The organism is Polaribacter sp. PL03 (assembly GCF_033875165.1).
GTDB lineage: Bacteria > Bacteroidota > Bacteroidia > Flavobacteriales > Flavobacteriaceae > Polaribacter.
This window is the reverse complement of sequence record NZ_JAWZSV010000001.1, coordinates 346,029-461,371: the sequence shown is the minus strand read 5'-3', so window position 1 is coordinate 461,371 and position 115,343 is coordinate 346,029. Positions and strand designations below refer to the sequence as shown.

Annotated in this window: 115 protein-coding genes and 1 pseudogene (2 of these 116 cut by a window edge); 62 read left to right on the top strand and 54 right to left on the bottom strand. The window is 29.3% G+C overall.

Translation table 11 applies throughout. The features are described from left to right. Both SHK09_RS02020 and SHK09_RS02015 read left to right on the top strand, forming a co-directional pair. On the top strand, window positions 1-356 hold the 3' portion of the coding sequence (locus tag SHK09_RS02020) for a TetR/AcrR family transcriptional regulator (RefSeq protein ID WP_319809100.1). The gene continues 241 nt to the left of window position 1, outside the view; only the last 356 of its 597 coding nucleotides appear in the window; its start codon lies beyond the left edge, outside the window; its stop codon occupies window positions 354-356. 9 nt (window positions 357-365) lie between these two features. Then, on the top strand, window positions 366-761 hold the full coding sequence (locus SHK09_RS02015; RefSeq protein ID WP_319809099.1) for a hypothetical protein: 396 nt from the start codon (window positions 366-368) through the stop codon (window positions 759-761). Window positions 762-1,048: 287 nt separating this feature from the next. Here the strand turns inward: SHK09_RS02015 and SHK09_RS02010 are convergent, their stop codons facing one another. After that, window positions 1,049-1,366 (bottom strand): GIY-YIG nuclease family protein, encoded by a 318-nt coding sequence (locus tag SHK09_RS02010; RefSeq protein ID WP_319809098.1) that lies wholly within the window; start codon window positions 1,364-1,366, stop codon window positions 1,049-1,051. Window positions 1,367-2,368: 1,002 nt separating this feature from the next. Further along, the gene (locus SHK09_RS02005) at window positions 2,369-3,844 is read right to left on the bottom strand and encodes a Na+/H+ antiporter NhaC family protein (RefSeq protein WP_319809097.1); all 1,476 of its coding nucleotides are present in this window, start codon (window positions 3,842-3,844) and stop codon (window positions 2,369-2,371) included. Window positions 3,845-3,993: 149 nt separating this feature from the next. Between SHK09_RS02005 and SHK09_RS02000 the strand changes: the two genes are divergently transcribed. The 4 genes from SHK09_RS02000 to SHK09_RS01985 all read left to right on the top strand — a co-directional run bounded on the left by SHK09_RS02000 (window position 3,994) and on the right by SHK09_RS01985 (window position 6,992). Then, window positions 3,994-4,707 carry a hypothetical protein gene (locus SHK09_RS02000; RefSeq protein ID WP_319809096.1) on the top strand — a complete coding sequence of 238 codons (714 nt, stop codon included), beginning with the start codon at window positions 3,994-3,996 and terminating at the stop codon, window positions 4,705-4,707. Between the two features lie 217 nt (window positions 4,708-4,924). Further along, complete coding sequence (locus tag SHK09_RS01995) at window positions 4,925-5,752, top strand: sensor histidine kinase (protein ID WP_319809095.1); 828 nt, start codon at window positions 4,925-4,927, stop codon at window positions 5,750-5,752. Continuing rightward, a complete protein-coding gene (locus SHK09_RS01990) occupies window positions 5,742-6,437 on the top strand; it encodes a LytTR family DNA-binding domain-containing protein (RefSeq protein WP_319809094.1) in 696 nt (231 codons plus the stop codon). Before SHK09_RS01995 ends, SHK09_RS01990 begins: the two co-directional genes overlap by 11 nt. 12 nt (window positions 6,438-6,449) lie before the next feature. Continuing rightward, window positions 6,450-6,992, top strand: a complete 543-nt coding sequence (locus SHK09_RS01985) for a pyridoxamine 5'-phosphate oxidase family protein (RefSeq protein WP_319809093.1) — start codon at window positions 6,450-6,452, stop codon at window positions 6,990-6,992. A gap of 6 nt (window positions 6,993-6,998) precedes the next feature. Here the strand turns inward: SHK09_RS01985 and SHK09_RS01980 are convergent, their stop codons facing one another. Then, on the bottom strand, window positions 6,999-7,433 hold the full coding sequence (locus SHK09_RS01980) for a TerB family tellurite resistance protein (RefSeq protein ID WP_319809092.1): 435 nt from the start codon (window positions 7,431-7,433) through the stop codon (window positions 6,999-7,001). A gap of 165 nt (window positions 7,434-7,598) precedes the next feature. Here SHK09_RS01980 and SHK09_RS01975 point away from each other — a divergent pair, with 165 nt between their 5' ends. Together SHK09_RS01975 and SHK09_RS01970 are read left to right on the top strand one after the other, a co-directional pair. Then, on the top strand, window positions 7,599-9,245 hold the full coding sequence (locus SHK09_RS01975; protein WP_319809091.1) for a glycerol-3-phosphate dehydrogenase/oxidase: 1,647 nt from the start codon (window positions 7,599-7,601) through the stop codon (window positions 9,243-9,245). 267 nt (window positions 9,246-9,512) lie between these two features. After that, entirely contained in the window at window positions 9,513-9,848 is a 336-nt protein-coding gene (locus SHK09_RS01970; RefSeq protein WP_319809090.1) for a hypothetical protein, read from the top strand. 56 nt (window positions 9,849-9,904) lie between these two features. Here SHK09_RS01970 and SHK09_RS01965 read toward each other — a convergent pair whose 3' ends face one another. Beyond that, window positions 9,905-10,609, bottom strand: coding sequence for a TIGR04283 family arsenosugar biosynthesis glycosyltransferase (locus SHK09_RS01965; RefSeq protein ID WP_319809089.1), 705 nt, complete (start codon window positions 10,607-10,609; stop codon window positions 9,905-9,907). Between the two features lie 22 nt (window positions 10,610-10,631). Here SHK09_RS01965 and SHK09_RS01960 point away from each other — a divergent pair, with 22 nt between their 5' ends. After that, entirely contained in the window at window positions 10,632-11,393 is a 762-nt protein-coding gene (locus tag SHK09_RS01960) for a DUF547 domain-containing protein (protein WP_319809088.1), read from the top strand. 64 nt (window positions 11,394-11,457) lie between these two features. Here the strand turns inward: SHK09_RS01960 and SHK09_RS01955 are convergent, their stop codons facing one another. After that, entirely contained in the window at window positions 11,458-12,726 is a 1,269-nt protein-coding gene (locus tag SHK09_RS01955) for an MFS transporter (RefSeq protein ID WP_319809087.1), read from the bottom strand. A gap of 173 nt (window positions 12,727-12,899) precedes the next feature. Between SHK09_RS01955 and SHK09_RS01950 the strand changes: the two genes are divergently transcribed. Next, the gene (locus SHK09_RS01950) at window positions 12,900-13,238 is read left to right on the top strand and encodes a hypothetical protein (RefSeq protein ID WP_319809086.1); all 339 of its coding nucleotides are present in this window, start codon (window positions 12,900-12,902) and stop codon (window positions 13,236-13,238) included. A 78-nt stretch (window positions 13,239-13,316) separates the two neighbouring features. Here SHK09_RS01950 and SHK09_RS01945 read toward each other — a convergent pair whose 3' ends face one another. Next, complete coding sequence (locus SHK09_RS01945) at window positions 13,317-13,976, bottom strand: hypothetical protein (RefSeq protein ID WP_319809085.1); 660 nt, start codon at window positions 13,974-13,976, stop codon at window positions 13,317-13,319. Window positions 13,977-14,019: 43 nt separating this feature from the next. Then, window positions 14,020-15,015, bottom strand: coding sequence for an NAD(P)H-dependent glycerol-3-phosphate dehydrogenase (locus SHK09_RS01940; protein WP_319809084.1), 996 nt, complete (start codon window positions 15,013-15,015; stop codon window positions 14,020-14,022). Window positions 15,016-15,111: 96 nt separating this feature from the next. On the opposite strand from SHK09_RS01940, the gene SHK09_RS01935 reads away from it, so the two are divergent. The 3 genes from SHK09_RS01935 to SHK09_RS01925 all read left to right on the top strand — a co-directional run bounded on the left by SHK09_RS01935 (window position 15,112) and on the right by SHK09_RS01925 (window position 16,653). Further along, window positions 15,112-15,978 carry an alpha/beta hydrolase gene (locus tag SHK09_RS01935; protein WP_319809083.1) on the top strand — a complete coding sequence of 289 codons (867 nt, stop codon included), beginning with the start codon at window positions 15,112-15,114 and terminating at the stop codon, window positions 15,976-15,978. A gap of 3 nt (window positions 15,979-15,981) precedes the next feature. After that, a complete protein-coding gene (gene dut / locus SHK09_RS01930) occupies window positions 15,982-16,413 on the top strand; it encodes a dUTP diphosphatase (RefSeq protein ID WP_319809082.1) in 432 nt (143 codons plus the stop codon). An 87-nt stretch (window positions 16,414-16,500) separates the two neighbouring features. Continuing rightward, window positions 16,501-16,653: a PspC domain-containing protein gene (locus SHK09_RS01925; RefSeq protein WP_319809081.1), complete on the top strand. Its 153-nt coding sequence runs from the start codon at window positions 16,501-16,503 to the stop codon at window positions 16,651-16,653. Window positions 16,654-16,660: 7 nt separating this feature from the next. On the opposite strand, the gene SHK09_RS01920 is transcribed toward SHK09_RS01925, so the two are convergent. Then, window positions 16,661-17,197, bottom strand: coding sequence for a GNAT family N-acetyltransferase (locus SHK09_RS01920; protein ID WP_319809080.1), 537 nt, complete (start codon window positions 17,195-17,197; stop codon window positions 16,661-16,663). 144 nt (window positions 17,198-17,341) lie between these two features. Then, entirely contained in the window at window positions 17,342-18,349 is a 1,008-nt protein-coding gene (gene recA, locus SHK09_RS01915; RefSeq protein WP_319809079.1) for a recombinase RecA, read from the bottom strand. Between the two features lie 113 nt (window positions 18,350-18,462). Here recA and SHK09_RS01910 point away from each other — a divergent pair, with 113 nt between their 5' ends. The 3 genes from SHK09_RS01910 to SHK09_RS01900 are packed head-to-tail and all read left to right on the top strand — an operon-like array spanning window position 18,463 to window position 20,644. Further along, window positions 18,463-19,254, top strand: coding sequence for an aldose 1-epimerase (locus SHK09_RS01910; protein WP_319809078.1), 792 nt, complete (start codon window positions 18,463-18,465; stop codon window positions 19,252-19,254). Window positions 19,255-19,281: 27 nt separating this feature from the next. Continuing rightward, entirely contained in the window at window positions 19,282-20,070 is a 789-nt protein-coding gene (locus SHK09_RS01905) for an alpha/beta hydrolase (RefSeq protein ID WP_319809077.1), read from the top strand. Between the two features lie 4 nt (window positions 20,071-20,074). Further along, window positions 20,075-20,644 carry a pseudouridine synthase gene (locus SHK09_RS01900; RefSeq protein WP_319809076.1) on the top strand — a complete coding sequence of 190 codons (570 nt, stop codon included), beginning with the start codon at window positions 20,075-20,077 and terminating at the stop codon, window positions 20,642-20,644. 153 nt (window positions 20,645-20,797) lie between these two features. Here the strand turns inward: SHK09_RS01900 and SHK09_RS01895 are convergent, their stop codons facing one another. The 3 genes from SHK09_RS01895 to SHK09_RS01885 all read right to left on the bottom strand — a co-directional run bounded on the left by SHK09_RS01895 (window position 20,798) and on the right by SHK09_RS01885 (window position 23,889). After that, window positions 20,798-21,238: a GNAT family N-acetyltransferase gene (locus SHK09_RS01895; protein WP_319809075.1), complete on the bottom strand. Its 441-nt coding sequence runs from the start codon at window positions 21,236-21,238 to the stop codon at window positions 20,798-20,800. A gap of 358 nt (window positions 21,239-21,596) precedes the next feature. Beyond that, complete coding sequence (gene rpiB / locus SHK09_RS01890) at window positions 21,597-22,031, bottom strand: ribose 5-phosphate isomerase B (protein WP_319809074.1); 435 nt, start codon at window positions 22,029-22,031, stop codon at window positions 21,597-21,599. 931 nt (window positions 22,032-22,962) lie between these two features. Beyond that, the gene (locus SHK09_RS01885; protein ID WP_319809073.1) at window positions 22,963-23,889 is read right to left on the bottom strand and encodes a diacylglycerol kinase family lipid kinase; all 927 of its coding nucleotides are present in this window, start codon (window positions 23,887-23,889) and stop codon (window positions 22,963-22,965) included. Between the two features lie 140 nt (window positions 23,890-24,029). Between SHK09_RS01885 and rnr the strand changes: the two genes are divergently transcribed. The 3 genes from rnr to SHK09_RS01870 all read left to right on the top strand — a co-directional run bounded on the left by rnr (window position 24,030) and on the right by SHK09_RS01870 (window position 27,404). Beyond that, window positions 24,030-26,261, top strand: a complete 2,232-nt coding sequence (gene rnr, locus SHK09_RS01880) for a ribonuclease R (RefSeq protein ID WP_319809072.1) — start codon at window positions 24,030-24,032, stop codon at window positions 26,259-26,261. A gap of 195 nt (window positions 26,262-26,456) precedes the next feature. Then, the gene (locus tag SHK09_RS01875) at window positions 26,457-27,146 is read left to right on the top strand and encodes a head GIN domain-containing protein (RefSeq protein WP_319809071.1); all 690 of its coding nucleotides are present in this window, start codon (window positions 26,457-26,459) and stop codon (window positions 27,144-27,146) included. Between the two features lie 69 nt (window positions 27,147-27,215). Beyond that, entirely contained in the window at window positions 27,216-27,404 is a 189-nt protein-coding gene (locus SHK09_RS01870) for a twin-arginine translocase TatA/TatE family subunit (RefSeq protein ID WP_319809070.1), read from the top strand. Between the two features lie 199 nt (window positions 27,405-27,603). Here the strand turns inward: SHK09_RS01870 and SHK09_RS01865 are convergent, their stop codons facing one another. From SHK09_RS01865 to SHK09_RS01850, 4 genes are all read right to left on the bottom strand, one after another. Beyond that, window positions 27,604-28,482: a LytTR family DNA-binding domain-containing protein gene (locus SHK09_RS01865; RefSeq protein WP_319809069.1), complete on the bottom strand. Its 879-nt coding sequence runs from the start codon at window positions 28,480-28,482 to the stop codon at window positions 27,604-27,606. 107 nt (window positions 28,483-28,589) lie between these two features. Beyond that, window positions 28,590-29,516: an SPFH domain-containing protein gene (locus SHK09_RS01860; protein ID WP_319809068.1), complete on the bottom strand. Its 927-nt coding sequence runs from the start codon at window positions 29,514-29,516 to the stop codon at window positions 28,590-28,592. 151 nt (window positions 29,517-29,667) lie between these two features. After that, window positions 29,668-31,188: a glutamate--tRNA ligase gene (gltX, locus tag SHK09_RS01855; RefSeq protein WP_319809067.1), complete on the bottom strand. Its 1,521-nt coding sequence runs from the start codon at window positions 31,186-31,188 to the stop codon at window positions 29,668-29,670. A 457-nt stretch (window positions 31,189-31,645) separates the two neighbouring features. Continuing rightward, entirely contained in the window at window positions 31,646-32,137 is a 492-nt protein-coding gene (locus SHK09_RS01850; protein WP_319809066.1) for a hypothetical protein, read from the bottom strand. Window positions 32,138-32,249: 112 nt separating this feature from the next. On the opposite strand from SHK09_RS01850, the gene SHK09_RS01845 reads away from it, so the two are divergent. The 4 genes from SHK09_RS01845 to SHK09_RS01830 are packed head-to-tail and all read left to right on the top strand — an operon-like array spanning window position 32,250 to window position 38,923. After that, window positions 32,250-35,675 (top strand): DUF4175 family protein, encoded by a 3,426-nt coding sequence (locus SHK09_RS01845; protein WP_319809065.1) that lies wholly within the window; start codon window positions 32,250-32,252, stop codon window positions 35,673-35,675. After that, window positions 35,675-36,091 (top strand): rRNA maturation RNase YbeY, encoded by a 417-nt coding sequence (gene ybeY / locus SHK09_RS01840; protein ID WP_319809064.1) that lies wholly within the window; start codon window positions 35,675-35,677, stop codon window positions 36,089-36,091. Before SHK09_RS01845 ends, ybeY begins: the two co-directional genes overlap by 1 nt. A 41-nt stretch (window positions 36,092-36,132) precedes the next feature. Beyond that, window positions 36,133-38,010, top strand: coding sequence for a tRNA uridine-5-carboxymethylaminomethyl(34) synthesis enzyme MnmG (gene mnmG, locus SHK09_RS01835; protein WP_319809063.1), 1,878 nt, complete (start codon window positions 36,133-36,135; stop codon window positions 38,008-38,010). 55 nt (window positions 38,011-38,065) lie between these two features. After that, on the top strand, window positions 38,066-38,923 hold the full coding sequence (locus tag SHK09_RS01830) for a class I SAM-dependent methyltransferase (RefSeq protein ID WP_319809062.1): 858 nt from the start codon (window positions 38,066-38,068) through the stop codon (window positions 38,921-38,923). A gap of 143 nt (window positions 38,924-39,066) precedes the next feature. On the opposite strand, the gene SHK09_RS01825 is transcribed toward SHK09_RS01830, so the two are convergent. The 5 genes from SHK09_RS01825 to panB all read right to left on the bottom strand — a co-directional run bounded on the left by SHK09_RS01825 (window position 39,067) and on the right by panB (window position 42,206). Beyond that, entirely contained in the window at window positions 39,067-39,465 is a 399-nt protein-coding gene (locus tag SHK09_RS01825; RefSeq protein WP_319809061.1) for a DoxX family membrane protein, read from the bottom strand. Window positions 39,466-39,473: 8 nt separating this feature from the next. Further along, window positions 39,474-39,869, bottom strand: coding sequence for a hypothetical protein (locus tag SHK09_RS01820; RefSeq protein WP_319809060.1), 396 nt, complete (start codon window positions 39,867-39,869; stop codon window positions 39,474-39,476). Between the two features lie 25 nt (window positions 39,870-39,894). After that, window positions 39,895-40,284: a VOC family protein gene (locus SHK09_RS01815; protein ID WP_319809059.1), complete on the bottom strand. Its 390-nt coding sequence runs from the start codon at window positions 40,282-40,284 to the stop codon at window positions 39,895-39,897. 53 nt (window positions 40,285-40,337) lie between these two features. Then, window positions 40,338-41,285 (bottom strand): 2-hydroxyacid dehydrogenase, encoded by a 948-nt coding sequence (locus SHK09_RS01810; protein ID WP_319809058.1) that lies wholly within the window; start codon window positions 41,283-41,285, stop codon window positions 40,338-40,340. Window positions 41,286-41,387: 102 nt separating this feature from the next. Continuing rightward, window positions 41,388-42,206, bottom strand: a complete 819-nt coding sequence (panB, locus tag SHK09_RS01805) for a 3-methyl-2-oxobutanoate hydroxymethyltransferase (RefSeq protein ID WP_319809057.1) — start codon at window positions 42,204-42,206, stop codon at window positions 41,388-41,390. A gap of 217 nt (window positions 42,207-42,423) precedes the next feature. On the opposite strand from panB, the gene SHK09_RS01800 reads away from it, so the two are divergent. From SHK09_RS01800 to SHK09_RS01790, 3 genes are all read left to right on the top strand, one after another. After that, the gene (locus tag SHK09_RS01800; RefSeq protein WP_319809056.1) at window positions 42,424-42,990 is read left to right on the top strand and encodes a sigma-70 family RNA polymerase sigma factor; all 567 of its coding nucleotides are present in this window, start codon (window positions 42,424-42,426) and stop codon (window positions 42,988-42,990) included. A gap of 3 nt (window positions 42,991-42,993) precedes the next feature. Beyond that, complete coding sequence (locus SHK09_RS01795; RefSeq protein WP_319809055.1) at window positions 42,994-43,254, top strand: hypothetical protein; 261 nt, start codon at window positions 42,994-42,996, stop codon at window positions 43,252-43,254. A gap of 156 nt (window positions 43,255-43,410) precedes the next feature. Next, window positions 43,411-44,052 carry an O-methyltransferase gene (locus tag SHK09_RS01790; RefSeq protein WP_319809054.1) on the top strand — a complete coding sequence of 214 codons (642 nt, stop codon included), beginning with the start codon at window positions 43,411-43,413 and terminating at the stop codon, window positions 44,050-44,052. Window positions 44,053-44,054: 2 nt separating this feature from the next. Here SHK09_RS01790 and SHK09_RS01785 read toward each other — a convergent pair whose 3' ends face one another. Then, window positions 44,055-44,336, bottom strand: coding sequence for a twin-arginine translocase TatA/TatE family subunit (locus SHK09_RS01785; RefSeq protein ID WP_319809053.1), 282 nt, complete (start codon window positions 44,334-44,336; stop codon window positions 44,055-44,057). A gap of 584 nt (window positions 44,337-44,920) precedes the next feature. Next, on the bottom strand, window positions 44,921-45,376 hold the full coding sequence (locus SHK09_RS01780; RefSeq protein WP_319809052.1) for an RNA methyltransferase: 456 nt from the start codon (window positions 45,374-45,376) through the stop codon (window positions 44,921-44,923). A gap of 541 nt (window positions 45,377-45,917) precedes the next feature. On the opposite strand from SHK09_RS01780, the gene SHK09_RS01775 reads away from it, so the two are divergent. Next, complete coding sequence (locus SHK09_RS01775) at window positions 45,918-46,430, top strand: hypothetical protein (RefSeq protein WP_319809051.1); 513 nt, start codon at window positions 45,918-45,920, stop codon at window positions 46,428-46,430. Between the two features lie 104 nt (window positions 46,431-46,534). Here SHK09_RS01775 and mutS read toward each other — a convergent pair whose 3' ends face one another. Next, window positions 46,535-49,144 carry a DNA mismatch repair protein MutS gene (mutS, locus tag SHK09_RS01770; RefSeq protein WP_319809050.1) on the bottom strand — a complete coding sequence of 870 codons (2,610 nt, stop codon included), beginning with the start codon at window positions 49,142-49,144 and terminating at the stop codon, window positions 46,535-46,537. Between the two features lie 88 nt (window positions 49,145-49,232). On the opposite strand from mutS, the gene SHK09_RS01765 reads away from it, so the two are divergent. The 3 genes from SHK09_RS01765 to SHK09_RS01755 all read left to right on the top strand — a co-directional run bounded on the left by SHK09_RS01765 (window position 49,233) and on the right by SHK09_RS01755 (window position 52,552). Further along, a complete protein-coding gene (locus SHK09_RS01765) occupies window positions 49,233-49,766 on the top strand; it encodes an RNA methyltransferase (protein ID WP_319809049.1) in 534 nt (177 codons plus the stop codon). A gap of 115 nt (window positions 49,767-49,881) precedes the next feature. Further along, entirely contained in the window at window positions 49,882-51,882 is a 2,001-nt protein-coding gene (locus SHK09_RS01760; protein ID WP_319809048.1) for an ATP-binding protein, read from the top strand. Then, on the top strand, window positions 51,875-52,552 hold the full coding sequence (locus SHK09_RS01755) for a response regulator (protein WP_319809047.1): 678 nt from the start codon (window positions 51,875-51,877) through the stop codon (window positions 52,550-52,552). Before SHK09_RS01760 ends, SHK09_RS01755 begins: the two co-directional genes overlap by 8 nt. Window positions 52,553-52,765: 213 nt before the next feature. Here the strand turns inward: SHK09_RS01755 and mgtE are convergent, their stop codons facing one another. Further along, window positions 52,766-54,115, bottom strand: a complete 1,350-nt coding sequence (mgtE, locus tag SHK09_RS01750) for a magnesium transporter (protein WP_319809046.1) — start codon at window positions 54,113-54,115, stop codon at window positions 52,766-52,768. Further along, a complete protein-coding gene (rsmA, locus tag SHK09_RS01745) occupies window positions 54,105-54,908 on the bottom strand; it encodes a 16S rRNA (adenine(1518)-N(6)/adenine(1519)-N(6))-dimethyltransferase RsmA (protein WP_319809045.1) in 804 nt (267 codons plus the stop codon). Before rsmA ends, mgtE begins: the two co-directional genes overlap by 11 nt. Before the next feature lie 87 nt (window positions 54,909-54,995). Here rsmA and SHK09_RS01740 point away from each other — a divergent pair, with 87 nt between their 5' ends. Continuing rightward, window positions 54,996-55,844, top strand: a complete 849-nt coding sequence (locus SHK09_RS01740) for a hypothetical protein (RefSeq protein WP_319809044.1) — start codon at window positions 54,996-54,998, stop codon at window positions 55,842-55,844. 34 nt (window positions 55,845-55,878) lie between these two features. Here SHK09_RS01740 and SHK09_RS01735 read toward each other — a convergent pair whose 3' ends face one another. Together SHK09_RS01735 and SHK09_RS01730 are read right to left on the bottom strand one after the other, a co-directional pair. Then, a complete protein-coding gene (locus tag SHK09_RS01735; protein ID WP_319809043.1) occupies window positions 55,879-56,208 on the bottom strand; it encodes a DUF4286 family protein in 330 nt (109 codons plus the stop codon). A 44-nt stretch (window positions 56,209-56,252) separates the two neighbouring features. Continuing rightward, window positions 56,253-58,070: a tetratricopeptide repeat protein gene (locus tag SHK09_RS01730; RefSeq protein WP_319809042.1), complete on the bottom strand. Its 1,818-nt coding sequence runs from the start codon at window positions 58,068-58,070 to the stop codon at window positions 56,253-56,255. Between the two features lie 126 nt (window positions 58,071-58,196). Between SHK09_RS01730 and SHK09_RS01725 the strand changes: the two genes are divergently transcribed. Further along, window positions 58,197-58,340, top strand: coding sequence for a hypothetical protein (locus SHK09_RS01725; RefSeq protein ID WP_319809041.1), 144 nt, complete (start codon window positions 58,197-58,199; stop codon window positions 58,338-58,340). A 103-nt stretch (window positions 58,341-58,443) separates the two neighbouring features. On the opposite strand, the gene serS is transcribed toward SHK09_RS01725, so the two are convergent. Together serS and SHK09_RS01715 are read right to left on the bottom strand one after the other, a co-directional pair. Continuing rightward, window positions 58,444-59,718, bottom strand: coding sequence for a serine--tRNA ligase (gene serS, locus SHK09_RS01720; protein WP_319809040.1), 1,275 nt, complete (start codon window positions 59,716-59,718; stop codon window positions 58,444-58,446). 446 nt (window positions 59,719-60,164) lie between these two features. Beyond that, window positions 60,165-61,100 carry a bifunctional riboflavin kinase/FAD synthetase gene (locus SHK09_RS01715; RefSeq protein WP_319809039.1) on the bottom strand — a complete coding sequence of 312 codons (936 nt, stop codon included), beginning with the start codon at window positions 61,098-61,100 and terminating at the stop codon, window positions 60,165-60,167. A gap of 196 nt (window positions 61,101-61,296) precedes the next feature. Here SHK09_RS01715 and SHK09_RS01710 point away from each other — a divergent pair, with 196 nt between their 5' ends. Beyond that, a complete protein-coding gene (locus SHK09_RS01710; protein ID WP_319809038.1) occupies window positions 61,297-64,014 on the top strand; it encodes a TonB-dependent receptor in 2,718 nt (905 codons plus the stop codon). Between the two features lie 18 nt (window positions 64,015-64,032). Next, on the top strand, window positions 64,033-65,559 hold the full coding sequence (locus SHK09_RS01705; protein WP_319809037.1) for a G-D-S-L family lipolytic protein: 1,527 nt from the start codon (window positions 64,033-64,035) through the stop codon (window positions 65,557-65,559). 76 nt (window positions 65,560-65,635) lie between these two features. Here the strand turns inward: SHK09_RS01705 and SHK09_RS01700 are convergent, their stop codons facing one another. Then, a complete protein-coding gene (locus SHK09_RS01700) occupies window positions 65,636-66,850 on the bottom strand; it encodes a cysteine desulfurase (RefSeq protein WP_319809036.1) in 1,215 nt (404 codons plus the stop codon). A 99-nt stretch (window positions 66,851-66,949) separates the two neighbouring features. On the opposite strand from SHK09_RS01700, the gene SHK09_RS01695 reads away from it, so the two are divergent. Next, the gene (locus SHK09_RS01695; RefSeq protein ID WP_319809035.1) at window positions 66,950-68,266 is read left to right on the top strand and encodes a serine hydrolase; all 1,317 of its coding nucleotides are present in this window, start codon (window positions 66,950-66,952) and stop codon (window positions 68,264-68,266) included. A gap of 51 nt (window positions 68,267-68,317) precedes the next feature. Here the strand turns inward: SHK09_RS01695 and SHK09_RS01690 are convergent, their stop codons facing one another. From SHK09_RS01690 to SHK09_RS01650, 9 genes are all read right to left on the bottom strand, one after another. Next, on the bottom strand, window positions 68,318-68,521 hold the full coding sequence (locus SHK09_RS01690; RefSeq protein WP_319809034.1) for a hypothetical protein: 204 nt from the start codon (window positions 68,519-68,521) through the stop codon (window positions 68,318-68,320). A 98-nt stretch (window positions 68,522-68,619) separates the two neighbouring features. Next, a complete protein-coding gene (gene sufD / locus SHK09_RS01685) occupies window positions 68,620-69,933 on the bottom strand; it encodes a Fe-S cluster assembly protein SufD (protein ID WP_319809033.1) in 1,314 nt (437 codons plus the stop codon). 140 nt (window positions 69,934-70,073) lie between these two features. Then, complete coding sequence (gene sufC, locus SHK09_RS01680) at window positions 70,074-70,820, bottom strand: Fe-S cluster assembly ATPase SufC (RefSeq protein ID WP_319809032.1); 747 nt, start codon at window positions 70,818-70,820, stop codon at window positions 70,074-70,076. Between the two features lie 12 nt (window positions 70,821-70,832). Next, a complete protein-coding gene (locus SHK09_RS01675) occupies window positions 70,833-71,666 on the bottom strand; it encodes an N-acyl homoserine lactonase family protein (RefSeq protein ID WP_319809031.1) in 834 nt (277 codons plus the stop codon). 11 nt (window positions 71,667-71,677) lie between these two features. Further along, the gene (sufB, locus tag SHK09_RS01670) at window positions 71,678-73,126 is read right to left on the bottom strand and encodes a Fe-S cluster assembly protein SufB (protein ID WP_319809030.1); all 1,449 of its coding nucleotides are present in this window, start codon (window positions 73,124-73,126) and stop codon (window positions 71,678-71,680) included. 30 nt (window positions 73,127-73,156) lie between these two features. Then, window positions 73,157-73,516, bottom strand: a complete 360-nt coding sequence (locus tag SHK09_RS01665) for a four helix bundle protein (protein WP_319809029.1) — start codon at window positions 73,514-73,516, stop codon at window positions 73,157-73,159. A 28-nt stretch (window positions 73,517-73,544) separates the two neighbouring features. Then, entirely contained in the window at window positions 73,545-73,874 is a 330-nt protein-coding gene (locus SHK09_RS01660; protein WP_319809028.1) for an iron-sulfur cluster assembly accessory protein, read from the bottom strand. Between the two features lie 133 nt (window positions 73,875-74,007). After that, the gene (locus tag SHK09_RS01655; protein WP_319809027.1) at window positions 74,008-75,921 is read right to left on the bottom strand and encodes a M1 family aminopeptidase; all 1,914 of its coding nucleotides are present in this window, start codon (window positions 75,919-75,921) and stop codon (window positions 74,008-74,010) included. Window positions 75,922-75,983: 62 nt separating this feature from the next. Beyond that, complete coding sequence (locus SHK09_RS01650; RefSeq protein ID WP_319809026.1) at window positions 75,984-77,177, bottom strand: choice-of-anchor B family protein; 1,194 nt, start codon at window positions 77,175-77,177, stop codon at window positions 75,984-75,986. A 155-nt stretch (window positions 77,178-77,332) separates the two neighbouring features. Here SHK09_RS01650 and thiL point away from each other — a divergent pair, with 155 nt between their 5' ends. Next, entirely contained in the window at window positions 77,333-78,382 is a 1,050-nt protein-coding gene (thiL, locus tag SHK09_RS01645; RefSeq protein WP_319809025.1) for a thiamine-phosphate kinase, read from the top strand. An 85-nt stretch (window positions 78,383-78,467) separates the two neighbouring features. Here the strand turns inward: thiL and SHK09_RS15420 are convergent, their stop codons facing one another. Together SHK09_RS15420 and SHK09_RS01640 are read right to left on the bottom strand one after the other, a co-directional pair. After that, entirely contained in the window at window positions 78,468-78,641 is a 174-nt protein-coding gene (locus SHK09_RS15420) for a DTW domain-containing protein (RefSeq protein WP_413774268.1), read from the bottom strand. An 88-nt stretch (window positions 78,642-78,729) separates the two neighbouring features. After that, entirely contained in the window at window positions 78,730-79,509 is a 780-nt protein-coding gene (locus SHK09_RS01640) for an alpha/beta hydrolase (RefSeq protein WP_319809024.1), read from the bottom strand. 93 nt (window positions 79,510-79,602) lie between these two features. On the opposite strand from SHK09_RS01640, the gene SHK09_RS01635 reads away from it, so the two are divergent. Both SHK09_RS01635 and brnQ read left to right on the top strand, forming a co-directional pair. Next, window positions 79,603-81,153 (top strand): serine hydrolase, encoded by a 1,551-nt coding sequence (locus SHK09_RS01635; RefSeq protein WP_319809023.1) that lies wholly within the window; start codon window positions 79,603-79,605, stop codon window positions 81,151-81,153. Between the two features lie 2 nt (window positions 81,154-81,155). Then, window positions 81,156-82,436, top strand: coding sequence for a branched-chain amino acid transport system II carrier protein (gene brnQ / locus SHK09_RS01630; RefSeq protein WP_319809022.1), 1,281 nt, complete (start codon window positions 81,156-81,158; stop codon window positions 82,434-82,436). A 128-nt stretch (window positions 82,437-82,564) separates the two neighbouring features. On the opposite strand, the gene SHK09_RS01625 is transcribed toward brnQ, so the two are convergent. From SHK09_RS01625 to ribB, 3 genes are read right to left on the bottom strand one after another with little or no spacing between them, the layout of a single operon-like run. Then, the gene (locus SHK09_RS01625; RefSeq protein WP_319809021.1) at window positions 82,565-82,969 is read right to left on the bottom strand and encodes a hypothetical protein; all 405 of its coding nucleotides are present in this window, start codon (window positions 82,967-82,969) and stop codon (window positions 82,565-82,567) included. A 31-nt stretch (window positions 82,970-83,000) separates the two neighbouring features. Continuing rightward, complete coding sequence (locus SHK09_RS01620; RefSeq protein ID WP_319809020.1) at window positions 83,001-83,576, bottom strand: Crp/Fnr family transcriptional regulator; 576 nt, start codon at window positions 83,574-83,576, stop codon at window positions 83,001-83,003. Further along, window positions 83,577-84,239 carry a 3,4-dihydroxy-2-butanone-4-phosphate synthase gene (ribB, locus tag SHK09_RS01615; RefSeq protein ID WP_319809019.1) on the bottom strand — a complete coding sequence of 221 codons (663 nt, stop codon included), beginning with the start codon at window positions 84,237-84,239 and terminating at the stop codon, window positions 83,577-83,579. Window positions 84,240-84,413: 174 nt separating this feature from the next. Here ribB and SHK09_RS01610 point away from each other — a divergent pair, with 174 nt between their 5' ends. The 4 genes from SHK09_RS01610 (at window position 84,414) to SHK09_RS01595 (ending at window position 87,477) form a co-directional block, all read left to right on the top strand. Continuing rightward, window positions 84,414-85,253 carry a helix-turn-helix domain-containing protein gene (locus SHK09_RS01610; RefSeq protein WP_319809018.1) on the top strand — a complete coding sequence of 280 codons (840 nt, stop codon included), beginning with the start codon at window positions 84,414-84,416 and terminating at the stop codon, window positions 85,251-85,253. Window positions 85,254-85,933: 680 nt separating this feature from the next. Beyond that, window positions 85,934-86,248, top strand: coding sequence for a thioredoxin (gene trxA, locus SHK09_RS01605; RefSeq protein ID WP_319809017.1), 315 nt, complete (start codon window positions 85,934-85,936; stop codon window positions 86,246-86,248). 273 nt (window positions 86,249-86,521) lie between these two features. Further along, window positions 86,522-87,055, top strand: a complete 534-nt coding sequence (locus tag SHK09_RS01600; protein WP_319809016.1) for a carboxymuconolactone decarboxylase family protein — start codon at window positions 86,522-86,524, stop codon at window positions 87,053-87,055. A 65-nt stretch (window positions 87,056-87,120) separates the two neighbouring features. Beyond that, window positions 87,121-87,477 (top strand): cupredoxin domain-containing protein, encoded by a 357-nt coding sequence (locus SHK09_RS01595; protein ID WP_319809015.1) that lies wholly within the window; start codon window positions 87,121-87,123, stop codon window positions 87,475-87,477. Between the two features lie 61 nt (window positions 87,478-87,538). On the opposite strand, the gene SHK09_RS01590 is transcribed toward SHK09_RS01595, so the two are convergent. From SHK09_RS01590 to SHK09_RS01580, 3 genes are all read right to left on the bottom strand, one after another. Next, window positions 87,539-89,758, bottom strand: a complete 2,220-nt coding sequence (locus SHK09_RS01590) for a nitric-oxide reductase large subunit (protein WP_319809014.1) — start codon at window positions 89,756-89,758, stop codon at window positions 87,539-87,541. 18 nt (window positions 89,759-89,776) lie between these two features. Further along, complete coding sequence (locus SHK09_RS01585) at window positions 89,777-90,115, bottom strand: cupin (protein WP_319809013.1); 339 nt, start codon at window positions 90,113-90,115, stop codon at window positions 89,777-89,779. 72 nt (window positions 90,116-90,187) lie between these two features. Further along, window positions 90,188-90,622 (bottom strand): Rrf2 family transcriptional regulator, encoded by a 435-nt coding sequence (locus tag SHK09_RS01580; protein WP_319809012.1) that lies wholly within the window; start codon window positions 90,620-90,622, stop codon window positions 90,188-90,190. Window positions 90,623-90,786: 164 nt separating this feature from the next. Between SHK09_RS01580 and SHK09_RS01575 the strand changes: the two genes are divergently transcribed. Together SHK09_RS01575 and SHK09_RS01570 are read left to right on the top strand one after the other, a co-directional pair. Then, window positions 90,787-91,566: an alpha/beta hydrolase gene (locus tag SHK09_RS01575; protein WP_319809336.1), complete on the top strand. Its 780-nt coding sequence runs from the start codon at window positions 90,787-90,789 to the stop codon at window positions 91,564-91,566. A gap of 79 nt (window positions 91,567-91,645) precedes the next feature. Continuing rightward, window positions 91,646-92,650, top strand: a complete 1,005-nt coding sequence (locus tag SHK09_RS01570; RefSeq protein ID WP_319809011.1) for a sugar kinase — start codon at window positions 91,646-91,648, stop codon at window positions 92,648-92,650. A 71-nt stretch (window positions 92,651-92,721) separates the two neighbouring features. Here the strand turns inward: SHK09_RS01570 and SHK09_RS01565 are convergent, their stop codons facing one another. Both SHK09_RS01565 and SHK09_RS01560 read right to left on the bottom strand, forming a co-directional pair. Further along, the gene (locus SHK09_RS01565; RefSeq protein WP_319809010.1) at window positions 92,722-94,014 is read right to left on the bottom strand and encodes an aminopeptidase P family protein; all 1,293 of its coding nucleotides are present in this window, start codon (window positions 94,012-94,014) and stop codon (window positions 92,722-92,724) included. Window positions 94,015-94,160: 146 nt separating this feature from the next. Further along, the gene (locus SHK09_RS01560; protein WP_319809009.1) at window positions 94,161-95,468 is read right to left on the bottom strand and encodes a DEAD/DEAH box helicase; all 1,308 of its coding nucleotides are present in this window, start codon (window positions 95,466-95,468) and stop codon (window positions 94,161-94,163) included. 164 nt (window positions 95,469-95,632) lie between these two features. Here SHK09_RS01560 and SHK09_RS01555 point away from each other — a divergent pair, with 164 nt between their 5' ends. The 5 genes from SHK09_RS01555 to SHK09_RS01535 all read left to right on the top strand — a co-directional run bounded on the left by SHK09_RS01555 (window position 95,633) and on the right by SHK09_RS01535 (window position 102,729). Beyond that, window positions 95,633-98,461: a glycosyl hydrolase gene (locus SHK09_RS01555; protein WP_319809008.1), complete on the top strand. Its 2,829-nt coding sequence runs from the start codon at window positions 95,633-95,635 to the stop codon at window positions 98,459-98,461. A gap of 57 nt (window positions 98,462-98,518) precedes the next feature. Further along, window positions 98,519-99,136, top strand: coding sequence for a DUF6973 domain-containing protein (locus SHK09_RS01550; RefSeq protein WP_319809007.1), 618 nt, complete (start codon window positions 98,519-98,521; stop codon window positions 99,134-99,136). Window positions 99,137-99,286: 150 nt separating this feature from the next. Beyond that, entirely contained in the window at window positions 99,287-99,970 is a 684-nt protein-coding gene (locus SHK09_RS01545) for a succinate dehydrogenase cytochrome b subunit (protein WP_319809006.1), read from the top strand. Between the two features lie 12 nt (window positions 99,971-99,982). Further along, a complete protein-coding gene (locus tag SHK09_RS01540; RefSeq protein WP_319809005.1) occupies window positions 99,983-101,980 on the top strand; it encodes a fumarate reductase/succinate dehydrogenase flavoprotein subunit in 1,998 nt (665 codons plus the stop codon). Between the two features lie 8 nt (window positions 101,981-101,988). Then, window positions 101,989-102,729: a succinate dehydrogenase/fumarate reductase iron-sulfur subunit gene (locus SHK09_RS01535; protein WP_319809004.1), complete on the top strand. Its 741-nt coding sequence runs from the start codon at window positions 101,989-101,991 to the stop codon at window positions 102,727-102,729. 163 nt (window positions 102,730-102,892) lie between these two features. Here the strand turns inward: SHK09_RS01535 and SHK09_RS01530 are convergent, their stop codons facing one another. Then, window positions 102,893-103,180: a helix-turn-helix transcriptional regulator gene (locus tag SHK09_RS01530; RefSeq protein WP_319809003.1), complete on the bottom strand. Its 288-nt coding sequence runs from the start codon at window positions 103,178-103,180 to the stop codon at window positions 102,893-102,895. Window positions 103,181-103,702: 522 nt separating this feature from the next. Between SHK09_RS01530 and SHK09_RS01525 the strand changes: the two genes are divergently transcribed. The 8 genes and pseudogenes from SHK09_RS01525 to SHK09_RS01490 all read left to right on the top strand — a co-directional run bounded on the left by SHK09_RS01525 (window position 103,703) and on the right by SHK09_RS01490 (window position 109,466). Beyond that, on the top strand, window positions 103,703-103,945 hold the full coding sequence (locus SHK09_RS01525; protein ID WP_319809002.1) for a hypothetical protein: 243 nt from the start codon (window positions 103,703-103,705) through the stop codon (window positions 103,943-103,945). Between the two features lie 57 nt (window positions 103,946-104,002). Further along, window positions 104,003-104,728, top strand: coding sequence for a GLPGLI family protein (locus SHK09_RS01520; protein WP_319809001.1), 726 nt, complete (start codon window positions 104,003-104,005; stop codon window positions 104,726-104,728). Window positions 104,729-104,821: 93 nt separating this feature from the next. Further along, window positions 104,822-105,088: a hypothetical protein gene (locus SHK09_RS01515; RefSeq protein WP_319809000.1), complete on the top strand. Its 267-nt coding sequence runs from the start codon at window positions 104,822-104,824 to the stop codon at window positions 105,086-105,088. A gap of 4 nt (window positions 105,089-105,092) precedes the next feature. Then, a complete protein-coding gene (locus SHK09_RS01510; RefSeq protein WP_319808999.1) occupies window positions 105,093-105,317 on the top strand; it encodes a hypothetical protein in 225 nt (74 codons plus the stop codon). After that, window positions 105,307-105,450: a hypothetical protein gene (locus tag SHK09_RS01505; RefSeq protein WP_319808998.1), complete on the top strand. Its 144-nt coding sequence runs from the start codon at window positions 105,307-105,309 to the stop codon at window positions 105,448-105,450. The genes SHK09_RS01510 and SHK09_RS01505 overlap by 11 nt, the downstream gene beginning before the upstream one ends. Window positions 105,451-105,482: 32 nt before the next feature. Further along, window positions 105,483-105,908, top strand: a pseudogene (locus SHK09_RS01500) (GLPGLI family protein); the annotation flags it as partial. Between the two features lie 38 nt (window positions 105,909-105,946). Continuing rightward, window positions 105,947-106,669, top strand: a complete 723-nt coding sequence (locus SHK09_RS01495) for a GLPGLI family protein (protein ID WP_319808997.1) — start codon at window positions 105,947-105,949, stop codon at window positions 106,667-106,669. A 124-nt stretch (window positions 106,670-106,793) separates the two neighbouring features. Further along, on the top strand, window positions 106,794-109,466 hold the full coding sequence (locus SHK09_RS01490; RefSeq protein ID WP_319808996.1) for a carboxypeptidase-like regulatory domain-containing protein: 2,673 nt from the start codon (window positions 106,794-106,796) through the stop codon (window positions 109,464-109,466). 121 nt (window positions 109,467-109,587) lie between these two features. Here the strand turns inward: SHK09_RS01490 and SHK09_RS01485 are convergent, their stop codons facing one another. The 3 genes from SHK09_RS01485 to SHK09_RS01475 form a co-directional block, all read right to left on the bottom strand. Then, window positions 109,588-109,821: a helix-turn-helix transcriptional regulator gene (locus SHK09_RS01485; protein WP_319808995.1), complete on the bottom strand. Its 234-nt coding sequence runs from the start codon at window positions 109,819-109,821 to the stop codon at window positions 109,588-109,590. A gap of 245 nt (window positions 109,822-110,066) precedes the next feature. Beyond that, a complete protein-coding gene (locus SHK09_RS01480) occupies window positions 110,067-110,702 on the bottom strand; it encodes a ribonuclease H family protein (RefSeq protein WP_319808994.1) in 636 nt (211 codons plus the stop codon). After that, on the bottom strand, window positions 110,695-111,267 hold the full coding sequence (locus SHK09_RS01475; protein ID WP_319808993.1) for a phosphoribosylglycinamide formyltransferase: 573 nt from the start codon (window positions 111,265-111,267) through the stop codon (window positions 110,695-110,697). The genes SHK09_RS01480 and SHK09_RS01475 overlap by 8 nt, the downstream gene beginning before the upstream one ends. Window positions 111,268-111,436: 169 nt before the next feature. Here SHK09_RS01475 and SHK09_RS01470 point away from each other — a divergent pair, with 169 nt between their 5' ends. The 5 genes from SHK09_RS01470 to pyk all read left to right on the top strand — a co-directional run. After that, window positions 111,437-111,673 (top strand): acyl carrier protein, encoded by a 237-nt coding sequence (locus SHK09_RS01470; protein ID WP_004569249.1) that lies wholly within the window; start codon window positions 111,437-111,439, stop codon window positions 111,671-111,673. Between the two features lie 12 nt (window positions 111,674-111,685). Then, window positions 111,686-112,939, top strand: coding sequence for a beta-ketoacyl-ACP synthase II (gene fabF / locus SHK09_RS01465; protein WP_319808992.1), 1,254 nt, complete (start codon window positions 111,686-111,688; stop codon window positions 112,937-112,939). A 3-nt stretch (window positions 112,940-112,942) separates the two neighbouring features. Then, window positions 112,943-113,680: a ribonuclease III gene (gene rnc, locus SHK09_RS01460; protein ID WP_319808991.1), complete on the top strand. Its 738-nt coding sequence runs from the start codon at window positions 112,943-112,945 to the stop codon at window positions 113,678-113,680. Window positions 113,681-113,770: 90 nt separating this feature from the next. Continuing rightward, the gene (locus SHK09_RS01455; protein WP_319808990.1) at window positions 113,771-114,241 is read left to right on the top strand and encodes an IPExxxVDY family protein; all 471 of its coding nucleotides are present in this window, start codon (window positions 113,771-113,773) and stop codon (window positions 114,239-114,241) included. Between the two features lies 1 nt (window position 114,242). Then, window positions 114,243-115,343, top strand: the 5' portion of a protein-coding gene (gene pyk / locus SHK09_RS01450) for a pyruvate kinase (RefSeq protein WP_319808989.1). Its footprint extends 327 nt past the window's final position; 1,101 of the gene's 1,428 nt are visible here — the first part of the coding sequence; the start codon lies at window positions 114,243-114,245; its stop codon lies off the right edge, out of view.

The window sequence follows — 115,343 nt, the reverse complement described above, 5'->3', positions numbered from 1 at the left end:
TAATTCAGAAAAATAGTTTTCTATATTTAAACTATTTTAAACCTTCGTTCTTATACGGAATTAAGAAATATTACCATAATGCAGATGTTATCTTCGATAATTTTAAAGTCGGTTTTGTAAAGAGTACTTTAAAACCTTTACTTGAAGAGGCTATAGAAAAAGAGTATCTTTGCAAAAAATTAAATTCAGATTTATTTTGTTATTTGTACTTTACAAATCTTAAGAATTTAGTTTTTGAACCAAAAAATCTTTTTGATATTTATAGTGTAGATCTTGTTTTCGAACATCTAATTGTAAACAATTTAAAAGGCTTTATCACTCAAAAATACAAAGACACCAGTAAATTATTTTCTTAATTATTTTTTATGAAAAAAGACATTCAAATACCAGAAGTTACAGACGTAGAAATGGCCGTTGTTTATGAATATAACGAGTTGTATAAAACAGATGATTGGAATGTTTATATTATTAATAATAAAAATGTAGATTTAGAAATGATGGTAATTGTTTCTCAGGGTTTTTCTGATACTAAAACAACTTCTTTGTTGCGTAAAAAATTAGACAAACTTCCCGCAAATTCTTTTGCTAAGATTGAATATATTCAACCAGAATTATTTAAATTAAGCAATCGTTTTCAGGTTTCTTTTTTTGAAGGAAACACATTACACGAAAAAACATTTTTCTTTAAAGAAAACACCGTTAAAGAAGGTGCTTTACGTGTGATTGATGAAATTAAGAAACGTGGTATTCTAGCTGAATAAAAAATATTTATTTTATACATTAAAAACCTCTTTAAGTTTTAAAACTTAAAGAGGTTTTTAATTTTAATACAGAATTAGAAAAGCTCCAAAATTGTCACTTCGACGTTAGGAGAAGTCACATAATAGTGATCCCGCAAAACCAAGCAGCAATATTTGTCATTTCGAAGTATTGAGAAATCTCATAACAATGATAAAACGACACCAACCAAACTTTATGTGATTTCTCCCAAAAAAAGGTCGAAATGACAAAACCGTGTGTACCAAAAACTGTGTGCAAAAAAAGATTTTCATTCAAATTCACTATTCAAAAAAGTAAAGGAAGGATTCATTTCCTTTATGAGTGCTAATTTTTTTTCACGCCTCCATTTTTTTAATTCTTTTTCTCTAGCAATAGCTAATTGAATCCAAGTATGTTTTTCATAATACACTAAAAACTCAATATTATATTTTGCAGCAAATGTTTTCTTCTTTTCTATAATGTTTGTTTTATGCTGTTGTAAACGTTCTTTTAAATTATTGGTTACTCCAATATAAAATGTGGAACGGTAGCTATTTGTAATTATGTAAACATAATAACTATGAAATCCTTTTTGTGGGTTGAGCATTTTGTTTTAAAGGTAAGAAAAAATATTTGTAGTAATTGTCATTTCGATGTTAGGAGAAGTAACATAACAGTGATAACACAAAACTGAACTACAATACTTGTCATTTCGAAGTATTGAGAAATCGCATAACAGTGATAACACAACTCCAACCAAGCCTTATGTAATTTCTCCCAAAAAAAAGTCGAAATGACAAAACTGTGTACCAAAAACTGGACGCAAAAGAAACCCTAACAATTGTCACTTCGACGTTAGGAGAAGTCGCATAACAGTGATAACGCAAAACTGAACCACAATACTTGTCATTTCGAAGTATTGAGAAATCACATAACAGTGATAACACAGCACCACCCAAAATTTATGTGATTTCTCAATCGCTAAAAAGCTCATTTCGAAATGACAAACTGTATGTGCCAAAAACTGAACACAAAAGAAACCCTAACAATTGTCACTTCGACGTTAGGAGAAGTCGCATAACAGTGATAACGCAAAACTGAACTACAATACTTGTCATTTCGAAGTATTGAGAAATCACATAACAGTGATAACACAACTCCAACCAAGCCTTATGTAATTTCTCCCAAAAAAAAAGTCGAAATGACAAAACTGTGTACCAAAAACTGGACGCAAAAGAAACCCTAACAATTGTCACTTCGACGTTAGGAGAAGTCGCATAACAGTGATAACGCAAAACTGAACCACAATACTTGTCACTTCGAAGTATTGAGAAATCGCATAACAGTGATAACACAGCACCACCCAAGCCTTATGTGATTTCTCCCAAAAAAAGGTCGAAATGACAAAACTGTGTGTAAAAATGCTTATTTATAAATGACAAGCTAAACTAAATAGCAATTTGTTTATAAATACGGCAGCGTTAGCGATTGAAACGGCATCCTTTTTGTTTTTCACAAAAAGATATAGTGGAAAGCGCGACCCTTGTGGTAACGCCCAAATTGTTATAACAAACAGATTGCTTCATTGGTTACTCATTCGTAAATAATATTATCCAAAAAAACCAATAACCAAATACATTATTACTGTAATTACACCACCAACTAAGGCGTAAGGTAATTGTGTTTTTACATGATCTATATGATCACTTGCGGATGCCATGGAAGAAATAATAGAAGTATCTGAAATTGGTGAACAATGGTCTCCAAAAATTCCGCCACCTAAAGTTGCTGCAACTATAATAGTTACATCAGAACCATGAATATTTGCCATTGGTATAGAAATTGCCAACATTATGGCAAAGGTTCCCCAAGAGGTTCCGGTAGAAAAAGCAATAAAAGAACTAATTATAAACACTACTGCAGGCAACAATTCTGGCGACAACCAATCTTTGGTAACATTGGCTACGTAAATTCCGGTTTCTAATTCTTTACAAGCGTCTCCAATAGCAAATGCTAACAACATTAATAAGGCTAATGGCATAAGTTCACTAATTCCTTTTAAAGTTAAGTTAACGGCTTCTTTAGGCTTCATAATTCCTTGTATAAAGTACATTGCCATGGCAACTAATAATGCCGTAATTACAGCATATAACACAGAGGAGGAACCAGAACCTTTACCAATTGCTTCTGAGGCATGATTAAAAAATGAGGTAGATTTTTCTACGGCACTCCAACCTGTATAAATTAAGTTTATGGGCATCATACAAACCATTACCAAAAGCGGTACAATCATATTATAGGCTTTTGCTTGAATGCCTTCTTTTGGGGGAAATGACGTAATTTCATCTGAAACCATTGGTTTAGAACCTTTGTTCATTAACTCGCCTGTTTCTTTGGTTCTCTTTTCGGCTTTTTTCATTGGTCCAAAATCTTTCTTTGTAAGGATAACAATAAACACAATTGCAATAGCTAATAAAGGGTAGAAATTATATTTTATAGATGCCATCATCATAGGAAAAGGTTTGTCTATTCCTTGTGTTAATAAAAGTCCCATTATAAAGGCTCCCCAAGCATTAAAGGGAATTAATATGGATGATGGCGCAGAACTAGAATCGGCTATATAGGCTAGTTTTTCTCTTGGAATGCCTAATTTATCGAAAATTGGTCTGTATAAAGTACCTACTGTTAGTGAGCTAATACTTGTTTCTACAAACAATAATAAACCGGTAAAGGTTGCCAAAACCTGAACCACTACTCTACTGTAACCCGATTTTTTATTTTCTGATTTTACTAATTTTCTGTTGATTATATTGATAAAACCTTCTACGCCTCTAGAGTATTGAATAAAAATTAACAACGCCCCCACCAACGCACTAAACATTATGGTTCTTGTATTTCCTTTCGATTGAAAAACGTTTACCATTCCTTCTATCATTGCTAAAGTTCCCGCAAGCGGATTAAAGCCTTCTATTATCAACCAAGAAAACCAAATACCGAATAACAAAGCAATGTATACTTGTTTGGTTTTTAAGGCTAAAATGATGGCAACAATTGGTGGTATTACTGAAAGAAATCCATATTCCATAGAAAAGTGTTTAGAATGTTAAAGGTAGCAATTTAGTTGGTTTTTAAAAATTTCTTTGTTTGACTGTAAAAAAACCATGTTTATCGAATATATTTATTTTTTCTTCGATTCATTCTTTGATTTGTAGAATAATCTATAAATTTAAAATTATGAAAACTAAAAATTTAATTTTTGCAATTTGTTTATTACTTTTCACATCTTGTGTCGTAAAATCTTTACATCCTTTTTATACAAAAGAAACAATATATTTTGATGAAAACTTTATTGGAAAATGGCAGGATAAGAAAGAAGGAAGTTGGAGAGTCATAAGATTTGGAAACATGTTATTTGCCGATAATGAAACAAATTTTGATTCACTTTTTACCAAAGGAAATTTAGATTTTAAAATAAAAATTAGAAGAAAAGAGTTAACAAAAGAAGACAAAAAACTATACTCAAAGTACAAAAATAGTTATTATATTCAAAGGGAATATAAAGACAAAAAAATTGTATTTGTAGCTACACCATTCAAAATTAACAACCAAACTTTTTTAGATTTTTTACCATTAGAACATCAAGATGATATTGATAATTTACTAGAGAGTCATTCTATTTATACACATAGTTTAGTTAAATATGATATTAAAAAAAATGGAGAGGTTGAAATAAAATGGTTAGATGAAGACAAAATTGAAGAACTTTTTAAGCAAAAGAATATTAAAATAAAGCATGAAATAGTTGGAGTGCTTGATAGTAAATATCTATTAACTGCAAGTTCATTGGAGCTACAGAAGTTTATAAAAAAATACATGGCTTCTAATGATGATGAAAAATGGAACACTTCAACAAAATTTACGTTAACGAAAACAAATGGCACAGATTAATATTTTTTTTAAAAGAACAAGTTTTCATAATATCTTTGTTTTTAACACTGTGTTATGGTTTTTTTCTTTTTTCATTTTGTTGTTTATTTTTTCGGACGATTTTTCTCCTTCTAAAATAGATTACTACTATACATTGTCTTTTCTTATTACCATAATAATTCCGGTAACAATAAATTTATATGTATTGATTCCTTACTTTCTTAAAAAGGAGAAGTACATGCAGTTTTGTCTTTTATTTATTCTAAATTTAGCTGTATTTACACAATTAAATAGTTTGTTTTTTAACTCTTTAATAGAAGGTGTTTTCTCTAATTATTACTTTATTTCTTATCATTCTAATATTAAAATAGGTTTTATTTTTGCTGCTTTTTTATCTGCTACGATGTTCATTAAACTTTCTGAAGATTGGTTATATTTAAATAAATTAGAAAACAACGCTTTAAAACTAGATAAACAAGAAGTAGAAAATCAATTATCTTCTTTAAAAGCACAAATAAATCCTCATTTTTTATTCAATTCTTTGAATGTTTTATATTCTTTATCTTTAGTTGATAAAGATAAAACTACAGATGCCATTTTACAACTTTCAGATATTTTAAGGTATGTTTTATATGATAATAACACTAAAAAAATTACTTTAAAAGAAGAAATTATTTTATTAAAAAAATACATCGATTTTCAAAAATCTAGACATAAAAAACCTAATATTAACTTTGATATACAAATTGATAATGAAGACTTCGAAATATACCCAATGTTACTACTTCCATTAATTGAGAATAGTTTTAAACATGGTATTAAAGGTGCAATTGAAAATACATTTATTAACATAAAAATGAAAAAAAATGAAAAAGAGTTTACCTTTTTTATTGAAAACAATCTTCCCGAAGTATCTTTAGTTCTTCTTAAAGAAGTTGGAGGATTAGGCTTAAAAAACATTCAACAAAACTTGGTGCTAATTTATCCAAATAAGCATTCTTTTTCTACAACTATCATTGATCAAAAATTTCAAGTTTCTCTAAAAATTAAAACAGATGAAAATTAATTGTTTAATTATTGATGATGAGCCTGCTGCACAATCAATTCTAAAAATATTTATAGAAAAAATTGATTTTTTATCTCTTGTAGCTATTTGTAATAATGCTGTAGAAGCTTTGTCTGAACTAAAATCGAATTCTGAAATAAATTTGCTTTTTTTAGATATTAATATGCCAAAAATATCTGGTTTATCATTTTATAAATCTTTACAAAACCCACCTTTTGTAATTTTTACAACAGCCTATCCAGAATACGCTGTAGATGGCTTTAATGTAAATGCCGCAGATTATTTATTAAAACCATTTTCTTTTGATCGTTTTTTTACTTCTATAAATAAAGTTGTAGATAAACTAAACGTAAAAACTACACTAACAACTTCAGAAGAATCTATTATAATTAAAGTAGATAAAAGGCTGCATAAAGTAACTATTTCGTCTATATTTTTCATAGAAGCTTTTGGCGATTATGTAAAAATTTATCTTGAGAATGAGTTTCTTTTAACCAATAATAGATTAAAAAACATCTTAACCCTTTTACCTAATAAAATGTTTGTACAAGTTCATAAAAGCTACGCTACAAACTTAAGAAAAGTAACTATTATTGAGGGAAATCAAATTCTAATAAATCAATATAAAATACCTATTGGTTTAAAATATAAATCAGAATTTTTAAATAAATTTAATAACGAATAGTATCTTTACAACATGTCTAAATTTTACACAAAACTTACCTCAAGACTTCAAAATTTTATTGAAGCACAAAAAATATTTTTTGTTGCAACTGCGCCAAATTCTGGTCGTATAAATTTATCTCCAAAAGGAATGGATTCTTTTAGAGTTGTTTCTGAAAACCGTGTTTTATGGTTAAACGTTACCGGAAGTGGAAACGAAACTGCAGCACATTTGTTAGAAAATGATAGAATTACCATTATGTTTTGTGCTTTTGAAGGCGCACCTAATATTCTACGTTTATACGGAAAAGGAAAAGAGATTAAAGAAGGAGATACTACTTGGAATGATTTAATTACACTGTTTCCAGAAACACCAGGAACGCGTCAGATATTTGATATTACTATAGAATCTGCACAAACTTCTTGCGGAATGTCAATTCCTTTTTTCGAGTTTAAAAGCGAGAGAAATCAATTAAATGATTGGGCCGCAGAACAAGGAAAAGAAGGAATTGAACAATACTGGGAAGACAAGAACCAAACAAGTATAGATGGCTTACCAACAAATATTTTAAAATAATAGTTTTTAAATACTATCTACTTTTTTAATAGCCGCAATAAAATCTGTTAAATCGTTTTTGTTAGTAACTAAATGAATTGCTTCATCACAAACTTTTTCTGCATTATCAACAGAAAAATGTAAACCAACAGCAATTTTTCTCATTAATTGAACCTCAACTAATTTTGCTTCTCCGTCTACCAAAATCATTTTAGCCAAACGATATAAACGTTCTATTCTATCTTCGTAACCTACTGGTGGGTTTGTTGGGTACTTTTCTGGATTTGTTAATATAAGAATAGATTCTTCTAATGTTATATTTAAGTTTTTCCCTGCCCTAATTAATAATTCTTTTTCACCTTCAGAAATTTCTCCGTCTGCTTTTGCAATTTTTACAATATTTGCAAAATGACCAATTTCTTGTTTGTGTTGTCCGCTAGTATATAAATCTGATATTGCCATTTTAGTTTTTTTTATAAATGTAAAGAAAATGAGGTAGAAACTGTATTAAAAAAAATACAATTTTACACAAAACTTTTCTAAAAATACAAATCGAATGTTTTGCTTTTTTGTACTTTGCTAAAAGATAGCATTTAAAACACGTATTTATAAATTCAACTTTTTAATATGAGCAACTTTTCTTACTTCAATAGAGAAAAAATTACCACAGAATTACAAACAACAACATTTGATTTGCTAATTATTGGTGGCGGAATTACAGGAGCAGGAATTGCTTTAGATGCAGCTTCTAGAGGAATGAAAGTAGCTTTAATAGAAAAAAATGACTTCGCTTCTGGTACTTCTAGTAAATCTACAAAACTAATTCATGGAGGTTTACGTTACTTAAAACAATTCGATTTTTGGTTGGTAAAAGAAGTAGGTACAGAACGTGCAATTGTGCATGATTTAGCGCCTCATTTAGTGGTACCAGAGAAAATGATTTTACCATTAATAGATGGTGGAACCTACGGTTCTTGGTTAACTTCTATCGGGCTAAAAGTATACGATATTTTAGCTTCTGTAGAAGGTGAAGATAAACGAAGGATGCTAGACAAAGAAGAAGCTTTGGCCAAAGAACCTTTGCTACCAGAAAGCATCTTAAATGGCGCTGGGTATTATGCAGAGTACAGAACAGACGATGCTCGTTTAACTTTAGAAGTTTTAAAAACAGCTTTAAACTATGATGCGAAAATTATAAATTACACAGAAGCATCAGAATTTATTTATGAAGAAAATAGAGTTGTTGGTGCAACTGTAAAAGACACTTTATCTAATGCATCTTTTAATATAAAAGCAAAATATGTTGTAAACGCAACAGGACCTTGGGTAGACAATTTGCGTCAGAAAAACCATTCTAAAACGGGTAAAAGATTACACTTAACAAAAGGAGTTCACTTAGTGGTACCATTTGAAAAATTACCTGTAAAACAATCTGTTTATTTTGATGTGCCAGATGGTAGAATGATGTTTGCTATTCCGCGTGGAAAAGTTACCTATTTTGGTACAACAGACACCAATTACCAACAAGATAAAGACAAAGTAGATACCAGTTTGGTAGATGCGATGTACTTAATTTCTGCTGTAAACAATATGTTTCCTAATATTTCTATTACCTTAGAAGATATACAGTCTTCTTGGGCTGGTTTGCGTCCATTAATTCATGAAGAAGGTAAATCTGCATCAGAATTATCTAGAAAAGATGAAATTTTTGTTTCTGATACAGAGTTAATTTCTATTGCTGGTGGAAAATTAACTGGTTACCGTAAAATGGCAGAACGAATTGTAGATTTAGTTGCTAAAAAATACGAAAGAAGATTCGATAAAGAATTTGAAGAAATTAAAACTAAAGAAATTGCACTTTCTGGTGGTACTTTTGATAATTACCAAGAAGTACAAAGTTATACAGATGCTATACAGAACAGAATTGCAGAAGTAGACTTCGATAGAAAAGATGCGGAATATTTGGTACATAATTATGGGAAACAGACAGATATTATATTGCAAAAATTTGATGATTTAATGCACGATAATATGCAAGAAAAAATGATTAAAGCTGAAGTTTGGTTTACTATAAATTATGAAATGACTTGTACACCAACAGACTTTTTTATGCGTAGAACAGGTCGTTTATTTTTCGATCCTAGCAGCGTACTCTTATTTAAAGAATATGTAATAAATGAATTTAAATCTTATTTTTCTTGGGATGAAAAAACTACAGAAAAACATGAAAAAGAGTTAGAAGAAAACCTAAAAACTGCAACAACTTTCGAATAATTAAAGCACTTAAAGTATTTTACAAAAAGACCTCATAGACAAGTATTTACAGAACTATGAGGTCTTTTAATTTTACAGCATTCTTCAATAAAAAAATATAAAATAATTTATACATTCAATTAAAAAATAATTTATATTTGATATATCTATTTTTAATATTAAGGCTTATGAGAATATAGTTCGTTTTACTTCAACAAAAAGCAGGTTCTTTTAGGAAAAAAGAACAGCTACTATATTAATTAAACATAAACTTTAAAATTAAAAACAATGAAAACATTATACAGCGTAGCATGCGTGCTATTTATTTCTGCATCTCTTTCTTTTACTACTAAAACAACACTTAAAGAAAATACTTTAACAGCAACTTTTATGGAAGTTACAGTAGATGATTTCTTTAAATTTATAGATGCAGATAAAAAAGAAATTTTATTCTATGATGTACACGAAGACATAGAGATTAGCTTATATGATGATGATAATCTTAATAAACAATTTTCTATTACTTGGGTAGAAAAAGAAATTGAATTATTGGATGATGAAGGTGATTTAACAGGAGAAAAAAAGAAGGTTAAATCTATAACAGTTCTTAAGTTAGTAAAATAATTTCTTTATAAATAAAATAAGTAGCCGTTTTTTGAAACTTTCAAAAAACGGTTTTTTTATACGTTTTCACGTAATAAGCTTTTATATGTTTTACGAAGTTTTTCTGGAGACACACCAAACTTATATTTTAAGAACACGTAACCGTTTATTAAGTTAACTTTTAACCAAGAGTTGTTTTCGTATTTCCTTGCGCTTACAGTTGCTTTAGATTGAATAATTTTAAACGGAATGTACTGTTTTCTTACTCTGTCTATCATTTCAAAATCTTCCATAATACAGAAGGCTTCATTAAAACCATTTAAATTAGTAAAAACTTCTTTGGCAAAAAATTGGCACTGGTCTCCTCCGCCAGAAAATAAACCGTCTTTGGTTGTAAATTTACTATTGAAATTTAAAAAAAAGGAATCTTTATCGAATTTATAAGCAAAAAAACCAGCTTTGTAACCTTCTTTAATTGCTTCTAAGATTTGTGTATAAAAATCTATTGGTAATAACACATCTGCATGTAAAAAAAGCAACACATCTCCTTTTGCTTTACTTGCGCCAAAATTCATTTGTGCAGCTCTTCCTTTTTTATCACTTTTAAAATATGTAACTTTATGAAAGCTTTTACAAATTTCTGGGCTTTCATCTGAAGTTTCAGGTGAATTAGATACTATAATTTCTAAAGGGAATCTGTTAGTTTGTTCGCATAAAAACGACAACCTTTCTAGAAGGTTTTCTTTCTCATTATATACAGGAATAATAATACTTAATAACATATTTAAACTTACGTAAATTTATATGAAACAGTTTTTTCTAGTACTCTTTTTAGTCTCAGATTTTAATGCTAATGCACAAGATAGTGTAAATTATAATAATGTTTCTCAAGATTTATTACAAAATATAATGAATGGAAAACCTTATGAAAAAGAAGTTAAAATACTAGAAGATAGCACTTTAAAAGCCTTAGTTAGTCAATTAAAAACGGACAAGCAAAAAATTGCTTTTTGGGTAAATATTTACAACTCATTTATACAAATTTCTTTAACAGAAGACCCTAAAGAATATGAAGATAGAGGTGCCTATTTTAAAAAAGAACGTGTAAAAATTGCAGGAGAATTATTGTCTTTTGATGATATAGAGCATGATATTTTAAGAAGATCTAGAATTAAATTAAGTTGGGGATATTTAAGAAAGTATTTTAGACCAAAATGGGAACGTAAATTGCGCGTAAAAAACATAGATTGGAGAATTCATTTTGCGTTAAATTGTGGTGCAAAAAGTTGTCCGCCAGTTGCAAAATTTACCCCAGAAAGTTTAGATACAGAATTCGATTTTATGGCTACAGAGTATTTAAAAGAGCAAACAACGTACAATAAAGAAACTAAAACAGCAACCTCTGTATCTCTATTTTCTTGGTTTAGAGCAGATTTTGGTGGTTTATGTGGCGCGAGAGAAATTTTAGAAACCTATAAAATTACACCAGAAAAACCTAAAAAATTAGATTTTAAAACTTATGATTGGACGTTAAGCTTGGGTAATTTTAGAAAAATTCCGAAGTAAGTTACTTCTAAAAATAATGGTTTATTAAAATCCTTCTTGTTTTAAAACAAGAAGGATTTTTATATTAATCTTCTTTCTCGTTTTCTTCAATTTCTTTTGTTAAGTCTAAATCTAACAAAACAGGATTTACAATTCCTGTAGTTACTACTGTAATTATTGTCATTGTTCCTCCAAAAACAACAGCTGCTACAGGGCCAATTAATTTGGCAGCTAAACCGCTTTCGAAAGCACCAAGTTCATTAGAAGAACCAACAAACATAGAGTTTACAGATGAAACTCTACCTCTCATATCATCTGGTGTTTTTAATTGTAAAATAGTTTGTCTAATTACCATAGAAATTCCGTCTGCTGCACCACTAACAAACAATGCCAAAATACTTACCCAGAAAATAGAAGAAAGACCAAAAGCAATAATACTTAACCCAAAGATAAAAACAGAAATTAGCATTTTCTTACCTGTATTTTTATTAATAGGAATGTAAGTTGTTAAAAACATAGTTATAATACTTCCCATAGAAATAGAAGCGTTTAAAATACCAAAACCTTCTGGTCCTACTTTTAAAACATCTTGTGCAAAGACTGATAAGATTGCCACAGTTCCGCCAAATAAAACAGCAATCATATCTAATGTTAAAACACCTAGTATTGCTTTGTTTTGAAAAACAAAACTAATTCCTGCTTTCAAACTTTCTTTCATTGGTTCTCCAATCTTCTTGTTTAAAATTGGCTTCTTTTTAATTAAAAAAGTGAATAGTAAAGATAGTATTACCAAAATAAAAACAAGACAAAGGGTTTTGTCTACACCAATCCAACTTATTAAAAAACCTGCTGTTAGTGCGCCAGAAACCGAAGCCGTTTTCCAGGTACTCGTGCTCCAAGTTGCTGCATTATGGTATATTTTTTTAGGAACTAATAAAGCCACTAAAGAAAAAATTGTTGGCCCAAAGAAAGATCTTAAAAAACCACCAAAAAAGACCAAACCGTAAATTGAATATAAAACAGTATTTGTAGACCAAGTTGCAATTACACTTTCTGTTGTTAATAAAAAGAGCCCTAAACTAATTAATGAAAAAGCTGCTGTACAAACTGCTAATAAATTTCTTTTTTCTTTTTGATCTACAATATGACCTGCAAATAATGCCATTGAAAATGCCGGAATAATTTCCATTAAACCAATAATACCTAAAGAAAGAGGATCTTTTGTAATTGAATATACTTGCCATTCGATAACAATAAATTGCATAGACCAACCAAAAACCAATAAAAATCTTACAAATAAAAAAATATTAAATTCTTTAATTCTTAATGCTGCATAAGGATCTAGCTTACTCATTTCTAGTACTAATTTTAATTTATAAAACCGAATCTTGTTTTCTAACGTATGTAAGTTGAATCTGTTTGTGTTTTAACATCATCAACATTAAAAAAATTAAAACAAAAGTAGGGTAATTTAAAATACAGTTGTCTTACAAGTGAACGAGATTCATAACCATTAAAACTAAAAACATGAAAAACATTACATTATTTGTAGCTTTAACATTATTCGCTTTTAATATTCAAACATTAAAGGCACAATCTTCTGCAGAAAAACAAATTAGCATCACCTATAAAGGAATGACTGCTTCAGATAATTTTAAGTTTGAAGATAGCAAAGGAAACCCAATTGTGTTTCATGATGAAGACCAATCTTTTACAAGCAAACTTACTCTTTGGGATGAAGGTTTAATTGGAAAGAAATTTATGGTTTCTTATAAATGGGTTACAGTTGTTCTTTTTAATGATGCAGGTTTGCCAACAGGCGAAACTATGAAAGTTAAAAGAATATTTAAGTACACTTTAAAGTAAAATACTTGTTTTACTTAATTGAAAAAATCCGGTTTTAAAACCGGATTTTTTTTATTTTCTATAATAAAAAGTTTATAATTAACTTAATTTCATATCCATTAAAATGGCAAAAGTCTGGTTAATATCTTGCTCTTTTACAACAATTGTCATTTCATTTGTAGTAGAAATAATTTCTTGTAAAGGAATATCTGCCCAAGCCAATTGCTTTAAAATAAAGTAATAAATACCAGATTGTTCTGTATTTTCTTTTGGAAGTTTTATAGTAATAGAAGCCAATTCTAACGCGTTAGAAATTAAGGTTTCTTTTTCGAAAATTTCGTTTACAAAAGGTTGTAAATTCTTACTAGTAACAATATTCGTTTCAAAGATACCTTGAGAAACAGTTAGAAAGTAATCAGAATCTTCAGACGATTTTGTTAAAATCTTAGCAATTTCCTTTAAAAGTGAAGGTGTGTTTCTAAAAGTAAAATCACATAAATCAGATCGTACAATTACATCACCTAAATCTAAAGCTAGCTTCTTAATGTTCTTTCTAATACGAAGTTCACTTGCAGGAGATAACCTATTTATTGCCATCATTACCGCACCAACCTTTACCTCTTTCTTTAAAGCTGTTGAAACTTCTGGCAAGATAATTCTTGCTAGAGAAGAAACATTTATTAATTTTTCATTTAAAGCTTCCTCAATAAAAGGTGTCTTTCTAATTGTACTTTCTACAACTTCTTGTATTGTTTTCATGTTGTTTGTTTAATAAAACATAATAATGTTCAAAATTAAACAATTAATCTAATTTATTGGTCAACTTTTTAAATTCTTTTTTAGCGTCTTTATTGTCATACAAAACATTAAAAACAGCATCTATAATTGGTGTTTTTGCGCCATTTTCTTCCTTCATTTTAAAAGCACTCTTTGTAGCATAATACCCTTCTGCAACCATACTCATTTCCATTTGAGCAGATTTAACGGTATACCCTTTACCAACCATGTTACCAAATTGTCTATTTCTACTAAAAACAGAATAACCAGTAACTAATAAATCTCCTAAGTAAGCAGAATCATTAATATTTCTTTTCATTTTATGAACCTTCTTAATAAAGCGTTTCATCTCTCTAATTGCATTACTCATTAAAACAGACTGAAAATTATCTCCGTAACCCAAACCATGCGCAATACCAGCTGCAACAGCATAAATATTTTTTAGCATTGCTGCATATTCTGTTCCAATAATATCATCAGAAATTTTAGTTTTTATATACCAGCTATTTAAAGATTTGCTCATAAATTTAGCATTCTTTTCATTCTGGCAAGCAATAGTTAAATAAGATAAACGCTCCATTGCAACTTCTTCTGCATGACAAGGCCCCGTTATTACACCTATATTTTCTAAAGGAATATTATATTTTTCATTAAAATGTTCACCAACAATTAAACCTGTTTCTGGCACAATACCTTTAATTGCAGAGAAAATTATTTTATTAGTTAATGGTTCTTTCAACTTTTCTAATTCTGCCATTAAAAAAGCAGAAGGAATTGCAAAGATTAAAACATCGTAATTTTTAACCATTTTATTAATATCGCTAGACAAATCTAATTGATTTGCATATACATCTGCAGACCTAAGATAGTTAGGATTATGGTTGTTTTTCTTTATATGCTCTATAGAAGATTTACTTCTCATATACCAACCAACAGTTTCTAAATTCTCTGAAAGCATTTTTACAATGGCAGTTGCCCAACTTCCACCACCTAAAACGGCTATTTTTTTATGATCATTCATCGTTCGTTCATTTTTATGGCTCAAAAGTAAGAAAATTACTATCTAATGATGAATACTAGTATGAATTATTATATTTGTAAGGCTTCAAACTTAATTATGAAAAAACAAATTTTACTTTTTTGCTGTCTTTTTTTACTGATTATGTCTTGTAAAGTACAACAACCTATAAGAGAAAATTCGATAAAAATTGAAAGGAAACTACCTCAACAAAAAGGAAGTGTTTCTGTTTTAAAAAGAGAATTTATTATTAAAGGTTTAAATGAAGTGTCTCATAAAATTTATATCTATTTACCACCAAATTACAGTACTACAAAAGAAAAATATTCTGTAATTTATATGCAAGATGCACAAAATTTGTTTGATGTTAAAACAGCATTTGCAGCAGAATGGGAAGTTGATGAAACCTTAGATAGTTTATACCATAAAACAGGAAAAGGCTTTATTATTGTTGGTGTAGAAAACGGAGGAGAAAAAAGAATTGAAGAATATACTCCTTGGAAAAATGAAAAATATGGTGGAGGAAAAGGAGAAATTTACATCGATTTTTTAGTAAATGAACTAAAACCTTATATCGATAGAAATTATAAAACTAAAAAATCTGCCAAAGACACTGCTATTATTGGTAGCTCTTTAGGTGGTTTAATTTCTTTTTATGGCGGATTAAAGTATCCTAATGTTTTTGGTAAAATTGGTGCACTTTCTACCTCTTTTTGGTTTTCTAATAAAGTAAACGAATTTGCAGAAAAAAATGGTAATCAGAAAAAAACAAAACTATATTTATTAATTGGAGATAAAGAAGGAGCTTCAATGGTTGCAGATACAGAAAACATGGCAGAACGCCTACTAGATATTGGTTTTCCAAAAAAGAATATTAAAACTAAAGTAGCTCCTAACGGAAAACATACAGAGTCTTTTTGGAAAAGGGAATTTTTAGAAGTAATTACATATTTATATAATTTATAAGAAATGAACGTACAAATAATAAACAAATCTAAACACGCAACACCAAATTATGAAACTGAAGGTGCTGCTGGTATGGATTTACGCGCAAATATTGAAGTGTCTATTACATTAAAACCTTTAGAAAGAGCTATTATTAAAACTGGTTTATTTATAGCTTTACCTGTTGGTTTTGAGGCACAAGTTAGACCAAGAAGTGGTCTTGCTGCTAAAAAAGGAATTACGGTCTTAAACTCTCCAGGAACTGTAGATGCAGATTATAGAGGTGAAATTGGTGTAATTTTAGTAAACTTATCTAATGATGATTTTGTAGTAAATGATGGCGAAAGAGTTGCACAACTAATTATTGCAAAGCACGAACGTGTAAACTGGCAAGAAGTAACCATTTTAAGCGAAACAGAACGTGGTTCTGGTGGTTTTGGAAGCACAGGTGTATAAATCTAAAAATATTTTCTAAAACACTTGTTTTAGAATCTTTAAATAAATTAATTTTCCGCAAAGACGGAAATCTTAAAAATAAAAATTATGATTTTAGGTGTATGTAAATGGTTAAGTACTAAAACAGAGTTTAGCACAAAAAAAATTAGAATAGTATTTGTATTATTAGTTTTATTTGGTGGTTTAGGTTTAGGAGCTTATTTAATTTTGTGGCTTGTAAAACTGTTTTCTAAACAATAATTTATTCTTATAATAATTTATAAACCTGACTCATTTTTCGAACCTCTTTATGTAACAAATCATAAGGTAAAAAAGTATGAGAATGATAAACAAACCCTAACTTTTTATAAAACTGAAAAGCTTGGGGTTGTTCATCCATTGCGTCTAACCAAATTGCTTTGTTCCCTTTTTTAATTGCTTGCTCTTCTAACCAAGAAATAAGTTTTTTTCCAATTCCGTTTCCTTGTGTTTTCTTATGAAGATAAATTCTGTGTAATTTTACTTGTTTTTCTTCGGATAAACCTTCTAATTTTTCATCCCAAATAATTCTAAAATTACCAATAATTTCATCATTAAAAAGAATAAAATAATACGCTGTATTTTCTTCAGATAATTCTTTTAAAATATGTTCTTTAGAATATTGTGAGTTTATATACCAATCTCCATTATCTGTCCAAAAATGACTGTAAGCAAGTGGATAAATTTCTGACATTAAATTAAAAAGAACTTCAGAGTCTGAACTCGAAATTTTTCTTAATTGTATATTTTCTGTTATTTTAATCATGCAGCAAACCTATAAAAGTATTTATTGCCTTGCAAAAGGAAGTGAATTCTACACGGAAAAAAATAATTTGTTAAATAAAAAAATCGCCGTAGATTGATTAATTCTAGGCGATTTTATAAAAATAATAGTTAGAACCTTTAAAACTTATTCTTGATTTTCAATAGCAATTTTGATTTTTCCTTCAAGTTCTTCAGCTAATTCTGGATTGTCTTTTATTAAACCTTTAACGGCATCTCTACCTTGGCCTAATTTTGTTTCTCCGTAGCTAAACCAAGATCCACTTTTCTTAACAATACCTAATTCTACACCAATATCTAAAATTTCACCAACTTTAGAGATTCCTTGTCCGTACATAATATCAAATTCTGCAATTTGAAACGGCGGTGCTACTTTATTCTTAACAACTTTAACTTTGGTACTGTTTCCAATAACTCTATCTCCGTCTTTAATTTGTGTTCTTCTTCTAATATCTAAACGAACAGAAGCATAGAATTTTAATGCATTACCACCCGTTGTAGTTTCTGGGTTACCAAACATTACACCAATTTTTTCACGTAATTGATTAATAAAAATAACAGTACACTTTGTCTTAGAAATTGTACCAGTTAATTTACGCAATGCTTGTGACATTAAACGTGCGTGAAGACCCATTTTAGAATCTCCCATTTCTCCTTCAATCTCAGATTTTGGAGTTAATGCTGCAACAGAATCAATAACCACAATATCAATTGCACCAGAACGAATTAAGTTTTCTGCAATTTCTAATGCTTGCTCACCATGATCTGGTTGAGAAATAATTAAATTATCGATGTCTACTCCTAAGTTTTCTGCGTAAAATTTATCGAATGCGTGTTCTGCATCAATAAAAGCAGCAATACCACCTGCTTTTTGAGCCTCTGCAATTGCGTGTAAAGTTAAAGTAGTCTTACCAGAAGATTCTGGTCCATAAATTTCAATAACTCTACCTCTTGGATAACCACCAACGCCTAAAGCCAAATCTAGCCCTAAAGAACCTGTTGAGATTGCATCTATATCTTCAGTAACTACGTCACCTAACTTCATTACAGCTCCTTTACCATAAGTCTTATCTAGCTTATCTAGAGTAAGTTGAAGTGCTTTTAGCTTTGCTGTTTTTTCTTTATCTGTAGCCATTAATCTTTCTTGTTTTATTTTTGTATAAGTGCCACAAGTTACGAAAATCTAAAATTAATTTCCTAAAAAATCACATTCAAATTTATACTATTTTTACAAAAAGTATAAGATTAATGAGTTCTACAGTATTTTTAATAAATAAAGTGTCTAAAGTTGCAATTGAAAAAGGAGAACTAATAAGTTTTCAGAAAAATAATAAAGAATATATTCATCAAAAAGGAAACAAAGGTTGGCGAAAATCTGATGATGAAATGTTTCCTGTTATTGGGCCAACTGCTAAAAATAATTTTAGATTGCATACCAAAAATGGTACTGCAATTTTAGATCAACATGGTTTGTTGCGTGAGTTAGAATATTCTTTAGTTTCTTCGGATGAAAGCAGCGCTAAATTCATCAAAAAATATAAAAAAAATACCGTTGTTAACAATAGTAAGTTTCCTGTAAAATCTACAGAAGAAAACCTTACTTGGCCTTTCGATTTTACGTTCGAAAAGAATTTTACCTTAAAAAATGATGTTTTAAACATAGAATTTATCATCAATTCTATTGAAGGAATGCCTTTTATGTTAGGGTATCATCCTGCATTTATGTTGTCTAACACTGGTAATGAAACTTTACTTGCAAATGGTAAAAAAATAACTTTAGAAGAAATTTATAAAGTAGGACATAATGCTTTTCCTGTTTTAAATACTGATAAAATCACCTTAAAAAATATTGATAGAAATGATTTAGAAATTACTACAAAAGGTTTTAACAATTTTATGTTGTGGACAGAGGTTGATAACATGCTTTGTATTGAGCCAATTACACAATATACTTCATACAGAGATCAAAAATTTTCTGAAGAAAACATGCGTTTATCAAAAGGAAAAAATAGTTTTTCTGTAACTATAAAAGTAATTTAACGACAACAGAATAATATATATAAAAACATGAAATATACCTTAATTCTTAGTGTATTAGTACTTTTTTCTTGTAAACAACCTACTAATAAAACCACCGTAGAAAAAGATAATAAAAGCATTGTAAAAGAAATAGAAAAAAGATTTATTAAGACAACAATTACTTTTCCTTCTAAAGATAGTTTACCAATTACTGCAGATATTTATAAAAATAAAGAAACACCAATTACTATTTTACTGTGTCATCAGGCAGGTTATAGTAGAGGAGAATACAAGGATTCTGCTGTAGAATTAACTAAATTGGGGTATACTGTAATGGCAATAGACCAACGTTCTGGTAAAACGGTTAACAATATAGATAACGAGACTGCAATTGCTGCTCGTGCAAAAGGTTTAGGAGATACTTATTTAGACGCAAAACAAGATATTGAAGCTGCTATAGATTATATATACAACCAAAATGGCGGACAAAAAATAATATTAGTTGGTAGTTCTTATTCTTCTTCTTTAGCACTTTTAATGGGCGTAAATAATGCTAAAATTAAAGCCGTTGCAGCATTTAGTCCTGGTGAATATTTTAAAGGAATAGACATTAATAAAAGTATTAGTTCTTATAAAAAACCTGTTTTTGTTACTTCTTCTTTAAGTGAAAGTGCGGGTGTTAAAATATTAGTAAATAAAGTAGATGCTAGTTATTTAACGCATTTTATACCAGAAGTAAAAGGAATTCATGGTTCTAGAGCTCTTTGGGAAACTACGGAAGGTAATGAAACCTATTGGGCTTCTTTTAAAGGGTTTTTATCTTCTTTAAAAAACTAATAAAATGATAGAAAAACATCGTCATTTTATAATTCACAAACCTTGGGGAATGATTTCTCAGTTTGTAAATCCCGCAAAGCGGAAGAAAAAACTATTAGGAGATTTACACGATTTTCCCTTAGGAACGATGGCAATTGGTCGTTTAGATGTTCCGTCTGAAGGATTACTTTTATTAACAACGGATGGTAAAGTATCTGCAGAAATTAGAAGTAATAAATACGAAAAAGAATATTACGTACAAGTTGATGGCGTTATTACCGAAAAAGAAATTGAGCTTTTAAAAACCGGTGTAGAAATTGGTTTTAATGGTAAAAAATACACTACAAAACCAGGTAAAGCTTTTATTATTGATGATCCTAAATTTCCGCTGAGAAGCATGAAAATTAGAGATGAAAGACACGGACCAACAAGTTGGGTTTCTATAATTATTAGAGAAGGAAAATTTAGACAAGTACGTAAAATGACGGCTGCTGTGGGTTTGCCAACATTACGATTAATTAGAGTTAGAATTGGTACAATAGAATTAGGTAATTTAGAAATTTCTGGCGTAAAAGAAGTAGATTCTTTTATGTGATAATTGTCATAAAAAAAGAATATTATTCTTTTTAAATTTAGGGTATGAATAACTCTAATACCACTTTATATATAGTAGCTGCGGTAATTATTTTACATTTTATTTTAGGATTTGGTTTCCTTATTTATAAAATGACAAAAAAGAAAAAATAAATTACTCTCTATCCATTCTAATATGCGGAATACCATCTTCTAAGTACTCCTCGCCTATTTGAATAAAATTGTGAGACTCGTAAAATTTCTTTAAATATTTTTGAGCAGAAATGGTAATTTTATCAACTTTAAAATAATTTTTAATTCCTTCTAAAGAAGCTTTTATTAAATCGTGGCCATAACCATATTTACGTTCTTTAGAAGCTACTACTACTCTACCAATACTAGCATTATCGAAATAATCGCCTGGTTTAAAAATACGTGTATATGCAACTATTTTATCATTTTTATATCCAAAAATATGTAAAGATTTTTGGTCTTTAAAATCTACATCTTGGTATACACAGTCTTGTTCTACCACAAAAACTTCCGATCTTAGTTGTAAGATTGCATACAATTCATCTGTAGATAATTCTTTAAAAGACTTTATTTTGAAATCCATTTTTATATTTTTTTTAAAAAATCGTATGTCATTTCAACCATAGGAGAAATCCCATAACAGTGAGCACACAAAACTAATCATCCTTATGTAATTTCTCACAAAAGTTTGAAATAACAAAACTGCACGTCATTATTTGTATTTGTAAAAAGGTCTCGATACAATTTTACTAAAAAAAAGCAAAATTACTAACGCGACAGTAGGTAAATATTACAATTAATAACTTTTACTAACATTATCAAAATCTATTTAACCAAAAATATTTAACGAGTAATAGATAATAAGGTACTGTTATTGCGAGTAATAAAATATCTCTTTATTAATTTATAAGATTGCTTCGTAAACTCGCAATGACGGTAATTTATCCGGCACAAGAAATTTTATTAACTCGTGTACCATGTCTTCCACCTTCAAATTCTGTAGCAAGAAAAATATCTACAAAACCTATAGCTTGCTGCAAAGACACAAAACGTGCAGGAATTGTAAGAATGTTTGCATTATTATGTTGTCTAGTTAAAGCAACCAATTCATTATTCCAACAAAGTGCTGCTCTAATACCTTGGTGTTTGTTTGCTGTCATTTGTGCACCATTACCAGAACCGCATAAAATAACACCTAAAGCTGCTTTACCACTTTCTACAGCATCTGCTGTTGGGTGAATAGCGTCTGGGTAATCCATAGAATCATTTGTATCCGTTCCAAAATTTAGAACTTTGTACCCTTTTTCTTCTAAATGTTTTATAATTTCGAATTTATATTCTGTTCCTGCGTGATCGTTACCAATGGCAATTGTCATAATAAGTTGATTTTAATTTAGTTGTCTGCAACAAAAGTACAGAAACTAACGGTTATCAACAGTTATAAACAATGATAATTTTAGCATTTTTAATAACTCTTTAAGTTTTAAGTTTTTAGCGTTTTAAGAGAATGTTAAGAAGTTGTAATGAGAAACTCGTAACTTTATTTGGTAAATCTAATTTTTATTACAATACAAGGGAGCTTACCACATACACAACTTTTTTTATGAGTTTTTGATAAAAGTTTATCAACATAAAATTTACGTTTTGTTTACATAGAATAAGAAGTTAGTTATTCAGAAAAATAGTTAATAGCTGTTTATAACTATTGTTAATAACTACATTTTTAAGTTGATTTTTAAGCTTTTATATAGCTCATAAAGTGTAGATGGTTTTTAATAACTCATATATTAAAATAAAAAAATAGAATTTTATAGTAGCTATTCACACACTATAATAACCACCATTGTTTTTTAAATTTTAATAAAAGAAAAAAGTATTATAATATAGAATGTTGATAACTGTGAAAAAAGAAAAAAAGACTTCTTTCTAAAAGTAAGAATTTAAGAAATTAAAAGGTTTTTAAAACTTGAAATAGATTGAAACTAGAAAATAAACAATAATAGAGAAGTAGATAAGTTTGTAATAATTTAAACTGTTTTCTTTTCAGCTTTTAAAAGATACAAAGTGTCTTTTTTCATTTCAACAGTTTTTTCTTGAGACTCAAATTTATTCAACGAAGAATTAACCGTTATTACAGTAACAAAAATGCCTGCAATAAAGATAATAGCGAATAAGGTTATAATTTTATATAGATTTTTCATCTTAAATTAAATAGTCTCTTTCTATAAAGACGTATTCATTTAAGAATCGTTACAATAATTTTAAGATTTCTTTAACTTTTATCAAAAAAAATAATTATTTAGCTATTTAGTTAACAACAAATTGAATGGCTTTTTCTATAATTTTTACTGTTACTTCTCCTGTAGCAATCAATTCGCCATCTGCCTGAATAAATGATTTTAAGTTTCTTGGTATTACAGTAATCTCTTTTGTCTTATAACTATAAACCTTTTTATGAGCTACTATTTTACCAGAATATAGTTTAGGCAGATTTACAATTAAATCTAAAAAAGTAAGGTTATTAACAATTGTAATATCTAATAAACCATCTGTAGAATCTACATTTTTGGTAAACTGCATTCCGCCTCCAGAAAATTTACAAATTCCAAAAACAGCCATTAAACATTTAGTTTCTATTACTTTATCATTAAAATTAATTTTAAAGATTGATTTTTTATAGAAAATTAAACCATAAATACCAGCTAAAATATAAGAGATTGCACCAAATTTTTTTAAAGAATTTAGCTTATTAACAATGTAACCATCATAACCTAACCCAGCTACATTATTAAAGTAAATAGTTTTATTTTTTGATTTTAAAACACCAATATCTTGTACAATCTTTTTCTTTTTAGAGATGATTTCAACTGCCTTTTTAAGATCATTTGGTATGTTATATGTTTTAATCCAATCGTTTCCAGTTCCTAAAGGAAGTACAGCAATAGTTATATCAGAAGTTTTTACATATCTTTGCAGCATTATTCCGTTAACTACATTATGTAGTGTGCCATCTCCACCAACAGAAATAATGTTTCTAAAACCTTTTTTAATTGCGTTTTCCACCAATTTAATCTCGTGTTTAGAAAACTGTGTAAAAGCAAAAGAATAGTCTAAATTCTTGTTTTTTAGTAATTGTTGAATTTCCCTCCATAGTTTAGAAAAATTCCGATTTCCTGAAGTAGGGTTTGCAATTATAAACCAAGAATTAGTATTGATTGTATCAATATTAGACATAAATTATAAATTAATAGTACGCCAAATTACAAAATAGATTCATAACATTTTTTTAATCTATAATCTATCTAATAATTGTAATTTGCAGAGTAGGCTAGTTTGTTAAAATATTAGAAACTAGCATAAATAATATAGTATAAATGACAAAAAAGAAAAAAAAAATATACAAAAAGAAAGGTAATGTTGTAAGAGACTTAACTAGAAATATATTTAAAGTTTTAAATGAAGACACAACAAAATCTTATAATTATAAGCAAGTTGCTGCCAAATTAAAAATTACTGATACTGATGGGAAAAATCAGATTATTCAGAAATTAGCAGAATTAACTGCTAACCAAAAAATTAAAGAAACAGACAGAGGTAAATTTCAAGTTAATATAGATAAGAAATATTCTGTTGGTACTTTAGATATTACATCTACAGGTAATGGATACTTTATTTCAGATGATTTCGAGGATGATATTTTTATTCCTAATAACAATCTAGGTAAAGGTTTACACCAAGATACCGTAAAAGCATATGTTTATAAAAAACGAAGTGGTAAAAAAATGGAAGCAGATGTTGTGGAAATTTTAAAACGTGCTAAAACAGATTTTGTAGGAGTTTTACAGAAAAATAAAGACAAAAATTTTGGCTTTGTAATTCCTGATAATAACAAAATGTATGCAGATATTTTTGTATCAGACAGTAAAATGAATGGGGCAGAAGATGGAGACAAAGTACAAGCTACAATTATAGATTGGCCAAAGAATTCTAAGAATCCGTTTGGTAAAATTACTACTGTTCTTGGTAAACCAGGAGATCATAATACAGAAATGCATTCTATCTTATTAGAATATAATTTGCCTTTCGAATTTGAACCAGAAGTAGAAAAAGAAGCAGAAAACTTATCTATAGAAATTACTAAAGAAGAAATTTCTAAACGTAGAGATATGCGTAAAGATTTAACTTTTACGATAGATCCTAAAGATGCAAAAGATTTTGATGATGCATTATCATTTACAAAATTAGAAAACGGTAATTTCGAAATAGGAATTCATATTGCAGATGTTTCGCATTATTTAGAACCAAAAACTATTTTAGATGATGAAGCTTATAAGAGAGCAACATCTGTTTATTTAGTAGATAGAGTAGTACCAATGTTACCAGAAATGCTGTCTAACGGTGTTTGTTCTTTAAGACCACATGAAGAAAAATTAACGTTTTCTGCAGTGTTTGAATTGAATAAAAAAGCAGAAATAGTAGGCGAGTGGTTTGGTAGAACAGTAACATATTCAGACCAACGTTTTGCATATGAAGAAGCACAATCTATTATAGAAAATGTAAAATTATCTGATAATATTTTGCCTTATACAATGCCCGAAGATATTTCTATCATTGATAAGGAATACACCGTAACTCCAGAAATTGTAGAAGCAACTTTAAAATTAGATGAATTGGCTAAAATTCTTCGTAAAAAAAGAATGAAAGCCGGTGCAATTTCTTTCGATAGAGTAGAAGTAAAATTCGATTTAGATGAAGAAGCAAACCCAGTTGGTGTTTTCTTTAAAGAATCTAAAGATGCTAATAAGTTAATTGAAGAATTTATGTTATTAGCAAATAGAAAAGTTGCTGAGTATATTGGTTTTTCTAAAGGAAAAGCAACCAATAAAACATTTATTTATAGAGTACATGACGAGCCAGATGTAGAAAAGTTAGCTTCTTTACAAAACATGGTTAGTAAATTTGGTTATAAGATAAATACAGATACTAAAGAATCTACTTCAGACTCTTTAAACAAGTTATTAAGTGATGTTCATGGTAAAGCAGAATCTAATATGATAGAGACGCTAACCATTAGAACAATGTCTAAAGCAGTCTATACAACTCAGAATATTGGGCATTATGGTTTAGCATTCGATTATTACAGTCATTTTACGTCACCAATAAGACGTTATCCAGATGTAATGACACATCGATTACTACAACACTATTTAGATGGCGGAGACACGCCTAAAGCAGATAAGTATGAAGAAAAGTGTAAACATTCATCAAATAGAGAAGAATTAGCTTCTAAAGCAGAAAGATCATCTATAAAGTACATGCAAATTAAATACATGCAAGATCATAAAGATGAAATTTTCGATGGTGTAATTACAGGAGTTACAGAATGGGGAATTTATGTAGAAATTTCTTCTAACAAATGTGAAGGTATGGTTAGAATTAGAGACATTAAAAGCGATTATTATGTTTTTGATGAAAAGCAATATGCTATTGTTGGTAAATCTTCTAAAAATATGTATCAATTAGGTGATGATGTAAAAGTTAAAGTTAAAAATACAGATTTAGAACGCAAACATTTAGATTTTAATTTAATTGAAAACATCTCTTAATCGTTTTCAATTTTAATATTATTTTAAACTATTATTCCCGTGAAAACGGGAATTTTTGTATTAAATAATTAATGTTTTATACTTTTTTTAATACCCAAAGAATAATAACTTTATTAAATTTGCAACAATAAATATTAATAAAAGTCTTTATAGTGGTATAATTATTGAACTACTTATTATATTAAATTTAAAAAAATGAAAAAAATAATTTTTATATGTGCAGTTTTTATGAGCGTAACAGCTTTTGCACAAACTACAATAAATCAAAATTTAGGTGATTTTACTACACTTAAGGTTTATAATGGTATAGAATTAGAATTAATTAAATCTACAGATCAAAAATTAGAAATAACAGGTGATAAATCTGAAAAGGTTAAAATTAAAAATGTAAACAATACATTAAAATTGTCTTTACCTTTTTCTTTAAAACCATCTAATAATTCTGCGGATGGTAAGATTTTAATTAAATTATACTATAATAAAAATATTAATATAATTGATGCTAATGAAGGTGCAACTATTACCAGTAAAGATTTTAACCAAGATAAAGTAGAGTTAAATGCACAAGAAAGAGCCTTTATTAACATAACTACAAAAACAAAGTACTTAACAATTATTGCTTCTTCTGGCGGAATTATAAAGGTTTCTGGTACAGCTAAGAACCAAGAAGTAGATGTAGATCTTTATGGTATTTACCATGGTTTTAATTTAAAATCTACTGGTAATTCTACTGTAAAATCAGGTACAGGTGCAAAGGCAGAAGTTACTGCAGGTGAAACTTTAAACGCTAAAGTTAGTTTTGGTGGTACTATTTTTTATAAAGGAAACCCAGAGGTTGTAAAAGATAAAAAAGTTATTGGTGGTATTATAGAAAAAAGAAATTAATAGAAGAAATACAATAGATTGGGTTTACAACCTTTTTTGTATCTTTGTAACTAATAAAATTTAAAAAAGATGAATAGTTTATCTATATTTTTTGGAATGATAGGTGGAATGCAAATAGCTATTATTGTAGTTGTAGTTTTACTTTTTTTTGGTGGTAAAAAGATACCAGAATTAATGAAAGGTCTAGGAAGCGGAATTAAGGAATTTAAAAATGCTGCTAAAGAAGAACCAGAAGAAAAATTAGAAGAAAAGAAGTAAATTTAACACTACTTTTAAAATATAAAAAAAGCTCAATTTGTATAAAACAAGTTGAGCTTTTTAGTTTCTTAAATTAAAAAAATCCCCCAACGTTTTTAATTTAATCTACTGTCATGCAAATATAGTTTTTAAAATGAATCTATTAAATTTATGTTATAAAAAGGAAGAAATATGGGGTATTTGGGATAAATGGGAACATTTAACGCAATAAACTCTGTAAAGACTGTTTAGAAAAACTTCTAGATACAGGTATGTCTATATGAATAATATCTGATTTTAATAAATATCCTCTTGCATTTCCAGAAATATCATTTATAAAATTAATATTTACAATATAACTTTTATGACATCTTATAATATTAGAATAATCTTTTAATTGACTTGCTATTTTAGTTAACGTAACTCTTAATATTTTCTCTTGTAAATCACCTTCATTATTTTTTAAAAAGAAACTTGCATAGTTACCTTGAGAAGTTAAGTAAACTAAATTATCTATGCAAAATGTAATATTTTCTTTTCCATTATCTGAATTAATAGTAACTTTTTTAGCTAATTTTTTAGAATTAATAAGCTCATTTTCTTTCTTAATTTCTTTAATTTCTACTACTTTTTTCTCTCTCTTTTCTCGAATACTTTTTTCGTTTATAAAAATAAATAAGGTTAAAGGAATTAAACTCACTAAAAATGTATAGAAAAGAAATTCTAAAAGGCTTAGTTTTTTAAGATTATATGGTTCTTTATACATTTCGCCAAAATACCATACAACAATACCTATAAAGGTAATACCAGTAGCCATCAAAAAGAGGTTTCTACCAATTGTCCACTTATCTTCATTAAAATAATCTTTAAAAATAAGTGCTGGAATATATAATACTATAAATGTTCCTATAAGAGCAATTATTCCTATACCTAAAGTATATTCTAAAATAATTACTTCAAATTGTGCGAGGTAAAAAGGTCTAAAAATATATAAAAATAAGAATACAAATAAGCCATGAAACAAGCTCATTTTAAGTTTAAATACAATTGAAGGATTAAAATAATATGGTTTTGATAACCAATTAATAAATGGTTTCATTATAATAAAAAGTTGTTTTATGTTAAAAAAAAATCAATTCTAAAACCTAAAGATAGTAAGTTTTAGAATTGATTTTAAAAAAAGTGAATAATACTTAAAAAAGTAGCTTAAGAATCTTTCTTTTTAGGCTTTTGATTTTTCATTGCTTCGCCAATTTGGTTACTTGCTGTAAAACTTGCAACCATGTCATTTAACATTTGACTACCTGCTTGTGGTGAGTTTGGTAACAATATTAAATTACTGTTAGTTTCACTACCAATAGATTGTAAAGTATCATAATGTTGTGTTACAACGATTAAAGCAGATGCTTCTTGAGAATTGATACCAACTCTATTTAAAACATCTACAGACTCTTCTAAACCACGTGCAATTTCACGTCTTTGGTCTGCAATACCTTGCCCTTGCAATCTTTTGCTTTCTGCTTCTGCTTTAGCTTTTTCAACAATTAAAATACGTTGTGCATCACCTTCGTATTGTGCAGCTGTTTTTTCTCTATCTGCAGCATTAATTCTGTTCATTGCAATTTTTACTTGCGCGTCTGGATCTATATCTGTTACCAAAGTTCTAATAATATCGAAACCATAATCTGACATAGCATCATTTAATTCTGTTTTTACAGCAATTGCAATATCATTTTTCTTCACAAAAACATCATCTAATTTCATTTTTGGTACTTCTGCTCTTACTACATCAAATACATAAGAAGTTATTTGATCATGTGGGTAATCTAATTTATAAAAAGCGTCGTACACTTTTTCTTTAATTACTTTGTATTGTACAGAAACTTTTAGTTTTACAAAAACATCATCCAACGTTTTTGTTTCAATAATTACATCTAATTGTTGAATTTTTAAACTCAATTTTCCAGAAATTCTATCTACAAAAGGAATTTTAAACTTAAGTCCAGATTGTCTAATGCTATGAAATTTCCCAAAACGTTCTATAATAGCAGCGGTTTGTTGCTTTACCATAAAAAAGGAAGCAAAAAGTACAAGTGCACAAAGCACAATAATAATTGGTAAAATAGTTGGCATAGTAAGTTTTTTAAAGTTAATAATTGATATATGTAAAGATACTAAATCTTAATATTTAATTATTTGACGCATATTTACAGAATTGTTACAGTTTTAAAACAAAAAAACCTCTCAGTATTATTGAGAGGTTTTTATTTATTTGCAAGAAAAACTATAATTTTTCAATTGCGTTTTCTAATCTTTTTATAGTTTCTTCTTTGCCTATCATTGCAATAATATCAAATAGGTGAGGACCTGCTAGTTTACCAACTAAAGATAAACGTAAAGGTTGCATTACTTTACCAAAACCAATTTCTTTAGCAGTAATCCATTCTTTAATTTCTTTCTCTGTATTTTCAGATGAGAAATCTTCGATAGTAGAAATAACAGTAATTAATTCTTGCATTAATTCTGATGTTCCTTCTTTCCAGTTTTTCTTACTAGCTTTTTCATCATATTCTGTTGGAGTTTCAAAAAAGAAATTTGATAATTGCCAGAAATCGTTTACAAAAACAGCTCTTTCTTTAATAGACGAAACAACTTTTAAAACATATTCTTTGTCTTTTGTAATTCCTTTTTCTGCAAGAATAGGAATGTATAAGTCTGTTAAAGCTGCATTATCTTTTGTTTGCATGTATTGTTGGTTAAACCAACTTGCTTTTTCTGGGCTAAATTTTGCACCAGATTTACTAACACGTTTTAAATCGAATGCTTCAATTAAAGCTTCTAAAGAGAATATTTCTTGTTCTGTTCCAGGATTCCATCCTAAGAAAGCTAACATATTAATAAAAGCATCAGAAAAATAACCATCTTCTTTATAACCACGAGAAACATCACCAGAAACTTCATTTGTGTATTCTAAAGGAAACACTGGGAAACCTAATTTATCACCATCGCGTTTACTTAATTTTCCTTTACCAACAGGTTTTAAAATTAATGGTAAGTGTGCAAATTTAGGCGCATTCCAACCAAAAGCTTTATATAATAAAACATGTAAAGGCATAGAAGGTAACCATTCTTCACCACGAATTACGTGGCTAATTTCCATTAAATGATCATCAACAATATTTGCTAGATGATATGTTGGCATACCGTCTCCCTTAAATAAAATTTTATCATCTAAAGTATTGGTATCAATTTTAATATTTCCACGAATTTCATCTTCCATCCTTAAAAGCTCATCTTGTGGCGTTTTAAAACGGATTACATAATTTTCACCAGAATTAATTCTGTTTTGTACTTCTTCATCAGTTAAAACTAAAGAATTTACTAGAGTTCCTTCTGCTCTGTTATGCCAATTATATATAAAGGTTTTTCCTTCTGCTTCATGGTTTTTTCTTTCTGCATCTAAAGCTTCAGAAGAATCAAAACAATAATAAGCCCAACCAGTTGCAATTAGTTTATCTGCATATTCTTTGTACAATGCTTTACGTTCTGATTGTCTGTAAGGACCAAATTTTTCGTTCTTTCCTGGGCCTTCATCAAAAGGAATATTACACCATTCTAAAGCGTCTATAATATATTGTTCTGCATTTGCAACATAACGCGTTTGGTCTGTGTCTTCTATACGTAAGACAAAAGTTCCGTTATATTTTTTAGCAAATAAATAATTGTATAAAGCTGTTCTTACACCACCAATATGTAAAGGTCCTGTAGGACTTGGTGCAAAACGAACACGTACATTAGATTCCATTTTTTTATCTTTTTGAGGTTGCAAAGATAGTTTTCTAAAGGCATAAAAAAAAGCCTTTAGAAAAGGCTTTTAGTTGTTATTCTTATTATAAAAAATTAGAATTTTTTATAAATTCCAATAGATAAAGCCAGTTGTTTTGCAACATTATTACCAAAAAAAGCAGCTGGTAAACTTGCTGTTATTCCAAAATTATCAGAAAATTCTCCAATTGCTTTAATACCTACAACACCGTATTCTTGTTTATCAACATATAAAGCAGTTACTAAATTTAAATCTGGTAATTCTATTTCTCCATTTTTAAAAGATTTTTCAATATCAAGAAAACCAATTAACCAAATATTTTTAGTTATTCTGCGACCATATTCTCCACCAACTTTAAAGTTAGAACTATAATTATTTGTTCTTATTCTAGAACCAATAAAAGTTTGTAAATAAGATGTATTAAAACTTTTTCCTGCTAAGAATAGAGGAGTAAAGGTAAAAGCATCATAACCTGTTCTAATTCCTGATTTTCATCAAAAGAACCCGTATTTCCTTCCACAGAGAATTGACCAGAAAGTAACCAGTCTTTTTTATAAAAATTATGTTTTACACCAATTTCTATATTTCCTAATGAATTTCTATTTTTATTAATTGTTTCACTACAATCTCCAACACAATCAATTGTAGGGTCTATGTATTTTAAATTGTCTATAGAAATTAACTTTAACGGAATATTTACTAGTAAAGTTGTTGTATTAGTAAGACCATATTCACCATAAATTTGCATTGTGTTGTCTGTAATATTTCCTTGAATTTCATAATCTGGATTCCCGAAAAATTCATTATAACTTGGTATTGTTGTAAATGATAATTGAGTATAAAATTTTCCTTTTTCTTTGGTCCATGGACCCTGAGAATACATAGAAATACTTAAGAATAAGAAGATAATTTGAATGCTATTTTTCATGTTTTTTATTTATAGAACTTTAGTAGGCTTGTTTTAAAAAAACTTACAAATTCCTTTTAACAATTTATTTCATTGTAAATCAGCTCAAAAATAGTATTTTTATTAGTTGATTATGAGCGGATTCAAAAACATAGAACAAAAACTACATCAGTTTACCAGAAAATATTACGTAAACGAATTAATTAAAGGAGTTATTTTATTCTTTTCTTTAGGCTTATTATACCTTATTTTTACGTTATTTTTAGAGTATTTTTTATGGTTAAAACCAACAGCTAGAACGCTATTATTTTGGTTATTTATTTTAGTTGAAGTTTTTCTATTAATCCGTTTTATAGCCATTCCTATTTTTAAGTTGATTGGTTTACGAACAGGAATTTCATTAGAAGAATCTTCAAAAATAATAGGAAATCATTTTCCGGAAGTAAAAGATAAATTATTAAATGTTTTACAACTAAAAGAGAATACAAATCAGTCAGATTTATTAGTAGCAAGTATCAATCAAAAAGCTGAAGAATTACAACCTATTCCATTTTTAAAAGCAGTAGATTTTACTAATAATACAAAGTACTTAAAATATGCAATTGTACCCATTTTAATTTTGTTAATTACTTTAATATCAGGCAATAAAGAGGTTTTTACAAAAAGTTTAGACAGAGTTGTAAACTACAGAACAGCATATACACCACCAGCACCTTTTTCATTTTTAATAAATAATAAAAGTTTACAGGTTATTCAAGGAAAAGCAATTACTATTTCTATTGATGCAGTAGGTGAAGTTGTGCCTTCTGAAGCAAAAATTATATTTAATAATGAACAATATTATTTAGAAAATAATGGTAATGGAACTTTTTCTTATACATTTTTGGATGTTAATAAGCCTATTAATTTTTTTATTGAAGCAAACGGAATACAATCTATAGATTATAAAATAAAGGTTATAAATACACCAACTATCAGTAATATTTCTTTGGTATTAAAATACCCTTATTATGTTGGTAAAAGAAATGAAACTATTAAAAATTCTGGTAATTTAATAGTACCAGAAGGAACCTCTATTACTTGGCAAGTTTCTACTTTACAAACTGCAGAAGTATTTTTTATTAATAATGAAAACCGAGTTGCATTTAAAAAACTTACTACTAATAATTTTGAGTTTTCTAAACGAATTTCTACTTCGTTAAATTATGAAATTTCATCTTCAAATAAAAATTTACAAGATTATGAGAATTTACAATTTTCTGTTAATGTTATAAAAGATGAAGTTCCAGAAATATCTGTTGAGACAAATATAGATTCTATCTCTAGAGGTTCTGCACAATTTGCTGGTCAAGTTTCAGATGATTATGGTTTAAAGAAATTACAATTGGTGTATTATGATGAAAATATTCCGCAGGATTTAAAAATGCATGTTTTGCCAATTTCTAAAGCAAATGTGCAAACATTTTTTTATCAATTTCCTGAAGGATTAAATTTACAAAAAGGAATAAACTATGAGTTGTTTTTTGAAGTTTATGATAACGATGCTGTAAATGGAAATAAGAAAGCCAAAACTAAAGTTTTTAATTACAGACAAAAAACAACTGATGAAGTAGAAGAGGAGTTGTTACAAGAACAAAAAAACACTATTAATAGTTTAGAAAATTCTGTTAAGAAACAAGATAAGCAGCAACAAGAGTTAGATAAAATTCAGCAAGAATTACAGAACAAGAAGAATGTAAGTTTTAACGATAAAAAGAAAGTAGAAAGTTTTATAAAAAGACAAGAACAATATAAAAAAATGATGCAACGTCAAACAGACAAGTTGCAAGAAAATTTAGAGGAGAAAAAGGAAGAAAACGAAAACCTTCAAGATAAAAAAGAACAGCTTAAAAAACGAATAGAAGAATTAAAGAAAACCGACAAGCAACAAAAGTTGTTAGATGAAATTGCAAAATTAGCAGAGAAATTAAATAAAGAAGATTTAGTTAAAAAAGCAAAAGAATTAGCGCAACAAAACAAACAACAACAACGTAGTTTAGAAAGAACTTTAGAATTAGTAAAACGTTTCTATGTTGAGCAGAAAACAACGCAAATTGCGAATAAATTAGATGAGTTAGCAAATAAACAAGCAGTATTAGAAAAGAAAGAAGATGCATCTTTAGATGAACAAAAGAAGATTAATGAAGAGTTTAAAGATTTAAAAAAGCAGCTAGATGAGTTGGCAAAAGATAATGAGAAGTTAAAAGAGCCAATGGAATTGCCAGATGTAGAAGATGAAAAAGATGTTATAGATGATGAGTTAAAAAAAGCTGAAGAAAGTTTAGAAAAACAAGACAAGCAATCTGCTAAAAAAAGTCAGAAAAAAAGTGCTGACAAGATGAAAGAAATGAGTGCGAAAATGCAGAAAGCCATGAAGGAATTGGAGGGTGATTCCATTGAAGAAAACATGGAAGATCTGCGTAAAATTTTAGAAAATCTTGTTACTTTTTCTTTTAAGCAAGAAGGCTTAATGAATAAGTTTAACGACATTTCTACTACACACCCAGATTTTGGGAAGGATTTAAAAGAACAGAACGACATTAGAACGTACTTTGAGCATATAGATGATAGTTTGTATGTTTTATCTATGAGATTGCCTAAAATATCTGCTAAAATACAAGATGATCTATCTACTGCACATTATAACTTAGATCAATCTTTAGAAAATTTCTCTGAGAATAGATTCGATAACGGTATTTCTAACCAACGTTATGTAATGACTGCTACAAACAATTTGGCAGATTATTTAAGTAGTATGTTAAACAGCATGAAGAATGCTTCTATGAAAATGGGTAAAGGAAAGGGAAAAGGCAAGGGATTTAGTTTACCAGATATTATAAAGAAACAAGAAGAGCTTTCAGAAAAAATGAAAGACGGAATGAAGAAAGGTAAAAAACCTGGAGATAAACCTGGCGATCAAAAAGGAAAAGGTAAAGATGGAAAGAAACCTGGCGATAAAGGAAAGTCTGGTAAAGAAGGTAAAAGTGGTGATACAGGAGAGAAAGGAAATTCTGGTAAAAATGGTAAAGAGGGCAAAGGCGGTAAGTCTGGAAAAGGTAATGGAGAAGGTGAAGGTGAAAATGATGATTTAGATGGAGAATTGTATGAAATTTATAAACAACAATCTCAGTTAAGGCAACAATTACAAGAAGCTATAAAAGAATCTGAAAATGGAAATACTAATGGTAACGTAGCTGCAAAACGTGCTTTAAAAACCATGGAGCAGTTAGAAAATGAAATTTTACAAAACGGATTTAATGCTGGTACTATTCAAAAAATGCAACGTTTAAATTACGAATTATTAAAGCTAGACAAAGCAGCTTTAGAACAAGGAGAAGATAAAAAACGCAAGTCGAGTGCAAATTTAAAAGAGAGTCAAAGAAATAAAATTAAAGCTTTAGAATTTAAAAAGCAGTTTTATAATCAAATAGAAATACTTAACAGACAATCATTACCTTTGCAACAAAATTATAAACTAAAGGTTCGAGAATATTTTTCTGAACCAAAGAAGCAAAAATAATGATTACGTTTAATTACGAAACTAACTTTACGTTAGAAAACGAAAGCTCTTTAGAAAACTGGATTCAACAAATCATATTAAAACATGGTTGTGAAGAAGGTGAAATTAATTACATTTTCTGTGATGATGAATATCTCCATAAATTAAATGTTGAATTTTTACAACATGATACGCTAACAGATATTATTAGTTTCGATAATTCTTTAGGAAAATTAATAAATGGCGACATTTTTATTTCTATAGAGAGAGTAGAAGATAACGCTAAAGATTTTAAGGTTACTATCCTAGAAGAGTTACAAAGAGTAATGATTCATGGGGTTTTACACTACATAGGTTTTACAGACAAGACCGAAGAAGATCAAATAGAGATGACTAAGCAAGAAAATTCTTCTTTATTGATGTTAAATAATTTATAATCAGAATATTAAATAACACGTTTCACGTGGAACTATAAAAAATGAGTTTATTTTCAACAACATTTGATGTTATAGTAGTTGGTGGTGGTCACGCAGGTAGTGAGGCAGCAGCAGCAAGTGCAAATTTAGGTGCGCATACTTTGTTAATTACAATGAATTTGCAAAATATTGCACAAATGAGTTGCAATCCTGCAATGGGAGGAATTGCAAAAGGACAAATTGTAAGAGAAATTGATGCCTTAGGTGGTTATAGTGGAGTTGTTACAGATAAAACAGCGATACAGTTTAAAATGCTTAATAAATCTAAAGGACCTGCAATGTGGAGTCCGAGAGCACAATCTGACAGAATGCAATTTGCAGAATGCTGGAGAACAATGTTAGAGCAAACAGATAATTTAGATTTTTATCAAGATTCTGTGAATGGTTTATTGTTTGATGGTAATAAAATAGTTGGTGTAAAAACCGCTTTAGGTTTAGAAATAAAAGCAAAAACAGTTGTTATAACTGCAGGTACTTTTCTAAATGGTTTAATTCATATTGGTGATAAAAGTTTTGGTGGTGGTAGAGCAGGAGAAGGAGCTTCTACAGGAATTACAGAAGATTTAGTTGCCAAAGGTTTTGAGTCTGGTAGAATGAAAACAGGAACGCCACCAAGAGTAGACGGTAGGTCTTTAGATTATTCTAAAATGTTAGAACAACCTGGTGATGAAATTACAGAAAAATTTTCTTATTTACCAACTACAAGTGCGTTAACTAAACAACGTTCTTGTTGGCTTACCTATACTAATTTAGATGTTCATGATTTACTTCGTGAAGGGTTTGATCGTTCACCAATGTTTAACGGTAGAATTAAATCTACAGGACCAAGATATTGCCCCTCGATAGAAGATAAGATAGATCGTTTTGCAACTAAAGATAGGCATCAGATTTTTGTAGAACCAGAAGGTTGGACAACTTGTGAAATGTATGTAAATGGTTTTTCTACATCTTTACCAGAAGATATTCAAGACAAAGCAATTCGTTCTATAGAAGGTTTCGAAAATGTAAAGTTTTTAAGATATGGTTATGCAATCGAATATGATTTCTTTCAACCAACCCAATTAAAACATTCTTTAGAAACGAAACTAATAGATGGTTTGTTTTTTGCTGGTCAAATAAACGGAACAACAGGTTATGAAGAAGCTGCTGCACAAGGTTTAATGGCTGGTGTAAATGCTGCCTTAAAAACGCAAGATAAAGAGCCTTTTATTCTTAAAAGAAACGAAGCTTATATTGGTGTTTTAATTGATGATTTAATTACTAAAGGAACAGAAGAGCCTTATAGAATGTTTACTTCTAGAGCAGAATATAGAACACTCTTAAGACAAGATAATGCAGATTTAAGATTAACTCCAAGAGGTTTTGCATTAGGTTTAGCTTCTAAAGAAAGAATGGATCGTGTAATAGAAAAGCAAGAAAAAACAGAATTACTAATTAAGTTTTTACACAACACAAGTGTGAAGCAAGAGGAAGTAAATCCTATTTTAGAAGCTAAAAATTTAGCACTTGTTAATCAATCTATGAAGCTTTTTAAAATTGCTGCTAGACCACAATTATCCTTTTCGGATTTTAAAGACTTAGTTAAATTAAAAACTTTTTTAGAAGATAATGCTATTGCAAAAGATGTAATAGAACAAGCAGAAATTCATCTAAAATATTCTGGTTATATAGATAAAGAAAAAAGTAATGCAGATAAATTAAATAGGTTAGAGAACGTTGTTATTCCTTCTACTTTTAAATATGAAAAAGTAAAATCTCTTTCTTTTGAAGCTACAGAAAAACTAAATAAAATTAAGCCTACTTCTATCTCACAAGCTAGTAGAATTAGTGGTGTATCACCAAGTGATATTTCTGTGTTGTTAGTTTATATGGGAAGATAAAAAATAATAAAAATTGCTAATGTTCCTCGTGGAACAATATTAAAATTAAAATAATATGGAGAATGAAAAAGAACTCTATACAAATTTAATTCCCCTCTTAAATTGTAAAGATTACACTGTTTCTGAAGAGAGTTTCGAAGTAATGACAAACAAAGAGTACAAGATGTTGGTAACATCTCCTGTGCCCGCAGATTTAGAAAATTACTATAAAAGCGAAGATTATATTTCGCATACAGATAGTAAAAAAACACTTTATGATAAACTGTATCATACTGTAAAAAACCATACTTTAAAACAAAAACTTGTTTTACTAAATTCATTTAAAACCGAAACAAAAACAGTTTTAGATGTTGGTGCTGGAACGGGAGATTTTTTAAAAGTTTGTAAAAGTAATAATTGGAAAGTTCTAGGAATTGAACCTAGTTTAGATGCAAGAACAATTGCAGATAAAAAAGGAATTGTTTTAAAAGAAAAACTGTTAGATGTTACTAATAAGAAATTTGATGTAATTACTCTTTGGCATGTTTTAGAGCATGTAGAAAACCTAAAGGAAACAATTAAAGTTTTAAAAAGTTTATTAAAACCAAAAGGAAGAATTATTGTAGCAGTACCAAATTTTAATAGCTGCGATGCAAAGTTTTATAAAGAACATTGGGCGGCTTATGACGTACCTAGACATCTTTGGCATTTTAGCCAATGTTCTATTCATAAATTATTTTCTGAAGTAGAAATGATTGTTGATGAAACTTTACCAATGAAGTTTGATAGTTATTATGTTTCTCTTTTAAGTGAAAAATATAAATTTGGTAAATCTAGGCCTATAAGAGCTTTTTATAGAGGTTTTATATCAAACTTTAATGCAAGAAGAACTTCTGAGTATTCTTCTCTAATTTATGTGATTAAAAACTACTAAAATCAACTTTTAATAGGTTTCTATTAAATATAATTACTTGTTTCATAGAAACACCTTGCAGAAATTTAAAAAGGGCTTAAAACGCATGTTTTAAGCCCTTTTTAAATAGAAATACCTTATAGTAATTTAATTTAAAATAGTTTTTAGTTATTTAATAGAAAGACACCGAATACTGTTATTATAAAATAGACACCTAACGACATCGCTCCTGCATAATCTTTTGCTAGACGTTGTCCAATCAATAAGAAAATTAAAGTAATCGCAGAAAGCTCAATTCCTAATAAAGCAATTTCTTTTACTTCAGATGTGTATAATTGATAAATACCTATAATCATTAAAATTCCGGCAATTACTTCAATTATTAAAATAATAGCTAATAATAAAGGAACACTGTTTTTTAGAGGTGAATTTTTAAAATGTTCTTTAATAAAAGAAACATTGCCATTCCAGTCTAAAAGTTTGTCTATTCCAGATTGAATAAAAGTAACGATTAGAAAAATTAGTATTAATATTTCTGCAGGATAGTTTGATAGGAATTTCATATTTGTTTTTATTTACCGAATAATTTTTGAAAGAAGCTCTTCGTTTTTTTTGTTGCTTCTTGTAATTCTTCTTTTGCATCTTCTGCTAAATCTGTTAATTGTTCTGATGCTTCACTTGCAAATTCAGAAGCCTTTTCAGAAACGTCTTCAAATATTTCTTTAGCATCACCTTTATATTCATCAAGTTTAACTTTTACTTTATCCATGTTTTCATCTGAAAAAGTTTCATTAATTTTTTCTTTAGCATTTTCAAAAGCTTCTTCTGCCTCTTCTTTTAATGCTATAGATTTTTGTTTTGTAGCATTTTTAATTTCATTTGCTTGCTCTTTTAAACTCTCTAAAGTTTCTCTAGGATTTTCTATATTGGTTTTATCAACCTTTTTCGATTCTAAATTTTCTTTCATAATTAACAAATTAATGTTTTTAATTTTATTTAAACGCTTCGTCTTTTGGTTCCCAAAGTTCTATTTTATTATTATCATTATCTAAAATCCAACCGAATTTACCATATTCAAATTCTTCTATTTCACCAATAATTGTAACTCCGTCTTCTTTTAATTCCTGGAGTAATTCAACTAAATTTTCAACTCTATAATTAAACATAAAGTCTTTTTTAGAAGGCTCAAAATGTTTTGTGTCATTTGAAAACGGACTCCATTGTGTTGATGCATCATTACCGTTCTTATCTTTCCACCAAAAAGTTGCTCCCCATTCATCGGTATTAAAGCCTAAATGTTTCTGATACCAATCTTTAGAATTTTGCGGGTCTTTAGATTTAAAGAAAACACCACCAATACCTATTACTTTACCTTTTTTCATTCTTTTAAAATTAATATTCAAGATATCTTAAAAATACATTAATTTACTGATATTCAATTATTTGAATTAAATTTTGCTCTAATTTTGTTTACAATTGTTTGTGCTAATCTTGCTTTGCTTTCGATTGTCCAACCAGCAACATGTGGCGATAAAATTACGTTTTCTGACTTTATTAAATATTGAAAAGCTTCTGGCATTTTATCATCAGAAAAAAGATTTTCAAAAGAAGCTTTTTCATATTCTAAAACATCTAATCCTGCACCTAAAATTTTACCGTTTTTTAATCCAACAACTAAATCTTTGGTAACAACAGAAGTTCCACGTGCGGTATTTATTAACCAAAAACTCTTCTTAAAACTATTGATAAAATTTGCATTTACCATGTTTTTTGTAGTTTCTGTTTGTGGTGTGTGTAAACTTAAAACGTCTGCTTTTTCTTGCAATTCTTTTAATGAAACTTGTTTGCAATTTTCATCACCAATATTTTCTTTTAAGTCATAACAAAGTACTTCTACATCAAAACCTCTAAGTTTTTTAGCGAAAGATTTTCCCATATTTCCATAACCAATTAAACCTACAGTTCTTCCATCTAGTTCAATTCCTCTGTTTTCTTCACGCAACCATTTTCCGTTTCTAACTTCTTTATCTGCTTTGTTTAGCTTGTTAAATAAAGATAATAACATTCCTAAACTATGCTCTCCTACAGCATTTCTATTTCCTTCTGGTGCTGCTATTAAGCTAATTCCTTTACTTTCTGCGTATTCACAATCTATGTTTTCTAATCCGGCGCCAACTCTACCAATAAATTTAAGGTTTGTGGCCTTGTCTAAGAAATTTCTATCAATAGAAAAACGACTTCTAATTATAAAACCATCGTATAAATGAATTTTAGCTTCAATTTCTGCTTTAGAAGATGTGTAATCTTCATCATTAGTAAAACCTAAATTGTTTAGTTGATTTATTAATAAAGAATGATTTGAGTCTAAATGTAGAATTTTCATAGGTAATATTAGATTTTGTTATTCATAAAAAAAGCAGAAATCGAGAAAAGTAATTCTAGATTCCTGCTTTCGCATTTATAATAATTTTTACTTTAATTGTATTTAATATTGCTCTTTGTCACTAGGAAAATCTCCTGTTTTTACATCTGAAATATAGTTTTCGAAAGCACCCGTCATGTCTTTATACAAATCTAAATAGCGTCTTAAAAAACGTGGATTAAATTCATGTGTCATTCCAATCATATCATGTGTAACCAGAACTTGCCCATCAACACCATTACCAGCACCAATACCAATTACAGGAATTGTTAAAGCATCTGCAACTTTCTTAGCTAATTTTGCAGGTACTTTTTCTAAAACCAATGCAAAACAACCTAATCTTTCTAAAAGTAATGCGTCTTCCATTAATTTTTCTGCTTCTTCTTCTTCTTTAGCTCTAACGGTATATGTACCAAACTTATAAATAGATTGTGGTGTTAAACCTAAATGTCCCATTACAGGAATTCCGGCATTTAATATTCTTTTTATAGATTCTTTAATTTCTTTACCACCTTCTAGTTTTATTGAATGTCCACCAGATTCTTTCATAATTCTAATAGCAGAACGTAAAGCTTCTTTTGGGTCTGATTGATAACTACCAAAAGGTAAATCTACCACAACCAAACAACGCTCTATTGCTCTTACCACAGAACTAGCATGATAAATCATTTGATCTAATGTTATTGGCAATGTAGTTTCATGACCTGCCATTACGTTAGAAGCAGAATCACCTACAAGTAAAACATCAATTCCAGATCCATCTAAAATCTTTGCCATTGTAAAATCGTAAGCTGTTAACATGGATATTTTTTCTCCATTAGCTTTCATTTCTACTAAAGATTTTACGGTAACACGTTTATATTGCTTCTTAGCTACAGACATATTTTTATCATTTTAATTGGCGGTAAAAGTAAGGAATATCAATAGATATTTAGCAACTTATAATTTTAACGCTTTGTTTTAAAGTTAAAAATTATATAAATTATTTCAATTTTAAGAAAATATGGAACTTATTTTTAATAAGAATTTTTAAATAAGACAAAAGGGTTAAATAACAGATGAAAAAAATTAACGTTATATTTGGCACTTTAATGAATCAATGGCAGAACAAAAACATACTTTAAACTCTAATAAATGGATAGACAATTATGCAGATTATTTGTATAATTATTCCATTTCTCGTGTAAATAATAGCGACTTAGCTAAAGATCTTGTGCAAGAAACTTTTTTTGCAGGATTAAAATCTGCTAAAAATTTTCAAGGAAAAGCTTCTGAAAGAACTTGGTTAGTATCTATTCTTAAAAGAAAAATTATAGATCATTATAGAAAAATTAATTCTAAAAAAGGGCAAGCAGAAGTTAGAATGAATTTTTATGATGACGGTGAAAATGAAGGAAGTTGGATAGAAGAACGTGTGCCACAAAGTTGGGATAATTCATCTGAAAAGAAAATAGAAAACGAAGAATTAAAAACTCAATTAGAAGCTTGTATAGATAATTTACCTGAAAAATATGCAATGGTTTTTAGAATGAAAACTGTACAAGAATTTGAAACAGAAGAAATTTGTAAGGAGTTAGATATTACTTCGTCAAATTTATGGGTTATCATACATAGAGCTCGAACTCAGTTAAGAAAGTGTATGGAAGATAATTGGTTTAATAATTAAGAAATGTTTAAAAGTTTAAAAATTACGTGTGACGAGGCTACAGCCATTTGTGATAAAAATCAATACGGAGAAGCTTCTTTAAAAGAATTAGTAAAGTTAAATATTCACTTCATTAGATGTAGAATATGTGCTGTTTACACAAAACAAAATATGAAGTTGAGCAAACTTTATAAAGGGTATTCTAAAGGATGTAAAAGTATTAACCATTGCATGTCCTTAGAAGATAAAGATGCTTTAAGAAAGGCATTAGAAGAAAGTAAATAATATAAATATTTAGATACATACATAACGGAACTTATTAATTTAAGTTCCGTTTTTTGTATTTCGAAGCGCTCTTCTTATACAGCGTTTATAAGTTACTTTTCTAATAGTTTAATTAGGTCTCTTTCTAAATTGTTATTGTAATAAAAAGATAATAAAATGCATTTTTTACCAGAAAAAATAGATAATTACGTTGTAGCACATTCTCAAATAGAACCTAAAATTCTACAAGAACTAACAAAAGAAACTTGGCAAAAAGTATTAAACCCTAGAATGTTAAGTGGTGCTTTTCAAGGAAGAATTTTGTCTATGATAACAAAATTAATACAGCCTAAAAATATTTTAGAAATTGGAACTTATACAGGCTATTCTGCATTGTGTTTAGCAGAAGGATTGTCTTCTGATGGAGAAATAATTACCATAGATAAAAATGAAGAACTAGAAACACTTCAAAATAAATACTTCGAAAAATCTGGATTTAGAAATAAGATTACACAGTTTGTAGGAAATGCCATTGAAATTATACCAACAATAGATAAAAAGTTTGACTTGGTTTTTATAGATGCAGATAAATCTAATTATATAAACTACTTTCATTTAATTATAGATAAAATGAATTCTGGAGGAATTATTTTATCGGATAATGTTTTATGGAGTGGTAAAGTTGTAGAAGAATTAGACCCAAAAGATAAAGATACAAAAGTACTTTTAGCCTATAATAAATTAATGAATGAAGATGCTAGAATAGAAACTGTTTTGTTACCAATTAGAGATGGTTTAACAATTAGCAGAGTAAAATAAATTTAAAACTGTCTTTTTATTGGACCTGTAAAATCGTCTATATTATCTTTAACAGCATTAATTTCTTTATTAATGTCTTTTGTAATATCTGTTTCTATATTTATTTTTTCTGAACTATCTGTTATTTCTCTTTTAATATCATTAGTTGCGTCTTTAACTTGCCTAATTCCTTTACCTAAACCTCTAGCAATTTCAGGAATTTTATCTGCACCAAAAACCATTACCACGATTAACATGATAACCATAATTTCTGGGCCGCTAATAAATAAGAATGCTGTATTCATACTACAAAGATAATCAGTTATTTTTATAAAAAGAATAAACTATTATTGTTTAACGTAAATTTCTGTTTTTTTCTGATATTATTCATCATAAGAACACATTTTCTACTTTAAAAACAAATTGTACCTTTAACAAAAAAACTGTTTTTATGTTAATGATCAATCCTACTCAAATTATAATTTTTCTTGTTATACTACTTTTTTTAGTTGTATTTTCTTTGTTTTTAGCTTCTAAAAGCCAAAGCAATACTCGTTTTTTACTTTGGGGAGCACTCATTTTATTTGTGCCTTTTATTGGAGCATTGGTTTGTATAATATCTTATTATTCAAATAGAGAAACTAATAAGGAAGTTAAACTCAACTAATACTATGCTGTATTTATTTTTAATACCACTAATTTTAGTTGTTTTTAATTTTAGATTTAAAGCTCTTAAAAAGGCTTTGAATAATTCTAAAAATCTTAAAAGTGAAGTATTATTCTCTCTAATATCTGTGATATTATGTCTAACATTAATATTTTTTATTCAATATTAAATGAACATACTTCTACACAAAATTTAAGGAAAAATTTAGTAATTATTTGTTTCTTAAAAAAATAGCTTCGCCTGTCTATCATACATAATAATACTTCCGGCAACGGATACGTTTAAACTTAATTCCGATTTAAACTTTACTAGATGATGCGATTTTTCAATAGCTGCATTAGACAATCCATGATCTTCTGCACCTAATAAATACACACAACGTCTTGGGTGAATAAACGTTTCTAATTGTACTGCTTTTTCATTTAATTCAACGCCAACTAACATAGCTCCTTTTGGTAAATTGTTAAAGAAATCATTAAAAGTTTCATAATGAAAATAAGGCATTGCACCTGTAGCTTTATGTGTATCGCAAGCTTGTTTGGCATATCTATTACCAATGGTAAAAATAAAACTAGCACCCATATTTTGTGCAGAACGCCATAATACACCTAAGTTTTCAGGTGTTTTTCCATTCTGAATTCCGATACCAAAAAAACCTTGCTCTAAATTGTCTACCATTATTATTAAAGAGGATTAGTTTTAATTATTGGGCATAAAAGTAAATTAAATTATTCAAAATTGATTTTTTAAATCTTTTATAAATTTAAAAGTAAAAACACTATTATTAACTTTTTTTGATTAAAAATAGTGTTTTTATCTCTGAATTCAGGGATTGATAGGTACTTTATTATTTTTTAGTTTTACGAAAAAATATTGCAAAAGATTAAATATGTAAATGCTATGAAAAAGAAAATTACATAAACGTTTAAACTTTTAAAAACTGGAATTTTATGTTTTGGAATTTCATTATTATTACTAAATTGTGAAAAATAGGAAGAACACTAAAAGAAAAATAAAACAGGAAACTTGGCCCAACATCAATTTATGAATCAATATGTTGCAGCATTAGCTTATTCAATATCAGCCTATGATAGTTATCTACAAGATATTTCTTATTATACAAAACTTTCTTAGGGTGGTTTAGAACAATCTGATGCTTATGTAGCATTTAGTGATGATAAGAAAAAAGAAATTCAAACTATAATTAAAAACGAAAGAGATGCAAAAAGTACTAAATGCTAATAAATTGGTTTTCATTTGGATTTGTTTTGTGATTTTATCTTGTTCTTCGGCAAAAGAAATAACTGATGAAAATCAAATTAATGTTCTAAATACGATTATTCAATCTTCAAAATCTAGTATTTATTATAAAACAATTAATAATAATGGTACAAGTTTTAAAAAACCAATTGAGGAATATATCACTGATAATTTGGAATTTCAATTTTGTGAAACTTATATCATAAAGGAGAATGATATTGTTTTTTTAAGAAAAGAGTTTAAAAAACTAAAAGTAAAAAACTTATATAAATTACCATCAATTTATAAAAAGAACATAACAAAAGAAAAAAAAAGTTTTGAAACATCATTTATTTCCATACCCATTTTGTTTAGAAATAATACAATGGCAATATATTACAGCACTGAAACTTATGGTGGTAGTTTAACATTACTTCAAAAAAGAAACTCTAAATGGGAAACAATTTGTTCTAGTTCAGTTTGGATTGAATGATTTAAACATAAACTACTACAACATATATAAAAAAATAGCAGAAAAGTTAAAACCAAAGGTTTCGTTCTTTTTTGCTATTTTAATTTAAAAAAAGTACCAAAAACCTATTTCTTCATTAACATTCGCTTTATTTCATTTAGTTTCATCAAAGCTTCAATAGGCGTTAAAGTATCTATATTAGTAGCTAAAATTTCTTCTTTAATGTTTTCTAGTAAAGGATCATCTAACTGAAAGAAACTCAACTGCATTTCCTCTTCTTGAGTTTGCTTTAAAACATCTTTAACTTCAGAATTTTTATTGTTTTTCTCTAGTTTTTCTAAAATTTTATTAGCTCTATGAATCACCATATTTGGCATTCCAGCTAATTTTGCTACATGAATACCAAAACTATGATTAGAACCACCAGAAACTAATTTACGTAAGAAAATAATATTGTCTTTTAACTCTTTCACAGACACATTAAAGTTTTTAATGCGCTCGAAAGTTGTTGTCATTTCATTTAACTCATGATAATGCGTTGCAAACAATGTTTTTGCTTTGGTTGGATGTTCGTGTAGAAACTCTGAAATAGCCCAAGCAATCGAAATTCCGTCATAAGTAGAAGTTCCACGACCAATTTCATCTAACAAAATTAAACTACGCTCAGAAACGTTATTTAATATCGATGCCGTTTCGTTCATTTCTACCATAAAAGTAGATTCGCCCATAGAAATATTATCACTTGCACCAACACGTGTAAAAATCTTATCTACAATACCAATTTTCGCATTTTGAGCCGGCACATAACTTCCCATTTGAGCCAATAAAACAATTAATGCTGTTTGTCTTAAAATAGCCGATTTACCAGACATGTTTGGCCCAGTAATCATAATAATTTGTTGCTGATTTCTGTTTAAAACAACATCGTTTGCAATATAGGTTTGGTCTATTGGTAATTGCTTTTCAATAACTGGATGACGCCCATTTTTAATCTCTAAATCTGTGCTTTCATCCATAATTGGGCGCACATAATTATTATCAATCGCTAAAACAGAAAAAGCAAGTAAACAATCTATTTTTGCAATAATTTGTGCATTTTCTTGCACAATTTGTACATATTGAATGATATATTGTAATAATTTAGTAAATATTTCTTGTTCTAATTTGGCTATTTTTTCTTCGGCACCTAAAATTTTTGTTTCGTATTCTTTTAGTTCTTCCGTAATATATCGTTCTGCATTTACCAACGTTTGTTTACGAATCCATTCTTCTGGTACTTTGTCTTTATGAGAATTTCTAACTTCAATATAATACCCAAAAACATTGTTGAACGAAATTTTTAAACTTGTAATTCCTGTTCGTTCAATTTCGCGCTTTAGCATATTGTCTAAATAGGTTTTTCCCGAATTAGAAATGGCGCGTAAATCGTCTAATTCTTTATGAACACCTGTTGCAATTGCGTTTCCTTTATTAATGTTTACCGGAGCATCATCAAATAAAGTTTCAGAAATTTTACTTATCAAATCATCACATGAATGAAGCTGATTGCCAAGTTCTTTTACTGTCTTATTTTTACTTTTTTCGGAGGTACTTTTTATTGGTAAAATAGCCTTTAAAGAATCTTTTAAAAGTACAATTTCTCTTGGTGAAGCTTTACTAGTAGCTACTTTAGAAATTAACCTTTCTAAATCTGATATTTGTTTTAGTTGATAAGTTACCGTCTGAGAAAAAGCATCTGAGTCTATAAAAAACTTTACCAATTCATGACGATTTTTAATTTCGTCTATATTTTTTAAAGGAAGTGCCAACCAACGTTTTAAAAGTCTTCCGCCCATGGGCGATATTGTTTTATCAATTACATTTAAAAGTGTGACTGCATTGATAGAATTCGGGTTATATAATTCTAAATTTCTCACGGTAAAACGATCCATCCAAACATAATTATCTTCTGCAATTCTGCTAATATGCTGAATGTGTTTTAACTGATTGTGTTGCGTTTCCGATAGATAATACATTACTGCACCGGCAGCAATAATTCCGTTTTTAACATCTTCGATTCCAAAACCTTTTAAGCTTTTAACCTCAAAATGATTGTGCAACGTTTCATTTGCATATTCCTTTTGAAAAACCCAATCGTCTAAATAAAACGTGTAATAACGGTTTTCAAACAACTCTAAAAATTGTTGTTTGTTTTGTTTTTGAACTAAAACTTCACTTGGAGAAAAGTTTTGTAACAACTTATCAATATATTCTGCATTTCCTTGCGCTACTAAATATTCACCTGTAGAAACATCAAGAAAAGAAATTCCGAGTTGTTTTTTATCAAAATGAACCGCCGCTAAAAAGTTGTTGGTTTTTGTTTGTAAAACTTCGTCATTTAAAGAAACTCCAGGAGTAATTAATTCTGTGACACCACGTTTTACAATGGTTTTGGTCATTTTAGGATCTTCTAACTGATCGCAAATAGCCACACGCATTCCTGCTTTTACCAATTTTGGTAAATACGTATTTAAAGAATGATGCGGAAAACCTGCCAAAGCAGTTTCTGTTTCACTACCAGCACCACGTTTAGTGAGTGTAATTCCTAAAACTCCGGCAGCTTTTTTAGCGTCTTCACCAAAGGTTTCGTAAAAATCTCCTACTCTAAAAAGTAACATTGCATCAGGATATCTATTCTTGATTGCATTGTATTGTTTCATTAAAGGAGTTACCTTTTTTGGTTTTGATTTTGCCAAGTTTTTGGAAATTTTCAGTTAGTTTTGCGAAGATAGAAAAAAGTGATTAGTTGTTCATTTTTAGTTGTTAGTGAATTATCCACAAATTATGAGAAAACTTAAAAATAACGAGTTAGGTAGAATTACAGTTGATGAATTTAAAACTGTTGATAAAACCCCAATTATAGTAGTATTAGACAATATTAGAAGTTTAAATAACATTGGTTCTGTTTTTAGAACAAGTGATGCTTTCTTAATTGAAAAAATTTATTTGTGTGGTATTTGTGCTACTCCGCCTAATAAAGAAATTCACAAAACTGCTTTAGGAGCAACAGAGTCTGTTGCTTGGGAATACGTAGAAGATACGCTAATGCTTATTCAAAAATTGAAAGATTCAAATATTAAAGTTCTTGCTATTGAACAAGCAGAAAATTCTACAAAATTAGACACTTTTTATCCGAAGAAAAATGAAAAGTATGCTATTGTTATGGGTAACGAAGTAAAAGGTGTGCAACAAGAAGTTGTAAATGCTTCAGATTTGTGTATAGAAATTCCGCAATTAGGTACAAAACACTCTTTAAATATATCTGTAACTACAGGTGTTGTTTTGTGGGATTTATTTCAGAAAATGAATAAATTGTAGTAAGTTTTAATTCTAAAATTCTATTTTTAAGGCTTCAAAAAAATATCCCTATTTAAATGAAGCGAAAAGAAAACAACTTTACAGAATTATTAATGAGTTTGAACCTTAAGGTAGGATGAGTAACATCCGATTATTTAAAAAATTAAGGAATTTATTTTTTACGCAAAAATTAATAGTATTTTTTATATTTTTAGTAAGTCTAACGATATCTTCTCAAAAAAAAGAATTTGATAAAAATACAGACTCTATTGTTTTTTATTTAAAGAACGCAAAAGGATCAAAGAAGTTTCAATATCTAAAAAGAGCAATTGCCTTATCTGAAGCATCAGAAATAGATTCTCTAGTTTTAGAGTCTAATATTTCTTACGCCAAAGAAAGTTATTTTGCTAAAGATACTTTGGGTTTAACTTTCTCTAAAAATAATTTACAAAAACATTTTAAACGCTGTAAAGATTCTTTTTCTTTAGCAAAAGCATATCATTTTGCTGCATTAAATCATAAAATAAAAAATAATTTAGATAGTAGTTTTTATTATTATCAAGAATCTAAAAATATTTTTATTGGTTTAAAAGATTCTCTAGAAACCGGTAGAAGATTGCTTTCTATGGCTATTCTTCAAATTAAAGAACTCGATCATTTAGGATGTGAAACAACAGCAGTAGAAGGTTTAAAATATATAGAACCTCTTAAAAAATATAGAACTTTAATTTCTTTATATCAAACCTTAGGAAACGCTTTGGGGCATTTAAACAGACCAAAAGAATCTAGAGCCTATTATATAAAGGCAAGAGAAATAGCTAAGTTTAATACTGTAACATCTAGAAGAGAAGTAAACTATTTAAATTTATATAATAATATTGGCGCAACGTACGTAGATGAGGCAAAATTTGATAAAGCAATTGCTTTGTTTAAAGAAGGTTTACGTTTTGATAGTATTGCGACAAAATATCCAAGACAATATCAAAATCTTTTAGGAAGTTTATCTTCTGTATATTTTAGACAAGGTAAAATAGAAAAAGCAATTTCTGGATATAAAACGGTTTTAGAAGGTAGAAAAAATTCTAAATACGTATACGGAGAAAGTGTTTCACATAGTTTATTGGCAGAAGCTTACATAAAAAATAAACAATATAATTTGGCAAAAAAGCACGCTCATATTGGTTTAGAATTAGGTAAGAAAACAAGAAATAATGAACAAGTTTTAGAATGTTTACAGTTTTTAGCTGAGTTAACTTCTGGCGAAGCCGCTAAAAAGCATTTTAAAGAATATATTAAATTAAGCGATAGTTTATTTGCTAGAGAAAGAACTCGAAAAAATCAGTTTGCTAAAGTTAGATATGAAACCGAAAAGAAAGACATAGAAAATAAACATCTAAAAGAGGAAAACACAAGAAAAAATTTAGAATTAGAAACAGAAAAACAGCATAAAATAATTGGTTGGTTACTTGCAGGCGTTAGTGTTTTATTTATATGTTTTGGTATTAATATTGTTTCTAATAGAAAAAAGAAAATGCTGTTTAATGCTAAATTAAAACAGGTTGAAGTTAGAGAAAAAGAACGTCAGCAAATTGCAAAATCTTTACACGATGAAGTTGCTGGAGATATTAGAATGCTGCACTTAAAATTGGCTAAAACAAACCAATTAGAAGAAGCAAAAAGTTTAGATATTATTAATGAAAATGTTCGAAACTTATCGCATCAATTAAGTAGCGAGAGTTTTGATAAAGTGTCTTTTAAAAACCAGATAATTAATCTGGTTTCAGATTGTTTTGAAATTGATTTTAAAATAAAAGTTAAAGAAATTGATAGTGTTTTATGGAAATCCGTAAATAATTCTATAAAAAGAACTTTATTTTTATCGATTAGAGAAAGCATACAAAACACTAAAAAACACGCAGAAGCTAAAGAAGTTATTTTAAAATTTAGTGAAACTAAAAAAGTAATTATTTTAACAATTTTAGATAATGGTAAAGGCTTTAATGTTAATGCTAAGAAAAACGGAATTGGTTTAAAAAATTTAAAAGAAAGAGTAGAAGAAATTGGTGGTGTTTTTACTATTGAAAGTGAACTAGAAAAAGGAACAAAAACAATTATTGAAATACCTAAAAATGGCTAATAAATTACGAATATTAATTGCAGATGACCACCAGTTAGTAATACAAGGAATTTTATGTTCTTTAAAAGAAGTTGGAGATTTTGATGTGGTAACTACCAATAATTGCGATACTGCTTTTCAGTTGATAAAAACGAGTGAAAAAACAACACCATTTCAAATTTTATTTACAGATTTAAGTTTCGATAACACTACAGAAGATACAAAATTAGATGGTGGAGAAGAATTAATAAAAGCTATTAGAAATAACGAAATTGATATTAAAATTGGTGTAATTACTGGGCACACAGAAACGAATAGAGTTTATAATGTAATTAGTAATTTAAACCCAAATGCTTATTTGTTAAAGAGTAAGTGTGATGCAAAAGAAATAGGTTTTGCTATTCAAAAGATGCTTGCAAGCGATTTTTATTATACGCACGAAATTCATCAAAAAATAATGCGTAGAAACATCGTTCAGATACAAATGGATGATGTAGCTATTCAGGTTTTAAAAGAGCTACCTAACCATGCTAAAATAGGTAATTTAGAAGGTGTTATTAAAAAGAATGATGGCACTGTGATTAAACTTCGTTCTATTGAAACCAAATTGGCAAACCTAAGAATAAACTTAAACGCAAATAATAATACAGACTTAATTTTAAAGGCAAAAGAGTTGGGTATTATAGATTAATATTCCTTTTGCGGAAATCTACATTTCTAATTACGGTTTTCCTCATAATTATTTAGAATATTAAAAGTAGTTTTGTTGTGTAGGATTTTAACTCAAAACTCTATAAAAAAAATGGGACTAATTGCAGAAATAAGGTTAGGGACTTATTTCTAAAGTTAAGAAGAAAAAGGAGAAGACCTTTCTGTTAATTCAGAAAGGTCTTTTTATGTACTTTTATATTCCTAAAATTAACTTTGCAATCATAAAGTAAATTAAAATTCCAAATATATCGTTAGAAGTAGTAATAAAAGGACCCGTTGCTATTGCTGGGTCAATACCTCTTTTATTTAAAAATAATGGTACAAACGTACCTATTAAACCTGCAATAATAATAACAACTACTAGAGAAACAGAAATTGCCAAAGCAAGGTCTATTTTACCTTCATAAATCCACACAAAGAAGAATAAAAATAGTGCTAAAATAACGCCATTTAAAGCTGCTAAAAGCATTTCTTTAAAAAGCCTACTATTTATACTTCCTTTTACATCATCATTCGCTAAACCTTGTACAATAATTGCAGAAGATTGTACACCAACGTTTCCTGCCATTGCAGCAATTAAAGGTGTAAAAAAGAATAAAGATGCATATGTAGAGAAGACACTTTGAAAACCTTCCATAATTATAAAAGCACCAACACCACCAATTAAACCTAAGAATAACCAAGGTAAACGTGCTTTTGTTAATTCGAAAATACTATCATCTGAATCTACGTCTTGTGTTAAACCTGCAGCCATTTGGTAATCTTTGTCTGCTTCTTCTTTTAAAACATCTAGAATATCATCAATAGTAATTCTACCTAATAAAACATTATTATCATCTACAACAGGTATTGCTTCTAAATCATACTTAGACATAATTTTAGCAACTTCTTCGTCTTCTTCATTCACATTTACAGAATCTACTTTAGATTTAGAAATGTCTGATATTTTTTGCTCTGATTTTGCTATAATTAGGTCTTTTAAAGACAGTCTACCTACCAACTTATCATCTTTATCTACAACATAAATAGAATGAACTCTGGTAACTTCTTTTGCTTGTCCTCTAATTCTTTTCATACAATTAGCAACCGTCCAAGTTTCATAGACTTTTACCAATTCTTTTGCCATTAAAGAACCAGCAGAATTATCTTCATAAGATAATAATTCTTTAATATCTGCTGCTAATTCATCATCTTTTAAAGCAGAAATTACACGCTCTTGCCTTTCTTCAGACAATTCTCCAATAATATCTGCAGCATCATCAGAATCCATTTCTCCAACTTCATTTGCAATTTCTTTTGCAGATAAGTTTTCTAAAATTTTTTCACGTGTATCTTCATCTAATTCTGTAAGAATTTCAGATGTCTTTTCGCTGTCTAAAAGTTTAATGATATAAATAGCTTCATCAAAATTAACTTCATCTAAAACTTCTGCAATGTCTGCAAAATGGACTTCTTCAAAAAGTAGTTTTATATCAGTGTCGTTTTTTTCATAAATGAAAGCAACTAATTTTTCTAAAAATTCATCTGTGATTTCAAATGCCATTTTCTATTAATTTTTGCGTGAGAGAAATAAATGCTTCTACAGATAATTGTTCTGGGCGTTTCGTAAAGATAGGATCTTCTTTTAAAGTGTCTGATAGATTAAAAGATTTTAAACTAGAACGCAACATTTTTCTACGCTGATTAAATGCTGTTTTTACAACTCTAAAAAATATTTTTTCATCTACAGGTAGCGAATAATCTTTTTTTCTAACAAGTCTTATTACACCAGAATCTACTTTTGGTGGTGGATTAAAAACCGTTGGTGGAACCGTAAATAAATATTCTACATCAAAGAAAGCTTGTGTTAAAACAGATAGAATACCGTACACTTTAGAACCTTCTTTTTCTGCAATTCTTTTTGCTACTTCTTTTTGAAACATACCAGCAAATTCTGGTACAAAATCTCTATTTTCTATTGCTTTAAAAACAATCTGAGTAGAAATATTATAAGGGAAATTACCAATAATTGCTACTTGCTTTTTTTGGAAAATTTCTTGTATTTCTTTCTTTAAAAAATCGCCTTCTATAATAGAAAAATGATCTTTTGAGGTGTCTAATTTAATATGTTCTAGAGGAAAAGTGTCATGAAGGTAAGCAACAGATTCTCTGTCTAATTCCATAACAGTAACTTTTGCTTTCTTTGGTAATAAGTATTTTGTTAAAACGCCCATTCCAGGACCAATTTCTAAAATATCATCATATCCATTTCCCGTTAAAGCATCTGCAATATCTTTTGCAATACTTTCATCCGTTAAAAAATGCTGACCTAAATGTTTTTTTGCTTTTACAGACACAATCTTTGTTTTTATACTTCTAAGGGCAAAGGTACAGTTAAATCGGCATAATTTTTGTTTGTTATAGATTTTTAAAAATCAACCAAAATGCATAAAAAATTACTTGTTTTATCAATATTATTTACACTTTTTTCTTTCTGCAGTTTCTCTCAAGAGGGCAAATTAGATAAAGCAAAAGAGAGTTTAAAAAGCAGTAATTCTTCTACAAACGTAGTTAAAACGTCGTCTAAGAGCTCTAAAACTTCATCAACTGCTGCAAATAACACAAGTACTGGTATAGAAAATCCGTTTGCTAGAATAGTTTGGTTTGTTGCAGCGTATACTGTTTATGGTGTTGTTTTCGAATCTCCTTGGGAAATGAAAGGAAGAATGAGTACTGCAGAAATAGCGCATTACCCGTATGAAAAACCTTTTCATGGTAACTTTATTTATACAAATACTACCAATTATAATATTACAAGATTCGATTTTTACAATCACTTTTTAATAGAGAGTAAAAACTTATATGGTAATGATATTGGAGTAGATTTTAAATTTTTAAAACGATTTGCTTTAGATATAAATTATACTACATTCTCTGAAAACGTAAATAATAAAAGAGATTCTTTTAATATGTTTTCTACCTTACTTAAATACGACAGAATTAGAACACAGCGTTTCGATGCATGGTTTGGTTTAGGTTTTAGACATGTTTTTAATGATGTAAAAGAAACTAGATTCTTAATGGGTTTTGGTGGCGAAATTTTTATTGCAAAACCTATAAGTTTAGTTGCTTCTCATAAATGGGCAACTGTTAACAGAGAGTCTGTTAGAAACACCAAATTGTTATTAAAATATAATATTAATAACTACAGAATTTCTTCTGGTTATGAACATTATAAATTAGGTGTTTCTAAAATAAATGCTTTCTCTATTGGAGTAGAAGCTAGTTTTTAAAGAAAAGTGTTTTTATTTTTACAAAAAACTAATGTTAATTACTAACACTTGTTGGGTAAAACTCGTTTACAATCTTTAACTCTGTATTAAAAGTTAACATTTTATCTGCAAACTTCTTTAAAGTTATCAAACGAAAATCGTCTGCATGTTCTTTATAATAATCATTTAAATCTTCTCTTGTGCTTGCAGCGTATTGTATAGAATATGTTTTACCTCCCATTTCTTCTTCAACTAAAACTTCTGTTAGTTTTGCTGATGTAAATTTGCCTGTATTAAGAACATCTGTTATATGAGATTCAACCCAAGTTAACCATTCGTTATGCGCAGAATCATCAATATTTATAGTTACGTTGTATATGTACATTTTTGTGTGTAATTGTATGTTTTTAAATATAAGATTTATAGTAGTTAAACCTTATCTCCTCTTAGTTTTCTATATTTTTTTCTAGCATCAACTAAGTAGATACTAGAAGGGTGTTCGAATATTATTTTCTGATAATACTCTTGTGCTTTTTCTGTATTATTTAAATTGTTATTATAGGTTTCTGCCATCATAAAGTAAACATCGTCTGTTAAAAAACCTTGATTATCAGCTTCAATAATTTTAGATAAACTTACAAGAGCTTCTTCGTATCTTTTTTGTTTAATAAATAATTTTGCTTGAAAAAATAACACATCATCATAGATTACTTCACCAGAAGTTAAACCATTTATAAAAACATCTTTTTTGGTGAATAAACTATTTAATTCAGCCAAAGCAGCATCGTTTTTATTCTGAAAAGCCATTAATTCTGCATTTGCCAATTGCTTTAAACCAGAAGGAATCGAATCTACAGGTTCATTATCAGAAATTTTTAAAAATAAATCTACAGCATCATTTGCAATTAATTGTGTTGTAGAACTTTTTAATACTTTTAGTTGTGCTTTAGCCCAATCGAAATCGCCTTTAAAATAACTAGTTTGCGCTACTTTAAATCTTGCTTCTTGCCCTAACTCGTGGTTTTTTAATTGTGTTTGAATTTGTGAAAAGTAAATAAGTGCTTTGTTAAACTTGCCTGTAAACACAAGAACATCGCCTAGTTTTAATTTAATTCTTGCCTTGTCAAATTTAGAGTTTGCAAAAGAAAGTGCTTCCTCTAAAACTATATTTGCTTTTGTAGGTTCATTCTTAGAAAAGGTTAAAAAATCTGCATAAGCTACTTGTAATTTTATAGTTGCTGTATTTTTTCCAAAAGTTGTAAAAAGATTCTTAAATATGGTTTCTGTATCTGGGTTTTTAGTAGCAACGGCAATATTGGCTAAGTATAAGTTTGCATTAATTATTTCATTTTTAGTAGTAGATTTTTCAACTATAAAATTAAAACACTGTTGGGAAGCATCAAAAGATTTATCATTAAAAGCTATTTGACCTATTGTAAAAATAGCACTTAAATCGTCTGGTTTTCTTTGGTATAGTGCTTTTTCTTGTATAAGCGCTTTTGTGTAATCTTTCTGCTGTGTAAATAACCAACTTAACAAGGTATTCCAAACATCTTTTGGGTTACTTGCAGACTTTCTTAAAAGTGTTTTTCTAAATAAAATGTTCGCTTCATTCTCGGCATCATCTGTAATATATGTGCTAGTATATCTTTGTACTAAACTAAAATATTGATCATTTTTATCTACTAGATCAATATAAGATTCGAACATTTTTTTAAAATTGCCTTTTTCTCCATAAATCTGCGCAATCTGAAAATTATAATTGGCATTTTTATTTGCTTCCATTGCTTTTTCATAGGCTAAAATAGCATCATCTAATAAGTTGTATTCTTTAAATAAACGACCAAGTATAGCTCCATAAGAAGGTGTTTTGTCTAAAGAGTTTATAGCAATTTTATAGTTTTCTTGTGCTTTTTCTTTTTGTTGTTGTTTCTCGAAATTGTATCCTAAATATACATATAAGTAAACCTGACTCTTATTGGCTTTAATTCTACTTTTTAGTAAATTTTCTGCAATTAAAAATTGATCTGTTTCTTGGTAACAAGAAATTAATCTTCCTAAATAAGTGGTGTTAAATGGTGAGCTGTCGTATAACTTTTTATAAATCTGAGTCGCTTTTTCATATGCGCCTTCTCTGTAGTAATTTTCTGCTAAAATATAATTATTCTGTGCTTTTTTTTGTGCAGGATTTTGACCAATAGTTACCGAGCTAATAATTAGAAAAAGAAGTAAAAATATTTTTTTCATCGAAATCAAAGATAATCAAGATAAATGTTAAAATTTTATTAAACCAAGCGTATTTTAAATGTTCCTTGTAACATTTTGGCACAGAACTTGTCTATAAGATAAATAACCAATCAAAAAATTAACATTATGAATACTTTTACTACACAATACGAAACTGCAAAAAGCAACGCTACAGAGTTTATGAAAAACGGACAAATAAGTGCCTATTTAAATTCTCTTTTAGAAATGAATAAATATAAAAGATTAATGATAACTGTAATCTCTAACTAAAGTTAGTATGTAATTTGCATCTTCAGTAAATAGCCAATTTTAGACTATATACTGAAGCTACGATTTTATTTTTATAAATTTAAAACTCCTAATAGAGTCTTATTTAATTAATCATGTCAAAACCACAATAAGGCACTAAAACAGCTGGTATTTTAATTCCGTCTGCTGTTTGGTAATTTTCTAAAATACCAGCTAAAACACGTGGTAAAGCTAAAGAACTACCGTTTAAAGTATGTGCAAATTCACTTTTGCCTTCTTTATTTTTAAAACGAAGTTTTAATCTATTCGCTTGAAAAGTTTCGAAGTTAGAAGCAGAACTAATTTCTAACCATCTGTCTTGTGCAGTAGAGAACAATTCAAAATCGAAAGTTAAAGCGGCAGTAAAACCAGTATCACCACCACACAAACGTAAAATTCTATAAGGTAATTTTAACTCTCTTAAAATATCTTTAATATGTTCTACCATTTCACTTAAAGCGTGGTAAGAATTATCTGGGTGTTCAATTCTAACAATTTCTACTTTATCAAATTGATGCAATCTGTTTAAACCTCTAACATGTGCGCCATAACTACCAGCTTCTCTTCTAAAACAAGGTGTGTAACCTGTACAACAAACAGGAAAATCTGCTTCTTGCATTAAATTACCACGAAACATGTTTGTAATAGGTACTTCACCAGTTGGTATTAAGTACAAATCATCTTCGTTAGAATGATACATTTGCCCTTCTTTATCTGGCAATTGCCCAGTAGCAGTAGCAGATTCTGTATTTACTAAATGCGGTACTTGGTACTCTTTATAACCTGCTTCAATATTTTTATCTAAAAAATAATTGATTAATGCACGTTGTAATCTTGCTCCTTTTCCTTTATAAACAGGAAAACCAGCGCCTGTAATTTTTGTACCTAATTCAAAATCTATAATATCATACTTCTTTGCCAACTCCCAATGAGGAAGTGCATTCTCGCCTAAATCTGGAATAATACCTTCGCTAAAAATGTTTTCATTATCAGCTTCAGAATTTCCTGGCTTTACAGAAGAATGAGGCACGTTAGGTATTTGATACAATAAGTTTTGCAACTCGTCTGAAAGTGTATTTAATTTCTCAGAAAATTCTTTAGACTGTTCCTTTAACAATACAGTTTTTTCCTTTAAAATATTAGCTTTTTGCACTTCACCAGACTTAAATAAACCACCAATTTCTTTAGACAGTTTATTCGATTCAGATAAAACATCATCAAGAGAAACCTGCGTTGCTCTTCTATTTTCATCTGCCGTTAAAACTTGTTCTACTAATGTTTCTGCATTTGCAAAATTACGTTTTGCTAAACCTGCTAAAACAGTTTCTTTGTTATCTCTAATAAATTGTACTTGTAGCATATTTTCTAAGAATTATGAAATGCAAATATATAATTTGTGAAGTAGTTTAACCACGAAATCAATAACAAATAATTTTACCATAAAGAGATCTAGAAACCACCATAAAAGAATAGTTATTATATCATTTGGGCGTTACCACAAGGGTCAGGCTTTTGCACTCGCTTTTTTTGTTAAAAGAACAAAAAAGAGCTCAAACAATTGCGCTATCCTTAACGCGTAGTTAATACTAAAAAAGGAAGTTAATTTAGAGTAGCGTAGACCTTACAGGTATTCTAGAAGAATATCATTTCTAGAATAAGAATTTAGAGAATACCTAAACGTAGCAGTAGACACAACAATTGTCACTTTAACGAATTGAGAAATTACATAAAAATGAAAACACAATGTAAAGCAACCTTAATATGATATCTCTAAAAACGAGAGAAAACAAAGAAATGATTAGAAGCTTACTTAATATTTTCTAAAATATAATTTCGTGCAGTTTGTTCGTCTGTTTTTAATTGAATAACTAAAGAATCTACAGAATCAAATTTATGTTCATCTCGTAAAAAATAAATTAATTCTATGGTAAGATTTTGGTCATATAAATCTGCATTAAAATCAAAGAAATGAACCTCTATTGTTTGATGATTTCCATTAACAGTAGGTCTGTTACCAATATTCATCATTCCAAAAACAGTTTTGTTTTCTATGCAAGATTTTACAACATAGACGCCTGTTTTTGGTATTAATTTATAAGTTTCTTTAACATCAATATTTGCAGTAGGGTAACCAATTTGACCGCCTAGTTTCTTTCCATTTACAACAACACCATTTAGCATAAAATTATAGCCTAAATAATTGTTGGCAGTTTTTAAGTTTCCGGTAGCCAAAGCACGCCTTACTTTAGTAGAACTTACAGAAACATCATCTATATCTTGTGCAGGAATTTCTTCTACCGTAAAATCGTATAAATGGCTATATTCTGTTAATTGATCTATATTTCCTTCTCTGTTTTTTCCAAAATGATGATCGTAACCAATAATTAATTTCGAAATATTAAACGTATTAACCAAAGTATCTCTTACAAACTCTAAAGCGGTCGTTCTAGAAAAATCTTTACTAAAAGGATGAATTATTAAATAATCTAAACCTGTTTTTTCTAAAAGATTAGCACGTTCATCAATAGTATTAATCAATTCTATTTTTGCATCTTTTTGTAAAACCATTCTTGGATGAGGAAAAAAAGTTAATAAAACAGCTTTTTTACCTGCACTTTTAGCTTCAGAAACTAGTTTTTCTAATATTTTTTGATGCCCAAAATGTACACCATCAAAAGTACCAATGGTAACAAAAGTCTTTTCTTTTGTAGAAAAATTGGCAATATCTTTAACTATTTTCAAAGGAAATGTGTTTTTTTATCGAACAACAAATGTACAATTTCTAGCGCTTTATCGTTAAAGAAAAAAGATCTTTTCAAATCTTTAAAACTGTAAAAAAAGTCGGTTTTTTTGTTATAACCATAAAATATATGGGTAAATAATCAATTATTCAAAAAAAATTGTATTTTGCATAACAGTTAACAAATTAATTCAAATTATGATAAAAAAGATTTTACTTTTTGTGTTTATAGCTTTTAGTAGTGTTGCAATGGTTGCGCAAACCACTGTAAATGGTACAGTTAAAGACGCAAAAACAGGCGAAACACTACCGGGAGCAAACATTAAAATTGAAAACAAAGCAGTAGGTACAACTACAGACTTTGATGGGGTTTTTGTTTTGACGGTCACAGATAATCCTCCATTTACATTAGAAATATCTGTCTTAGGATATAAAATGGAAAAAGTACTAGTAACAAAAAATAATCAAAAAATTGATGTAGCATTAACAGAAAACGAAACTTCTTTAGATGAGATTGTGGTTTCTGCTTCTAGAACTCCAGAACGTATTATGGAGTCTCCGGTTACTGTAGAAAGATTAGATGCAAGAGCAATTAAGAATACCTCTGCACCATCATTTTATGACGGCTTAGAAAATTTAAAAGGTGTAGATGTAAACACAAGTAGTTTAACATTTAAATCTGTAAACACAAGAGGTTTTGCAACCTTTGCGAATACACGTTTTATGCAATTGGTAGACGGAATGGATAATTCTTCGCCAGCATTAAACTTTGCAATTGGTAACCTTTTAGGAATGTCTGAATTAGATGTAAATACAGTAGAGTTATTACCAGGAGCATCTTCTGCATTATATGGTGCAAATGCTTTTAACGGTATTATGTTTATGACAAGTAGAAGTCCTTTTAACGATCAAGGAATTAGTTTTTCTTACAAACAAGGTTTAACAAGTCAAGATGCTGCAGGAGACAATACTTTTCATGATGTAAGTATTAGAATGGCATATGCGTTTTCAGAAAAATTTGCTGCAAAAGCAACACTTTCTTATTTAAAAGGTACAGAATGGTTTGCAACAGATTATAGAAATACTAGAAATGGTGAATATGCTGTTGGAGATAGATCTTTAAATGATTTTGATGGTTTAAATATTTATGGAGATGAGGTTGCTACAGATTTAGGTGGCGCTGTTGGTAGAGTTAGTAGAACTGGTTACCAAGAAGTAGATTTAATGAGAGATTATGAAGCAAAAAGTGTAAAATTAAATACAGCTTTACATTACCGTCCTTTTGGAGATGATAGATTAGAGCTAATTTTTAATTCTAAATTTGGTGTAGGTAACACTATTTACCAAGGAGCAAATAGATATAATATTAGAGACTTTTATTTAGCACAACAAAAATTAGAGTTAAGAGGTAAAAACTTCTTTGTAAGAGGTTATGTTACTTCAGAAGATGCAGGTAATTCTTATGATTCTCGTTTTGCAGCTATTAATATTAACAGAAAATGGAAATCTGACCAAGATTGGTTTAGACAATATGCAGGAACGTATTTAGTTACAGGTTCTCATGCAACAGCAAGAGCAGCTGCAGATACAGGTCGTTTAATACCAGGAACAGCAGCATTTAATTCTGCTTTTGAAGAAGTTACTGCAGATCCAAATTTAGTTACAGGAGCTAAGTTTCAAGACGAAACAAAATTATATCACGGAGATGTAAATTATAATTTACAAGATGTAATCGAATGGGCAGAATTTCAAGTAGGTGGTTCTTATAGACGTTATTCTTTAAACTCTAATGGAAGTATTTTTACAGATTACGATGGTGCAATCGATTATGATGAATATGGTGTTTATACACAAATGCAAAAATCATTTTTAGAAGAAGATCGTTTAAAGTTTACTGCTTCTTTACGTTATGATAAAGCTCAAAATTTCGATGGAAATTTCTCTCCAAGAATTTCATTAGCTTATGCTGCAGGTGAAAACAAGAATGATAATTTTAGAGCTTCTTTTCAAAAAGGATTTAGAAATCCAACAACACAAGATCAATATATTGGTTTAGATGCAGGTTCTGCTATTTTAGTTGGTTCTGCTCCAGACAATTTAGATAGATATACGAGTTCACCATTAGTTGTTAGTACAGCAGGTCAAGCTTTTGCAGGTGGAGCTACAACTACTTTATCTGGTAGATTGGCTTATGAAAATTCTTTTTCTGCAAGTTCTGTTGTAAATGGCGCACCTGTTGCAACAAACGCAGCTTTAGTAAAACCAGAAGAGGTAACAGCTTTCGAATTAGGTTATAGAGGTTTAATACATGCAGGAGAATCTAGAATAACTGTAGATTTAAGTGGTTATTATAATAGTTATAATGATTTTATTTCTGGTAAGAATGTGTTAGTTCCTTTTTATGGTGAAGTAGGAGATAATGGTTTATCTCTTTTAGCATTAAGAAATGGAGATTTTAAAGCATTTCAAGTATATACAAATACAGTAGCAAATATTAATTCTTATGGTGCTTCTATTGGTTTAAATACTAAAGTTTTAAATGGTTTTGATTTAGGTGTAAATTATACATACGCTAAGTTTGATTTTGATCAAGCGTCTGACCCAGATTTCGAAGCTGGTTTTAATACACCAGAGCACAAAGTAAAATTACAATTTGGTAAAACAAACTTGTTTAAAAACTTTGGTTTTAATATTAATGCAAGATGGCAAGATGAGTATTTATGGGAATCTACTTTCTTAGATGCTACTGTAGAAGCTAGAACTGTTTTAGATGCACAAATTAATTATACTGTACCAAGTATTAAATCTGTTTTTAAAATAGGTGGTGCAAACTTAGGAGGTAAAGAGTATTTTAGTGCACCAGGTGTTGGGGCAGTAGGTTCTCAGTATTATGTTTCTTGGTCAATTAATAACTAATAAAAAATAGAATATTTTATGAAAAATTACAAATATATAGGATTACTACTTTTATCGATTGGTGTTGCATCTTGTGATGTAAATAATGAATTAGATCCAATTTTAGAAGATACAGTACCAGAAGTACAATTAAATGCAGGTGGTTTAGATTTCTCTAAATACATTGCTGTTGGAGCTTCATTTACAGGAGGTTTTACAGACGGTGCACTTTTTATTAAAGCACAAGAGAATTCGTTTCCTAATACATTAGCGTCTAAGTTTAAATTAGCTGGTGGTGGAGATTTTAATCAACCATTAATGGGAGATAATATTGGAGGTTTTGTTTTTGGCGGAAATGCTGTACAACCACCAAGATTATATTTTAACGGAGCAGGACCAACAAGGTTAGCTGCTTTACCTACTACTAGTTTAACAGCTAGAGCAGAAGGAGCACCTTTTAACAATTACGGTATTCCTGGAGCAAAAAGTTTTCATTTAACTTTTCCAGGTTATGGTTCTTTAAATCCTTATTTCGGAAGAATGGCTTCAAGCGCAACAGCAACTGTTTTAGGAGATGCTATGGCTCAGAGCCCAACATTTTTTACACTATCTGAAGTTGGTGGAAATGATGTTCTAGGATTTGCAACTTCTGGAGGTTCTGGTGTAGATCAAAAAGATAATTTAGACCCTTCTACTTATGGTTCTAATGATATTACTAGTCCTTTAGTTTTTAACCAAGTATTTAGAGGAATGGTTGGTGCAATGACATCTGGAGGAGCAAAAGGAGTAATTGCTACAGTGCCAGATATTACATTATTACCATATTTTACAACAGTACCTTATAATCCAATTCCTTTAGATGCAGCAACAGCTGGTGCAGTTAATGGAGCTTATGCACAATATAATGGTGGTATACAACAAGCTTTTGGAGCTTTAGTTGCAGCAGGTGCAATTACAGAAGCAGCAGCAAATGCAGAGGTTGCTAAAAGAACAATTTCTTTTTCAGCTGGACAAAATGCAGTGGTAATTATAGATGAAGATTTAACAAATTTAGGAGCTATTAATCCTGCCTTTGCAGCTTTACCTCAGTTAAGACAAAGTACAGATAAAGATTTATTAGTTTTAACAAGTTCTACTTTTATTGGAACTTTAGCAGACCCTAACAATCCATTAAGTGTAAATGGAGTAGGAGTTGCATTAGGAGACCAATGGGTTTTAACAGAAACAGAGTTAGCAAGTGTACAAGTTGCTACAGATGCTTATAATGCTATAATTTTAGATGTTGTAAGTACTAATGCAAATGTTGCTTTGGTAGATTTAAATGCAATTTTAAGTGAAGCTGCTAATGGTATTCAATTTGATAATTATACAATGACTACATCTTTAGTAACAGGAGGTTTAGTTAGTTTAGATGGTATTCATTTAACTGGTAGAGGTTATGGTTTAATGGCAAATAGAATCTTAGGAGCTATAGATGCTAAGTTTGGTTCTAACTTTACGTTAGCAACAGATGGTTTATCTAAAGCAGATGATTTTCCTACAAATTACTCACCTGCTTTAAGGTAGTAAATAGAATAATTTACATAAAAAAAAGGTTGAGAATTTTTATTCTCAACCTTTTTTTTATGCTTAATATCTACTTTTAAGAAAGCATCATAACTGCTCTTTTAAGGCTAGTTATAAAAATATCTATTTCTTCTTTAGTATTGTAAAAAGAGAAAGAAGCTCTAATAGTTCCGGGTATTTTATAAAAGTCCATTATTGGTTGTGCACAATGGTGTCCTGTTCTTACAGCTACGCCAAGTTTATCTAAAATAGCACCAATGTCATAAGGATGAATTTCATTTACGTTAAAAGAGATTACAGCCGTTTTATTAGCAGTAGTTCCATAGATTTTTAAACCTTCTATCTTTAAAAGTTCTTGCGTTCCGTATTCTAAAAGTTCATTTTCGTAAGAAGCAATATTATCGAAACCTACTTCATTCATATAATCTATTGCTGTACCAAAAGCAATTCCTCCACAGATATTTGGTGTTCCTGCTTCAAATTTATGAGGCAAACCAGCATACGTTGTTTTTTCAAAGGAAACAGTTGCAATCATTTCTCCACCACCTTGGTAAGGAGGTAATTTTTCTAACCACTCTTGTTTTCCGTATAACAAACCAACACCTGTTGGCCCGCATAATTTATGAGCAGAAGCTACATAAAAATCAACATCTAAAGCTTGTACATCTGGTTTAATATGTGGTGTTGCTTGAGCCCCATCAATTAAAACAGCAGCATTTACTTTATGTGCAGCGTTAATAATTTCTTCAATAGGGTTTACAGTTCCCAAAGCATTAGAAACATGATTACAAAAAACTAATTTTGTTTTTTCATTTACTAAATTATGATAAGCTTCCATGTTTAAAGAACCATCTTCTAACATAGGAATTACTTTTAAAATAGCACCTGTTTTTTCACATAGCATTTGCCATGGTACAATATTAGAATGGTGTTCTAAAGCAGAAACTATTATCTCATCTCCTTTATTTAAAAGTGATGCAAAACCAGCTGCAACCATATTAATACTATCTGTTGTACCAGAAGTTAAAATAATTTCATAAGCTTCTTTAGCATTAAAATGTTTTTGAATTTTAATACGTGCTTCTTCATACTTGTCTGTTGCTTCCTGACTTAAAGTATGAACACCTCTGTGAATATTTGCATTGTAATTGCTATAATAATCTACAATTGCATCAATTACAACTTGTGGTGTTTGTGAAGTTGCTGCATTATCAAAATATACCAAAGGTTTTCCATGAACAGTTCTTTTTAGAATAGGGAAATCTTCACGAATTTTATCAACATTAATCATAGAAACTATATTTAATTACAAAGATAAAGCATGAATTTTTAAAGTTTTCATAAACTGAATATGATTTTCTTATTTTTACATCACTAAACTATATTTATAATGAAAATATTTAAGCGTATTCTACTTCTTTTAGCTGTAATTGTAATTATTACTGTAATATATAATTATCCAAAATTGAATATCTTATCTGGTTATTCAGCTAAAAGTACAGCTTCTTCTGTCTTTCTTGGGGAAAGAACTCTAGAGTTTACAGATAAAACAGACAATAATTTTTCGCCAGTAAATTTAGCTACAGATAAAATTGATGTTAAAAATAAGATTGCTATTTCTTCTGCTTTTGGTTTATTAACAAGAAAAGCAATTTATAGAGAAGGTTTGGGTGCCGTTTTAACTTTAGATGATAGTGATGAAAAGGCTACCTATTTAGTTCCTAAAAGATTAAAAGCAGACATTACTACCCCTTTTCCTTACGGAAATGCACCGCAAAAAGACACGGTTTTTACAAACGTAAACTATAATAAACTTAATAAAACGGTGAGTTCTATTTTCGGTAAAAATGATTCTAGAGCAGTTGTTGTTATTTATAAAGATCAAATTATTTCAGAGAAATATACAGATGGCTTTCATAAGAACTCTAGAATTTTAGGTTGGTCTATGACAAAAAGTATTATGAGTACTGTTTTTGGTGTTTTACAGCATCAAAATAAAATAAATGTACAAGATGTTGCTCCAATAAATTCTTGGCAAAATGATGCACGAAAAGACATTACAATTAACAATTTATTGCAAATGAATTCTGGTTTAGAATGGGATGAAAATTATAATGAAATTTCTGATGCAACTAAAATGTTGTTTTTAGAAAGAGATATGACAAAAATGCAAGAGGAAAAACCATTAAAATATAAAACAAACGCTTCTTGGAACTATTCTTCTGGTACTTCAAATTTATTATCTAGTATTTTAAGAACACAATTTAATACTCATCAAGAATATTTAGATTTTTGGTACACAGATTTTATCGATAAAATTGGTATGAATTCTATGGTTGTAGAAACAGATTTGGCTGGTAATTATGTAGCTTCTTCTTATGCTTGGGCTACTGCGCGAGATTGGGCTAAATTTGGTTTGTTATACTTGCATAACGGAAACTGGAATGGAGAAGAATTATTTAATAAAGATTGGGTAGATTATGTAACTACACCAACAGCAACTTCTAACGGAACTTATGGTGCACAGTTTTGGTTAAATGCAGAAAAGCAGTTTAAAGACGTACCTAAAAATATGTATTTTGCAGATGGTTACCAAGGGCAAAGAGTATATGTTTTACCAGATGAAGAGTTGGTTGTTGTACGTTTTGGTTTATCTCACTTCGATGAAAATATCTTTTTGAAAGAAATAATAGAAGCTATTAAATAATAAAACCACTTATTTCTAAGTGGTTTATAAAACAATTTAATGTTTGGTTAATTAACTCTTTCCTTTCACTAAACTAATAGCTACTGCTGCAATTCCTAGAGCAATAGTAATATATGAATTCGTATTATCTTGTGTTGTTATTAAATCTAAATCTCCAATAGAAACTTGTGCTTCTGGTTGAATCATAGTGTAAATTCCGTAACCTAATAAAATAACACCGGCTACTAATAATATTGTTTTAATCGATTTATTCATTGAATATCCTTTTTATAAAGTTACAAAAAAAAAATTAAACATAAAAAAAACCACGCAAAGAGCGTGGTTTTTGTATATAAAAAAGTAACTGAGTTACCTTATAAATCGAATCCAATATCAACACCTAATTTCTTAGCTATTAACTTGGTAATGCGTTGTTTTACTTCTGGTATTTTTACACTTTCTAAAACGGTATTTGCAAAAGCAAACATTAATAAAGCTTTTCCTTCTTTCTTAGGAATACCACGTTGTTGCATGTAAAATAAAGCTTCATCATCTAGTTGACCAATTGTACAACCATGAGAACATTTTACATCATCAGCAAAAATTTCTAGCTGAGGTTTTGCATTAACAGTTGCTTTATCACTTAATAAAACATTATTGTTTTTTTGATACGCATTTGTTTTCTGCGCTTCTTTATTAACAACTACTTTACCGTTAAAAACACCTGTAGAGCGTGCATCATAAATTCCTTTATAATCTTGATGACTTTCGCAATTTGGTTCTATATGATGTACCAAAGTGTTATGATCTACATGCTGTTTTCCGTCTAAAATTGTAATTCCTTTTAAGATAGAATCGATGTGTTCTCCTCTTTGATAAAAGTTTAAGTTATTTCTAGTGATGTTTCCTCCAAAAGAAAAAGTATGCACAGAAACAATACTATTAGACTTTTGTTCTACGAAAGAATTATCTACTAAAGATGCATTCTCATCATCATTCTGAATCTTATAGATATCTACAGTAGCGTCTTTTGCAGCATAAATTTCTGTTACCGAGTTTGTTAAAACTGGGTTAGAAGTTAAACTTTGATGACGTTCTATAATTTGAACATGAGCATTTTGTTCAACTACAATTAAGTTTCTTGGTTGCAACATTGTTGCAGCTTCAGAGCCAGTTGTAAAGTTGATAATTTGAATTGGCTTTTCTACCTCAACATTTTTAGGAATGTAGATGTAAGCACCTTCATTTGCAAAAGCAGTATTTAAAGACGTTAAATTGTCTTCTTTAGCTATTTTATTGAAGTAATTTTCAATAACAGCTTTGTATTTTGGTTTTGTTAATGCTGCAGACATTAAGCAAACATCAAAAGTATCGTGTGTAGTTTCCGATAAGAAAGAGCTGTATTTTCCGTCTATAAAAACAAGTTTATATGCATCTATATCATGTATAAAATACTTTCTTACATCTGCTAACTCAATTGAGTTTTCTTTGTTAGGAAACAAGCTGTAGTCTTGCTTTAAAACTGAGTTTAAAGAAGTGTATTTCCAAGCTTCTAGTTTCTTAGTAGGAAATCCTAATTCTTCAAAGTTTTTAAACGCTTTAGAACGAATTTCATGCACATCAGAATTGGTGTCTACATCATTTTCAAATGCAACGTATGATGATAATAGTTTGTCTTTTAATTCCATTGTTTCAGTCTTCAGTACTCAGTCTTCAGTTGGCAGTTTTATGAATTTTCATTAAACTATTGTAGACTGACTATTTTTTATTCTTAACTTAATTTTACCACAGTTGCTGGCTGCAAACTGCTACTGATTTTACTGCGAACTTATACAAGTTCTTTAATCCAATCGTATCCTTTTGCCTCTAACTCTAGAGCTAAAGATGCGTCTCCACTTTTTACGATTTTTCCATCGTGTAAAACGTGTACAAAATCTGGTACGATATAATCTAATAAACGTTGGTAATGCGTAATTACAATTACTGCATTGTCTTTAGATTTTAATTTATTTACTCCGTTTGCAACAATACGTAAAGCATCTATATCTAAACCAGAATCAGTTTCATCTAGAATAGCTAATTTTGGCTCTAACATTGCCATTTGAAAAATTTCGTTACGTTTCTTTTCTCCACCAGAAAAACCTTCGTTTAAAGAACGAGATAAAAATTTACGGTCTATTTCTAATAATTCAGATTTCTCACGAATCATTTTTAACATGTCTTTAGCGGGCATGTCTTCTAAACCTTTAGCTTTACGAGTTTCGTTAATAGCCGTTTTAATAAAGTTTGTTACAGAAACTCCAGGAATTTCTACAGGATATTGAAAAGATAAAAACACACCATTATGTGCTCTTTCTTCTGGTGCTAATTCGCTAATATCTTCACCATTTAATTCAATAGTTCCAGCAGTAACTTCATAATCTTCCTTTCCAGCAATAATATTAGCCAAAGTACTTTTTCCAGCACCATTAGGTCCCATAATTGCGTGTACTTCTCCTGCTTTTACTTCTAAATTCAATCCTTTTAAAATTGATTTATCGTCTATACTTGCTTGTAAATTTTCTATTTTTAACATCGCTTTCTGCGTTTATTTTTTTAATATATTTTCTAATCTTTTATAATCTATTGGAGAGTGTTGAATAATAACCTCTGCATTTTTTTCTTTTGCAAAAGCTTCAAATTTATTCATACTTTCTATAGTTTGTGCTGCATCATAATTAAATGAAGGCACACCTTTGCTTGTTCTGTTTTCTTGAAAATGATATAAATCTCCTGTTAACAGAATAGGCTTTTCTAAACCTAAATCTACATATAAAGATTGATGACCAATTGTATGACCTGGCGTATATTTAATAACTACTGTTCCATCTCCAAAAACATCGTAATCTCCGTTTAACTTTTTAACATTTGTTAAAGCAGTTAAAGCAGCATTTTTTGTTTTTAAAGTATCGCCAACATTTGCATTGTATTCATTTTCTTGAACCAACCAAGTTGCATCTTTCATTAAATTTGCATGACCAGAATGATCAAAATGAGAATGAGACATTGCAAAATACTTAAAATCATTAATTTTAAAACCAATAGATTTTAATTGATTTACTAATGAATCTGGTCTTTGAATTCTATAAACTCCACTTGGCTCATCATAAGGTTCTGGCATTACCAATTGTTCTGGTAAACCTGCATCCCACATTAAGTTTCCTTTAGGATGAGATATCACATAATAAGCATCTGTAAATTGTTTAGATTGACCAGTATAAGTTGTGTCTTGTGAAAAAACCTCTAATTTTTTCACTAAAATAGAACCACCAACCAATTGAAACAATTTAACTGTTGGTTTTACAGTTTCTTCAACTTTTTTTTCTGACTTTTTACAACTTACAATTGCTAAACCAAGAAATAATAAAATAATTTTTTTCATCTCTTTTAAATTTATCCTACAGAACCTTCTAAAGAAATTTCCAATAATTTTTGAGCTTCCACAGCAAATTCCATTGGTAATTTATTTAAAACTTCTTTACTAAATCCGTTTACAATTAAAGCAATTGCTTTTTCTGTATCGATACCACGTTGGTTACAGTAAAATAATTGTTCTTCACCAATTTTACTTGTTGTTGCTTCGTGTTCTATTTGTGCAGATTTGTTTTTTACTTCTATATAAGGAAACGTGTGTGCACCACATGCATTACCCATTAATAAAGAATCGCACTGAGAGAAATTACGTGCATTTTCTGCTCTTGCATTTATCTGAACTAAACCTCTATATGAGTTTTGTGAATGTCCTGCAGAAATTCCTTTAGAAATAATGGTAGACTTGGTGTTTTTACCTAAGTGAATCATTTTTGTACCTGTATCTGCTTGCTGATAATTATTAGTTACAGCAATTGAGTAAAACTCACCAACAGAATTGTTTCCTTTTAAAATACAAGAAGGATATTTCCATGTTACAGCAGAACCTGTTTCTACTTGTGTCCAAGAAATTTTTGCGTTTGTTTCACACAATCCTCTTTTGGTTACAAAATTGTAAACTCCACCTTTACCTTCTTTATTACCAGGATACCAGTTTTGTACAGTAGAATATTTAATTTCTGCATCGTCCATTGCAATTAATTCTACAACAGCTGCGTGTAATTGGTTTTCATCTCTACTTGGTGCAGTACAACCTTCTAAATAAGAAACATAACTTCCTGCATCTGCAACAACTAATGTTCTTTCAAATTGTCCTGTTCCACCTTCATTAATTCTAAAATAGGTAGATAATTCCATTGGGCAACGAACTCCTTTTGGAATGTAACAGAAAGATCCATCAGAAAAAACTGCCGAATTTAATGCTGCATAAAAGTTGTCTGTTGTTGGTACAACAGTTCCTAAATATTTTCTAACTAATTCTGGGTGTTCTTGAATTGCTTCTGATATAGGCATAAAAATAATACCTTTTTCACCCAATGTTTTCTTAAATGTAGTTGCTACAGAAACAGAATCTATAACAATATCTACAGCAACATTAGCTAATTTTTTTTGTTCGTCTAAAGAAATTCCTAAACGCTTAAAAGTGTCTAGTAATTCTGGATCTACTTCATCTAAAGAATTTAATTTAGGTTTCTTTTTTGGAGCAGAATAATAAGCAATGTTTTGAAAATTTGGTTTTTCATAATTTACATTTGCCCAATCTGGCTCTTCCATTTGTTCCCAAACTCTGTAAGCTTCCAGACGCCAATCGGTCATCCATTGTGGCTCATTTTTCTTTTTAGAAATTGCACGAACAACATCTTCATTTAACCCTATAGGAAATGTGTCACTTTCTATATCTGTATAAAAACCGTACTTATATTCTTGGGTTTCTAATTCTTTTTCTAAATCGTCTTCGGTATATTTGCTCATAATAATTAAAAGATTGAAAAATTGAAAAATTTAATAAATCTCACTTCTTTTTAAATAGTTAATGAATTTTGATAATTGTTTGGAAATTTCTTCACTTTCAATTATTAATTCTTGTACGTTTTTCTTTTCTAGGTATTTTAACCTTTCACAAATTCTTAATAAGCTTCGAACTTCACCCGAAGAACCTTTACTTATATATAAGAATTTTACAAATTGTTTATTTGATTGTAATTCAAAACCTTCTGCGATATTCAAAGGTATAGATAATACTGCTATTTGAATCTGGTTTTTAATATTATAATCAAATGTTTTAGAACTTGTTAACTCATAAATTTTGATTGAAAACTCAAAAGCTTTTTTATAAACTTCTAAGTCTTCGAATCTTTTCATTTTTGAGTCTTTTAATATTTAAATAATTTTATAAACTAAATGATTCTCCACAACCACAAGTTCTATTTGCGTTTGGGTTATTAAAAACAAATCCTTTTCCGTTTAAACCTCCAGAGTACTCTAGAGTTGTTCCTACTAAATATAAAAAACTCTTCTTATCAACAATAATTTTTACATCATTCTCTTCAAAGACTTTATCGTTTTCTTCTTTTTTATTATCAAAAGTTAAATCGTAAGATAAACCTGAACAACCACCGCTTTTTACACCAACTCTTACAAAGTCGGTTACTGCGTTAAAGCCTTCATCAGTCATTAGTTCTACGACTTTCTTTTTCGCTGTGTCTGAAACTTTTATCATAATTTTAAATAGATTAAATCTAAATTGAGTGCAAATATACAATATAAGTCGAAGAAAAACACAGAACTTTCATTAACAAAGACAATGTTCTTATTGGTTTTATTGATGCTTCTTATTTTAATGAAGAAGAAAGTTATTTCTTAATAATTTTCTTGTGAATATTTCCTAAGTTAGTTTTTATTTTAACAAAGTAAATGCCTGTTTCTAAATTAGATAAATCTGTTTCTAATGTTAAGCTTTTAAGAATCTCTTTACCTAAAAGTGTATAAATAATTACTTCTTTTATTTTTAAGTGATTAGGTGTTTTAATCTTTAATATGCTTCTAATAGGGTTGGGAAAAAAAGTTATTTTATTCTCTAATTTATTTAGATTTTCTGTGTTTAATGTACTTGTATTGTTTTTTGAAATTAAGTGAATATCAGGGTCAATTTCGATAGCGTTTATTGTAAAATTAATACTTTCTTTAAAGACTTGTCCATTATTAATATTGTTTAAAAGAATGTCTTTTATTTCGCCGTTTGTTCCTTTTAAACGAATAGGAACATCGGCTTCAAAAAAGGAAACAGAAGCATCGCTCTGTGTTTGATTTAATGTAATTTCAACTTCATTAGATGTTTGTTGCTGCCAATTTAAACTATATGTTGGGTAACCTTCTTTATAAATCCAATCGTTAAAAAATTCTTCTAAATCTAAACCACTAGAAGTTTCTAAATGCTTTATTAAATCTGAAGTTTTAGCATAATTATAAGTTAGTTTAGAATCTGTGATATAGTTTTTTATTCCTTTAAAAAAGTTAGTTTCTCCTATTTTTTTGCGCAACATGTGTAAAACCATCGCTCCTTTTTTATAACTTAATCTGCTATTAAAAATTCTACCAACACTTGTAGTATCTATATTAGAAAGATATACAGCGCCATTAGAAATAGAAGTTATTGCATTTATATTATTACTTCGCCAGTTTTTGTAAGCAGCATCACCATCTAATTTTTCTACTGTTAAACCAGTTAGAAATGTTGCAAAACCTTCATTTAACCAAATATCTTTCCAGCTGCCACAAGTAATTTTATTTCCAAACCATTGGTGCGCTAATTCATGTGCAATTAAATCTCTATTAAAATTTCCCATAAATGAAACCGTAGTATGTTCCATTCCTCTACCTCGACTAAATTGCGCATGACCATATTTTTCGTTTTCAAACGGATAATTGCCAAATAGATTTATAAAATTATTCATAATAGCTACAGTAATTCCTGTACTATTCTGAGCGTTAATTAAATTTTCTGGGTACACGTAGTTAACTATAGGGAAAGGGTTTCCGTTGTTAGTAACTGTATGAGAATAGGTTTTATAATTAGTAACTGCAATTGCTATTAAATATGCAGGAATAGGATATTTATGCTTAAAATGAGTTGTTTTTTTATCAGCATTTATAATAGCACTTTGTTCTAAACCATTAGAAACAGAAGTATATTGCTTTGGTGCGGTAATGTATATGTCTATTTCATTAATTTTATCATTTAAATCTTGTTTACAAGGCCACCAACCTAGTGCTCCGTAAGGTTCTGAAAGTGTCCAGAGAACAGGTGTGCCATTATGTGTATTAACTTCAAAAGAACCAAAACCATTGCTTGTTGGGTTTCCTTTATACGCTATAGAAACAGTGGTAGCCATATTAACAGCTAAAGTGTTTTCTAATATAATTACTAGTTCGTCATTTGAGTTTTGAGAAAATAAGACTGCGTTTCCATTTTGAATAACAGAAGTTACTGTCATATTATCATCTAAATCGAAGGTAACAGTATTCATGTTTTCTAAAGCAGTAAAAGTTGTAGTTACTCTTCCAGAAATACTTGCTACTGCAGGATCTACTGTAAATTCTAATTTATGATACGTTATGTTGTAATTTGAGGTGTTTAGGTTTGCTTTAAAATGAATTTTTGATTCGGCTGATTTTGCTTCAGCTTCTGCAATTTTTATAAGTTCTTGTGCGTTTGTTTTTGTAAAAGAAATTAAAACAAAAAAAAGAAAGAGAACAAAACGAACCATAAGCAGAGAGTATTAAAGCTTAAATGTAGTTCTTTTTTTGCAACAGTTATTTGCTATTTCTATTAAGAGTTCTTTTTTCTAATTACAAAAAAACCTCTTTCAGTATCGGTTATAAGAATGTTACCACTAGATAAATAAGGGTAAATTCCAGAAGTACCTTTAGCTTCTGGGTTATCATTTTCTGGGTGTGTATCGAAAAAACCAACTTCTTTAATTATATTGTTTTCAATATTAGAAATATCTAACATTCTAATACCTGCTGTTGAGTTTGTTTGGTAGTAAATATTTCCTTTTACAAAACCATTATTATCAATTGCATTAGTGGTTCCATTAAAATCGAAAAGATAAACAGGGTTGTCTAAATCTGAAAAGTCGAAAACAATTGTTTTATTTTCTGCATCATTTTCATCACCAACAATAAAGTAATTAGAATCGTCTGTAAAAGCACCTTTTGTAGTTTTATTAATATTGCTATAAGTTACGGTAGCTATTTTTATAGGATTTTCTTTATCACTTACATCTAAAAGAACAATTTCATTATTATTACTTCCTACAAAAATTTCTTTGCCAATATAATCTGCATCTAAACCGTTATAAGTTATAACTTTTGCTTGGTTTGCGTAAGCGCCTTCTTCATAACTTCCTTTTAATCTTGCTTCGTGTGTTTTTTCTATATCATAAAAAAAAGGACCACCACCATTTTTAGTAGCACCAAGAATGTAAGCAAACATACTTTGCTCATTAATAGCAATACTTTTAGAACTACCTTTAAATCTAGTTTCTGTATCGCTTACAAATTCTACAGGTGTTTCATTAACCTCTCTTAAAGCTTTTAAATTAAATATCTGTAAACCGTTAACCTCATCATTATTAATAATTAAAGCATAAGAATTGTATCTTTTTATATCTCTAATAGTATTTCCTTTTGTATTTAACGATCCAAGAACTATTGGCGTTGTTGGATCTGTAATTTCTATAAAAGTAGTTCCTTTATTTGTACCTATTAATGCAAACTCTTTGTTTGTTTCTGGGTCTGACCAACCCCAACAATTAGTAATTGTTGTATTTACGCCACCAATATCTTCTAAAGAAACATAGGTTAATAAATCATAATCATTACATGGGTATTCTCCAGCAAAACCATCTTCGCAGTTTGCAATAGGATTTATAATTATTTGTTTTTCAGGAACAAAAACCTCTTTTTTTGAGCAGCTAGCTATAATTAGAACGAATATGAAAAGACTTTTTTTTATCATTTTTACTAATTTTTAAAGTATTAAAGCAACTTTAATAGGATAACGTATTTATTGTTTTTTAGTACTTAAAAAGTATAGAAGTAAAAATAATGCTTTTATTTTTACTTCCGTTGTAAAGTAACTCTGTAATTTTAAGAATTACCTATCTTTGCAGCATGTTAGAAGATAAAAATACACAAAAAACATCATTAGGAGAACTTGGTGAGTTTGGTTTAATAAATCATATTACAAAATATTTTAAGGTTGAAAATTCATCTACAATAAAAGCTATTGGAGATGATGCTGCTGTTTTAGATGCATCAGAAAAACAAACGTTAGTTACTACAGATTTGTTAATCGAAGGTGTTCATTTCGATTTAAGTTACATGCCTTTAAAACATTTAGGGTATAAAGCTGTAATGGTTAATTTATCTGATGTGTATGCAATGAATGGTGTTGCAGAGCAAATTACGGTTTCTATTGCGGTTTCTAATAGATTTCCTTTAGAAGCAATTGAAGAGTTGTATTCTGGAATTCAGTTAGCTTGTGAAAGTTACAATATAGATTTAATTGGTGGAGATACCACTTCTTCTACTACAGGAATGTTAATTTCTGTTACAGCGATAGGAAAAGCAGAAAAAGAAGAGATTGTTTACAGAAACGGTGCGCAAGAAACCGATTTAATTGTTGTTACAGGAGATTTAGGTGCAGCTTATTTAGGTTTGCAGGTTTTAGAAAGAGAAAAGCAAGTTTTTAAGGTAGATCCTAAAAACCAGCCAGATTTAGATAATTATACTTATTTAATCGAACGTCAATTAAAACCAGAAGCTCGTAAAGATGTTGCTGGCTTATTAAAAGAATTAGCAATAAAGCCAACTTCTATGATAGATATTTCTGATGGTCTTTCATCTGAAATTATGCATATTTGTTCGCAATCTAAAGTAGGTTGTAAAATTTACGAAGACAAATTACCATTAGACCCTCAAGTAATTTCTACTTGCGAAGAATTTGAATTAGATTCTACAATGGTTGCATTAAGTGGTGGTGAAGATTACGAATTACTTTTTACCGTACCAATTGCAAATTTCGATAGTATAAAAGGAAATCCTAATTTTTCTATAATTGGTCATATTACCGCAGAAAGCCAAGGTTTAAATTTGGTAACAAGAGCAAGTCAAGAAATTGAATTAAAAGCACAAGGTTGGAATCCTTTAAAAAACGATTAATTTTAACAATAAGTAAGGTTATAAAAAAAGCGCAAATTTTAATTTGCGCTTTTTTTGTTTGTAACTTTAAGTTTAGAATTTTATTTTAGTTAGTCACCGTAATTTTTTCTTCTATTCCTAAATTATATTTCTTTGGGTGCATAAGAATAATAAAACGAGTCTTAGTATTAAAAGGGCGAATGTGTTTACAAATGCAAGTGCTTTTAGGGCTCATACATTTGTAACACGTTGTTCTTGGATTTTTTATTTCTACTTGCAAAGTAAATGTCTCTTTATTTTCTAATTATATGAATCATATAATGTAGTTTTAGTGATTTTAATGAATTCGTTATTTCAAAAAAGTTAATTTATAATTTCTTAACAAACTCTTTTAAAACGGTAATTAATTCCTCTTTATTTTCAATATGACTCATATGTCCGTTTGGGAAAACAACAAGTTCTGTATTTGTTTTTTTAGCCTCTTCTAAAGAAGTTTCAAAATCTAAAACAGGATCTTTTTCACCAATAATTATAAGTTTTTTAAAGTCATTTTTAATTAAAATACTATTTCTACTTGTGCGAATTCTCATGCCTTCTTGTGCAGCAATATAACCTTGTATTGGTGTTTGTAAAGCTTCCTGTAAAGCGGCGTTTATTTCTTCTTTATATAGTTTTTTACTTTTTTTACCAAACAAATTAGCAAAAGACATTCTTACCATATTTGTAAAGTTATGTTGTATCATTTTGTTGGCGCGTAATCTTAATGTTTTACGTTCTTCATCATCTTCATTAGAAGTAGAATTTAGTAAACACAAACCTTTTATTTTCTGCGGATATTTTTCTGCAAAAGCCAATGTAACATAACCACCTAAAGAATGCCCTACTAAAATACATTTTCTAATTTTTAAATGTTTTAAAACGGCATTTATAGTTTCGGCAAACATTTCCATAGAATGTATGTAGCCCAAACAATCACTCTTTCCATGACCTAACAAATCAATAGTAATAATTCTGTTTTTTTTAGAAAGTGCAGGTACAATGTTTTGCCACATTGCAGTATTTTCTAAAAACCCATGAATTAGAACAACAGCAGTTCCTTTGCCTTCATCCGTATAAAAAATATTAGCATTTTTATATTCTAAAATCATAGCTACAAATATAAGACTTGATTCGTTTTTAGAAATTTAAAACATCATAAAGTATTTACTATATTTGGTGTGAATTCATTCCAATTTAAACTTATGTTTTTTAGAAAAATTACACTTTTACTTTTCTTTATTGTTTCAGTAACAATAAATGCACAAATTAAAGAAGAGAAGTTAGATAAACTTGTAGAGAAAACTTTAAAAACCTTCGACATTCCTGGTATTTCTGTAGGTATTTTAAAAGACGGAAAAATAGTATATGCAAAAGGACATGGAGTGCGTTCTCTTACGAATAAAAAGGAAATGAACAAAAACACCTTAGTTGGTGTTGCTTCTAATAGTAAAGGTTTTACTTGTTTTGCGTTGGCAATGATGGTAGATGCAGGAAAGTTAAATTGGGATGATAAAGTAAGAAAACACATTCCAGAATTTCAATTATATGATGCTTGGGTAACAGAACAATTTACCGTTAGAGATCTAGTAACACACAGAAGTGGTATGGCTTTGGGAGCAGGAGATTTAATGTTTTTTCCTGAAGGAAACGATTTTACAGTAACAGATGTTATTAAGAATGTAAAATACCTAAAACCAGAAACTTCATTTAGAAGTAAGTTTGCCTACAATAACAATATGTTTATAATTGCTGGTGAAGTTTTAAAACGTGTTAGTGGACTTTCTTGGGAAGAATTTATAGAGCAAAAAATTATGAAGCCTGTTGGAATGAACAACAGTAAAGCATCTTATAATAGAGTTACAAATAGAACAAATATTATAGATGGACATACAAGAACAGAAGGTAAAGTAATTCAAATTCCGCATGATTGGAGCGAGACAGCAAATGCAGCTGGAGGAATAATAAGTAACGTAAATGACATGCTTACGTGGGCAAATTTTTTAATGAATGATGCAGTTACATCAGAAGGAAAAAGATTATTAAGCACAAACCAATTCCATGAACTTTGGCAATTACAAACTCCGCTTAAAGTTGGTAAAAATGATAGTTACAGTTCTAACTTTAAAGGTTATGGTTTAGGTTGGTTTTTAACGGATGTAAAAGGCGGTTATAAACAAGTATATCATACAGGCGGTTTATTAGGTACAGTAACACAATTTACAATGATTCCAGATTTAGATTTGGCAATTATTGTGTTAACAAATCAAATGAACGGAAATGCTTTTAATACCATAACAAATACAATAAAAGATAGTTATTTAGGATATAAAGATAGAAATTGGTTAAAAACATACGGAGACAAAAACAACAACTTTTTACAGTTTAATGATAGTATAAAAGCAACTGTTTTTAATACAGTAGCAATTGCTAAAACAAATAAGAGTTTGCCAAAACCAAATCAGATTGTTGGTACCTATACAGATAATTGGTTTGGTGATGTTGTTATTTCTTTTAAAGATAATAAGTACACTATTAAAAGTAAAAGATCTACAGATATTGTAGGTGAATTGTTACCTTATAACCAAACAACATTTGTTGCTAAATGGAACAATAGAAGTTTTGATGCAGATGTGTTTGTAAACTTTACTTTTAATGAAAAAGGAAATGCAACTAGTGCAAAAATGAAGTATGTTGCGCCAATTACAGATTTTAGTTTCGATTTTGAACATTTAAACCTTAAAAAACAAAACTAGTTTTGGGTAAAACAAAAGAAATTTGGATTGCAGGTTTTGCACTCTTTTCGTTATTTTTTGGAGCAGGAAATTTAATTCTACCACCAACCTTAGGTTTAAAATCTGGTGTAGATTGGTGGATTGTTGTTATGGGATTTATCTTAACAGCTATTATTGTACCCATTTTAGCAATTTTTGCACACGCAAAATTACAAGGTACTTTGTACGATTTTGGTAAGAAAGTTTCACCCGCTTTTAGCACACTTTTTTGTTTCTTAATTTACATAATTGCAATAGCAATACCGTCTCCAAGAACAGCAGCGGTAACCCATGAAATGGCAATTCAGCCATTTTTTGATACGCCAGCAATTTTAACAAGTATTGTTTATTTTGTTTTAGTTTTTCTATTTGCAATAAACAGATCTAGAATAATTGGTTTAATTGGTAAGTTTTTAACGCCAATAATTGTTATTATTTTATTAGTAATTATAGGTATTTCTTTCTTTGCTTCTAATGGAAACTTAGGCGCATCAACATTTAAAAATCCTTTTATAGATGGTATTTTAGAAGGTTATCAAACTTTTGATGCTATTGCAGGTGTTGTTGTAGGAGCTGTTATTATTATTTCTTTAGATTATAGCAATCACAATACATTCGATGAAAAAAGAAAACTGATTAGAAAAGCAGGTTATATTGCAGGAACAGGTTTGTTATTAATTTACGGAGGCTTAATTTTAAGTGGTGCATTATTCGCTTCTACATTTACAGAAAATGCAACAAGAATAGAAGTTTTATCTGGTTTAAGTACACAGACTTTAGGTAATTTTGGTACTACTTTTTTAAGTGTTTTAGTTGCTTTGGCATGTTTTACAACAGCCGTTGGTATTGTAACAGGAACTGCAGATTATATTAAAGGAATTTGTAATAATTCTAAAACTGCTTATATAATTACAGCTGCAGTTTGTGCTGTTATAGGTATTATTGTTGGTAGTTACAATGTTGGTTTTATTATAGATGTGGCTGTACCAGCATTAATGTTTGTATACCCAATAACAATTATGCTAATTCTATTAAATATTGTACCAGACAAGTATGCATCTAAACTTGTTTTTAGAGGTGTAATTATCGTGACTTTTATTTTTAGTATTCCAGATTTTTTAGGGTTTATTATACCAAGAGAAAACTTAACGGGTATTAAAAGTTTTATTCCTTTAGCAACACATAGTTTGGGTTGGGTATTACCTGCTTTGTTAGCATTTTTATTGCTGAATATAAAAAATTTTACGACAAATAAAACTGATTAAACACAGTTTCTATTAAAGAAATTTAAAACGTATACTATTGGTTTTAAATTAAACAAAAAAGCGATTACGATCTAAAATACATTATAGATAGTAATCGCTTTTTTGTTAGACAATTTATAATAAAGAGTCTAGTAATTTACTTTTGCATTGTTTTTTAACTTGTCTTTTACAATAGGAAATAGATTATAAGTTGGGTAAATTTCCGTCTTAAAAGCTTTCCAAGCAGTTCTTTCAATTGCTAAATTTACAGCAGCTAATTTTGAAGCAGGAAGTTCTAGTACCACCATTTGACCAAGTCCCATAACCACATACCAATCAACTACAGAAGTACCTTCTGGTGGAAAGTTTTCATAAAAACCTTGCGCTGTTCTTATCTTTTCAATCTCATGCAAATTCATGCTTTGATCGTGTTTAAGAAAGATAGTTAATAACAATTTGTCACTAGTTTTTTTAGCACTAGGTTTTACATCAGTAGATTGTGAATAACCAGTAAATTGTAATAAGAAGAGTCCTAGTAATAATACTTTTTTCATAATTTTTAGATTTATTGTTTTTATTTTATTGTCAAATTTTAGATTTTATTCTACTCAACGTTTCTTGTGAAATATTAATATAAGAAGCTACAATTTTATTTGGTAGACGTTTAACAATGTTGGGGTTTATTTTAAATAATTGCTTGTATCTTTCAGATGCATCTAGTGTTGTAAACGAAATTAATCTCTTAGAATTATTTACATATGCCTTTTCTAAATAGATGCTATAAAAATCTTTCCATTTAGGCACAATAGTCATAAGATGCCTAAAATCATCATGAGTTATGTATAGAAGTTCGCTGTTTTCAATAACCTGAATCGTTTCTTGTGCAGGTTCATTGGTTATAAAACTAACTAATTCTGTAGCAAACTGATTTTCAAATGCAATATATCGTGTAACATCTTTTCCTTCCTCATTTATGTAAAATAGTCTTAAGCAACCTTTTTTTACAAAATAACTAACCTGACTATTTTTTCCATTAGAAAGCAGAATTTCATTTTTACTTTTTTTAATTGTTTTAAAATAAGACAACACTATTTTCAAATCTTCATCATCAATATTAATATTCTTTTTTATGAAGTTAATAAGTTCGATATTATTTGCCATTTACTTGTAGTCTCTTACAAATGTACGGTAATGAATAATATCTTGTATAGATAGTACTATTAAATTATGCTCATTAGCAAACTCTAAAATGGTGTCAATTTTAGCCATTGTTCCATCATCATTCATTAATTCACACAGTACAGCTTCTGGCTTTAAACCCGCTAATTTCATTAAATCTACGCTACCTTCCGTGTGCCCTTTTCTTTCTAAAACACCATTATCTTTAGCTCTTAAAGGAAAAACATGACCTGGTTTTGCTAAATCGGTACTACTCGCATTTTCTTTACAAGCAGCTTTTATTGTTGTTAATCTGTCTTTAGCAGAAACACCTGTAGTAACGCCTTCTTTTGCTTCTATAGTAATTGTAAAAGGCGTTTGATAACTACTTGTATTTTCTTTTACCATATAAGGTAACTCTAATGTATCTGCTTTTTCATTCGGTAAACAAAGACAAACAATACCACTACATTTTCGAATCATAAGTGCCATTTGATTATCTGTCATATGATGCGCAGAAAACACCAAATCGCCTTCATTTTCTCTATTCTCATCGTCCATTAAGATAATTCCATTTCCTTTTTTAAGATGTATAAATGCTTTTTCTAATCGTTCTTTACTGTCATTCCCAAACATTTTTAACGTATCTAATTCTGTAAGTACCATTTTAAATTATATTTAATTTTGCGTAAGCAAAACTAATATTGTCTCAAGTGAAATTATTTGATGTAAGTCAATAAATTTATTTATTTTTAAAAAAGTGAATAAAGTTTACATTTAGAAATAAAACGGTAAAGGTTATAACTATTTTTACGACCAACAGACAAAACAAACTCAAATTTGGCAATTCAAGATATTACAAAATACTCTTTTCAGAATACTTTTTCTTTAAGTACAGTTGCTTTCGAGAAAGCCTGTACAATAGATCATAATGAGCAAGTAAACGCCTATTCTATTTATTGGATTCAAGAAGGTAGTGGGACGTATAATATCGATTTTGAACAATATACTTTTAATGATAATGTGCTGTTTTTCTTGTCTCCAGGGCAAGTCTTTACAGTAGATTCCGAACAAATAAAAACCGCTTATAAACTTACTTTTGTACGAGACTTTTATTGCATACAAACCCACGACCAAGAAGTGGCCTGTAATGGTGTTTTATTTAATAATATTTATGAAACACCGTTTGTAAAACCTTGCGAAAAAGACACGGCAAAACTCAACTTTATTCTAGAGAGTTTAATCGAAGAATTTCAACAAAACGAAACTGCCCAATACGATATGTTGCAGTCTTATTTAAAGCAATTTATTATTTCTGCAGTTCGTGTAAAAAAAGAAAACCATGTTATTAAAGAAGACGTAGAAACCCGTCTTTTTAAAGATTTTAGTTTGTTGGTAGAGCAGAATTTTAAAACCATGCATTCTGTAACAGAGTATGCAAATAGATTAGGCCTTTCGCCAAAATCGATAACCAAACACTTTCAGAAGTTAGGTGCAAAAACGCCATCAGACTTTATTAAGAGCCGTATTTTGTTAGAAGCAAAACGGTTGTTAGTTTATACAGACAAAACGGTAAAAGAAATTGCTTTCGAACTTGGTTTTAACGATCCTGCATATTTTACGCGTTTCTTTACAAAGGGAATCGAAAAATCTCCACTTCAGTTTAAAAAAGAGTATTAGTCGTTTCGATTTTACCTCAGCAGTATTATAAAATTCTTTTTAAAGACTAATTAACAGTGTTCATTTAGTTTTTTTTCATTCAGTTTTGTCATTTCGAACTTTTGAGAGAAATCGCATAAAGTTTGGTTGTTATGTTATCACTGTTATGCGATTTCTCCTATTGTCGAAATGACAAGTTTGTGGTTTTTGTTTTTTTTCGTTAAGTTTTGTCATTTCGAACTTTTGAGAGAAATCGCATAAATTTTGGTTGTTATGTTATCACTGTTATAAGATTTCTCCTATTGTCGAAATGACAAGTTTGTGGTTTTTTTCGTTCAGTTTTGTCATTTCGAACCTTTTGAGAGAAATCGCATAAATTTTGGTTGTTATGTTATCACTGTTATGAGATTTCTCCTATTGTCGAAATGACACGCTTTTGGTTTATTTTCTTGGGCGTGCCCTTATCAGGTCAGGCTTTCGCAACTCGCTTTTTAAAGTTTTATCAAACTTTAAAAGAGCTCAAACAATTTGCTCTATCCTTCACGCGTGCATTTTTGCCAACTATTTTACGCTGTCCAAACAGTAAGAACTTCTGTCCATTTTTAAACCTGTATTAGGGTTGCATCTTTGCAGTGTGTAACAATAACATTACAACAACAAGTAATTTATCCTGCGTTAGCAGCAACTAAAAAATAAAAAAAATGGAAAATCAATTAGAACAAATAAACTTTACGAATGTCATAGAAAATAATAGTAATGTATTATTAGATTTTTATGCAGATTGGTGTGGACCTTGTCAGACATTATTACCAACTATAAATAAATTAGCAGACGAATTAAAGGACAATGTAACTATTAAAAAAGTAAATGTTGATGAGTATCCAGAATTCGCAGCAAAGTTTAATGTAAGAAGCATACCAACATTAATTTTCTTTAAAGACGGAGAACCAACAGACAGACATACGGGTTTAATTACAGAGAGTAACTTAAGAAGTAAAATAGACAGACTAAAATAAACGCTGCAATCATCAAAAAAAAAGACAACTTTTTAAGGAGTCCTAATCAAAGGAACTTTTGTCCAATTTTTGAAGTCACTATAGATTGCACCTTTGCAGAGTCAATTAATAACAACTAGAAAAACAACAATATGAAAACAATAGAAAACGCACAATGTCCTAACTGTTGGGGTTACCAAACATACGACGATCAGAATACAGCACAGCAACTTTGCAAATGCGAAGCTTAATATAAAAGAAGAACAAAATATTAATAATATAAAAAATAAAATTATGAGCACATTTAACGTACCAACAAAAAACGAAGTATCAGAAAACAACCAAGCAATCTTTGGTCAATTAGAAAAAGGATTAGGTTTTGTACCCAACTTATACGCTGCATTTGCACACAGTGAAACAGCATTAGGTAACTTTTTAGCAATAGGAGCAGGTAAAACTAGCTTTTCTGCAAAAGAAAAAGAAGTAATCAACTTAGCAGTAAGTCAAGTAAACGAATGTGTGTATTGTTTATCTGCACACACTGCAATTGGTAAAATGAATGGTTTTACAGAAGAGCAAATTTTAGAATTAAGAGTAGGTAAAGCCTCTTTTGATGCTAAGTTAAATGCTTTAGCTAATTTCTCTAAAAGTGTAGCAGAAAATAGAGGAGCTGCAACACCAGAATCTGTAGAAAACTTATATGCAGCAGGATATACAAAAGGAAACTTGGCAGATGCAATTATCTTAATAGGAGAAATTACAATTACCAATTACTTTCACAAAACAACAGACGTTGCGGTAGATTTTCCTGTAGCACAAGCAATATAAATAAAAGTAAACAACAATAATTTAGTAAATAATTAATTTTTAACAATTAGTAATACATAACAATCATGAAAAAAGTAATCGCAATTTTAGTAGTAGTTTTAGGTTTCGCATTTAATACAAATGCACAAGAAGTAAAAACTGTTTCTTTAGAACAAACAAAAGGTGAGTTTACACAGAAACAAATTACATTATCTGAAGGAACTTATATTTTTGAAATAGCAAACAATAATGTTGGTCATAATGTTGGTTTTGTTTTAGCACCAAAGTCTGATGTAAAAGCGCATATTAAGAACGCATACGTAACAGAACAAGTAAAGAACAACACAAAGCAAAACTCTAAAACAGTAACGCTTAAAAAAGGAGAGTATGTTTATTTCTGTCCTTTAAACCCAACACCACAATATACTTTAATAGTAGAGTAATTTTTTAATTTGGGGGAATTAAAAAGGCGAACAGAAATGTTCGCCTTTTTTTAGTTAAAAATTATTTTTTCCTTTTGTAATTATAAATTACTTCATCAATGGTAAACCAACAGAAATAGTAGATTCCTATAGAGAAGAGAATATCTCCAATCATTCTCATCCATTTTAAAGTTTGTACCGTTGGCGAGTATAAAAGGTCTGATTCTCTCGCAAAAGAATACCCTTCTGTTATAGAAGTATACGCTTGTATAATACCTATTGGCAGCAAGCTTAACACAACCATTGCTATTAAACCAATATTTAAGAACCAAAAAGCTCTTTTTAGTTTTGTATTGCTCCATACTCTATCAGAATAAAAACGCAAACAAATTATTATAAAGCCCATTCCTAACATTCCATAAACACCAAATAAAGCGGTATGCGCATGAACTGCAGTAGTGTTTAGACCTTGAATATAGTATAATGCAATTGGTGGGTTAATTATAAAACCAAAAACACCAGCTCCTAAAAAGTTCCAAAAAGAAACAGAAATAAAGAAAAATATTGGCCATTTATAATTCTGAATCCATTTTTTGCTTTTTAAAAGATTCCAGTTTTCTTTAATTTCAAACCCCATTAAAGTTAACGGAACAACCTCTAAAGCACTAAAAGTTGCACCTAAAGCAATTGCTTGTATTGGTGTACCAGAATAATATAAATGATGTAAAGTACCAATAATACCACCTGCTAAAAAGATCGAAGCAGAAGCAATAGAAACTCTACCTGCAGTTTTAGGAGATATTATTTCCATTCTAGAGAAAATAAACGCAATAACTACGGTTGCAAAAACTTCAAAAAAGCCTTCTACCCATAAATGCACTAGCCACCATCTCCAATAATTAATTACAGGTAAACTACTGTTTTCTCCATACATTAATCCAGAAAAGAAAAACATACCAATTGCCATTACAGATATTAATAATATAATTAATAAATGTTTAGATTCATCATTTTTTCGAATAGCATAAATAATATGTCTACTTACCATAACAACCCATAAAACAAGACCTATTCCTAAAAATATTTGCCAGAATCTTCCTAAATCCATGTATTCATAACCTTGGTGGCCAAAGAAAAAGTTGGTTGTTAAATCTAAAAATTGATGAACTCCTAACCATTCACCCAACATAGAACCAAGTACAATAACAATTAATGCTACAAAAAGAAAATTGATTCCGAAAAGTTGGTACTTCATTTCTTTCTTAGAAATCATTGGCGCTAAAAATAGTCCTGTAGCCAACCAAGTTGCAGCAATCCAGAAAACAGCTAATTGTGTATGCCAAGTTCTACTAACAGAATAAGGTAAATATTTTGCCAAATCGAAACCAAAGAAACTTTGCCCTTCTACCGTATAATGAACCGTTATAATTCCTAAAATTACTTGTAAACCAATTAACAGAGAAATTACAAAGAAGTATTTTAAAACAGCTTTTTGCGATTTTGCTAATTTCATATTAGCCAAAGGATCTTTATCTGGTTTTGTTAGAGATTCACCTTTTTCGTGATTACTTAAATAATAATACGTTAAAATTCCAACAAAAAGTAATAATAACACAATCGATAAACCAGACCAAATAATAGAACCATCTGTAATATTGTTATCTATTAAAGGTTCGTGTGGCCAGTTAGAGGTGTATGTATAATTTTTTCCTGGTCTATTTGTACTTGCCGCCCAAGAAGTCCAAAAGAAAAAAGCATTTAATTGCTTAAGTTTTGTTGCATCTGTTAAAGCACCTTCTGGTATTGCATATCGTTCATTTCCTTTAGAAAATATGTCGCTAAAATGCTGAATATTATTATTAATTGCAGCAACTCTTTCTTTAGAAATAACAATTGTTTTTGTAGCGGTATTGTAAGTATTCGTTTTAATATCTTTTATTAAACGCGCTTTTATTGCTGCTTTTTGTTCTACATCTAAAGTGTTGTATTTTTGATTAAAATCTCTATTAGCCCAAAGATCTAGCATAAAAACCGCTTCTCTATGAATCCAATCTGCAGACCAATCTGGCGCTACATAACTTCCATGACCCCAAATTGAGCCAACTTCCATACCACCAATAGATTCCCAAACATTTTGCCCGGTTTGTATGTCTTCTTTTGTATAGAAAACGTCTGTAGTTCCTTTAATTAAAACGGAATCTGGAATTGGTGGTTGTTTTTGGTAGACCTGTGTTCCTACCCAAATTAGTACTGCAAAAGAGAGTACAAATACGCTTATAAAAGCAATCCAAACTTTTTTCATCTTATGTTTATTTATAAATTATGAAGTAACATTATTAACTCTTTGTATAGAGTCTGTTTTCGCTATTGTTAACCGAACAATTGCATCTTCTTTACAGAGCAAGTTGTGTGATACGTTTGCATCTAATGCAATTAAATCGCCTTTTTTTAGATGTAGTTCTTTACTTTTAACACCAAAGAGAATTTCTCCCTCAAAAATTTCTATAACAATTGGTTTAGGTGCAGAGTGCTCTTTCATTTCTTGGCTTTTATGCATTACTATTCTTATTTCTTTTGTAGATGCTGTTTCCATAAGTAGCGTTATTGCTGGTTTATCTTTCTTATATTGAAGGTTTGTTGTTAATGAAGCTGTAATCATAATTATTTAGTTTAAGTTATTTTTATATAAAGAATAAAAGATCTTTATATCTTTTATTTAGTTAATTTTTTTTTAATTTTTTAGATAATAATCGGCAATATTCTTATCAGAAGAAAGCTCTAATAAGGTGGTTTTTTCTAACATTTTCTTTAAGTTTTCTCTAATTTCTATAAATTTAAAATGCAACGGACAGGGTTTTTTGTCATTACATTGGTGCAGTCCTAAACCACAACCAGTGTATATATTATCTCCATCTAAAACTTCTACAATATCACTTAATACAATTTTGTTTAAATCTCTCTCTTCAATAAAAAAACCACCCAAAGGCCCTTTTATAGATTGAACAATTTTATGTTTTGTAAGTTGTTGCAATACTTTTGCTGTAAACGCCTGAGGAGAATCTATTGCTTCTGAAATAGCAGTAATACCAACTCTTTTATTAGTTTTGGCTTGCTGAGCAATAAAAATTACAGCTCTTAAGCCATATTCACAGGTTTTAGAAAACATACTTTATATTTATGCTACAAAGTTACGATAAAAAACAATAAAAGATAATTTTATCTTTTATTGTTTTTGTATTTATTTGCTTCTATAAAAAAATGAAGAAAGTTAAAGGTTTTTCTACTAACATTTAAAAGGCTATTTTTGTTTGAAATTAAAAACGAAAAAAGCTGTTAAATTACTATTCATATCCTCATGAAACTTCTAAAGAATGGGTAACTTTTGTTCACGGAGCAGGAGGAAGCAGTTCTATTTGGTTTAAACAAGTACGAGATTTTAAAAAACATTTTAATGTTTTAATTTTAGATTTACGTGGCCATGGAAATAGCAAGCCAAAGTTAAAAGATACTTTTAAAGCAAAGTATACGTTCGATTCTATTACTGCAGATATTGTTGAGGTAATAGATCATCTAAAAATTAAAAAGTCTCATTTTATTGGTATTTCTTTAGGAACAATACTAATTCGTAATCTTGCAGAAAAAAGGCCAGAAATGGTAAAAAGCATGATTATGGGAGGAGCAATTATAAAGATGAATTTTCGTTCTCAGGTTTTAATGAAAGTTGGTAATATCTTTAAATCTGTAGTGCCTTATATGATGTTATACAAACTCTTTGCATTTATTATTATGCCAAAGAAAAATCACAAAAAATCGAGATTGTTGTTTGTAAACGAAGCAAAGAAATTATACCAAAAAGAATTTTTGCGTTGGTTTAAGTTAACTTCAGAAATTAACCCACTTTTACGTTTTTTTAGAACAAAAGATATTAAAATTCCTACCTTATATGTAATGGGTGCAGAAGATCATTTGTTTTTGCCTTCAATAAAAAGTATTGTATCTAAACATGTTACAGCTTCACTTTATGTAATTGAAAATTGCGGGCATGTTGTAAATGTAGAACAGCCAGAAATGTTTAATAATCAAACAATTCGTTTTATTACATCTTTATAGTTTTAAGAATATAATTCAATATAAAACATCGTTTTAATCTATTTTTATAAAGTATATTTGCTTTATAAAAAATTTTATTATGAATAAGATAATTACGTTTGGCGAGGTTTTAATGCGAATTTCACCACTCGGAAATAAAAAATTTATCCAATCTAATGCTATAGAGTTCTATTTTGGAGGAACAGAAGTTAACGTAGGTATTTCTATAGCTAATTTTGGTGGAAATGTTAAGCATATAAGTTGTATTTCTAATGACTTTATTGGAGATACTGCAATTTCTTATTTAAATAAATTCGATTTAGATACTTCTGCAATTGTACGTTCAGAAAGACCTTTAGGTGTTTACTTTTTAGAAGTTGGTGCTGTTATGAGGCCAAGTAAAATTTCTTACAATCGCTCTCATTCTTCATTTTCTGAAATTATACCTGAAATGGTAAATTGGGAAAAATCTTTAGAAAACGGTAAATGGTTTCATTGGACAGGAATTACGCCTGCACTTTGTAAAGGAGCAAAAGAAACTTTAAAAGAAGGTTTGGTTTTGGCTAAAGAAAAAGGAATGATTATTTCTGCAGATCCTACATATAGAAGTGCTTTGTGGAAATATGGTGAAAACGCAAAAGATGTATTAACAGACTTATTGCAATATTCAACAATTTTTATTGGTGGTGTTAATGAAATAAATGAAGTTTTAGGAACTAGTTTTACTTATTCTAATGAAGATTTTATAAAAGCAAGTAAGCAGTTAATTGAAGAATTTCCATCAATAGAAAAAGTTTTTGATAAAATAAGAACTTCTATAAATTCTTCTTGGCATAAAATAAGAGCAAGAATGTGGAATGGTGTTGAGTTTAAAGAGACTGAAGATTTAGATATTACGCATGTTGTAGATAGAATAGGAACTGGCGATGCTTTTGCTGCAGGTTTAATTCATGGTTTACAAAAATTTGATGACTATAAGGCTATGGAGTTTGGAGCAGCTGCTTGTGCAATTAAACACACGTATTTAGGAGATGTAAATTACGCAAATGAAATAGACGTTATTTCTATTTTAGAAGGAAATACTTCTGGAAGATTAAATAGATAAGGTTTTGTAAAATATAGAACATAAAAAAAAGCAAGTTTAATAACTTGCTTTTTTATGTTTATTTTAAAGATTTAACCTTGCATTATATCTTCAATTTCATCTGCTTCAATAGGAATATTTCCCATTAAATTAAATGGTTCTCCTTTTTCTCGAATTACAACATCATCTTCTAATCGAATACCAAAACCTTCTTTAGGAATGTAAATTCCTGGTTCTACAGTAAACACATTGTTTGCTTGCATTGGTTCGTGTAAAAGACCATAATCATGCGTGTCTAAACCAATATGATGCGAAGTTCCGTGCATAAAATACTGCTTGTATGCAGGCCAGTTTTTATCTTCATTCTGTACATCTGCCTTGTCTAATAAACCAAGCTTTAGTAATTCAGATGTCATAATGTCTCCAACTTCTACATGGTAATCTTTCCAAATAGTTCCTGGAACTAATAATTTTGTAGCTTCTTTTTTAACATGATTTACAGCGTTGTAAACTGCTTTTTGTCTCGTAGAAAATTTACCAGAAACAGGTACAGTTCTAGATAAATCGCTTTTATAGTTTGCATATTCTGCAGCAACATCAAATAAAATTAAATCGCCAGCATTACATTGTTGGTTGTTTTCTATATAATGTAAAACATTTGCATTGTTTCCAGCTGCAATAATTGGTGTATATGCAAATCCTTTAGATCTGTTTCTTACAAATTCGTGTAATAATTCTGCTTCAATTTCATATTCCCAAACACCAGGTTTTATAAAATTTAAAATTCTACGGAAACCTTTTTCTGTAATATTACAAGCATGTTGCATTAGGTCTAATTCTACCTGGTCTTTTACAGAACGTAAACGTTGCATAATAGGGTTACTTTTAGCAACAGAGTGTGCAGGATATTTTGCTAATAACCATTTTGTAAAGCGGTCTTCGCGTGTTTCTGTTTGAACATTAGCTCTATAATGTTCGTTTGTATTAATATAAAAAGTATCGCAATAAGAAGACATTTCGAAAAGTACTTTTTCTAAATCTTGCAACCAATAAACGGTGCTAATTCCAGAAGTTTCTAAAGCGGCTTCTTTGGTTAATTTTTCACCTTCCCAAACAGCAATATGATCATTGGTTTCGGTAACAAATAAAACTTCTCTTAAATTTTCATTTGGGCAATCTGGAAAAAGCATTAAAACACTTTCTTCTTGATCTACACCACTTAAATATAAAAGATCTCTGTGTTGTTCGAAAGGCATTGTGCTATCTGCACTAATTGGATAAATATCGTTAGAATTAAAAACAGCTAAACTATTAGGCTTCATTTTTGAAGCAAAATTTTTACGGTTTTTTATAAATAATTTTGAGTCTATTTTATCGTATTTCATATAGATGAATTTATATTGAAATACAAAGGTAGCAATAATTAATACGAAGAAAGAAAGAGTTGTAAAATAGCTAATAATTAAAAAAACCTTATCTATTTTTAAAAATAGATAAGGTTTTAAATATAAAATAAAAGCAAAGTTATTTACTAATAACGTTTCTTTTTAGGAGCACTAGTTCTTCCTCTACCAGATGGTTCAGAAGGTTTGTTTCCTTTAAAATGAGGTTTGCTTTTTGGTTTACTTCCTTGCGAAGAACCACCTTTATTCTTTTTACCAAAAGAACCTTTGCTTTGTGAAGCAGCTCTTTTTGGTCCTGCAGTATCTGTAGGCTCAAAACCTTCTACGATAGTAGATTTTATTTTTTCTTTTAGTATTTTTTCAATTTCACTTTGGTATTCACTTTCTTCGCTACAAACTAAAGAAATTGCTTCTCCAGCTGCACCAGCTCTACCAGTTCTACCAATTCTATGTACATAATCTTCTGGTACATTAGGTAATTCGAAATTAATTACGTGAGGTAATAACGGAATGTCTAAACCACGCGCAGCAATATCTGTTGCAACTAAAGCTTTAATAGAACCATCTTTAAAGTTTTTTAACGCTTTTGTTCTAGCTCCTTGACTTTTATTACCATGAATTGCAGCAGCAGAAATTCCAGCTTTTACTAATTTTTCTGTTAGTTTATTGGCACCGTGTTTTGTTCTAGTAAAGATTAAAACTTGGTTCCAATTTCCATCTTTTATCAACTTAATAGTAAACTCTGTCTTTTTGTTTTTATCAACCTTATAAACAATATGAGTTACTTTTTTGGCTGTTGAATTTTGCGGAGCAGTTTCAACAGAAACAGGATTTCTTAAAATACCTTCTGCTAATTTTTTAATATCCTTAGAAAACGTTGCAGAAAACATTAAATTCTGTCTTGTAGTAGGCATAAAACTTATAATCTTGTTAATGTCTCTAACAAAACCCATGTCTAGCATTCTATCTGCTTCATCTAAAATTAAAATATCTACTCTTTTAAATGAAACTGCTTTTCTGTCGTGTAAATCTAATAATCTACCAGGTGTTGCTACTAAAATATCTACACCACTTCTTAAAGTTGCTATTTGTGGTTTTGCGTTTACACCACCAAAAACTACCGCAGATTTTATGTCTACATATTTACTGTACTCTCTTACATTGTCATGCACTTGCGCAGCCAATTCTCTTGTTGGCGTTAAAACCAAGGCGCGTAATGGTCTATATTTTGGGTGTTTTGTGTCTACTAAATGCTGTAAAACGGGTAAGGTAAAACCGGCAGTTTTTCCTGTACCTGTTTGTGCCGAAGCTAAGATATCTTTTCCGTCTAATATATGTGGAATTGCTTTTTCTTGTATTGGTGATGGTTTGGTGTATCCTTTCTCTTCAACTGCTTTTACCAACGCTGGAGATAAACCTAAATCTTTAAATGTCATAGAAATTATTTTTGAAATCAACTTTATGTAGTTGCTTCAGCCTGCAAAGATACATAGTTTAAAATTGAAGAAGAATATTTCTTAAAATTCCTTTTTATGTTAATTTTTTTGATATTGAACTAACAAGTAGTAATTTCATCCCTTTAAAACCAAACTCTTTATTTATGAAACCTATTTTTAAGTTTTTAATGCTATTTTTTTCAGTAACGTTAGTTGCTCAAACCCCAACAAATTCAGATATTATTCAGAAATCTTTAGATAAAAAATCTAAGATGATGCAGTCTTCTTTGGTAAAAAATGTAGCTTTTACTAATATTGGGCCAACAGTTATGAGTGGTCGTGTGGTAGATGTTTCTGTAAACCCAGAAAACACAACAGAATTTTATGTTGGTTATGCTTCTGGTGGTCTTTGGTACACAAATAATAACGGAACAACATTTACGCCAGTATTAGACAATTCGCCAACACAAAATATTGGTGATATTGCTGTAGATTGGAAATCTGGTACTATTTGGGTTGGTACAGGAGAAAAGAATTCTTCTCGTTCTTCTTACGCAGGAATTGGAATGTTAAAATCTACAGACAAAGGTAAAACTTGGGTAAATGTAGGTTTGTTAGATTCACATCATGTAAGTAGAATTTTAATAAACCCAAATAATGTAGACGAGGTAATTGTTGGTGTTATTGGTCATTTATATTCATCTAATGTAGAAAGAGGAATTTTTAAAACAGTTGATGGAGGAAAAACTTGGACAAAATCATTATTTATAAATAAAGACACTGGTATTATAGATGTTGCCGTTGCACCAGAAAACTTTAATATAATGTATGCAGCTTCTTGGGAAAGAGAACGCAAATCTTGGAATTTTGATGGAAACGGAAATAATTCTGCTATTTTTAAAAGTACAGATGCAGGAAGTTCTTGGACAAAAATTGCTGATAAAAGTGGTTTTCCTACAGGAAATGGTGTTGGTAGAATTGGTTTAGCGGTTTTTAATGAAAACACAGTGTATGCTTTACATGATAGCCAGTTTAGACGAAAAAAAGATTCTAAAAAGAAACCTTCAGATGAGTTAACGAAAGAAGATTTTAAAACAATGTCTTCGGTTAGTTTTTTAGATTTATCTGATAAAAAATTAAATACGTATTTAAAAAATAACGGATTTCAAGAAAAGTACAGAGCGCAAAATGTAAAACAAATGGTACGTGTTGGTTCTGTTAAACCAATAGATTTAGCTAAATATTTAGAAGATGCAAATTCTATGTTGTTTGATACGCAGGTTATAGGTGCAGAAGTTTTTAAAACAACAAACGGTGGTACTTCTTGGAAAAAAACACATGACAATTTTTTAGATGGTGTTTATAGTTCTTACGGGTATTATTTTGGTGAAATTAGAGTAGATCTTCGAGACGAAAACGGAATTTATGTTTTAGGAGTTCCTATTATTAAATCTAAAGATGGAGGAAAAACATTTACATCGATAAGTAAAGAAAATGTACATTCAGATCACCAAGCATTATGGGTAAATCCTAAAAAATCTGGTCATATTTTAAATGGAAATGATGGTGGTTTAAATCTTTCTTATGATGATGGTAAAAATTGGATTAAATTAAATGATCCGGCAGTTGGGCAGTTTTATTCTGTATATGCAGACAATCAGAAAAACTATAAAATATATGGTGGTTTACAAGATAATGGTGTTTGGGTAGCAGATAATAATGCTAGAATAAATAAAGGTTGGCAACAATCTGGTCAAAACCCTTATCAATCGATTATGGGAGGAGATGGTATGCAAGTTCAAGTAGATGACAGGAATCCTAATATTGTTTATACAGGGTATCAATTTGGAAATTATTCTAGAATTAATAGAGAAACCGGTAAGAATACATACATTCAGCCAAAGCATACTTTAGGTGAAAATCCATATAGATTTAATTGGCAAACACCAATTCATTTATCTAAACACAACCAAGATATTTTATATTTAGGAGGAAATAAATTACATAGATCTTTAAACCAAGGAGATGATTGGGAAACTATTTCTGGAGATTTAACAACCGGAGGAAAAAAAGGGAATGTTGCTTATGGAACATTAACCTCAATTTCTGAAAGCCCTTTTCAATTTGGGTTAATTTATGTTGGTTCAGATGATGGTTATATTAATGTAACAAAAAATGGAGGTGGAGACTGGACGCGTATTTCTAATAATTTACCACAAGATTTATGGGTTTCTAGAGTAATTGCTTCAAAATTTAAAAAAGAAAGAGTGTATGCAACCTTAAATGGGTATAGATTCGATGATTTTACAACTTATATTTATGTATCAGATAATTACGGACAAACATGGAATAATATAGGTGAATCGCTTCCTACAGCTGCTGTTAATGTGATAAAAGAAGATACCAAAAACGAAAACATTTTGTATGTAGGTACAGATAATGGTTTGTACGTTTCTTTTAATAAAGGCAGTTCTTGGGAAGTATTTAGTAATAATTTACCAAATGTTGCAGTACATGATTTGGTAATTCAGCCAACAGCAAAACATTTAATTGTAGGTACACATGGTAGAAGTTTATATAAGGCAGATGTTGCATCACTTCAAAAAATGAATGCTGAAGTTTTAGCAAAATCTATACATATTTTTGATATTAATAATATTAGAAAAAATGGAAGTTGGGGTCGTTCTTGGAGTCAATGGAGAGCAGCAAATACCCCAGAATTAAAAATTACTTTTTACGCTAGTTCTAGTAAAAAAGTAATTGCAGATATTTATTTAGAAGACACAAAAGTAAATTCTGTTTCTATAGCTTCAGACAAAGGTTATAATGAATTTTTGTTTGATGTTTCTTTCTCTAAAAAAGGAAAAAAGGCTTATGAAAAAGCGTTTGAAAAATCAAAAATAAGAGCAGCTAAAAATGGTGTTTATTATTTACCTAAAGGAAATTATACGGTTAAAATAGGTGCTTCTGAAAGCAAGTTCGAGATAAAGTAAAAGTTTAAAAGAAACCTCATTAATTTTTAAAATTAATGAGGTTTTATACTCTTAAAAATGAAAAAGATACTTACCATATTATTCTTTTCGATAGCCGTTTCTGTAAATGGACAGTCAGATTTTAAAAATTTTTTTAAATTATCTGGTCCTATAAAAAGGTGGGTTTTGTTTCATCCTTTTAAAGCAAAATTATCTTTAAAGATCTCTAACGAAACAAATAGGGTAGCAGATTCTATTAGAAAAACTAATTTATTAGATAAAGATGCTGCAGGCGGGCAAGTAGACGCTTTTAGGCATGCGTATTGGATGGCAAGATTGCGTCAAGAAATGGGAAAACGTTCTGCGCGTTCTTTAGGAAAAGCCCATGAGAAAGACAATTATCTTACTTACAAGAAACTAAAACTAGAAGATGGTATTGTGCCAGATGAAATATCATCTGAAATGGATTTATATAATAATGAAGAAGGCCTTAAATTAATTACAAAAGGAAGTAAAGTTTCTAAAAAAGGACTTATTTATAGAATAGTAAACGCTATAAATAATGGTAAAATGAAAATAATTAAAAAAGATAAAAAAGGAAATTTTTTAACCTGTGAAGGTAAAATCATTTCCGCAGAAGAATTAAAAGGAAAGTGGAAAAATAATAAGTGTTTGGTTGTTTCTAGCAATATTTAATAAGAAAATAAACAAAAAGGTTCATTTTCTTTAAATGTTTAGTCAACTTTATTTATAATAATTCTAAATACAAACGAAAACGTTGTAATTTCCTTGTACTGCGTTCTGTTAAGCCGTATTTTTGTGCTACAAATTTAACTAATATACACAATGAGCGGATTTTTTAAATCTTCAATTGGAAGAAAGGTGTCAATGGCACTTTCAGCATTTTTTTTAATGTTCTTCCTACTTCAACATTTAGCAATTAATATTTTATCGGTTTTTAGCCCAGATACTTTTAACGAAGTATCTCATTTTATGGGAACAAATCCTTTGGTACAATTTGCATTACAACCTGTTTTAATTTTTGCAGTTGTTTTTCATTTTGTAATGGGTTTTATCTTAGAATTAAAAAATTCTAGAGCTAGAAATGTATCTTATGCAAAAAATAATGGTGCTGCAAATTCATCTTGGATGAGCAGAAACATGATTTGGAGTGGTATTACAATTCTTGCTTTTATTTTATTACATTTTATCGATTTTTGGTTTCCAGAAATCAACACAAAATTTATTCAAGGAGATTGGTCTGGTACTTTAGAAGGTATAGAAGGTTTCCGTTACCACGAAGAATTGGTGCATAAATTTGCAAACCCACTTAGAGTTGGTGCTTATGTTTTGGCATTTGTATTCTTAGGATTGCATTTAGCACACGGTTTTACATCTGCATTTCAGTCGATGGGAGGTACCGCAGGAAGAAAGAAAACATTACAAACTATTGGTAAAGCATATTCAATTATAATTCCAGCAGGTTTTATTTTTATTGCACTTTATCATCATTTTAATCCTAACCATTAATCTTAATAAACTATGGCTTTAGATTCAAAAGTACCAAAAGGTCCAATTAAAGATAAATGGACAGATTATAAAAATCATATCAACCTTGTAAACCCAGCAAACAAAAGACATATAGATGTTATTGTTGTTGGTACAGGTTTAGCAGGTGGTTCTGCTTCTGCAACTTTAGCAGAATTAGGCTACAATGTAAAAGCATTTGCTTATCAAGATTCTCCAAGAAGAGCGCATTCAATTGCAGCACAAGGAGGTATTAATGCAGCAAAAAATTACCAAGGAGATGGTGATTCTACATACAGGTTATTTTATGATACTGTAAAGGGTGGAGATTACCGTTCTCGTGAAGCAAACGTATACAGATTAGCAGAGGTTTCTGCAAATATTATAGATCAATGTGTGGCACAAGGAGTTCCTTTTGCACGTGATTATGGTGGTTTGTTAGACAACCGTTCTTTTGGTGGAGTTTTAGTTTCTAGAACTTTTTATGCAAAAGGGCAAACAGGGCAACAATTATTGTTAGGTGCTTATTCTGCAATGAACCGTCAAATTGCTCGTGGTAAGATTGAAATGTTCAATCGTCATGAGATGTTAGATGTTGTAGTAGTAGACGGAAAAGCAAGAGGTATTATTGCAAGAAATTTAGTTACAGGAGAAATTGAAAGACATTCTGCGCATGCAGTTGTTATTGCTTCTGGTGGTTATGGAAACGTATATTTCTTATCTACCAATGCAATGGGTTCTAATGTAACTGCAGGTTGGAAAGTGCATAAAAAAGGAGCATATTTTGCAAATCCTTGTTATACACAAATTCACCCAACATGTATTCCTCGTTCAGGAGATTATCAATCGAAGTTAACATTGATGTCTGAATCATTAAGAAATGATGGTAGAATTTGGGTACCAAAAAATATGGAAGATGTTTTGGCAATTAGAGAAGGTCGTAAAAAACCAACCGATTTGTCTGAAGAACAAAGAGATTATTATTTAGAAAGACGTTACCCTGCATTTGGTAACTTAGTACCACGTGATGTTGCTTCTAGAGCAGCAAAAGAACGTTGTGATGCTGGTTATGGTGTAAATGCAACTGGTGAAGCAGTATATTTAGATTTTGCAGCATCTTTTGAGCGTTATGGAAAAGAACAAGCGAAGATTCATAATATATCAAATCCTTCTGAAGCAAAAATTAAAGAATTAGGACAAGAAATTGTAAAGGCAAAATACGGTAACCTATTTCAAATGTACGAGAAGATTGTAGATGAAGATCCATATGAAACTCCAATGATGATATATCCTGCGGTGCACTATACAATGGGTGGTGTTTGGGTAGATTATAACTTAATGACTACAATACCTGGTTGTTATGCTATTGGAGAAGCTAATTTCTCTGATCATGGAGCAAACAGGTTAGGAGCTTCTGCATTAATGCAAGGTTTAGCAGATGGTTATTTTGTACTACCATATACAATAGGAGATTATTTAGCAGACGATATTAGAACAGGTAAAATTTCTACGGAAAGCCCAGAATTTGCAGCTGCAGAAAAAGACGTAACAGAAAGAATAGAATTCTTTATTAATAATAAAGGAACACACTCTGTAGATTATTACCATAAGAAATTAGGTAAAATCATGTGGGATAAGTGTGGTATGTCTAGAAATGCTGAAGGTTTAAAAATTGCCATAGAAGAAATTTCTACTTTAAGAAAAGACTTCTGGAAAAATGTAAATGTTCCTGGAACAACTACAGAATATAATGAGCAATTAGCAAAAGCAGGTAGAGTTGCAGATTTCTTAGAATTAGGAGAATTGTTTGCAAAAGATGCTTTGGTAAGAGAAGAATCTGCAGGAGGGCACTTTAGAGAAGAACACCAAACAGAAGAAGGAGAAGCAAAGAGAATTAAAGAATTTCAATTTGTATCTGCATGGGAATATAAAGGAGAGCCAAAAGATGCTATTTTGCATAAAGAAGCCTTAGAATATGAGAATATAGAAGTTAAAGAAAGAAGTTATAAATAAAAGATAGTATGAACTTAACACTTAAGATTTGGCGTCAAGTAGATGCAAACGACAAGGGAAAAATGGTCGATTACAAAGTGACTGAAATTTCAGAACACATGTCTTTTTTAGAAATGATGGACGTTTTGAACGAGCAGTTAGTAAACTCTGGCGAACAACCAGTGGCCTTCGATCATGATTGTAGAGAAGGAATTTGCGGAATGTGTTCTATGTATATTAATGGTGAAGCTCATGGGCCAGATAGAGGTGTAACTACCTGTCAATTGCACATGCGTATGTTTAAAGATGGAGACACTATAACAATAGAGCCATGGAGAGCAGCAGCTTTTCCTGTAATTAAAGATTTAGTAGTAGATAGATCTGCTTTCGATAGAATTCAGCATGCTGGTGGTTATATTTCTGTAAACACATCTGGTAACACACAAGATGCAAACTCAATTCCTATTTCTAAGCACGCAGCAGACGAAGCAATGGATGCAGCAACTTGTATTGGTTGTGGTGCTTGTGTAGCAACTTGTAAAAACAGTTCTGCAATGTTATTTGTAGGTGCAAAAGTATCTCAGTATGCTTTATTGCCACAAGGACAAGTAGAAGCAGCAGATAGAGTGCAAAACATGGTTGCTCAGATGGATTTAGAAGGTTTTGGAAACTGTACCAATACAGGTGCTTGTGAAGTAGAATGCCCAAAAGGAATCTCTTTAGACAACATAGCAAGAATGAACAGAGAATTAATGAAAGCTTCTATTTAAAACTAGTTATTGCGAACGAAATGCAGTGAAAGTAAAGCAATTTGTTTGTTATTTCGAAATGAGCCTTTTGGAGATTGAGAAATCTCAGTAAAAATATTTACACATTAAAAACCCAAAACTAATTTAGTTTTGGGTTTTTACTTTCTATATAATTTTAATTATGTTATTTAATACCTTTAAAAAAGTCAATTGGTGTAATTTCTAATACTTCTAAAATTAACAACAATCTTTCTAAATCTAATTTTGTTTTTCCTTTTTCTATTTTAAAATAACCATTTTCACCAATACCCAGTTGTTGGGCTACATTTATTTGTGTAATGCCTAAAGCAGTTCTTTCTGCTATAATTTTTTTTAAAACAGCATTGTAAATAGCTTTTGCATTTAATTTTTCATTCTCTTTTTCTTTCATAGATGCAAAAATAACATTAATTATTAAGAGTTTAATTTCCATTTTGGAGTAGCTGAAAACAGTATGTTTTTAGTATCCCTGAATTCAGCTACTCCAAATCGGGTGGGTAGTTTTTTAGGATTATTAAAAAACAAGTTTCATCTTTGGAAAGAGAAAAATGCTGTGAAAAAGAAAAATTTCTCTACAATTTAGTTTTAAATAGCCTTTTTAGGCAATTTAGAAACCCTAAATAAATAAACTTTTATCGTTTTAATTCATAAAATAAAAATATCACTTTATTACAAAAGTGATGATATAAGCGTTTTGTATGCTGTTTATTTTATAGAAGAAAATTTAACTGAAAAGAAAACCTCTGCTTGCAGATTTAAGAAATATAAAAATTACTAAATAAATGTATCACTTAAAACAAATGCTTATGTAAATAAACAATAACAAACAGAGGAAGTCTTGCAAAAGTACTGCTTTTTCTACAAGTTTTTGAAGAATTTTTAACTTGTTTATTCATTTAAATCTTCAAAAAAGACAATTAACAAACCCATAAAATAGGGTTTCAAATTTTTTAAAATGAAAAAAATAATATTAAGTCTAATATTTGTATTAGCAACTAGTGTAAGTTTTATGAATGCAACTAATAAATCAAATTGTATAGAAGAAACTATTCAGATTCAGGATTGTTTTGAAGTTTATCAGAGAACTAGAGACTTTGTTCATGGTATGACAGGCAGCTTACATATTGGTATTGCAGCAGCCATTTCAGCTGAAGAAGCATGTATTAACGAAGAAGAAGAACTAGAAATAATAGAGTAATAGTAATTAAAAATGTAACCATTAGATTTTATATCTGATGGTTACACAAAAAAAAACATGAAGAATTTAAAGATATTAATACTACTTTTTTTAGTTAACGTTAATCTATTAGCACAAAATACAACTACAGGAAAAGTTACCTATAAATATAACCTAAATGAACAAAGTTTTGGTGAAATAAAAAACCAAGAAATAGTTGAAAAATTTAAAAGTAGTTTAAATAGAAGTCGAGATAAAATTAATTATTTATTAACCTTTAACGAAAAAGAATCTTCTTATAAGATAATAAAATTTTTAATTCCAGATAATGAAAAATTTATGGAATATGCTACTCTAATTACAGGAGGGACAGAGGAATATTACACGAATATAGTAACAAAAAAAAGGCTAAAAAAAATTGATTTTATAGGGGACAAATTTATTATATCTAGTAGCATTGATAAAAAATGGGAGCTAACCCAAGAATCAAAAAAGATTGGAAAATACTTTTGTTATAAAGCGAAATTAAAAAAATCTAATAATGTAAAGGAGGCAAAAATAAAATTGCCAGAAATAGAAGCTTGGTACTGCCCCAAAATTCCATTTAGATTTGGTCCAAAAGGTTATGGAGATTTACCTGGTTTGATATTAGAACTTACTGTAGGTCCCATAAGTTATAAGGCAACAAAAATAGAACTTAATCCTAAAGAAGAAATAGATATAATAAAACCCCGAAATGGTAAATTGATTTCAGAAAAAGAGTTTGACAATTTACTAACAAGAATTAATAAAAGAAAAAGCTAAAAGTCTTTTGAAGAATTTTAAACTTGTTTATTCATTTAAATCTTCAAAAAAACAATTAACAAACCCATAAAATTAGGTTTTAAATTTTTTTAAATGAAAAAAATAATATTAAGTTTAGCTATTGTATTTGGAATGTCTTCATTTACAAGTCCTAGTGTTGAGAAAAAGGAAGTTAATAAAATTGCTTTGGTTCAACTTTCGCCAAGTGACTGTGTAAAATATGCAAGAAATATTGTTTTAGGATATGCTGCTGGTAACAATATGGATACTTGTTCTGATTCTGGTGATTACAATTATCTTATGGGTGAATATATGTCGCAATATAAAAATTGCTTAGAAGATATTGGATATTTAAAATAATTGTATGATAACATTTAATAACAAAGAGGTTGTTTTATGCAACCTCTTCATTTTAAGAAAAAAAACAATTATTTTATTAGTATTGTTTTTTAGTATAAGCAGTATGTTTTCTCAAAACAATACTTTTGGTATTGTAGAATATATCGTAAAAAATAATGACAACTTTGATGTTAGAAAAATTTTAGATTCTCCTAGTTTAAAAAGGATGCCAGAAAAAAATGAGGACTAAAACGATGTCTGCTATGATGGAAACTGGAAGTTTCATTCTTTATTTTAATACTAATGAATCTATCTATAAACAGAAAGATTCAATAGAAAAAATGAAAATTGATATAAATAGAAAAAACGACCAAGTTTCTTAAAAAGTTTTGGAGGAGGGTTTAATAAGTACTATACAAACTTAGATAAAAAACAACTTTTAGTGCAAGAAGATTCTGAAGTTCTAGAAAATACGTACCTTATTTTTCATAATTTTTCTAAATGGAAATTATTAAATGAGACAAAAAAAATTGGAAAATATCTGTGTTACAAAGCTATTAAAAATGATGGTAAATCAGATTTAGAAGAAAATAAACAAACCATTGTTTGGTACACGCCTGAAATACCTATTAGATTTGGTCCAAAATTATATAATGGACTTCCAGGTTTGGTACTTGAAGTTAATAGAGGACAAATTGTGTTTTTAGCTACAAAAATAATATTAAACCCAAAAGAGAATATCGTTATAAAAAAACCAACAAAAGGTCTAAAAATTAAGTATGCTGACTATAAACAAAAAATTATTAAAGCTTATGAAAAAAGTGGTTTTAGGTTAGAATAAAATTTTATGAAAAAGAAATCTATAATTAAACTACTTCTATGAAATTCATTATTAATATTTTAATCTTTTGTATTACAGCTTCGTTTTTTTCGCAAAACATAAGTGGTAAAGTTATTTATGAGTCAACTATCAATAGGAAAGAATTAAATAATTATTTAACAAATAAAAGAGAAAAATTAAAACTTAAAAGAAAAAGTGTACTAGAGTCATTAGATAAAGTTTATTTATACACTAAAGCAATAAAATCAAAATTGACATTCTCATCTGGGAAAGGATTATTTATTGTGGAAGATAAATTAAGTCCAGATATTAAAAATTTAGGTCAAAGATTTCTAAAAACAAGTGCTGGTGGTTCAAATGAATATTATTATAACGAGACTTCAAAAACTTATTTGATTAAAAATTGCGAAACATTAGGAGATTGTTTCATTTACACTAATAACTATTTAGAATGGGAGTTAACACAAGAATCTAAAAAAATAAACGGATATGTTTGCTATAAAGCTACAAGAAGTAAAGGAAAAATTATTGTATGGTATACCCCTTCAATTCCTATAAATTTTGGACCAAAAGGAGAATATGGCTTACCGGGTTTAATTTTAGAATTAGAAATAGGGAAAATTATTTTTAAAGCAAAAAAAATAGTTTTAAATCCAAAAGAAAAAATAATTGTTGAAGAATTAAAAGGGTGTAAACGTGTTAGTTACGAAGAGTATGTAAAAGAAATAAAGAAAGCTAAAAAAAGTGTTTTTGGTAATTAGTAAAAAAAATTAAAGCAACAAAAATAATTTTAAAACCTATAACAGGAAAAAAATGAAAGCTGAAGAATCTAGAAAAAGAGGAGAAGCGTTCTAGAAAGATTTAAAAAAAACAATAAAAGTTTTTATGAAAAAGAAAAGTCTATTAGTATTTTTTTTTGGTGTATCTATTTCATTTTTCGCCCAAAAAGTAACACTTTCTGGAGCTGTAAAAGATAGTTTACAAAACCCAATGCCGTATGCAAATGTTATAGCAAAGCCTAAAGATGTTTCTAAAAATCTAAAATTTGCAATAACAGATAATGACGGTTTTTATAAGTTGCTTTTAGAAAAAGGAGATACTATTAACATTAGTATTTCTTATTTAGGTTACAAACCTATAGAATATCAATTTATTGCTTTAAAAAACACTAAAAAAGATTTTGTATTGCAACAATCATCAGAAAGTTTAGATGAAATTGTTATCGAAATGCCAGTAACTGTTAGAGGAGATACCACAACGTATAAAACAGACAAATTTACAGATGGTTCTGAGCGCAAACTTAAAAATGTTTTAAAAAAATTACCAGGTGTAGAAGTCGATAAAAACGGAACCGTTACTGTACAAGGTAAAAAGGTAACCAAAATGTTGGTAGATGGTAAAAAGTTTTTTGGAGGTAATTCTAAATTAGCCGTAGAAAATATTCCTGCAAATGCAGTAGGTAATGTAGAGGTAATAGATAATTATAATGAAGTTGCTTTTTTAAAAGGACTTACAGATTCTGATGAAATGGCAATGAACATCAAACTAAAAGAAGATAAAAAACGGTTTCTTTTTGGTGATGTAGAAGTTGGTAAAGGCAATGAAGATTTTTATAAAACCAGTGCTAATTTATTTTATTATTCGCCCAAAACCAACGTAAATTTTATAGGAAACTTAAATAATGTTGGCGAAAAAACATTTACGTTTAGAGATTATATGAGTTTTTCTGGTGGTGTAAATGCCATTTTTAGCGGTAATTTTAATTGGAAAGGAGGCGCTTTTTCGCAGTTTATGCAAAGCAATGATGTATTAAAAAGTAAACAAAAGTTTGGCGCACTTAACATAACAAAAACGGCAACTTCTAAATTAGACATTTCTGGATTTGCTATTTTTTCTGGTACAGAAACCACCAATTTTAAAGAAGATTTTAACCAGTATACAACTTTTACAGAAGCAAGAACTAACAAAACAACTGCAGATAATTTATTAGGAATTGGGAATTTGAACCTAGAGTATACACCTAATTCTAAAGAAAAATGGTACGTAAGAACGCAAGTAAAAAGAACTAATAATACTATTGATAATAGTTTAAATTCTATAGTAAACGCTACTTCAAATTTAATTACAACAGATAAAAGTTTAAAAGCTACGTACATCAATCAGAATATAGAATGGCATAAAAGACAAAATGATACCCATACGTTTTCTTCTGTGTTTAGTTATGTTTTAGATAAAAACAATCAAAATGCTTTTTGGGAAACCGAAAACCCAATTTTACAAGGTTTAATTCCTACGGATAATAACCAAGATTTACTAAGAATTTTACAAGATAAAAACACTCAAGAGCAAAATATAGATGTTGTTTTTAAGCATTTTTGGGAAATCAATAACAGCAATCATATTTATACAACAGTTGGTAATAAGTTTTTAAATGAAGATTTTTCTACGGATGACAGTCAAAAACTAGATAACGGAACAATCAATAATTTTTCTTCTGGTGGTTTTGGTAACAATCTTAATTTTAAATTGAATGATTTGTTTGCAGGAATGCATTACAAGTTTAGAACAGGCATTTTTACATTAAAACAAGGTGCTTTTTTACATAATTATAATTGGCAAGTAAATCAGCAAACACAAACAACAAAAAACAAATGGGTGGTTTTACCAGATTTCTTAGCAAAAATTGAGTTTAATAAATCGAAAAAAATTACCATTAATTACAATTTAAAAACTTCTTTTTCTGATGCTAGTAGGTTTGCCAATCGTTTCTATTTACAATCGTATAATTCTGTTTTTAAAGGAAATGAGGAAATTGAAAATAATTTATACCACGCAGCAAGAATTTATTATAGTCGCTTTAGTTTGTACAGAGGTTTAATGCTGTTTGCTAATTTAAATTACAACAAACAAATAAAAGGTGTTAGAAATACGGTTGCTTTTGATGTAAATAATGCAGATCCTGCACAGAGAATCAACCAGTTTTTAACGGCGAAATTATTTAGCAATCCGTCGGAGGATTTAAGAGGAACTGTACATTTAGAAAAAAGTATAAAAAACATAAAATATAAATTTGATGTTGGTTTTAACAACAGTAGTTACTTACAAGAAATAGACAACAAACTACAAACCAATAAAAATAATAGTTATAATTACGAAGTTGGTTTTGAAACTATGTTTGATAATTTTCCAACGATAGAATTTGGTGTTAGTAGAGATATTGGGAAATTTACATCGCCTTTAAACACTTCTAAATTTATTACCACAGAACCTTTTGTAACCATAGATTACGATTTTTTAGACGGCTTTATTTTTAATTTCGATTATAGAAAAAGTATTTACGAAAATAAAGATTTGGGTCAAAAAAACACCTACGAAATTGCCAACACTACTTTATCTTACAAGAATGAAGACTCTGCTTGGTCTTACAAAATATCTGCACAAAATATGTTTAACACTCAGTTTAAACAAAGCAATCGTTTTTCAGATTATGTAGTTTCAGATTCTAAAACTTTTATTTTACCAAGAATTATAATGCTTAGTATTGGGTATAATTTGTAATAATATAGCAGTGAGATTATCTTTAGATAATTATTTAATAACGTTTTGTTAACAAATGAAACCCCAAAACAGACAATGTTTTGGGGTTTTATAATTTAAACAGGTAATAAAGCTTGCTTTTTTATTTTAAAAAATAGTTTATCTCTACATCTAAAACTTCAGAAATTTCTAGCATGCGTCTAAAATCTAGTTTTGTTTTTCCTTTTTCTATTTTGTAGTAACCACTTAAGGTAATGTCTAGCTTTTCAGCTAATTCAGTCTGAGTAAGCCCCAATCTCTTCCTTCGGTAAACAATCTGTTTTAGAACGTTATTAATTTGATAATCTACACTTTGTGTGTCTATACTTTTTCTCATTTTTTAGCAATTAAATTTTCTTCAAAACAAATATAGGCTAAATAAGAACAATTTAATTACCGGTTTTCGACTCCCTGAAAACAGTATTTTTTTGGTATCCCTGAATTCAGCTAGTCGAAATCGGGTTTTTTAATCACTTTTAATTTTAACCTAAAAAAGAATTATTTTAGGTTAGAATTAAAAGTCTTTAACAATAAAATAGGATTTCTATTAATTAGTAAAAAAATAACGAAGAATAATTAGTGTTATTTTCTCCCAAAATCTGCAGGAATTTCTCCCCAAGCTTTGGTTTCCCATTTTAAGATGGGGTTTTTAAAAGTATTTTCCTTCAACCAGTTTTCTGCTCTTTTTATAAGCTCTAAAAGATCTTTATTAGAAGCATCGAAATGCATGTTGGTTTTACATCTTTTTTGTTTTATCCAGCTCATGGCAATTCTAGAGTCTGAATAAATAGGAATATCTTCTTTGTTTTTACTTTTTAAAAGAGCAATACCATGCACTAAAGCTAAAAATTCACCAATATTATTTGTACCTCTTTTGTAAGGACCTTTTCTAAATATCTCTTGCTTGTTGTGCGTTAGAACACCTCTGTATTCCATTTTTCCTGGGTTTCCAGAGCATGCAGCATCTACAGAAATACTTTCTAAGTTTGGTTGGCCACACGCTGCTTTTTCAGAAGAAGACAGTTTTGGTTTCTTAGTATTTTGGCCTACATAGTCTTCATACCTTTTGGTCGCTGCGGTTTCTGCTTCATTAAAATTTGCAAAAGATTTGTATTGTGCACCTTCAAAACCATCAATTTGTTTCTTGCAGACTTTCCAAGAAGTGAAAACTCCTTTTTTTCGTCCGTTCCAAACTACATAAAACTTTTTTTTACTCATTTGTGCTTAAAATTACTTCTTCTATTACTTTAGGAAAGTAATGTTGTTCTAATAAATGAATCTTTTCTGCGATTGTTTCTGGAGTATCTTGGTCGTTTAATGCTGTTTTCGATTGAAAAATGATGGCTCCTTCGTCATAATTTTCATTTACATAGTGAATTGTTATGCCCGTTTCTGTTTCATTATTTTCTTTTACCGCTTTATGAACGTTCATTCCATACATGCCTTTTCCACCAAATTTTGGTAATAATGCAGGGTGAATATTAATGATTTTTTTAGGAAAAGCAGCTACAATTTTCTCTGGAATTCGCCATAAAAAACCTGCTAGAATTATAAAATCTGCTTCGTTTTTTAAGATATTTAAAATTTTATCTGTCGTAGAGAAATCGCTTTTATTAAAATATAAGCAATTGGTGCCTAAGTTTTTACATCTTTCAAAAACTTTGGCATGTTCATTGCTACATAGCACATTAGTAACCTTAGCGGTTTTAGTGTGATTAAAAAACTTAATAATGTTCTCTGCGTTCGAACCAGAACCAGATGCAAAAACAACAATACGCTTCATATCTATTTTTCTAAGCTACAAAAAAAGGAATAATTATTAACAAACTGATTATTTTAGGTAAAGATTAAATTATTTTATTTACTTTTAATAATCATTTTAGGGTCAAACATTAGTTATAATTAATAAGATTTGTATTTTTGCCCCGATTTAAAATTTAAAATAAAAAATTATGTCAGACATTGCATCAAGAGTAAAAGCGATTATCGTAGACAAATTAGGCGTTGACGATAACGAAGTAACAACAGAAGCTAGCTTCACAAATGATTTAGGAGCAGATTCTTTAGATACTGTTGAGTTAATCATGGAATTCGAAAAAGAATTTGATATTCAGATTCCAGACGATCAAGCAGAAAACATTGGAACTGTTGGACAAGCAGTTAGTTATATAGAAGAAGCTAAAAAGTAATATTTATATTATATGCAATTAAAACGAGTTGTAGTCACTGGACTTGGAGCATTAACGCCCATAGGAAATAATATTGAAGAATATTGGAACGCTTTAGTTAACGGAGTTAGCGGAGCTGCGCCTATAACGCACTTTGATGCCTCCAAGTTCAAAACTCGTTTCGCATGTGAGTTGAAGAACTTTAATCCTACAGATTTTATTAATAGGAAAGAAGCTCGTAAGATGGATCGATTTACGCAATATGCTATGGTAGCTTCAGATGAAGCAATAGCAGATTCTAAATTAGATTTAGATACGATAGACAAATTGCGAGTTGGAGTTATTTGGGGAGCTGGAATTGGTGGTTTAGAAACTTTTCAAAATGAAGTTTTAAATTATGCTGCTGGAGACGGAAATCCAAGATTTAACCCTTTCTTCATTCCAAAAATGATTGCAGATATTGCACCAGGTCATATTTCTATTAAAAACGGATTTATGGGACCTAACTATACAACTGTTTCTGCTTGTGCATCATCGGCAAATGCTATGATAGATGCTTTAAACTACATTCGTTTAGGTTATTGTGATGTTATTGTTACAGGAGGTTCTGAAGCTGCAATTACAATTGCAGGTGTAGGTGGTTTTAGTTCTATGCAAGCATTATCATCTAGAAACGAAAGCCCAGAAACTGCTTCGAGACCATTCGACGCAAATAGAGAAGGTTTTGTTTTAGGAGAAGGCGCAGGAGCATTAGTTTTAGAAGAATACGAATACGCCAAAGCAAGAGGCGCAAAAATCTATGCAGAGGTAATTGGAGGAGGAATGTCTTCTGATGCTTATCATATTACTGCACCACATCCTGAAGGAATTGGTGTAATAGCTGTGATGAAAAACTGCTTAGAAAACTCTGGTATAAAGCCAGAAGATGTAGATCATATTAATACACATGGTACTTCTACTCCGCTTGGAGATGTTGCAGAACTGAAAGCAATTTCAGCTGTTTTTGGAGATCATGCTAAGAATATCAATATAAATTCTACAAAATCTATGACTGGCCACTTATTAGGTGCAGCTGGTGCTATAGAATCTATTGCTTCTATATTAGCAATGGAACATGGTATTGTACCACCAACAATTAATCATCAAACAAATGATGAAAACATTAATCCAGAATTAAACTTAACCTTAAACAAGCCTCAGAAAAGAGATATTAAGGTTGCTATGAGTAATACTTTTGGGTTTGGAGGGCATAATGCATGTGTAGCATTTAAGAAAATAGACGCATAGTCTATGAATTTTATTCGTAAAATAGTTCAATCTCACTCTAAGGAAGATACAGAGTTACATAACGAATTAAAAAAATTATTAAACTTCTCACCAAGAAAGATTAATAAATATAAAAAGGCATTTACCCACAGATCTATTCAAAAGGTAGATAAAAATGGCATTCCTATAAACTATGAACGTTTAGAGTTTTTAGGAGATTCTATTTTAGGGTCTGTAATTGCCGCATATTTATATAAGAAAGTTCCTACAGGTTCAGAAGGTTATTTAACGCAAATGCGCTCTAAAATTGTTAGTAGAGAACATTTAAATGAGTTAGGTAAAGATCTAAACTTAATTAGGTTTGTAAAAAGCAATATCGATCAAACAAATGTTGGCGATAATATTCATGGTAATATTTTTGAAGCTTTAATTGGTGCTATTTATCTAGATAAGGGATATAATTTTTGTCAGAAATTTATTTATCAGAATGTAATTGTACCTTATGTAGATATCGAAAAGCTAGAAGGTAAAATTACAAGTTACAAAGGCTTAATTATCGAATGGTGTCAAAAACAAAAGAAAAAATATAGCTTCGATACTTATGAAGATTCAGGTAACGACCCTGTAAAACACTTTAGTGTTAAAATAAGTATAGATGGCGAACAGATTGCCAAAGGAAGAGCTACTTCTAAGAAAAAAGCAGAAGAACAAGCTTCAAAAAGAGTCTATTTCGCTTTCCAAGATCAAATTTCTTTAGATTAAAGCGATAACGTTTTCGTTAAAATAACATACAATACTCATAAACTATTAGTAATTTAGCAAGATTAAATACTGAGAGTAAATTTATAATGTATGCAAATTCATGCTTTAGGTTTAGACGATTTTTGTGACGAAGAATATTCGTTAATAGGTATTCATACAGCATTAGAAGACTACAAACTTGCGTATCTGTTAAATAAAAACTTGAATACGCAATTATCTAAATCTCAAAAAAATTTAGAATTTGATAGCGATAAAAATAATGCTTCATTTTCTCTCTATAATTTCTCGAGTAAAAAATATGACTTTGATTGGTTTTTAATAGCCAACAGTTTTAAAAGAGAAAACCAAACAGAATCAAACGAATTACTGTTAACAACAGAAACAAAAACATATCTAATACCAGAAAAGAAAAAAGTAGATTTCTTTATTAAAATAACTGGTGAAGTAAGTTTAGAATACGTTGCAAATACAGTAAATAAAATTAAAAATATTGAACAGATTATAACCTCTTATTCAATAGATAAAAACACACTAAAGTCGAAAGACTTTTTAATATTTTAATATGATAGATTATAAAAAAACTAAAATAGTTGCAACCTTAGGGCCAGCAACAGACTCTAAAGAAATTTTAACAAATTTAGCCAAAGAAGGTGTAAATGTTTTTAGAATTAATTTCTCACATGCAGAATATGAAAATGTTAAGAAGACTGTAAAAACAATAAGAGAAATTAACGAAGAAAATGGTTTTAATGTTGCCATTTTAGCAGATTTACAAGGACCAAAATTACGTGTTGGTGTAATGGAAGAAGGTGTTGTTTTAAATGACGGAGACCTTTTTACATTTACAACAGAAAAATGTATTGGTACTAATAAAAAAGCATTTATGACTTACCAACGTTTTCCTAAAGACGTAAAAGTTGGTGAGCAAATTATGGTAGATGATGGTAAATTACTTTTCGAAGTAGTTTCTACAGACAAAGACAAAGAAGTAGTAGTAAAAATAATTGTTGGTGGACCTTTAAATTCTAAAAAAGGAGTAAACTTACCAAATACAGCAATTTCTTTACCAGCATTAACTACAAAAGATAAAGAAGATGCAATATTTGCATTAAGCTTAAATGTAGATTGGATGGCGCTTTCTTTTGTAAGAACACCAGAAGATTTAAGAATGTTACGCGATCTTATAGACGAACATTCAGATTACAGAGTTCCTGTAATAGCAAAAATAGAAAAGCCAGAAGCGGTAGAAAATATAGATTCATTAATACCTTATTGCGACGGTTTAATGGTTGCTCGTGGAGATTTAGGAGTAGAAATTCCTATGCAAGATGTTCCATTAATTCAGAAGAAATTAGTAAGACGTGCAAAGAGAGCAAGAATTCCTGTAATTATTGCAACTCAAATGATGGAAACTATGATTGACAATGCTGTACCAACAAGAGCAGAGGTTAATGATGTTGCCAATTCTATTATGGACGGTGCAGATGCAGTAATGCTTTCTGGAGAAACTTCTGTTGGAAAACACCCAATTAGAGTTATTCAAAAAATGACAGAAATTATTAAAGCTGTAGAAAACTCTAGAATGATTAAAGTGCCACATGACGCACCACATATTAGAACCAACAGATTTATAACAAAATCTGTTTGTCATCATGCTGCTTTA

Excerpts from the sequence above, each read along its gene's own strand:
- SHK09_RS02015 (WP_319809099.1), top strand. The coding sequence starts at position 366 with ATGAAAAAAGACATTCAAATACCAGAAGTTACAGACGTAGAAATGGCC.
- SHK09_RS02010 (WP_319809098.1), bottom strand. The coding sequence starts at position 1,366 with ATGCTCAACCCACAAAAAGGATTTCATAGTTATTATGTTTACATAATT.
- SHK09_RS02005 (WP_319809097.1), bottom strand. The coding sequence starts at position 3,844 with ATGGAATATGGATTTCTTTCAGTAATACCACCAATTGTTGCCATCATT.
- SHK09_RS02000 (WP_319809096.1), top strand. The coding sequence starts at position 3,994 with ATGAAAACTAAAAATTTAATTTTTGCAATTTGTTTATTACTTTTCACA.
- SHK09_RS01995 (WP_319809095.1), top strand. The coding sequence starts at position 4,925 with ATGCAGTTTTGTCTTTTATTTATTCTAAATTTAGCTGTATTTACACAA.
- SHK09_RS01990 (WP_319809094.1), top strand. The coding sequence starts at position 5,742 with ATGAAAATTAATTGTTTAATTATTGATGATGAGCCTGCTGCACAATCA.
- SHK09_RS01985 (WP_319809093.1), top strand. The coding sequence starts at position 6,450 with ATGTCTAAATTTTACACAAAACTTACCTCAAGACTTCAAAATTTTATT.
- SHK09_RS01980 (WP_319809092.1), bottom strand. The coding sequence starts at position 7,433 with ATGGCAATATCAGATTTATATACTAGCGGACAACACAAACAAGAAATT.
- SHK09_RS01975 (WP_319809091.1), top strand. The coding sequence starts at position 7,599 with ATGAGCAACTTTTCTTACTTCAATAGAGAAAAAATTACCACAGAATTA.
- SHK09_RS01970 (WP_319809090.1), top strand. The coding sequence starts at position 9,513 with ATGAAAACATTATACAGCGTAGCATGCGTGCTATTTATTTCTGCATCT.
- SHK09_RS01965 (WP_319809089.1), bottom strand. The coding sequence starts at position 10,609 with ATGTTATTAAGTATTATTATTCCTGTATATAATGAGAAAGAAAACCTT.
- SHK09_RS01960 (WP_319809088.1), top strand. The coding sequence starts at position 10,632 with ATGAAACAGTTTTTTCTAGTACTCTTTTTAGTCTCAGATTTTAATGCT.
- SHK09_RS01955 (WP_319809087.1), bottom strand. The coding sequence starts at position 12,726 with ATGAGTAAGCTAGATCCTTATGCAGCATTAAGAATTAAAGAATTTAAT.
- SHK09_RS01950 (WP_319809086.1), top strand. The coding sequence starts at position 12,900 with ATGAAAAACATTACATTATTTGTAGCTTTAACATTATTCGCTTTTAAT.
- SHK09_RS01945 (WP_319809085.1), bottom strand. The coding sequence starts at position 13,976 with ATGAAAACAATACAAGAAGTTGTAGAAAGTACAATTAGAAAGACACCT.
- SHK09_RS01940 (WP_319809084.1), bottom strand. The coding sequence starts at position 15,015 with ATGAATGATCATAAAAAAATAGCCGTTTTAGGTGGTGGAAGTTGGGCA.
- SHK09_RS01935 (WP_319809083.1), top strand. The coding sequence starts at position 15,112 with ATGAAAAAACAAATTTTACTTTTTTGCTGTCTTTTTTTACTGATTATG.
- dut (WP_319809082.1), top strand. The coding sequence starts at position 15,982 with ATGAACGTACAAATAATAAACAAATCTAAACACGCAACACCAAATTAT.
- SHK09_RS01925 (WP_319809081.1), top strand. The coding sequence starts at position 16,501 with ATGATTTTAGGTGTATGTAAATGGTTAAGTACTAAAACAGAGTTTAGC.
- SHK09_RS01920 (WP_319809080.1), bottom strand. The coding sequence starts at position 17,197 with ATGATTAAAATAACAGAAAATATACAATTAAGAAAAATTTCGAGTTCA.
- recA (WP_319809079.1), bottom strand. The coding sequence starts at position 18,349 with ATGGCTACAGATAAAGAAAAAACAGCAAAGCTAAAAGCACTTCAACTT.
- SHK09_RS01910 (WP_319809078.1), top strand. The coding sequence starts at position 18,463 with ATGAGTTCTACAGTATTTTTAATAAATAAAGTGTCTAAAGTTGCAATT.
- SHK09_RS01905 (WP_319809077.1), top strand. The coding sequence starts at position 19,282 with ATGAAATATACCTTAATTCTTAGTGTATTAGTACTTTTTTCTTGTAAA.
- SHK09_RS01900 (WP_319809076.1), top strand. The coding sequence starts at position 20,075 with ATGATAGAAAAACATCGTCATTTTATAATTCACAAACCTTGGGGAATG.
- SHK09_RS01895 (WP_319809075.1), bottom strand. The coding sequence starts at position 21,238 with ATGGATTTCAAAATAAAGTCTTTTAAAGAATTATCTACAGATGAATTG.
- rpiB (WP_319809074.1), bottom strand. The coding sequence starts at position 22,031 with ATGACAATTGCCATTGGTAACGATCACGCAGGAACAGAATATAAATTC.
- SHK09_RS01885 (WP_319809073.1), bottom strand. The coding sequence starts at position 23,889 with ATGTCTAATATTGATACAATCAATACTAATTCTTGGTTTATAATTGCA.
- rnr (WP_319809072.1), top strand. The coding sequence starts at position 24,030 with ATGACAAAAAAGAAAAAAAAAATATACAAAAAGAAAGGTAATGTTGTA.
- SHK09_RS01875 (WP_319809071.1), top strand. The coding sequence starts at position 26,457 with ATGAAAAAAATAATTTTTATATGTGCAGTTTTTATGAGCGTAACAGCT.
- SHK09_RS01870 (WP_319809070.1), top strand. The coding sequence starts at position 27,216 with ATGAATAGTTTATCTATATTTTTTGGAATGATAGGTGGAATGCAAATA.
- SHK09_RS01865 (WP_319809069.1), bottom strand. The coding sequence starts at position 28,482 with ATGAAACCATTTATTAATTGGTTATCAAAACCATATTATTTTAATCCT.
- SHK09_RS01860 (WP_319809068.1), bottom strand. The coding sequence starts at position 29,516 with ATGCCAACTATTTTACCAATTATTATTGTGCTTTGTGCACTTGTACTT.
- gltX (WP_319809067.1), bottom strand. The coding sequence starts at position 31,188 with ATGGAATCTAATGTACGTGTTCGTTTTGCACCAAGTCCTACAGGACCT.
- SHK09_RS01850 (WP_319809066.1), bottom strand. The coding sequence starts at position 32,137 with ATGAAAAATAGCATTCAAATTATCTTCTTATTCTTAAGTATTTCTATG.
- SHK09_RS01845 (WP_319809065.1), top strand. The coding sequence starts at position 32,250 with ATGAGCGGATTCAAAAACATAGAACAAAAACTACATCAGTTTACCAGA.
- ybeY (WP_319809064.1), top strand. The coding sequence starts at position 35,675 with ATGATTACGTTTAATTACGAAACTAACTTTACGTTAGAAAACGAAAGC.
- mnmG (WP_319809063.1), top strand. The coding sequence starts at position 36,133 with ATGAGTTTATTTTCAACAACATTTGATGTTATAGTAGTTGGTGGTGGT.
- SHK09_RS01830 (WP_319809062.1), top strand. The coding sequence starts at position 38,066 with ATGGAGAATGAAAAAGAACTCTATACAAATTTAATTCCCCTCTTAAAT.
- SHK09_RS01825 (WP_319809061.1), bottom strand. The coding sequence starts at position 39,465 with ATGAAATTCCTATCAAACTATCCTGCAGAAATATTAATACTAATTTTT.
- SHK09_RS01820 (WP_319809060.1), bottom strand. The coding sequence starts at position 39,869 with ATGAAAGAAAATTTAGAATCGAAAAAGGTTGATAAAACCAATATAGAA.
- SHK09_RS01815 (WP_319809059.1), bottom strand. The coding sequence starts at position 40,284 with ATGAAAAAAGGTAAAGTAATAGGTATTGGTGGTGTTTTCTTTAAATCT.
- SHK09_RS01810 (WP_319809058.1), bottom strand. The coding sequence starts at position 41,285 with ATGAAAATTCTACATTTAGACTCAAATCATTCTTTATTAATAAATCAA.
- panB (WP_319809057.1), bottom strand. The coding sequence starts at position 42,206 with ATGTCTGTAGCTAAGAAGCAATATAAACGTGTTACCGTAAAATCTTTA.
- SHK09_RS01800 (WP_319809056.1), top strand. The coding sequence starts at position 42,424 with ATGGCAGAACAAAAACATACTTTAAACTCTAATAAATGGATAGACAAT.
- SHK09_RS01795 (WP_319809055.1), top strand. The coding sequence starts at position 42,994 with ATGTTTAAAAGTTTAAAAATTACGTGTGACGAGGCTACAGCCATTTGT.
- SHK09_RS01790 (WP_319809054.1), top strand. The coding sequence starts at position 43,411 with ATGCATTTTTTACCAGAAAAAATAGATAATTACGTTGTAGCACATTCT.
- SHK09_RS01785 (WP_319809053.1), bottom strand. The coding sequence starts at position 44,336 with ATGAATACAGCATTCTTATTTATTAGCGGCCCAGAAATTATGGTTATC.
- SHK09_RS01780 (WP_319809052.1), bottom strand. The coding sequence starts at position 45,376 with ATGGTAGACAATTTAGAGCAAGGTTTTTTTGGTATCGGAATTCAGAAT.
- SHK09_RS01775 (WP_319809051.1), top strand. The coding sequence starts at position 45,918 with ATGCAAAAAGTACTAAATGCTAATAAATTGGTTTTCATTTGGATTTGT.
- SHK09_RS01765 (WP_319809049.1), top strand. The coding sequence starts at position 49,233 with ATGAGAAAACTTAAAAATAACGAGTTAGGTAGAATTACAGTTGATGAA.
- SHK09_RS01760 (WP_319809048.1), top strand. The coding sequence starts at position 49,882 with ATGAGTAACATCCGATTATTTAAAAAATTAAGGAATTTATTTTTTACG.
- SHK09_RS01755 (WP_319809047.1), top strand. The coding sequence starts at position 51,875 with ATGGCTAATAAATTACGAATATTAATTGCAGATGACCACCAGTTAGTA.
- mgtE (WP_319809046.1), bottom strand. The coding sequence starts at position 54,115 with ATGGCATTTGAAATCACAGATGAATTTTTAGAAAAATTAGTTGCTTTC.
- SHK09_RS01740 (WP_319809044.1), top strand. The coding sequence starts at position 54,996 with ATGCATAAAAAATTACTTGTTTTATCAATATTATTTACACTTTTTTCT.
- SHK09_RS01735 (WP_319809043.1), bottom strand. The coding sequence starts at position 56,208 with ATGTACATATACAACGTAACTATAAATATTGATGATTCTGCGCATAAC.
- SHK09_RS01730 (WP_319809042.1), bottom strand. The coding sequence starts at position 58,070 with ATGAAAAAAATATTTTTACTTCTTTTTCTAATTATTAGCTCGGTAACT.
- SHK09_RS01725 (WP_319809041.1), top strand. The coding sequence starts at position 58,197 with ATGAATACTTTTACTACACAATACGAAACTGCAAAAAGCAACGCTACA.
- serS (WP_319809040.1), bottom strand. The coding sequence starts at position 59,718 with ATGCTACAAGTACAATTTATTAGAGATAACAAAGAAACTGTTTTAGCA.
- SHK09_RS01710 (WP_319809038.1), top strand. The coding sequence starts at position 61,297 with ATGATAAAAAAGATTTTACTTTTTGTGTTTATAGCTTTTAGTAGTGTT.
- SHK09_RS01705 (WP_319809037.1), top strand. The coding sequence starts at position 64,033 with ATGAAAAATTACAAATATATAGGATTACTACTTTTATCGATTGGTGTT.
- SHK09_RS01700 (WP_319809036.1), bottom strand. The coding sequence starts at position 66,850 with ATGATTAATGTTGATAAAATTCGTGAAGATTTCCCTATTCTAAAAAGA.
- SHK09_RS01695 (WP_319809035.1), top strand. The coding sequence starts at position 66,950 with ATGAAAATATTTAAGCGTATTCTACTTCTTTTAGCTGTAATTGTAATT.
- SHK09_RS01690 (WP_319809034.1), bottom strand. The coding sequence starts at position 68,521 with ATGAATAAATCGATTAAAACAATATTATTAGTAGCCGGTGTTATTTTA.
- sufD (WP_319809033.1), bottom strand. The coding sequence starts at position 69,933 with ATGGAATTAAAAGACAAACTATTATCATCATACGTTGCATTTGAAAAT.
- sufC (WP_319809032.1), bottom strand. The coding sequence starts at position 70,820 with ATGTTAAAAATAGAAAATTTACAAGCAAGTATAGACGATAAATCAATT.
- SHK09_RS01675 (WP_319809031.1), bottom strand. The coding sequence starts at position 71,666 with ATGAAAAAAATTATTTTATTATTTCTTGGTTTAGCAATTGTAAGTTGT.
- sufB (WP_319809030.1), bottom strand. The coding sequence starts at position 73,126 with ATGAGCAAATATACCGAAGACGATTTAGAAAAAGAATTAGAAACCCAA.
- SHK09_RS01665 (WP_319809029.1), bottom strand. The coding sequence starts at position 73,516 with ATGAAAAGATTCGAAGACTTAGAAGTTTATAAAAAAGCTTTTGAGTTT.
- SHK09_RS01660 (WP_319809028.1), bottom strand. The coding sequence starts at position 73,874 with ATGATAAAAGTTTCAGACACAGCGAAAAAGAAAGTCGTAGAACTAATG.
- SHK09_RS01655 (WP_319809027.1), bottom strand. The coding sequence starts at position 75,921 with ATGGTTCGTTTTGTTCTCTTTCTTTTTTTTGTTTTAATTTCTTTTACA.
- SHK09_RS01650 (WP_319809026.1), bottom strand. The coding sequence starts at position 77,177 with ATGATAAAAAAAAGTCTTTTCATATTCGTTCTAATTATAGCTAGCTGC.
- thiL (WP_319809025.1), top strand. The coding sequence starts at position 77,333 with ATGTTAGAAGATAAAAATACACAAAAAACATCATTAGGAGAACTTGGT.
- SHK09_RS01640 (WP_319809024.1), bottom strand. The coding sequence starts at position 79,509 with ATGATTTTAGAATATAAAAATGCTAATATTTTTTATACGGATGAAGGC.
- SHK09_RS01635 (WP_319809023.1), top strand. The coding sequence starts at position 79,603 with ATGTTTTTTAGAAAAATTACACTTTTACTTTTCTTTATTGTTTCAGTA.
- SHK09_RS01625 (WP_319809021.1), bottom strand. The coding sequence starts at position 82,969 with ATGAAAAAAGTATTATTACTAGGACTCTTCTTATTACAATTTACTGGT.
- SHK09_RS01620 (WP_319809020.1), bottom strand. The coding sequence starts at position 83,576 with ATGGCAAATAATATCGAACTTATTAACTTCATAAAAAAGAATATTAAT.
- ribB (WP_319809019.1), bottom strand. The coding sequence starts at position 84,239 with ATGGTACTTACAGAATTAGATACGTTAAAAATGTTTGGGAATGACAGT.
- trxA (WP_319809017.1), top strand. The coding sequence starts at position 85,934 with ATGGAAAATCAATTAGAACAAATAAACTTTACGAATGTCATAGAAAAT.
- SHK09_RS01600 (WP_319809016.1), top strand. The coding sequence starts at position 86,522 with ATGAGCACATTTAACGTACCAACAAAAAACGAAGTATCAGAAAACAAC.
- SHK09_RS01595 (WP_319809015.1), top strand. The coding sequence starts at position 87,121 with ATGAAAAAAGTAATCGCAATTTTAGTAGTAGTTTTAGGTTTCGCATTT.
- SHK09_RS01590 (WP_319809014.1), bottom strand. The coding sequence starts at position 89,758 with ATGAAAAAAGTTTGGATTGCTTTTATAAGCGTATTTGTACTCTCTTTT.
- SHK09_RS01585 (WP_319809013.1), bottom strand. The coding sequence starts at position 90,115 with ATGATTACAGCTTCATTAACAACAAACCTTCAATATAAGAAAGATAAA.
- SHK09_RS01580 (WP_319809012.1), bottom strand. The coding sequence starts at position 90,622 with ATGTTTTCTAAAACCTGTGAATATGGCTTAAGAGCTGTAATTTTTATT.
- SHK09_RS01570 (WP_319809011.1), top strand. The coding sequence starts at position 91,646 with ATGAATAAGATAATTACGTTTGGCGAGGTTTTAATGCGAATTTCACCA.
- SHK09_RS01565 (WP_319809010.1), bottom strand. The coding sequence starts at position 94,014 with ATGAAATACGATAAAATAGACTCAAAATTATTTATAAAAAACCGTAAA.
- SHK09_RS01560 (WP_319809009.1), bottom strand. The coding sequence starts at position 95,468 with ATGACATTTAAAGATTTAGGTTTATCTCCAGCGTTGGTAAAAGCAGTT.
- SHK09_RS01555 (WP_319809008.1), top strand. The coding sequence starts at position 95,633 with ATGAAACCTATTTTTAAGTTTTTAATGCTATTTTTTTCAGTAACGTTA.
- SHK09_RS01550 (WP_319809007.1), top strand. The coding sequence starts at position 98,519 with ATGAAAAAGATACTTACCATATTATTCTTTTCGATAGCCGTTTCTGTA.
- SHK09_RS01545 (WP_319809006.1), top strand. The coding sequence starts at position 99,287 with ATGAGCGGATTTTTTAAATCTTCAATTGGAAGAAAGGTGTCAATGGCA.
- SHK09_RS01540 (WP_319809005.1), top strand. The coding sequence starts at position 99,983 with ATGGCTTTAGATTCAAAAGTACCAAAAGGTCCAATTAAAGATAAATGG.
- SHK09_RS01535 (WP_319809004.1), top strand. The coding sequence starts at position 101,989 with ATGAACTTAACACTTAAGATTTGGCGTCAAGTAGATGCAAACGACAAG.
- SHK09_RS01530 (WP_319809003.1), bottom strand. The coding sequence starts at position 103,180 with ATGGAAATTAAACTCTTAATAATTAATGTTATTTTTGCATCTATGAAA.
- SHK09_RS01525 (WP_319809002.1), top strand. The coding sequence starts at position 103,703 with ATGAAAAAAATAATATTAAGTCTAATATTTGTATTAGCAACTAGTGTA.
- SHK09_RS01520 (WP_319809001.1), top strand. The coding sequence starts at position 104,003 with ATGAAGAATTTAAAGATATTAATACTACTTTTTTTAGTTAACGTTAAT.
- SHK09_RS01515 (WP_319809000.1), top strand. The coding sequence starts at position 104,822 with ATGAAAAAAATAATATTAAGTTTAGCTATTGTATTTGGAATGTCTTCA.
- SHK09_RS01510 (WP_319808999.1), top strand. The coding sequence starts at position 105,093 with ATGATAACATTTAATAACAAAGAGGTTGTTTTATGCAACCTCTTCATT.
- SHK09_RS01505 (WP_319808998.1), top strand. The coding sequence starts at position 105,307 with ATGAGGACTAAAACGATGTCTGCTATGATGGAAACTGGAAGTTTCATT.
- SHK09_RS01495 (WP_319808997.1), top strand. The coding sequence starts at position 105,947 with ATGAAATTCATTATTAATATTTTAATCTTTTGTATTACAGCTTCGTTT.
- SHK09_RS01490 (WP_319808996.1), top strand. The coding sequence starts at position 106,794 with ATGAAAAAGAAAAGTCTATTAGTATTTTTTTTTGGTGTATCTATTTCA.
- SHK09_RS01485 (WP_319808995.1), bottom strand. The coding sequence starts at position 109,821 with ATGAGAAAAAGTATAGACACACAAAGTGTAGATTATCAAATTAATAAC.
- SHK09_RS01480 (WP_319808994.1), bottom strand. The coding sequence starts at position 110,702 with ATGAGTAAAAAAAAGTTTTATGTAGTTTGGAACGGACGAAAAAAAGGA.
- SHK09_RS01475 (WP_319808993.1), bottom strand. The coding sequence starts at position 111,267 with ATGAAGCGTATTGTTGTTTTTGCATCTGGTTCTGGTTCGAACGCAGAG.
- SHK09_RS01470 (WP_004569249.1), top strand. The coding sequence starts at position 111,437 with ATGTCAGACATTGCATCAAGAGTAAAAGCGATTATCGTAGACAAATTA.
- fabF (WP_319808992.1), top strand. The coding sequence starts at position 111,686 with ATGCAATTAAAACGAGTTGTAGTCACTGGACTTGGAGCATTAACGCCC.
- rnc (WP_319808991.1), top strand. The coding sequence starts at position 112,943 with ATGAATTTTATTCGTAAAATAGTTCAATCTCACTCTAAGGAAGATACA.
- SHK09_RS01455 (WP_319808990.1), top strand. The coding sequence starts at position 113,771 with ATGCAAATTCATGCTTTAGGTTTAGACGATTTTTGTGACGAAGAATAT.